The sequence below is a fragment of the Flavobacterium sp. PL002 genome (genome assembly GCF_054165825.1).
Genome location: NZ_CM135110.1, coordinates 1,648,699 through 1,764,041 on the forward strand (window position 1 = coordinate 1,648,699; position 115,343 = coordinate 1,764,041).

99 protein-coding genes, 4 tRNA genes, 3 rRNA genes and 1 pseudogene (2 of these 107 only partly in view) are annotated in these 115,343 nt (G+C 33.1%); 70 read left to right on the plus strand and 37 right to left on the minus strand.

Features of this window, described 5'->3' with window-relative positions; all coding sequences use genetic code 11:
* From ACVEGE_RS07135 to ACVEGE_RS07160, 6 genes are all read left to right on the plus strand, one after another.
* Positions 1 to 1,458: the 3' portion of a DUF6909 family protein gene (locus ACVEGE_RS07135; protein ID WP_192501076.1), read on the plus strand. 222 nt of this gene lie to the left of the window's left edge; the window shows 1,458 of its 1,680 coding nt (coding positions 223-1,680); the start codon falls outside the window, past its left edge; the stop codon is at positions 1,456 to 1,458.
* Positions 1,459 to 1,465: 7 nt separating this feature from the next.
* A complete protein-coding gene (locus ACVEGE_RS07140; protein WP_173855364.1) occupies positions 1,466 to 2,455 on the plus strand; it encodes a hypothetical protein in 990 nt (329 codons plus the stop codon).
* A gap of 74 nt (positions 2,456 to 2,529) precedes the next feature.
* Positions 2,530 to 3,840 carry an MATE family efflux transporter gene (locus ACVEGE_RS07145; RefSeq protein WP_192501077.1) on the plus strand — a complete coding sequence of 437 codons (1,311 nt, stop codon included), beginning with the start codon at positions 2,530 to 2,532 and terminating at the stop codon, positions 3,838 to 3,840.
* 10 nt (positions 3,841 to 3,850) lie between these two features.
* Positions 3,851 to 4,873, plus strand: coding sequence for a glycosyltransferase family 2 protein (locus tag ACVEGE_RS07150; RefSeq protein WP_192501078.1), 1,023 nt, complete (start codon positions 3,851 to 3,853; stop codon positions 4,871 to 4,873).
* Positions 4,874 to 4,907: 34 nt separating this feature from the next.
* Entirely contained in the window at positions 4,908 to 5,966 is a 1,059-nt protein-coding gene (locus ACVEGE_RS07155) for a hypothetical protein (RefSeq protein ID WP_192501079.1), read from the plus strand.
* Between the two features lie 109 nt (positions 5,967 to 6,075).
* Complete coding sequence (locus ACVEGE_RS07160) at positions 6,076 to 7,242, plus strand: O-antigen ligase family protein (RefSeq protein ID WP_225738129.1); 1,167 nt, start codon at positions 6,076 to 6,078, stop codon at positions 7,240 to 7,242.
* On the opposite strand, the gene ACVEGE_RS07165 is transcribed toward ACVEGE_RS07160, so the two are convergent.
* The gene (locus ACVEGE_RS07165; RefSeq protein ID WP_192501081.1) at positions 7,211 to 8,287 is read right to left on the minus strand and encodes a glycosyltransferase; all 1,077 of its coding nucleotides are present in this window, start codon (positions 8,285 to 8,287) and stop codon (positions 7,211 to 7,213) included. The two genes, ACVEGE_RS07160 and ACVEGE_RS07165, sit on opposite strands and share 32 nt — an antisense overlap.
* A 168-nt stretch (positions 8,288 to 8,455) precedes the next feature.
* Here ACVEGE_RS07165 and ACVEGE_RS07170 point away from each other — a divergent pair, with 168 nt between their 5' ends.
* The 3 genes from ACVEGE_RS07170 to ACVEGE_RS07180 are packed head-to-tail and all read left to right on the plus strand — an operon-like array spanning position 8,456 to position 11,624.
* Positions 8,456 to 9,439, plus strand: coding sequence for a UDP-glucuronic acid decarboxylase family protein (locus ACVEGE_RS07170; protein WP_192501082.1), 984 nt, complete (start codon positions 8,456 to 8,458; stop codon positions 9,437 to 9,439).
* Positions 9,440 to 9,472: 33 nt separating this feature from the next.
* A complete protein-coding gene (locus ACVEGE_RS07175) occupies positions 9,473 to 10,840 on the plus strand; it encodes an undecaprenyl-phosphate glucose phosphotransferase (RefSeq protein ID WP_192501083.1) in 1,368 nt (455 codons plus the stop codon).
* Position 10,841: 1 nt separating this feature from the next.
* A complete protein-coding gene (locus ACVEGE_RS07180; protein ID WP_173855356.1) occupies positions 10,842 to 11,624 on the plus strand; it encodes a glycosyltransferase family 2 protein in 783 nt (260 codons plus the stop codon).
* On the opposite strand, the gene ACVEGE_RS07185 is transcribed toward ACVEGE_RS07180, so the two are convergent.
* Entirely contained in the window at positions 11,608 to 12,915 is a 1,308-nt protein-coding gene (locus ACVEGE_RS07185) for a phenylacetate--CoA ligase family protein (RefSeq protein WP_192501084.1), read from the minus strand. The genes ACVEGE_RS07180 and ACVEGE_RS07185 overlap by 17 nt on opposite strands.
* Positions 12,916 to 13,047: 132 nt before the next feature.
* On the opposite strand from ACVEGE_RS07185, the gene purD reads away from it, so the two are divergent.
* The gene (gene purD, locus ACVEGE_RS07190; RefSeq protein ID WP_192501085.1) at positions 13,048 to 14,322 is read left to right on the plus strand and encodes a phosphoribosylamine--glycine ligase; all 1,275 of its coding nucleotides are present in this window, start codon (positions 13,048 to 13,050) and stop codon (positions 14,320 to 14,322) included.
* A 46-nt stretch (positions 14,323 to 14,368) separates the two neighbouring features.
* On the opposite strand, the gene ACVEGE_RS07195 is transcribed toward purD, so the two are convergent.
* A complete protein-coding gene (locus ACVEGE_RS07195; protein ID WP_173851466.1) occupies positions 14,369 to 14,599 on the minus strand; it encodes a DUF6341 family protein in 231 nt (76 codons plus the stop codon).
* Positions 14,600 to 14,733: 134 nt separating this feature from the next.
* Here ACVEGE_RS07195 and ACVEGE_RS07200 point away from each other — a divergent pair, with 134 nt between their 5' ends.
* Positions 14,734 to 15,663, plus strand: coding sequence for a DUF6427 family protein (locus ACVEGE_RS07200; RefSeq protein ID WP_173851464.1), 930 nt, complete (start codon positions 14,734 to 14,736; stop codon positions 15,661 to 15,663).
* Here the strand turns inward: ACVEGE_RS07200 and upp are convergent.
* Complete coding sequence (gene upp, locus ACVEGE_RS07205; RefSeq protein WP_192501086.1) at positions 15,658 to 16,311, minus strand: uracil phosphoribosyltransferase; 654 nt, start codon at positions 16,309 to 16,311, stop codon at positions 15,658 to 15,660. The two genes, ACVEGE_RS07200 and upp, sit on opposite strands and share 6 nt — an antisense overlap.
* 134 nt (positions 16,312 to 16,445) lie before the next feature.
* On the opposite strand from upp, the gene ACVEGE_RS07210 reads away from it, so the two are divergent.
* The 4 genes from ACVEGE_RS07210 (at position 16,446) to ACVEGE_RS07225 (ending at position 21,941) form a co-directional block, all read left to right on the plus strand.
* Complete coding sequence (locus ACVEGE_RS07210; RefSeq protein ID WP_192501087.1) at positions 16,446 to 17,051, plus strand: DUF4254 domain-containing protein; 606 nt, start codon at positions 16,446 to 16,448, stop codon at positions 17,049 to 17,051.
* A gap of 70 nt (positions 17,052 to 17,121) precedes the next feature.
* The gene (locus ACVEGE_RS07215; protein ID WP_192501088.1) at positions 17,122 to 18,138 is read left to right on the plus strand and encodes a glycosyltransferase family 9 protein; all 1,017 of its coding nucleotides are present in this window, start codon (positions 17,122 to 17,124) and stop codon (positions 18,136 to 18,138) included.
* 191 nt (positions 18,139 to 18,329) lie between these two features.
* On the plus strand, positions 18,330 to 21,089 hold the full coding sequence (locus ACVEGE_RS07220) for an outer membrane beta-barrel protein (RefSeq protein WP_192501089.1): 2,760 nt from the start codon (positions 18,330 to 18,332) through the stop codon (positions 21,087 to 21,089).
* An 87-nt stretch (positions 21,090 to 21,176) separates the two neighbouring features.
* On the plus strand, positions 21,177 to 21,941 hold the full coding sequence (locus ACVEGE_RS07225; protein WP_192501090.1) for a GLPGLI family protein: 765 nt from the start codon (positions 21,177 to 21,179) through the stop codon (positions 21,939 to 21,941).
* Positions 21,942 to 22,118: 177 nt separating this feature from the next.
* On the opposite strand, the gene ACVEGE_RS07230 is transcribed toward ACVEGE_RS07225, so the two are convergent.
* A complete protein-coding gene (locus tag ACVEGE_RS07230) occupies positions 22,119 to 23,171 on the minus strand; it encodes a ferredoxin--NADP reductase (RefSeq protein WP_192501091.1) in 1,053 nt (350 codons plus the stop codon).
* 131 nt (positions 23,172 to 23,302) lie between these two features.
* On the opposite strand from ACVEGE_RS07230, the gene ACVEGE_RS07235 reads away from it, so the two are divergent.
* From ACVEGE_RS07235 to ACVEGE_RS07375, 29 genes are all read left to right on the plus strand, one after another.
* Entirely contained in the window at positions 23,303 to 23,644 is a 342-nt protein-coding gene (locus ACVEGE_RS07235; RefSeq protein WP_173855347.1) for a PadR family transcriptional regulator, read from the plus strand.
* Positions 23,645 to 23,884: 240 nt separating this feature from the next.
* Entirely contained in the window at positions 23,885 to 25,348 is a 1,464-nt protein-coding gene (locus ACVEGE_RS07240) for a DUF5687 family protein (protein WP_173855346.1), read from the plus strand.
* A gap of 44 nt (positions 25,349 to 25,392) precedes the next feature.
* Positions 25,393 to 26,088 (plus strand): ABC transporter ATP-binding protein, encoded by a 696-nt coding sequence (locus ACVEGE_RS07245; RefSeq protein ID WP_173855345.1) that lies wholly within the window; start codon positions 25,393 to 25,395, stop codon positions 26,086 to 26,088.
* Between the two features lie 230 nt (positions 26,089 to 26,318).
* On the plus strand, positions 26,319 to 28,943 hold the full coding sequence (gene porW / locus ACVEGE_RS07250) for a type IX secretion system periplasmic lipoprotein PorW/SprE (protein ID WP_370566984.1): 2,625 nt from the start codon (positions 26,319 to 26,321) through the stop codon (positions 28,941 to 28,943).
* Positions 28,944 to 28,946: 3 nt separating this feature from the next.
* Positions 28,947 to 29,354: a bactofilin family protein gene (locus tag ACVEGE_RS07255; protein WP_173855344.1), complete on the plus strand. Its 408-nt coding sequence runs from the start codon at positions 28,947 to 28,949 to the stop codon at positions 29,352 to 29,354.
* A 13-nt stretch (positions 29,355 to 29,367) separates the two neighbouring features.
* Entirely contained in the window at positions 29,368 to 29,547 is a 180-nt protein-coding gene (locus ACVEGE_RS07260; RefSeq protein ID WP_370566985.1) for an AtpZ/AtpI family protein, read from the plus strand.
* On the plus strand, positions 29,547 to 29,930 hold the full coding sequence (locus ACVEGE_RS07265; protein ID WP_173855343.1) for a hypothetical protein: 384 nt from the start codon (positions 29,547 to 29,549) through the stop codon (positions 29,928 to 29,930). The genes ACVEGE_RS07260 and ACVEGE_RS07265 overlap by 1 nt, the downstream gene beginning before the upstream one ends.
* Before the next feature lie 135 nt (positions 29,931 to 30,065).
* Positions 30,066 to 31,208: a F0F1 ATP synthase subunit A gene (gene atpB, locus ACVEGE_RS07270; RefSeq protein ID WP_173851438.1), complete on the plus strand. Its 1,143-nt coding sequence runs from the start codon at positions 30,066 to 30,068 to the stop codon at positions 31,206 to 31,208.
* A gap of 40 nt (positions 31,209 to 31,248) precedes the next feature.
* Positions 31,249 to 31,449, plus strand: a complete 201-nt coding sequence (gene atpE, locus ACVEGE_RS07275) for an ATP synthase F0 subunit C (RefSeq protein ID WP_031453874.1) — start codon at positions 31,249 to 31,251, stop codon at positions 31,447 to 31,449.
* An 83-nt stretch (positions 31,450 to 31,532) separates the two neighbouring features.
* Positions 31,533 to 32,024 (plus strand): F0F1 ATP synthase subunit B, encoded by a 492-nt coding sequence (locus ACVEGE_RS07280; RefSeq protein WP_192501092.1) that lies wholly within the window; start codon positions 31,533 to 31,535, stop codon positions 32,022 to 32,024.
* Positions 32,025 to 32,028: 4 nt separating this feature from the next.
* Positions 32,029 to 32,562 (plus strand): ATP synthase F1 subunit delta, encoded by a 534-nt coding sequence (gene atpH / locus ACVEGE_RS07285; RefSeq protein WP_173851434.1) that lies wholly within the window; start codon positions 32,029 to 32,031, stop codon positions 32,560 to 32,562.
* 38 nt (positions 32,563 to 32,600) lie between these two features.
* Entirely contained in the window at positions 32,601 to 34,178 is a 1,578-nt protein-coding gene (atpA, locus tag ACVEGE_RS07290) for a F0F1 ATP synthase subunit alpha (protein ID WP_173855342.1), read from the plus strand.
* A gap of 85 nt (positions 34,179 to 34,263) precedes the next feature.
* Positions 34,264 to 35,124, plus strand: coding sequence for an ATP synthase F1 subunit gamma (gene atpG / locus ACVEGE_RS07295; protein WP_173851430.1), 861 nt, complete (start codon positions 34,264 to 34,266; stop codon positions 35,122 to 35,124).
* 129 nt (positions 35,125 to 35,253) lie between these two features.
* Positions 35,254 to 35,646 carry a GNAT family N-acetyltransferase gene (locus tag ACVEGE_RS07300; RefSeq protein WP_173855505.1) on the plus strand — a complete coding sequence of 131 codons (393 nt, stop codon included), beginning with the start codon at positions 35,254 to 35,256 and terminating at the stop codon, positions 35,644 to 35,646.
* A 121-nt stretch (positions 35,647 to 35,767) separates the two neighbouring features.
* Positions 35,768 to 36,442 carry a hypothetical protein gene (locus tag ACVEGE_RS07305; RefSeq protein ID WP_192501093.1) on the plus strand — a complete coding sequence of 225 codons (675 nt, stop codon included), beginning with the start codon at positions 35,768 to 35,770 and terminating at the stop codon, positions 36,440 to 36,442.
* A 5-nt stretch (positions 36,443 to 36,447) separates the two neighbouring features.
* Entirely contained in the window at positions 36,448 to 37,569 is a 1,122-nt protein-coding gene (locus tag ACVEGE_RS07310) for a hypothetical protein (RefSeq protein ID WP_173855340.1), read from the plus strand.
* A 33-nt stretch (positions 37,570 to 37,602) separates the two neighbouring features.
* Positions 37,603 to 39,417, plus strand: coding sequence for an OmpA family protein (locus ACVEGE_RS07315; RefSeq protein WP_173855339.1), 1,815 nt, complete (start codon positions 37,603 to 37,605; stop codon positions 39,415 to 39,417).
* 68 nt (positions 39,418 to 39,485) lie between these two features.
* Positions 39,486 to 40,256 (plus strand): ABC transporter permease, encoded by a 771-nt coding sequence (locus tag ACVEGE_RS07320; protein WP_192501094.1) that lies wholly within the window; start codon positions 39,486 to 39,488, stop codon positions 40,254 to 40,256.
* Positions 40,257 to 40,260: 4 nt separating this feature from the next.
* The gene (locus ACVEGE_RS07325) at positions 40,261 to 41,091 is read left to right on the plus strand and encodes an ATP-binding cassette domain-containing protein (RefSeq protein ID WP_173855337.1); all 831 of its coding nucleotides are present in this window, start codon (positions 40,261 to 40,263) and stop codon (positions 41,089 to 41,091) included.
* A 67-nt stretch (positions 41,092 to 41,158) separates the two neighbouring features.
* Entirely contained in the window at positions 41,159 to 42,553 is a 1,395-nt protein-coding gene (locus ACVEGE_RS07330) for an AAA family ATPase (protein WP_192501095.1), read from the plus strand.
* Between the two features lie 334 nt (positions 42,554 to 42,887).
* Positions 42,888 to 44,354: a lipopolysaccharide biosynthesis protein gene (locus tag ACVEGE_RS07335; protein WP_192501096.1), complete on the plus strand. Its 1,467-nt coding sequence runs from the start codon at positions 42,888 to 42,890 to the stop codon at positions 44,352 to 44,354.
* 150 nt (positions 44,355 to 44,504) lie between these two features.
* The gene (gene dut, locus ACVEGE_RS07340) at positions 44,505 to 44,939 is read left to right on the plus strand and encodes a dUTP diphosphatase (RefSeq protein WP_192501097.1); all 435 of its coding nucleotides are present in this window, start codon (positions 44,505 to 44,507) and stop codon (positions 44,937 to 44,939) included.
* 107 nt (positions 44,940 to 45,046) lie between these two features.
* Positions 45,047 to 46,063: a sugar phosphate nucleotidyltransferase gene (locus ACVEGE_RS07345; RefSeq protein WP_192501098.1), complete on the plus strand. Its 1,017-nt coding sequence runs from the start codon at positions 45,047 to 45,049 to the stop codon at positions 46,061 to 46,063.
* Between the two features lie 65 nt (positions 46,064 to 46,128).
* A complete protein-coding gene (locus ACVEGE_RS07350) occupies positions 46,129 to 47,475 on the plus strand; it encodes a tetratricopeptide repeat protein (RefSeq protein WP_173855334.1) in 1,347 nt (448 codons plus the stop codon).
* Between the two features lie 3 nt (positions 47,476 to 47,478).
* On the plus strand, positions 47,479 to 48,249 hold the full coding sequence (locus ACVEGE_RS07355) for a DUF4292 domain-containing protein (RefSeq protein ID WP_173855333.1): 771 nt from the start codon (positions 47,479 to 47,481) through the stop codon (positions 48,247 to 48,249).
* Positions 48,250 to 48,272: 23 nt separating this feature from the next.
* Positions 48,273 to 49,562 (plus strand): murein hydrolase activator EnvC family protein, encoded by a 1,290-nt coding sequence (locus ACVEGE_RS07360; RefSeq protein ID WP_192501099.1) that lies wholly within the window; start codon positions 48,273 to 48,275, stop codon positions 49,560 to 49,562.
* A gap of 325 nt (positions 49,563 to 49,887) precedes the next feature.
* Positions 49,888 to 50,262, plus strand: coding sequence for a hypothetical protein (locus tag ACVEGE_RS07365; protein ID WP_458008633.1), 375 nt, complete (start codon positions 49,888 to 49,890; stop codon positions 50,260 to 50,262).
* A 384-nt stretch (positions 50,263 to 50,646) separates the two neighbouring features.
* Positions 50,647 to 52,704 carry an ATP-binding protein gene (locus ACVEGE_RS07370; protein WP_192501100.1) on the plus strand — a complete coding sequence of 686 codons (2,058 nt, stop codon included), beginning with the start codon at positions 50,647 to 50,649 and terminating at the stop codon, positions 52,702 to 52,704.
* 158 nt (positions 52,705 to 52,862) lie between these two features.
* Positions 52,863 to 53,273 (plus strand): DUF2452 domain-containing protein, encoded by a 411-nt coding sequence (locus ACVEGE_RS07375; protein ID WP_192501101.1) that lies wholly within the window; start codon positions 52,863 to 52,865, stop codon positions 53,271 to 53,273.
* A gap of 84 nt (positions 53,274 to 53,357) precedes the next feature.
* On the opposite strand, the gene ACVEGE_RS07380 is transcribed toward ACVEGE_RS07375, so the two are convergent.
* The 8 genes from ACVEGE_RS07380 to rseP form a co-directional block, all read right to left on the minus strand.
* Positions 53,358 to 53,522: a hypothetical protein gene (locus ACVEGE_RS07380; protein WP_192501102.1), complete on the minus strand. Its 165-nt coding sequence runs from the start codon at positions 53,520 to 53,522 to the stop codon at positions 53,358 to 53,360.
* Positions 53,523 to 53,752: 230 nt separating this feature from the next.
* Positions 53,753 to 54,832, minus strand: coding sequence for an HpaII family restriction endonuclease (locus ACVEGE_RS07385; RefSeq protein ID WP_192501103.1), 1,080 nt, complete (start codon positions 54,830 to 54,832; stop codon positions 53,753 to 53,755).
* 17 nt (positions 54,833 to 54,849) lie between these two features.
* Positions 54,850 to 55,719, minus strand: a complete 870-nt coding sequence (locus ACVEGE_RS07390; protein WP_192501104.1) for a BsaWI family type II restriction enzyme — start codon at positions 55,717 to 55,719, stop codon at positions 54,850 to 54,852.
* Positions 55,709 to 56,968, minus strand: coding sequence for a DNA cytosine methyltransferase (locus ACVEGE_RS07395; protein ID WP_225738130.1), 1,260 nt, complete (start codon positions 56,966 to 56,968; stop codon positions 55,709 to 55,711). Before ACVEGE_RS07395 ends, ACVEGE_RS07390 begins: the two co-directional genes overlap by 11 nt.
* Before the next feature lie 2 nt (positions 56,969 to 56,970).
* Complete coding sequence (locus ACVEGE_RS07400) at positions 56,971 to 57,192, minus strand: helix-turn-helix domain-containing protein (protein ID WP_192501106.1); 222 nt, start codon at positions 57,190 to 57,192, stop codon at positions 56,971 to 56,973.
* A 363-nt stretch (positions 57,193 to 57,555) separates the two neighbouring features.
* Positions 57,556 to 57,629: transfer RNA gene (locus ACVEGE_RS07405), tRNA-Asn, on the minus strand.
* A gap of 399 nt (positions 57,630 to 58,028) precedes the next feature.
* Positions 58,029 to 58,102 (minus strand) — tRNA-Asn (locus ACVEGE_RS07410).
* Between the two features lie 135 nt (positions 58,103 to 58,237).
* On the minus strand, positions 58,238 to 59,581 hold the full coding sequence (gene rseP, locus ACVEGE_RS07415) for an RIP metalloprotease RseP (protein ID WP_192501107.1): 1,344 nt from the start codon (positions 59,579 to 59,581) through the stop codon (positions 58,238 to 58,240).
* Between the two features lie 264 nt (positions 59,582 to 59,845).
* Here rseP and ACVEGE_RS07420 point away from each other — a divergent pair, with 264 nt between their 5' ends.
* Together ACVEGE_RS07420 and ACVEGE_RS07425 are read left to right on the plus strand one after the other, a co-directional pair.
* On the plus strand, positions 59,846 to 60,913 hold the full coding sequence (locus tag ACVEGE_RS07420) for an NADH:flavin oxidoreductase/NADH oxidase (protein WP_192501108.1): 1,068 nt from the start codon (positions 59,846 to 59,848) through the stop codon (positions 60,911 to 60,913).
* 689 nt (positions 60,914 to 61,602) lie between these two features.
* Positions 61,603 to 62,646 carry a Gfo/Idh/MocA family oxidoreductase gene (locus tag ACVEGE_RS07425; protein WP_192501109.1) on the plus strand — a complete coding sequence of 348 codons (1,044 nt, stop codon included), beginning with the start codon at positions 61,603 to 61,605 and terminating at the stop codon, positions 62,644 to 62,646.
* 166 nt (positions 62,647 to 62,812) lie between these two features.
* Here the strand turns inward: ACVEGE_RS07425 and ACVEGE_RS07430 are convergent, their stop codons facing one another.
* Positions 62,813 to 63,706, minus strand: a complete 894-nt coding sequence (locus ACVEGE_RS07430; protein WP_192501064.1) for an IS1595 family transposase — start codon at positions 63,704 to 63,706, stop codon at positions 62,813 to 62,815.
* Between the two features lie 163 nt (positions 63,707 to 63,869).
* Here ACVEGE_RS07430 and ACVEGE_RS07435 point away from each other — a divergent pair, with 163 nt between their 5' ends.
* The 6 genes from ACVEGE_RS07435 (at position 63,870) to hflX (ending at position 72,721) form a co-directional block, all read left to right on the plus strand.
* Positions 63,870 to 65,084: an MFS transporter gene (locus ACVEGE_RS07435; RefSeq protein WP_192501816.1), complete on the plus strand. Its 1,215-nt coding sequence runs from the start codon at positions 63,870 to 63,872 to the stop codon at positions 65,082 to 65,084.
* Positions 65,085 to 65,622: 538 nt separating this feature from the next.
* A complete protein-coding gene (locus tag ACVEGE_RS07440; protein ID WP_192501815.1) occupies positions 65,623 to 68,460 on the plus strand; it encodes a carboxypeptidase-like regulatory domain-containing protein in 2,838 nt (945 codons plus the stop codon).
* Positions 68,461 to 68,476: 16 nt separating this feature from the next.
* A complete protein-coding gene (locus tag ACVEGE_RS07445) occupies positions 68,477 to 69,829 on the plus strand; it encodes a DUF5689 domain-containing protein (protein WP_192501814.1) in 1,353 nt (450 codons plus the stop codon).
* Between the two features lie 60 nt (positions 69,830 to 69,889).
* A complete protein-coding gene (locus ACVEGE_RS07450) occupies positions 69,890 to 70,339 on the plus strand; it encodes an FKBP-type peptidyl-prolyl cis-trans isomerase (protein WP_192501813.1) in 450 nt (149 codons plus the stop codon).
* A gap of 140 nt (positions 70,340 to 70,479) precedes the next feature.
* Positions 70,480 to 71,346 (plus strand): hypothetical protein, encoded by an 867-nt coding sequence (locus ACVEGE_RS07455; protein WP_173855317.1) that lies wholly within the window; start codon positions 70,480 to 70,482, stop codon positions 71,344 to 71,346.
* A gap of 124 nt (positions 71,347 to 71,470) precedes the next feature.
* Positions 71,471 to 72,721 carry a GTPase HflX gene (gene hflX / locus ACVEGE_RS07460; RefSeq protein ID WP_192501812.1) on the plus strand — a complete coding sequence of 417 codons (1,251 nt, stop codon included), beginning with the start codon at positions 71,471 to 71,473 and terminating at the stop codon, positions 72,719 to 72,721.
* Positions 72,722 to 72,987: 266 nt separating this feature from the next.
* On the opposite strand, the pseudogene ACVEGE_RS07465 reads toward hflX, so the two are convergent.
* Positions 72,988 to 73,104: pseudogene (locus ACVEGE_RS07465) on the minus strand (winged helix-turn-helix transcriptional regulator); the annotation flags it as partial.
* A gap of 975 nt (positions 73,105 to 74,079) precedes the next feature.
* Here ACVEGE_RS07465 and ACVEGE_RS07470 point away from each other — a divergent pair.
* From ACVEGE_RS07470 to ACVEGE_RS07495, 6 genes are all read left to right on the plus strand, one after another.
* Positions 74,080 to 75,593 (plus strand): 16S ribosomal RNA (locus tag ACVEGE_RS07470).
* A 184-nt stretch (positions 75,594 to 75,777) separates the two neighbouring features.
* A tRNA-Ile gene (locus ACVEGE_RS07475) sits at positions 75,778 to 75,851 on the plus strand.
* A 90-nt stretch (positions 75,852 to 75,941) separates the two neighbouring features.
* A tRNA-Ala gene (locus tag ACVEGE_RS07480) sits at positions 75,942 to 76,015 on the plus strand.
* A gap of 216 nt (positions 76,016 to 76,231) precedes the next feature.
* Positions 76,232 to 79,116: ribosomal RNA gene (locus ACVEGE_RS07485) — 23S ribosomal RNA — on the plus strand.
* 205 nt (positions 79,117 to 79,321) lie between these two features.
* A 5S ribosomal RNA gene (rrf, locus tag ACVEGE_RS07490) occupies positions 79,322 to 79,431 on the plus strand.
* The 16S, 23S and 5S rRNA genes sit together here with 2 tRNA genes alongside, the layout of an rRNA operon.
* Positions 79,432 to 79,754: 323 nt before the next feature.
* Positions 79,755 to 80,147 (plus strand): ISAon1 family transposase N-terminal region protein, encoded by a 393-nt coding sequence (locus ACVEGE_RS07495; RefSeq protein WP_192502033.1) that lies wholly within the window; start codon positions 79,755 to 79,757, stop codon positions 80,145 to 80,147.
* Between the two features lie 246 nt (positions 80,148 to 80,393).
* Here ACVEGE_RS07495 and ACVEGE_RS07500 read toward each other — a convergent pair whose 3' ends face one another.
* On the minus strand, positions 80,394 to 81,407 hold the full coding sequence (locus tag ACVEGE_RS07500; RefSeq protein WP_173854735.1) for an IS30 family transposase: 1,014 nt from the start codon (positions 81,405 to 81,407) through the stop codon (positions 80,394 to 80,396).
* 94 nt (positions 81,408 to 81,501) lie between these two features.
* On the opposite strand from ACVEGE_RS07500, the gene ACVEGE_RS07505 reads away from it, so the two are divergent.
* Genes ACVEGE_RS07505 through ACVEGE_RS07515 form a run of 3 tightly spaced genes read left to right on the plus strand, consistent with a single transcriptional unit; the run spans position 81,502 to position 82,609 of the window.
* A complete protein-coding gene (locus tag ACVEGE_RS07505) occupies positions 81,502 to 81,669 on the plus strand; it encodes a hypothetical protein (protein ID WP_225738044.1) in 168 nt (55 codons plus the stop codon).
* Between the two features lie 17 nt (positions 81,670 to 81,686).
* On the plus strand, positions 81,687 to 82,316 hold the full coding sequence (locus tag ACVEGE_RS07510) for an ISAon1 family transposase (protein ID WP_255505323.1): 630 nt from the start codon (positions 81,687 to 81,689) through the stop codon (positions 82,314 to 82,316).
* A gap of 23 nt (positions 82,317 to 82,339) precedes the next feature.
* Positions 82,340 to 82,609, plus strand: coding sequence for an MDR/zinc-dependent alcohol dehydrogenase-like family protein (locus tag ACVEGE_RS07515; protein WP_225738046.1), 270 nt, complete (start codon positions 82,340 to 82,342; stop codon positions 82,607 to 82,609).
* Between the two features lie 90 nt (positions 82,610 to 82,699).
* Here ACVEGE_RS07515 and ACVEGE_RS07520 read toward each other — a convergent pair whose 3' ends face one another.
* The 6 genes from ACVEGE_RS07520 to ACVEGE_RS07545 all read right to left on the minus strand — a co-directional run bounded on the left by ACVEGE_RS07520 (position 82,700) and on the right by ACVEGE_RS07545 (position 87,032).
* A complete protein-coding gene (locus ACVEGE_RS07520; protein WP_192499868.1) occupies positions 82,700 to 83,548 on the minus strand; it encodes a DUF3078 domain-containing protein in 849 nt (282 codons plus the stop codon).
* A 436-nt stretch (positions 83,549 to 83,984) separates the two neighbouring features.
* Complete coding sequence (locus ACVEGE_RS07525) at positions 83,985 to 84,494, minus strand: DUF2480 family protein (protein ID WP_173856017.1); 510 nt, start codon at positions 84,492 to 84,494, stop codon at positions 83,985 to 83,987.
* Between the two features lie 76 nt (positions 84,495 to 84,570).
* The gene (locus ACVEGE_RS07530; protein WP_173851382.1) at positions 84,571 to 84,894 is read right to left on the minus strand and encodes an SUF system Fe-S cluster assembly protein; all 324 of its coding nucleotides are present in this window, start codon (positions 84,892 to 84,894) and stop codon (positions 84,571 to 84,573) included.
* Positions 84,895 to 84,954: 60 nt separating this feature from the next.
* Positions 84,955 to 85,374: a SufE family protein gene (locus ACVEGE_RS07535; RefSeq protein WP_192499869.1), complete on the minus strand. Its 420-nt coding sequence runs from the start codon at positions 85,372 to 85,374 to the stop codon at positions 84,955 to 84,957.
* Positions 85,364 to 85,807, minus strand: a complete 444-nt coding sequence (locus ACVEGE_RS07540; RefSeq protein WP_192499870.1) for a hypothetical protein — start codon at positions 85,805 to 85,807, stop codon at positions 85,364 to 85,366. The genes ACVEGE_RS07535 and ACVEGE_RS07540 overlap by 11 nt, the downstream gene beginning before the upstream one ends.
* Positions 85,808 to 85,817: 10 nt before the next feature.
* Complete coding sequence (locus ACVEGE_RS07545; RefSeq protein WP_192499871.1) at positions 85,818 to 87,032, minus strand: aminotransferase class V-fold PLP-dependent enzyme; 1,215 nt, start codon at positions 87,030 to 87,032, stop codon at positions 85,818 to 85,820.
* A gap of 179 nt (positions 87,033 to 87,211) precedes the next feature.
* Between ACVEGE_RS07545 and ACVEGE_RS07550 the strand changes: the two genes are divergently transcribed.
* Entirely contained in the window at positions 87,212 to 88,558 is a 1,347-nt protein-coding gene (locus tag ACVEGE_RS07550) for a serine hydrolase domain-containing protein (RefSeq protein ID WP_192499872.1), read from the plus strand.
* A 3-nt stretch (positions 88,559 to 88,561) separates the two neighbouring features.
* Positions 88,562 to 89,236 (plus strand): hypothetical protein, encoded by a 675-nt coding sequence (locus ACVEGE_RS07555; RefSeq protein ID WP_173851372.1) that lies wholly within the window; start codon positions 88,562 to 88,564, stop codon positions 89,234 to 89,236.
* Positions 89,237 to 89,392: 156 nt separating this feature from the next.
* Here ACVEGE_RS07555 and sufD read toward each other — a convergent pair whose 3' ends face one another.
* From sufD to ACVEGE_RS07585, 6 genes are all read right to left on the minus strand, one after another.
* The gene (gene sufD, locus ACVEGE_RS07560) at positions 89,393 to 90,709 is read right to left on the minus strand and encodes a Fe-S cluster assembly protein SufD (RefSeq protein WP_173851370.1); all 1,317 of its coding nucleotides are present in this window, start codon (positions 90,707 to 90,709) and stop codon (positions 89,393 to 89,395) included.
* A gap of 44 nt (positions 90,710 to 90,753) precedes the next feature.
* Entirely contained in the window at positions 90,754 to 91,143 is a 390-nt protein-coding gene (locus ACVEGE_RS07565; protein WP_192499873.1) for a four helix bundle protein, read from the minus strand.
* 80 nt (positions 91,144 to 91,223) lie between these two features.
* Positions 91,224 to 91,970 carry a Fe-S cluster assembly ATPase SufC gene (sufC, locus tag ACVEGE_RS07570; protein ID WP_192499874.1) on the minus strand — a complete coding sequence of 249 codons (747 nt, stop codon included), beginning with the start codon at positions 91,968 to 91,970 and terminating at the stop codon, positions 91,224 to 91,226.
* Between the two features lie 46 nt (positions 91,971 to 92,016).
* Positions 92,017 to 92,364 (minus strand): four helix bundle protein, encoded by a 348-nt coding sequence (locus ACVEGE_RS07575; RefSeq protein ID WP_173856009.1) that lies wholly within the window; start codon positions 92,362 to 92,364, stop codon positions 92,017 to 92,019.
* 35 nt (positions 92,365 to 92,399) lie between these two features.
* Positions 92,400 to 93,848, minus strand: coding sequence for a Fe-S cluster assembly protein SufB (gene sufB, locus ACVEGE_RS07580; RefSeq protein ID WP_173856008.1), 1,449 nt, complete (start codon positions 93,846 to 93,848; stop codon positions 92,400 to 92,402).
* Between the two features lie 131 nt (positions 93,849 to 93,979).
* Positions 93,980 to 94,309: a HesB/IscA family protein gene (locus ACVEGE_RS07585; RefSeq protein ID WP_173851362.1), complete on the minus strand. Its 330-nt coding sequence runs from the start codon at positions 94,307 to 94,309 to the stop codon at positions 93,980 to 93,982.
* Positions 94,310 to 94,494: 185 nt separating this feature from the next.
* Between ACVEGE_RS07585 and ACVEGE_RS07590 the strand changes: the two genes are divergently transcribed.
* The 7 genes from ACVEGE_RS07590 (at position 94,495) to ACVEGE_RS07620 (ending at position 102,973) form a co-directional block, all read left to right on the plus strand.
* On the plus strand, positions 94,495 to 95,454 hold the full coding sequence (locus tag ACVEGE_RS07590) for a YjgN family protein (RefSeq protein WP_192499875.1): 960 nt from the start codon (positions 94,495 to 94,497) through the stop codon (positions 95,452 to 95,454).
* A gap of 3 nt (positions 95,455 to 95,457) precedes the next feature.
* Positions 95,458 to 96,528, plus strand: coding sequence for a M48 family metallopeptidase (locus ACVEGE_RS07595; RefSeq protein ID WP_192499876.1), 1,071 nt, complete (start codon positions 95,458 to 95,460; stop codon positions 96,526 to 96,528).
* A gap of 148 nt (positions 96,529 to 96,676) precedes the next feature.
* Complete coding sequence (locus tag ACVEGE_RS07600; protein ID WP_173856006.1) at positions 96,677 to 97,537, plus strand: MBL fold metallo-hydrolase; 861 nt, start codon at positions 96,677 to 96,679, stop codon at positions 97,535 to 97,537.
* A 73-nt stretch (positions 97,538 to 97,610) separates the two neighbouring features.
* Complete coding sequence (locus tag ACVEGE_RS07605) at positions 97,611 to 99,236, plus strand: S8 family peptidase (protein ID WP_173851354.1); 1,626 nt, start codon at positions 97,611 to 97,613, stop codon at positions 99,234 to 99,236.
* A gap of 65 nt (positions 99,237 to 99,301) precedes the next feature.
* Positions 99,302 to 101,173, plus strand: coding sequence for a M1 family metallopeptidase (locus ACVEGE_RS07610; RefSeq protein ID WP_192499877.1), 1,872 nt, complete (start codon positions 99,302 to 99,304; stop codon positions 101,171 to 101,173).
* A gap of 28 nt (positions 101,174 to 101,201) precedes the next feature.
* Positions 101,202 to 101,603, plus strand: a complete 402-nt coding sequence (locus tag ACVEGE_RS07615) for a hypothetical protein (protein ID WP_192499878.1) — start codon at positions 101,202 to 101,204, stop codon at positions 101,601 to 101,603.
* 116 nt (positions 101,604 to 101,719) lie between these two features.
* Positions 101,720 to 102,973 (plus strand): protoporphyrinogen/coproporphyrinogen oxidase, encoded by a 1,254-nt coding sequence (locus tag ACVEGE_RS07620; protein ID WP_192499879.1) that lies wholly within the window; start codon positions 101,720 to 101,722, stop codon positions 102,971 to 102,973.
* 150 nt (positions 102,974 to 103,123) lie between these two features.
* On the opposite strand, the gene ACVEGE_RS07625 is transcribed toward ACVEGE_RS07620, so the two are convergent.
* The 9 genes from ACVEGE_RS07625 to ACVEGE_RS07665 form a co-directional block, all read right to left on the minus strand.
* Positions 103,124 to 104,224 carry an MBOAT family O-acyltransferase gene (locus ACVEGE_RS07625; protein ID WP_458008634.1) on the minus strand — a complete coding sequence of 367 codons (1,101 nt, stop codon included), beginning with the start codon at positions 104,222 to 104,224 and terminating at the stop codon, positions 103,124 to 103,126.
* On the minus strand, positions 104,221 to 105,117 hold the full coding sequence (locus ACVEGE_RS07630) for a hypothetical protein (protein ID WP_458008635.1): 897 nt from the start codon (positions 105,115 to 105,117) through the stop codon (positions 104,221 to 104,223). Before ACVEGE_RS07630 ends, ACVEGE_RS07625 begins: the two co-directional genes overlap by 4 nt.
* Positions 105,117 to 106,955, minus strand: coding sequence for an AMP-binding protein (locus ACVEGE_RS07635; RefSeq protein ID WP_192499881.1), 1,839 nt, complete (start codon positions 106,953 to 106,955; stop codon positions 105,117 to 105,119). Before ACVEGE_RS07635 ends, ACVEGE_RS07630 begins: the two co-directional genes overlap by 1 nt.
* Entirely contained in the window at positions 106,952 to 109,687 is a 2,736-nt protein-coding gene (locus ACVEGE_RS07640; protein ID WP_192499882.1) for a class I adenylate-forming enzyme family protein, read from the minus strand. Before ACVEGE_RS07640 ends, ACVEGE_RS07635 begins: the two co-directional genes overlap by 4 nt.
* 271 nt (positions 109,688 to 109,958) lie before the next feature.
* Positions 109,959 to 110,474: a cupin domain-containing protein gene (locus ACVEGE_RS07645; protein WP_225738047.1), complete on the minus strand. Its 516-nt coding sequence runs from the start codon at positions 110,472 to 110,474 to the stop codon at positions 109,959 to 109,961.
* Positions 110,475 to 110,486: 12 nt separating this feature from the next.
* Positions 110,487 to 111,614: a glycerate kinase gene (locus ACVEGE_RS07650; RefSeq protein ID WP_192499883.1), complete on the minus strand. Its 1,128-nt coding sequence runs from the start codon at positions 111,612 to 111,614 to the stop codon at positions 110,487 to 110,489.
* A 130-nt stretch (positions 111,615 to 111,744) separates the two neighbouring features.
* On the minus strand, positions 111,745 to 113,367 hold the full coding sequence (locus ACVEGE_RS07655; protein ID WP_192499884.1) for a sodium:solute symporter family transporter: 1,623 nt from the start codon (positions 113,365 to 113,367) through the stop codon (positions 111,745 to 111,747).
* 17 nt (positions 113,368 to 113,384) lie between these two features.
* Positions 113,385 to 114,695, minus strand: coding sequence for an MGH1-like glycoside hydrolase domain-containing protein (locus ACVEGE_RS07660; protein ID WP_192499885.1), 1,311 nt, complete (start codon positions 114,693 to 114,695; stop codon positions 113,385 to 113,387).
* A 63-nt stretch (positions 114,696 to 114,758) separates the two neighbouring features.
* Positions 114,759 to 115,343, minus strand: partial view of a TonB-dependent receptor gene (locus tag ACVEGE_RS07665; RefSeq protein ID WP_192499886.1) — the end only. 2,007 nt of this gene lie beyond the right edge of the window; the window shows 585 of its 2,592 coding nt (coding positions 2,008-2,592); its start codon lies beyond the right edge, outside the window — the gene reads right to left on this strand; it ends in the stop codon at positions 114,759 to 114,761.

The window sequence follows — 115,343 nt, forward strand, 5'->3', positions numbered from 1 at the left end:
GAGCGTTTGCCAATGGGAATTGAAGAATGCCGTTTTATCAATTTAACATCTGATGAAGGGTATTCAAGATCACACTTTAAAGCAATTGTTCCCCCTAAAAGAAGACGTAATTGTTACCGAATTGACGAAGAGCAAATGAACGTTGAAATCACGCGAGGTCGATCAGATATTTACGACATTTTGACACACTTGACTTTTATATTCATCGAATCTCACAAGATTAGAAATAGAGTATTGCTTGACGATGCAGGAGAGGTTTCTCGCGATTGGATGAAACTAGAACATGCGGTTTCACAAACTAAAAAATTGTCGTTAATCGATAAAGAAAAAGCCATCTCGCATGCGGCTAATATACTAGGAAGAACTTTTGAAGATGTATTAAATATCTATGATGCTTTTGGTTCAGAGGCGGCTCCAGATCGATTTTTACAAATAATATTTTGGTTAGGAAAATTAGCTATTGAAGAAATTGTTAGCAATAAAAAGCGTACAATTACTTTTAGTCCTATTTTAAGAGAACGTTTAGGACACCATATTCATGGAGAAATTTGGGCAACAAACATCAAAGAAGTTTTAAAGGAAAAAGGACTTTTAGACCGACCAATTCATGTGATTAGTGCCAACATGCACTCGGTTATGAATTCCATTTTTGCTACTACGGTATTGAAAACACAGTTCAAAGACAAATCAGATTTCTTTATCTATGAAGAGTTAAGTAAATCTGGCGCCCATGAGGTACGTAACAAAGTTGAAGAGGTAGCACTTAAACACGGAATGATCTCATTACCGGATACTTCAGGAACAAATATTGATGTTCAAATTTTTGATACATCCAAAGTTGATTGGGCTAAATCTTCATTTCCAAATGCAAAGTTTGGTGATAAAGAACCTGTACTTATTGTAATGGATTACGCTTTTGGAGAGCAAGCTTATGAGACAATTGACGAATTGCTTAAACCATTCAAAAAAGATATTTTATTGAATGTTGAGTCGGTTTCTATAATGGGTAAAGCTGGAATTCTAGAAGGAGGAAAAGGAGATATCATGATCCCTAATGCCCATATTAATGAAGGAACAGCAGATAACTACTTTTTTGAAAATGAATTAACTGCTGATATGTTTGAAGGAAATGACATTGCTGTTTTTGCAGGAGCAATGGTTACCGTTTTAGGAACCTCCTTACAAAACAGGGATTTATTAAAATTCTTTCATGAGTCTACTTGGGGAGTGATTGGTTTAGAGATGGAAGGGTCTTATTATCAAAAAGCGATTCAGTCAGCGTCAAAAATCAGAAAAAGTGTACCCCACGATATTAAAGTAAGATATGCTTATTACGCATCAGATAATCCTTTAGAAACTGGAAGCACGCTAGCTTCAGGTGGACTAGGTACAACTGGTGTAAAACCAACGTATTTGATTACCATTAAAATTTTGGAACAAATTTTTAACGTAAAATAAGCCATAAATGAGTACAAACGTACCCCAAAATCAAGAAAATCAGGAGATTGATTTGTTTCAGGTTTTTACAAAAATAGGCAGTTTTTTTCAGTGGCTAAACACATTAGTGTTCAAAAGTATTCAGTTTTTGTTAAAAAACGTGGTGCTATTAATTGTTTTAGTTATTCTTGGTTTTGGGGTGGGCTTGTATTTAGATACTAATTATAAAAGTTATAAGCAACAACTAATTGTAGAGCCTAATTTTGAAAGTACTGATTATTTGTACAGTAAGATTGGTCTAATCGAGTCTAAAATTGAAGAGAATGATGTTGCTTTTTTAAAGGGAATAGGTATTAAAAATCCTTCCGTTATAATGGGCATAAAAATTGAACCTATTGTTGATATATACAAATTCATCAATTCTAATACACAAAATATTGAATTGTTGCAATTGATGGCTCAAAATGGAGATTTAAAAACTGTAGTTGAAGAAACCGCTACTAGCAAGAATTATGCTTACCATACCCTTATCATCGACACTAAAACTAAAGTTGATCAACAAGATATTCAACCTATTTTAAATTATTTAAATACAAGTAATTATTATAGTTCTTATCAAAAAATTTACAAGCGTAACACGGCTCAAAAGATAAAAGTTAAAGAAGAGGTTATTGTACAAATTGATGCTGTTATAAATCAGTTTACAACAGTAGATAATAAAACTTCTAAGAACGATAAATTGGTTTATTACAATGAAAACACCCAATTAAATAATATGATTAGAACTAAAGATTCTTTAGTTAATGTTTTGGGATATTTAAATCTAGCACTGCTTGATTCTGATAAAATCATCAATGATAAGTCATTGATTTTGAATAAAATAAACAATAAATCTATTAATGGTAAATTGAAATTACTGCTTCCTATATTCTTTATTTTCCTATTTATCTTTATGCGCTTTTTCATTTCTTTTTATCGTAAGGAATCGCTTAAAGCAAAAGAAGTTTCGGTAATTTAATGTGTTGAAGTAAATGTTATAACGATTTTAAGATTACTAAGGTTGATAAAGAAACACAGATAGTAAAATCAAATATGTTGAAAATAAGTAAACACTATCTTCAAAAAATAGCACAGAACCCATTTGTAGCACAAAGCTTAATCACCCTGATATTGAGAGTGTTTGGTGTACTTATTCTTTTTGGGTTTACTTTATTTCTGACTAAGAATTTTAGTCCAAAAATAGTTGGGCAATATGACTTTGTTCGTTCATTTCTATTAGTAATTGGTAGTATTTGTTTATTGGGTTGTGATCAATCGATCCTTTATTTTAGAGGACGTATAAAAGCAGAAAGTAAGCTAAATGACTTAAAAGCAATTTACAGGAAAATGGTCGGAATATTATTCGTCATGTCGATCCTTGTTTTTTTGATCGTTTTAAGCATAAACGAGCAGATTGTAAATAGCTTTTTTTTAGATCAAAGTGTGTATGCACTTTTTTTAAAAGCATCAGGTATTTTGTTCTTTTATGGGATAATGACATTAAATATTGAAGTTTTTAGAGCGCTAGACCATATATACATTGCAGAGCTATTTAGAAATTCGATTAAGTACATTCCTTTAATTATAGGGGCATTATTTCTATATTATTCTAATAATGAAGGTTATCTCGTAGATGTGTTTTTGATTGGTTTCGTGCTACTTTCAATACTTACAACCGTGCTACTTTTATATTATTTTAATCGAATTAACAACAAGACTAAAACATACTCCATTTCATATAAAGAAATAGTGACAAAGTCATATCCTATTGCTATAAGTGGGATGGCGTTGTTTTTATTGATGAGTTTTGATATTATGTTTTTAAAAAAATATAGGAATGATGAAACAGTGGCTTTTTATTCGCTAGCCATAAAATTAATGACAATGCTTTCCATGGTGATTGTAACCGTAAACATCACTATTTCGGCTCAAATTTCGGAGTTTTTTTCGATAAATAATAAGCAGGAATTGAATAAAATAGTCCGTAATAGTTCTCGTTTGATTTTTGCATTTACATTGCCTTTAGTCTTATTAATTTGTGTTTTCTCAGAGTATATTTTGGGGTTTTTTGGCAAAGATTATGTTGTAGCGAGAGAGGCATTACTAATTTTGATTATTGGTCAAGGAATTTGTTCCGCTTTTGGATCGGCATCTGTGTATTTAAACATGACAGGAAGACAACATATTTTTCAATTGATATTATTGCTAGCAGTTGCAGTAAATTTTGTGCTCAATAGAATTTTAATACCAGATTATGGAATGACTGGAGCTGCCATAGCATTTGTTTCGAGTTCTTTTTTATGGAATGTTATAGCCGCAGTAGTAATTTATTATAAAGATAAAGTAATAGTTTTTTTGAATTAATAAAACGGTAATGGTGAGTAAATCAAATGAGAACATACTGTTTAGTATTATAATTCCGGTTTATAATGTAGAGGATTACCTGGAACAATGTCTGGATAGTATTTTATGTCAAAGCTATAGTAGTTTTGAAATTATATTGGTTAATGATGGGTCTACCGATTCCTCTTTAAAAATTTGCTTTGAGTATGAAACCAAAGATTCGAGAATCAGTATCATAAATAAAGCAAATGGCGGCTTATCTGACGCTAGGAATGTGGGACTATTAATTGCCAAAGGAGATTACGTCCTTTTTACGGACAGTGATGATTATTGGGTAGGTGAACAGGTGCTAGAAGATTTGGATCTATTGATAAAAAAATCCAAGCCAGATATAATTATTCATGAAGAGAGTCGTTTTTTTTCGAAAAACAATATAAAATACAAGTTCAATCAACAATACTTAAACGTTACATACGGAGATTTTAAAAAAGAGGCTTTGGCTTTGGTATATTACGATTTATTTGCTGCCTGTGCTTGCGATAAGGTTGTAAAGCGATCTATCTTAATTGAAAACGATTTGTTTTTTCCTCTTGGACGAAAGTCTGAAGACATGGAATGGTGTAGTAGATTAATGATGCATTTAAAGACTTTTGTGGTTTATCCAACATCCTTTTACACCTACAGACAAGCAAGATCTGGTTCGATCACACAAAACATTTCTGAGCAGCACATTATGGATGTGTATGAAATGATCAAACAGGGATTGCGTAAAACAAAAGCAGATGGGAGTAGTCTAGACAATGCTTTAATTAATTTTTGGGCAGCTAATTATGTGATTTTATTAAAAGACTTCTATATATTGTCATCAAATAATAGGAAAGCGATCTGGAACGAGCTGCTTTCTTGGAAATATTTGCTTACTAAGGGTCGAAATATTAAATTGGATAAGGTGATGCAATTTTACCGTTTTATCCCTTTTAAAGTATTACCCAATTTTCTATATGTTTTCAGAATATTAAATGAATTGAAAAAAAAATATAAAACAATTAGTTAATCATTCATGAAGTTATTTTCTTTATCTTTTTATCATGAAAATTAAGAAGAGTACCGCTACTTTTTTACTGTTATTTACTGCTAACTTATTAGTAGCAGTTGTTGCGTTTTACATTTTACCCAAACGATTTTTTTATGATTCTGCTATAATCACTTTTGATAAAGGCAATGAAATAGGATATTTTGGAAGTTACCCACTTACCATTTTATTTTATAAGATATCAGGATTGCGCTATTTACCTTTTCCTGTAATAGCCTTAATTCAATACCCTATTTTGGTCTATATTTTATACAAAATTGGGATTCCTACTAATTTTGAAAAAGTGAATATCAAGAACCTTTTAGTATATCTAGGTTTTTTTATGATGGCTATTTTCATGTCAATGCCGTCTAAGGAGTTCATAACGTTTATTTATCTTGCTATAATTGTTTTTATTTATCAAAATCAGGCAATCTCCTTCAAAAAATCGATCTTGCTATCAGTTGTGCTGTTGTTTATTTTTGGAGCTTTTTACAGACCTTATTTTGCATTGATTCCCATAATTGCTGTTGGGATGTACGGTGTGAGTTTTGTTAATTTTAAAAATAAAACGATTACAACTTTATTCTATGGAATCGTAATCGCCATTTTTTTATCATTAAGTTATGGACTAGTAAAAGGAGCTTTTTTATCAGAAAATAGTAGAGAACTCGTGAATAATGGCCGACTATTTTCTCAAGATGCTAATTCAATGATTGTTTCGCCTCTTAAACCAGATACGTGGTATGGGGAAGCAATTGGGATTATTTATGGTTTTTTTAGTGTCAATGTACCTATAAATGGATTAAAACATTTTTTATCGCCACAAATTGTTGCTTTTATCACTTGGCAATTGCTATTGTTTTATATCTTGTTAGTTCGGTTTTCAAATTGTATTAAAGAGCGAAAAAAGTACCAATATGAAATAGCAGTTTTACTAATTCTATTTGCTTATTTTATTGTTCAAGGTGTTTTTGAACCCGATTTAGGAACAGCAATTCGTCATAAAATTGGCGTATTCCCATTGATTTATTATGCCTTATATTATGAAAATTTCCGAAAAGAACTTCGATAAAATATTTTTCACTTTCCTTTTTTTGATTGCTAGTACAGTGATTTTTAGAAAGCAATGCACCATTTTAATGGGTTTTTTTGCGTTATTTAACGTATTGTTTTATAAAAAAATGGAATTTAAAAAGCAATCTTGGATATTGATTTTATTAATTGCTAGTCCGTTACTGTTAGAAATTCTGTTTTTTTGGAATAATGATTCGTATGCCAATGGAATCAAATCATTAGAGAAAAGCACTTCTTTATTACTATTGCCTATTTGTATTTTAGGTAATTATAAACGAGTACATTTTGTAAAATTATTGCAATGGTATGCAACAGCAACTACGGCAATAATGGTCGTTTTCTTAATAAGGTTTGTGACTGTATACCCGGATTTGATTACTAAATACAATAAAGGAATTGATTTGTGGGAATTGGGATATCGCTTTGCAAATAGTGTAGGGACTCATGCACCTGCGCTCAATATGCACCTTGCTTTTGTGACGATTATTAATTTGTACTTGGTGGTGCATTCGTTTCAAAATTTTAAAAGTAGTATTGTAAAATTTTTTAGAATATTGATTCTTATTATAGCTATTTTCATGGTGTTATTGGTTAATACACGTGTGGCTTTATTGAATGTTTTCATCGGTATTGGCATTGTTTTTTTCTTCGAAATTATTAAAAAATATCCGTTGAAAAGTGTCGTAAAGGCTTTGGCCACAGCCTTAATATTAATAGGTACTATACTTTTTTTCTATATCCAAAAAAACCCTTACATGAAGGAGAAATATTCCACAGTGACTTTTGCACATATGGATAAAATAGGAAAATTAGATGAAATTAAAGATCCCCAAATTCATGTTTTTAATGCGGCTGTTACGCGGTTATCCATCTGGAAATCTACTTGGGAATTGTCCTTGAAAAACCTGCCTTTTGGAACCGGTTCATCTGATGGGAAACCAGAATTGTTTAAATATTATAAACAAACAAATCAGCAATTTCTAGCAAAATTTGAATTTCCAGTACACAATCAGTTTTTAGATTTTTTATTAAAATTTGGATTTCTAGGCCCTATTGTTGTGTTCCTCTTTATTTTCGGAATTGCCTATTTAGGTTTTGATTTAAAAAATGCCATAATCATCTCGTTCTTTTGTTTGTTTTTAACTTCAAACTGCACTGATGATTTTTTAATTCGTTTTGACGGAATTGCATTCAGCGGTTTTTGGTATGCAATTTTTGGTAGTTATTGGTTGCAGATGAAAATTATTTACGATAAAGCGCTAATAGTTGACTGAAATTTTTAGTACTATCAAATAAATCTTGACAGCGTTCCAATCCATTTTCCCCTATTTTATGCCTTGTTTTCTCTGCTTCTAATATTTCAAAATAGTTTTTAAGCTCTGATATGTCATCAAATAAAAACCCCGTTTTACCAGGTATGACTACATCTTTATTACCAATAATATTAGTAGCTACAACCGGTTTTTGTAGCGCCATGGCTTCTAGAACAGCAATGGGTAAACCTTCCCAAAGTGAGGTTTGTAAATACACATCAAGGTTAGCCATGGCTTTCAAAGCGAGTTCTCGGTCAATAAACCAACCTGTAATTTTGATATTGGGAGCCGTTAGCTCTAGCTCTAGTTCGCCGCCACCTATCCAAATAAAAGTATAATTGTGAAATAATTCAGCAATCTTATTAAACTGGATTGGATTTCGTTGGGTGGTAACTCTACCCACAATGCCAATTGTTAGTTGATTATTTTTTTCTGTTTTCTGTATTGTAGCAATTTGTGTGACGTTAATTCCATTTCGTATCAATGCGCTTTTCCCTAATGTTTTGGCAATTGCATATTCAGTATCCCCGCACGCAATGGTAGTTCCACCAAAAATAGTTTGAAAATTTTTTTCGATTGCTTTAAAAAGTTGTTGTTTTAATTTAGAGATATCATTTCTAAGGAAATAATATCCATGAGGTGAGTAGAATATTTTTGTTTTTCTAAAAGATAAAAAGTTAGCTAATCTACCTAAAATCCCTGCTTTTGAAGAGTGAAGGTGAATTACATCAGGCTGTATCTCAAGTAGAATTTGTCTTAATTTAAAGATTGCTTTTAAATCTTGCAGCGGCGCAATCTCCCGTTGCATGTTCAGCTCGATAAGTAGAACGTTTTTTGAAAACTCTTTTTTTATTCGATCCGTATCAACTTGTTCGCGGTTACTACTGTAAATAATAGTAGTTTGAATGTTCTTATTTATCTGCTCTTGACCAAAAAAATGGGATAAATCATGTAGATAAGTATGAACACCGCCAGCGAGTGCTTCAACAATGTGAACAATTTTCAAAAGAAATAATTTTAGTAATACAAACATAACTAAAATAGAAATAATTAAAGCCTTATTTTAAAACAGACTGATTTTTTAATACAATTTTCTTTTTTCACATTATACGATTAGAGTTTTATTATACTATTGTTATATGTTTTTTATACCTTGCAGCAGTAAAATTTAGTTATGAAAAGAATACTGATCACTGGAGCTGCGGGATTTTTAGGATCACATTTGTGTGATCGTTTTATTAAAGAAGGCTATGCTGTTATAGCAATGGATAATCTTATTACAGGTGATTTAAAAAATATTGAGCATTTGTTCAAATTAGAACATTTTGAATTTTATCACCATGATATTACAAAGTTTGTTCATATACCAGGAAAGTTAGACTATATTTTACACTTCGCTTCACCAGCAAGTCCTATTGATTATTTAAAAATCCCTATTCAAACTTTAAAAGTAGGATCATTAGGAACACACAATCTTCTAGGATTGGCTCGAGTTAAAAGTGCGAGGATATTAATTGCTTCTACATCTGAAATATATGGAGATCCATTAGTACACCCTCAAACAGAGGAATATTATGGAAACGTAAATACTATAGGACCAAGAGGAGTTTATGATGAAGCTAAACGTTTTCAGGAATCCATCACCATGGCTTACCATACTTTTCACGGTGTAGAAACTAGAATTGTACGTATTTTTAATACCTATGGACCTAGAATGCGACTGAATGATGGTCGTGTAATTCCCGCGTTTATTGGTCAAGCGCTGCGTGGTGAAGACTTAACAATTTTTGGTAACGGTTTACAAACACGTTCGTTTTGTTATGTAGATGATCAGGTAGAAGGGATTTTTAGATTATTACATTCTGATTATGTATATCCTGTAAACATAGGAAATCCTGATGAAATCACTATTAAAGATTTTGCCGAAGAGATTATCAAACTAACAGGAACCAATCAAAAAATTGTATACCACTCGCTACCAGAAAATGACCCATTGCAGCGTCAGCCAGATATTACTAAAGCCAAAGAAATATTAGGCTGGGATGTAACTGTAAATCGAGCAGAAGGAATGAAAATCACCTACGATTATTTTAAATCCTTATCTAAAGAAGAGCTGTCTAAAGAAGAACATAAAGACTTTACTGATTATATTAAATAAAATAGTAGGCTTTAGTAGAATTGATAATCATATATGATAAAACCCCCAATTACTAGATATTCAAAATATTTAAGACCAATCAGTGCTGTAACAGATTTAATTGTTATTGCATTTTTTGTTATCTTATTATTTGATGATAGTAATTTAAATAAAGGCTATTTTTTATTATACCAACTTACTGGATGGCTTATTATTGCTTTGCTGACAAAGTTTTATGATGTTTATCGTTTTACAAAACCCATTGCAATAGTATCCAAAATTACCAAGCAGTCATTACTCTTTTTTTTAGTAGTAATCGCTTTTTTTCCTATTTCAAATTCAGCAATTTTTAAAGGTAATATTACGATACTTTTCTTTGTATTAACTACCTCTTTTGTCACATTATTCAAGTTTTTGCTGTTTTATTATCTAAAAAAATACCGCATACATACTGGTAGTAATTATCGAAATGTTATCATTATTGGATACACTGAAGAAGCATTAAGATTAAAAGCACTCTTTGAAAATAAAATTGAATTTGGATACCGTTTTTCAGGATATTTTTCAGATAAAAAAGATGCTGACGCTATCATTGGAAAAGTTACTGATATCAAAAAATTTGTAATCGAAAATGAAGTAAACGAAATCTACTGTTCTTTAAAAGAACTTTCTAATGAACAGTTAAAAGGACTAATTGAATTTGCTGACGAAAATCATAAAAACATTAAGTTTATTCCAGATTCAAAAGAGATTTTTTCAAAAAATTTAAAAATAGATTATTACGATTTTTTTCCAGTTTTGTCTTTAAAACAAACGCGCTTAGATGAACCAATAATAAAATTATTAAAACGTATTTTTGATATTGTTTTTTCGTTGATTGTTATAATTGGACTGTTATCTTGGCTGGTGCCATTATTAGCTATTTTAATCAAATTAGAATCTAAAGGGCCTGTTTTTTTTAAGCAAGGTAGACCTGGTATCAATGAAAATGAGTTCAATTGCTATAAGTTTCGTTCAATGAAAACAAATAACGACTCAGAGATTGAAACGATTAAAAATGATCCTAGAGTGACTAAATTAGGGCGAATTATGCGTAAAACCAGTTTAGATGAGACACCGCAATTTTTAAATGTTTTAATAGGTGACATGTCTGTTGTGGGACCGAGACCACATTTATGGTCACAGAATAAGATTTACGGTAATAAAATTAAGAAATACATGAACAGGCATTATGTAAAACCTGGAATTACTGGTTTAGCTCAGGTGAGCGGCTTTCGAGGAAGTATCGAAAAAGATATAGACATGATTAACCGAATAAAATTAGATGTTTTTTATATCGAAAACTGGTCATTCCTACTTGATTTAAAGATCATTTTTCAAACAGTTGTCAACATTTGCAAAGGCGAAGAAAAAGCTTTTTGATATGAACAAAGCATTGGTCTCCATAGTAATCCCAACATACAATTCTGAGAAATTTATTTCAGACAGTCTTGAGTCGGTTTTAAACCAAAGTTACATATATTGGGAGGTAATTCTTGTTGACGATGCTTCTATAGACACGACCGTTGCTATTGCACAAAAATATGCAGATGTTGACAACAGAATCAAAATTATTCAATTAAGTAAAAACTCAGGTACTGGAGTGGCTAGAAATAAGGCTTTGGCTGTAGCCAAAGGGAAATTCATTAGTTTTCTAGATGCTGATGATTTATGGAAACCCACAAAACTAGAACAGCAGCTAGCCTTTATGGAAGCGCACAAATTGGTTTTCACTTTTTCTTTTTATGAATGTATAGACGAACAAGGAAAATCACTGCATAAAAGGGTAGAGGCACCAAGAAAACTTACGTACAGACAATTGTTCTTTTGCAACTATATAGGGAATCTTACAGCAATATATGACACTGATTTCTTTGGCAAAATCCCTATTTCTTCTATTCGAAAACGTCAAGATTGGATGTTGTGGTTAACCGTACTAAAAAAGATAAAAATAGCACAAGCTGTTCCAGAAAGTTTAGCATATTACCGCATTAGAAATAACTCAATTTCTACATCTAAATTGGATTTGATAAAATACAATTTTGCTGTTTATAGACAATTTCATGGTTTTAATTTTCTTAAAGCAGCTGTATGTATGACGTTGTTTTTATTCACACAATTGTGCGTCAAACCATTTTATAGTAAGCAAATTAAAGCAATGAAGTAAATTGTTTCAACTTACCGCGATTAGTTCTTTGTAGGGTTTCTTTTCGATAAAAAATAAATTTTAAGTTGGGCTCTAGATAACGATCAATGGCTTTTTGTATTTTTTGAATGGCAACTACATCTAATTCGGTTTCACTTACATATTCTACTTCAAAAAGAGCAATTTTAGATTGTGTGATGACAAATTCTTTTACATTTCCATTGTCTTCAATAATGCTTTTGGTTACATAATAAAAAGTCAATCCAGGCGATTTTTTACCGCTTGGTAAAATTACCATATCGTTAGTACGCCCAATTAATTTTTTAAGAATAGGTTTTGCAAGAGTACTTTTTTTATCTAATATTCCAATGTCACCTATGTCGTAACGAATAAACGGATTGGCTTTATTGAAAAGGGAGGTGATTACAATACGTCCTTCTTCGCCATAAGGTAAAACTTGATTGTCATGGTCTAGAATTTCCACAAAAATAGTTTCGGCGTTTACAAGCCATTCACCTTGTGCATTTTCAAAAGCAATTAAATCTATTTCAGATGCTCCGTATTCATTGATTACAGGAATACCAAATTGTGTTTCTAAAAGTAGTTTGTCATCTTTAAAAAGCATTTCGGAGGTCACGACACAAACTTTTAAAGTAGGGCATATTTTGTTTAAGTATAGGTTTTTATCCCGTAAAAATTTAGCAAATAAAACAATAGCACTAGTATAGCCGTTGATGTAGTCAAATTTTTTATGTTTAAAATTATTGAGTATTTTTTCTAAAACTACATCTGATAAATCAAAAATCGGAAAACGGTATCGGTTGCATATAAAATCTTTAAAACGCTCTTTTTTATTGGGTAAAAATTCCATAGGAATACCATAAAAACGAGCTTGATAGGCGGAGTTGAGGTCGACGTTATGCCAACCAAATCGCATGAAATTTGATGCCCAGGTGAGTGCATGACAATACTTATCTTTTGCAAAAACAAACGGAGTTCCGCTAGATCCCGAAGTTTTATTACTATAAGAATTGGCAATTGTATACCCGTCAGAAAAGCGATGAGCTAAAGGAACTTGCAAGTTTTTTTTGTTTAAAACAGGAAGCGCTTCCCAGTTTATAGGATACACAGGAACCAGTGAACGATAAAAAGAGTTGTTTTTTATATGAAAATCTACAATAGCTACTTTTTGTTGCTCTATAAAAATTTCTTTTTCTGCAGGAGTGTAGTTATTTATTTTTTTTAATGCCGCCTTTGCGCTTCGTATTGGGAAACGATTTATTTGAAGCGTTAAGTCAAAAATAGGGAACATTGTAGGGATTTATTTCTTCAAAAATAATATTTAGAACGCAGTAATGATACACAAACAATAACTTTTTAAAAATTAATTATTATTTACGTCCAAAAGCAATTATTTTTGCCAAACAACTAAACAACACAACACATGACAATTTTACTACTGGGTTCAGGCGGAAGAGAACATGCATTTGCATGGAAAATGATTCAAAGTCCACTTTGTGATCAACTTTTTGTAGCACCAGGAAATGCTGGAACCGCTGCTATAGCTACAAATGTTAATATTAGCCCAACAGATTTTGATGCCATAAAAACATTAGTTCTTCAAGAAAATATTACCATGGTTGTTGTAGGGCCAGAAGATCCTTTAGTAAAAGGAATTTTTGATTTCTTTAAAAATGACGATAAATTAAGCCATATTCCAGTAATTGGACCCTCAAAAACAGGTGCACAATTAGAAGGAAGTAAAGAGTTTGCTAAGGAATTCTTAGTAAAACACAATATTCCTACTGCTGCTTATGACAGTTTTACTGCTGAAACGGTGGAGCAAGGTTGTGATTTTTTGGCAACACTAAAAGCGCCTTATGTTTTAAAAGCAGACGGATTAGCTGCAGGAAAAGGAGTTTTGATTATTCATGATTTGGCCGAAGCAAAAGAAGAATTACGCAACATGCTTGTAGGTCAAAAATTTGGTGCTGCAAGTACTAAAGTCGTAATCGAGGAATTTCTTGACGGAATCGAGTTAAGTTGTTTTGTACTTACTGACGGTAAAACCTATAAAATTTTACCTACCGCAAAAGATTACAAACGCATAGGCGAAGGAGATACAGGGTTGAATACAGGTGGAATGGGAGCCGTTTCTCCAGTCCCTTATGTTGATGCTGTTCTAATGGAAAAAATAGAATCACGCATTGTAAAACCAACAATTGAAGGATTCCAAAAGGATGGTATTGAATACAAAGGTTTTGTCTTTATTGGATTAATTAATGTAAACAATGAACCTATTGTTATTGAATACAACGTGCGTATGGGAGATCCAGAGACAGAAGTTGTGGTACCTAGATTGAAAACTGATTTAGTTGAATTGTTTTTGGCTGTAGCCAATGAAAAATTAGACGAAATTACACTTGAAATTGATGAGAGAAGTGCAACAACAGTGATGCTTGTTTCAGGAGGTTATCCTGAAGATTATGAAAAAGGAAAAGTAATCACCGGATTAGAAAATGTTACTGATTCAATTGTTTTTCATGCGGGAACAAAACTTGAAAACAATGAAGTACTTACTAATGGCGGTAGAGTACTGGCTATTACTTCATATGGAAATGACTTTCAAGAGGCCATAAAAAAATCTTATCAAAATATAGATAAGCTACATTTTGATAAGATGAATTTTAGAAAAGATATTGGTAACGATCTTCTATAAATAAATAAGCTTCCTTAATCCTAAATAATTAGGGTTAGGGGAGTTTTTATTTTAAGAAAGAATGTGCTGTAGTATCTTGCTCTTCTGTACCTGCTTGGTCAAAGATTCTTAATTGTTTGATCCAGTAAACCATTGCAGCTGCGCAAATAGCCATGAAAATCCAGTTAATTGTATTAGCACCAAACCAAGTTTTTAGTTCTAAAGAACGTAAAAAGTCAAGTGGAGCAAATAAAATGTTTACAAATAAGTATTGAATTCCTTCAAAAAATGCTTTCATATCGTTAAGAATTATGTTGTTTTTTATATTTTTTCTCAAAAACTAAAAACTCTTTATCAGAATCTTTATGAACTTGAGCGTTTCCTTTTTAAACAAGTATTATATTTACAGTCACAAAAGTATAAAATATCCTTATGATTACAAGCATTTTTAAAAAATCTACACCATTAAATTTCTCTTTAGTAGTATTTTTAATACTGAGTTTCTTTTTTATCTATCAAATTCAAGATTTGGCATGGACTAAATCCTTGTTGGCTGTATCTGAAAAAATTGGAATTTTAGTCGTTTTGCTAGGTTCTGTTTTTATAACGAATTTTATCTCTAACAAGAACGGAATCAGCAAAGAGAGTGGTTACGTCGTTTTTTTTTACTTCCTCTTTTTAATTTTCTTTCCGTCGCTTTTAGATAATCCTAATTTAATATTTTCGAACTTTTTTATCCTATTGGCACTTAGAAGATTGATTTCGTTGCAGTCTCTAAACGCCTCAAAAGAAAAGATATTTGATGCCTCATTATGGATATTTGTGGCTTCAATGTTTCATTTTTGGAGTATACTTTATATAGTACTGGTTTTTATCTCTATTATTTTTCATGTTTCAAGAGATTATAGAAATTGGATTTTACCGTTTATAGCATTCTTTTCAGCAGGGATTTTATTTCTACTTGTCAGCTTAATTTTTAATATTGACTATGTAGGGTATTTAAATAAAAATACTCAAATAAGCTTTGATATTAGCTATTTTACCTCTGTTTATCAAAACGCAGCTTTGTCAATTTATGCTACCGTGGTGTTATTCTTTGTTGTGTCGAATTTTGCTAGTTTGTCGAATCGCCCTTTAGTATTGCACGCGACCTATAAAAAAATTATTGCTTCCTTATTTATAGGGATAATAGTTTATGTTATTTCAGCAAATAAAAGTAATGATTTACTGGTATTTACAATTGCACCACTAGCGATGTTAGCCACAAGCCACATCGAATTACCTCAAGTGAAGCTAAAGCAAGAAATGGTGCTAGTAGTGCTTATTATGTGTAGTTTTTTTACTTTCTTTTCACAATTATAATTTAGAACCGTAAGCTAAATCACCAGCATCACCTAGTCCTGGTACAATATAAGAGTGCTCGTTTAACTTGTCATCAATTGATGCGACCCATAAATGGCAGTTATCAGGTAAATTCTTTTCTAGAAATTCAATTCCCTCAGGCGCGGCAATTACTACTGCAATATGAATATTCTTAGGAGTTCCTCTTTCCATTAATTTATTATATACTGCTACAATAGATTGTCCAGTGGCTAACATAGGATCAATAAGCAGTAAGTCTTTGTTGTTAAGATCAGCAATAGCTTGATACTCTACTAATATATTAAATGTGTCGTCATTATTAGGGTGGTGTCTGTAGGCAGAAACAAATCCGTTTTCAGCATTATCAAAATAATTTAAGAAGCCTAAATGCAATTGTAAACCCGCTCTTAAAATAGAGCAAAGTATTAGTTGGTCTTTTATTTCCGTAGTATGTTTTATGCCCAGTGGCGTTTGTACATCAATGGCTTTATATTGCAATTCCTTACTTAATTCATAGGCCATTATTTCGCCTATGCGTTCAATATTTCGTCTAAAACGCATGCTATCTTTATGTGTATTGACATCTCTAATTTGCGATAGAAAATGATTAAGCACACTGTTTTTTTCTGATAAATTGTGAATTTGCATGATGTTTTTATTAATAACTTTGGTTTGATGTCAATATGTTCAATAACTGCCCTAAAACCAAAATAGATTTATGTTTTGTAATTTTTTTATAAAAGTATAAAAAGTATCTTTGTAACTATAAAAATATAAAAATTATGTTTTCAAAATTAGCGTATTCCGTATTTGAAGAAAGTATCAAAGATTATCATCAATTTGATAATGTTGATCAACCTATAAATAATCCTTTTCCAAAAGATAAATTTGAACATTTATTATACTTAAAAAACTGGATTGATACTGTGCAATGGCACTTTGAAGATATTATTCGTGATCCCAATATCGACCCTGTTGCCGCCTTGACTTTAAAAAGAAGAATTGATGCTTCTAATCAGGAACGTACGGATATGGTAGAATATATAGATGGTTATTTTTTACAAAAATACAGTAATGTTGTGGTAAAAAATGAAGCAAAAATCAACTCAGAGAGTCCAGCTTGGGCATTTGATAGGCTATCAATTTTGGCATTAAAAATTTATCACATGAATGAAGAAGCAACTCGTGAAGAAGCTTCTCAAGATCACAGAGATAAATGTCAAGTTAAATTGAATATCCTTTTAGAACAAAGAACAGATTTGTCTACTGCAATTGATGATTTATTGGCTGATATTGAAAATGGAGACAAATTCATGAAAGTTTACAAACAAATGAAAATGTACAATGACGATGAATTAAACCCTGTTTTGTACCAAGGAAAAAAGTAATAAAAATCAACTTAGATTTTATATTTAAAGTGCAGTAACATTGTCAGATAAAATTAAACATATAGCCGTCATGAGACTATCCGCTATGGGAGATGTCGCCATGACGGTTCCTGTTTTACGTGCCTTTGTAAAACAGTATCCTCATATTAAAATTACAGTAGTTTCTCGACCGTTTTTCAAACCTTTTTTTGATACGATTCCTTCGGTTTCCTTTTTTGCTTTCGATGAAAAAGACAAGCACAAAGGAGTTTTAGGTTTGTTTCGAATGTTTCAAGAGTTGCGAGCATTAAAAGTAGATGCTTTTGCCGACTTGCACAATGTCTTGCGATCAAAAGTATTGCGTAATCTTTTCGCTTTAAGCGGAAAAAAAATAGCTGCTGTTGATAAAGGCAGAGCCGAAAAAAAAGCACTTACCAGAGCCGAAAATAAAATTTTTAAATCATTACCAACAATGTTTCAAAGGCATTGTAAAGTTTTTGAACGTTTGGGTTTTCCGGTTGATTTATCACATCCTACCTTTCCTGAAAAAGCCGTACTTACTGAGAATATATTAAATGTAATAGGAGGTAAGAGTGTGGTTCTTATAGGGATTGCACCATTTGCACAGTACGGTTCTAAGGTTTATCCTTTGGATTTAATCCAAAAAGTAATCAATGAATTAGCAGAAGATAGCAGTTATAAAATACTACTTTTTGGTGGTGGAAAGAAAGAGTCAGAAATATTAGATTCCCTTTTGCAACAGCATAAAAATGTGGTGAATATGGCTGGAAAAATAAAATTCACCGAAGAATTAGAGTTGATTAGTAACCTTGATGTGATGCTCTCTATGGACTCTGGCAATGCGCATATTGCCGCTATGCTAGGAGTGAAAGTAGTTTCGCTCTGGGGTGCAACGCATCCTTATGCCGGTTTTGTTCCATTTAATCAGCCGCTAGAAAATAGCTTAGTTCCTGATAGAGAAAAGTATCCTTTACTGCCTACTTCTGTCTATGGTAATAAAGTCGTTGAAGGCTATGATGAGGTAATGCGAACGATTACTCCTGAAGCTATTTTAAAAGTTTTAAAAGTTTTAAAAGATTGTAAATAAGTTTATTTTTAAGTATGTAAATTTAATAAATTTTTAACACTTGGTGTAAACTTAATATTGTTAAAAAATCTATTTTTATTTTTGGTGTATTACCTATAATAATAAAGAGATATGAAATAAAGTAAAATGTATTTCTGACTAATTTTCTATGTTATTTTATGTATGCTATAACATTTAAAATAGAAAATTCTATGCAAAGAATTACAATCTTAATTACCTTTTTATTCTTTTTTTCTTTTACTGCTTTTTCTCAAAAAGGCGCTATATCTGGGGTTTTAACTGATGCTAGTGAAAATAAACCTGTATACAACTCTGTTGTAGCATTACTAACTCCTGTAGATTCTATCCTTTATAAATTTACTCGATCTGATAAACAAGGGAATTTTAATTTCGAAAATTTGAAAGATGGAAGTTTTATCTTGATGACTTTTCACAATCAATATGCAGATTATTTAGATACCATTCTCATTAATGGGGATAAAAAAAACATTAAAAACATTTCGTTATTAAGTAAAATAGAACTTTTACGAGAGGTGATTATAAAAACAGGATCAATTAGGATTAAAGGGGATACTACTAGTTATAGGGCAAGTGATTTTAAAGTTGATGCAAACGCAAACGTAGAAGAACTGCTAAAAAAATTACCAGGAATACAAGTTGATAAAAATGGTACCATAAAGGCTATGGGAGAAACGGTACAAAGAGTTCTTGTTGATGGTGAAGAATTTTTTGGGGATGATCCCGGGATGGCAGTAAAAAACTTAAGGGCTGATGCTGTAAGAGAGGTTCAAGTATTTGATAAAAAAAGTGATCAAGCGGAGTTTACCGGTATTGATGATGGAGATACCAAAAAAACGATTAATCTAAAATTAAAAGAAGATAGTAAAAAAGGTTATTTTGGAAAAGTTGATCTCGCTAACCAGCCATTTACCGATGCTGATTCTCGCTACAATGGTAATATAATGGTCAGTAGTTTTAAGGGTAAAAGAAAATTATCTGGATATTTATTAAATGGTAATACTGGTCAAGATGGCCTTAGTTGGGATGATGGTAATAATTTTGGAGGCAATGACAACATTAGTATGAGCATGGATGATGATGGAAATGTGAATTATGAATGGACTGATGATACAGATGACGAACCAACAGTGAATACTCAAAATGGATTTATAAAAAACACTAATGCAGGATTGCAATACAGTAATAAATGGAATGATAAACAAACTTTAAACTTATCTCCAAAATACAATCAACAAATTTACACCAATAATAAAAGTAAAATTTCTCAAACGCAAGTGGGAGATACTCAATTAAACGAAATCAGTTCACAAACTAGTAATGTAAATAGAAGTAATTTTAAGCTTAATGCAATTTATGATGTGAAGTTAGATTCGATTAATTCATTAAAAATTACAGCTAAGACTAATTTTTATCAAACAGAAAGTGACGAATATACTAATGCTACCATTACGGGAGCAGAAGATGTATTAAAAAATAAACAAGAAAAAACATTTACAACTGATTCTGATAAAACATCCTTGTTTGCAAGTATTTTGTACAAACATAAGTTTGCTAAACCACGTCGTACTTTTACCTTAAGTAGTAGTTGGAGTACATTGAACACGAACACCAATAACTTTTTAAAATCTTTCAATGACAGTTATACAGATGGTGTTTTTTCATCACGAGAAGATGTTGATCAAAATAAAATAGGTGAAAAATCAACTCAAAATCTTAGTTTAAACATGACTTACTCTGAACCTATATCTAAATCATTAGCACTACAATTAGCATATCAAGTAAGTCTTAATACAGGTGATAATGATTATAATACCTATGATTATTCTGATGTAGACGATAAGTATAATGTGGTTGTAAGTGCCTTATCAAACCAATTTAGCCAAAAGATTATAACAAACAAACCTGCAATAAAATTAAGTTATAATTCCAAGAAAATAAATTATAGTGTTGGTAGTGGTTTTGGAATAACTTCGTTTGATTTATTAGATGAAACTTTAGACAACCAGTATAAAAGGAGTTATACTAATTTCTTTCCTTCAGCTAGTTTTTCTTATAAATACAAGAGTAATAGCAACTTTCGAATTAATTATCAAGGAGCTACAAAACAACCTACTATTGATCAATTACAACCTTTGAGAAATAATCAAGATTTTTTCAATCAAATTGTAGGTAATCCAGATTTAAAACAATCTTTTTCAAATAGTATAAATATCTTTCAGAACAACTACAATATGCTGACTGAGAGTTATTTTTATCAAAATATTAATCTAAAGACTACTTCTAATTTAATTTCGTACAGTCAAGTTATTGATCCAGAAAACGCCAAGACGATTACCAAACCTATCAATACAAATGGAAATTTTTCAGGAAATTTTTATTTCGGATACGGTTTTAAAATAAAGAAGTTTGATATGAGTGTAAATCTGAGTCCGAATTTCAACTACAATAAATCGGTGATTAGTATTAATGATGTAATCAGCGATACTAAAACTTTAAATTCAGGTTTGTCAATCTATTTAAACAAATCAAAAGAAAAGAAATACGATTTTAGTTTAAGAAATAGCTTTTCGAACACAAGAAATGTGACTTCGCAAAATGACGAAGTGAAATCATATAATATTAATGATTTTGAATTGACAACGGGAGTTTATTTAAGTCCAAAATGGAAGTTATCTTCAGAGTATAATTTTTTAGCTAGACAAAAAACAACAGACTTCAAAGATAATTTGACTAACCATTTGTGGAATGCAAGATTAGAGCGCACTTTTAAAAACGATGAGTTCACAGCATATATTATGGTAAGAGATATATTAAATCAAAATATAGGCATCAGCAGATCAGTATACGGAAATACCATTATTCAGGAAGAAAATGATAGGTTGAAAAGATACGCTATGATTGGTTTTTTATGGAATTTTAAAAATAAATAATTTTAAATCAAATTAAGGATATAGATAGTTTCAAAGTCATATAACCCAAACAAGTCAAACAATACTGGCAACTAATAAATAAAACAGATGAAATCAATATTTTACTTTTTAACCATTCTAATGTTTATGACCGCTACAGCTTGGTCTCAACAGTTTGTAGATAAAGCTGTAATTGAATATGAGGTTAGTACTAATTTAAAAAAAACAATGAGTAATGACAATTGGGATGAGATGATGAAAGAAAACTTATCAGATCTTAAAATTTCTTATTTTACTTATTCATTCGAAAATAATAAAAGTATCTATAAATTTGATAGATGGAGTCCTAAAACAAAGATTCCTAAATATAAAAAAGATGCGGATGAAGAAAGTGTGTGGTATTTTGATTTTGAAGCTGGAAAGATGAGCATGCAAAAACAAATTGCAGGAACCAACTTTGTTATAGCAGATAGCATCTCAGATATCGAATGGAAAATCACAAATGAAAATAGAGAAATCGCGGGTTATAATTGTCGAAAAGCTGTAGGTAAAATAATGGGAGATGTCTATGTATTTGCTTTTTATACTGATGACATTACTATTTCTGGCGGTCCTTGTTCAATAAATGGATTACCAGGTATGATTTTAGGTGTTACTATTCCAAGATTATATACATCATTCATAGCTACGAAAGTAGATGCAAGTTTTAATAATGCATCAGAGATAAAGCCTATAGCTGCAAAGAAAACTTATGATTTAGTGAGCTTAAAATCACTGATAAAAGAAAAAACTAAAGATTGGTACTCTTATGGTGATGACAAAGAGGAAAATAAAAGGCAGAGCGATTTGTTTTTTTGGAATTCATTTCTATAAAAGTAGTTATTCAAGGAGCTATATATCCATATTGCATTTTACGATGTTATAGCGTTTAAAATATCGAATATCTAAAAAAATAAACCATTAAAAAATTAAGATTGATGCGGGTTTGACCTACATTATTTTAATTTTTTAATGGTTTTTATATAAACGTATAATTGCGTTTAATTTATTTTAAACATCATCATAATCTACTTTTAACGAAGCAGAAGTAGGGTGTGCTTGACAAGTCAAAATTAATCCACTAGCAATTTCTTTATCGGTTAAAATCGAGTTTTTAGTCATTTCAGCAGTTCCTTCAGTAACACGAGCAATACAGCTACTGCATATTCCGCCTTGGCAAGAATAAGGCGCATCAATACCTTGTTTTAAAGCCGCATCAAGAATCGTTTGTTTTTGAGACATTTCAAATGAAGTTTCTTCATCATCAACTATAACAGTAATTTTTGAATGTCCTTCAAGTGATTCTGATATAGTATTTTCTTGTGTAGAAGAAGTAAAAAGTTCAAACTTAATAGCCGATTCTTTTACATTATTTTCTTTTAATACAGCAGAAACCGTTTCGATCATAGCCTCTGGACCACATAAATAGAATTTGTCAAATGATAATTCTTTGTGTTTGTTATTCAAAACAAAGTTTACAGTTGATTTTTCTATACGTCCAAAAAGTGATTCGTCCACTTTAGCTTGACTGTATACATAATATACAAAGAAGCGTCCTACATACTGCAAATGCAAGTCATGTAACTGTTGGTGAAAAATAGTTTCTTCAATAGATTTATTTCCGTATACTAATACAAAAGTACTTTTTGGTTCACTTATTAAAACCGACTTTATAATAGATAACACTGGAGTTATTCCGCTTCCTGATACAAATGCGGCATAATTTTTTTGGCGGTCAGCTTGTGGCTCAAAGATAAAGTTTCCTTCCGGAGTTCCCACTTCTAAGATATCACCGGCTTTTAGCTTCGTATTTGCAAATTGAGAAAACGCACCATTCTTGACGGCTTTTACAGCAATACGCAATTCACCACTTTCTGGTGAAGAGCATATAGAGTAGGCACGGCGAATTTCTTGACCGTCTAATGTTAGTTTGATATTTACATATTGCCCAGCTATAAAGCTATAATTAGGTTTTAATTCCTGAGGAACATTAAAAAGTATAGAAACTGAAGTGGCAGTTTCGCGTTTTACTTCTTTTATAGTTAGTTTTAAAAATGATGACATGAGATAATTTTTTTACAAATATACTAAAGAGATTAGGTTTCTTTAAATCAAAATATTGAAATTTTATATACATAGGATTGTTATGCATAAGAAACTTATGTATATTTGTTTTGATTTAAAGAATTACGATTATGAAAAACTCACAATTATATAAGGGAAGTTTGAATACCATTATCATGAAATTGCTAGAAGAAAATGGCAGGATGTACGGTTATGAAATCACCCAAAAAGTAAAAGCGATTACAGCTGGAGAACTTAATATTACCGAAGGAGCCTTATATCCCGCTTTACACAAACTAGAAGCAGAGGGTATTCTAGACGTTGAAATCGCTAAGGTTGATAATCGAATGCGCAAGTATTACAAACTCACCGAGGCAGGCACGAAAGAAACTGTAAACCGACTAGCTGAGTTAGAAGATTTTATTAAAAACATGCAGAGTTTAGTGAACCCAAAGCCGAGTTTAGAATTTTAATTTTTTCACACTTGAAACCGAACAACCAACAAATAGATAGTATTGAACAATCCTTCATGGATAATTAGGCTTGAGCTTCATTTTAGTGCTAAGCTCATTTTTTGTATTTATCATTTTTTAAGATCATCCCATCAAAAACAGAAGAGTACTTAATAGCTACTTATCCCGAATATAAAATACTTTCTGTGTAACGTTTTACACTTTTTACGTACTAATTTTATAAACCAAAAAACCAAACCAATGATTAACAAGTTTATTTACCTAGAGTGGAAAGCTTTTTCAAGATCAGCATCCTTTGCAACTAGTCTTGGGCTCAAGATATTAATGGGCTTCGTAGCGCTTTATTTTATCCTGATTTTCTTAGCCCTAGGAGTAGGTTCTTTCTACATTATGAAAAAGTCAAATTTAGACCCGCTTCTTACCATCAATAAATTCCTGATTTTTTATTTTGCTTTTGATTTAATAATTAAGCTATTAATGCAAAAAATCCCAGTGCTTAATATCAAACCCTTATTACTATTAAAAATTAATAAACCTACCATAGTTCATTTTTCATTGGGTAAAACCATGATTTCGTTTTTCAATGTTATTCATTTTTTTCTATTCATACCTTTCACAATTGTTTTATTAATAGAAGGTTATGACGTGATCTCTGTATTGATGTGGTTTATGGCTATCTTTTCATTAATATACATCAACAACTTTATCAATATTTTGCTGAGTAATAAGGACAACTTACTGGGTGTGTTTATAGCAGTAGTAGCAATATTTGCTGGACTACAGTATTATAATTATTTCAATATCACTGATTATTTAGCACCAGTATTCAATGCTTTTTTTAATACAAGTTGGGCATTTGCAATTCCTATAGTTGCACTTGTAGCAATTTACTATATTTCGTTTAAATTCTTGATGAGCAACCTTTATTTAGATGCTGGACTTTCGTCTAAAACCGCTGTAGCAAGAACAGAGCAACTTACATGGTTAAATCAATTTGGGAATACAGGGACATTTCTTAAAAACGACATTAAACTAATAAAGAGAAACAAGCGCTCAAAAACAACTGTAGGATTAAGTGTTTTATTTTTATTCTACGGATTGTTATTTTTCACGAATACAGAGATGTATGGTTCTGCCATGAAAATCTTTGCAGGCGTCTTTGTTTCAGGAGGGTTTTTAATTGCATTCGGGCAATATGTACCTGGTTGGGACAGCTCGTATTATCAATTACTAATGACACAAAATGTGTCCTATAAAGATTACTTAAAATCAAAGTGGTCGCTTATGGTTATTGCTACAATTGTCAGCACAATTTTGGCGTCCTTTTATTTGTATTTTGGTTGGGAGACCTATTTAATTATTGTTGTAGGAGCCATTTATAATATTGGTATCAACTCGCAGTTAGTGTTGTTAGGTGGTGCGTTTAACAAAGCCCCTATAGATTTAAGCTCATCAAAAGGAGCTTTTGGAGATAAAAAAGCCTTTAACGTTAAGACCATGATTATATCTATTCCGCAATTAGGACTGCCTGTTTTTATTTATTGGTTAGCAATGAAATATGCTTCTGCAAACACAGGCCTTATCATCATTGCAGTCTTAGGCGTATTAGGTTTATTATTAAAAAGTAAAGTATTTGTCTTGATCGAAAAAATTTACAAGAAAGAGAAATACGCAACTATTGCGGCCTACAAACAAACTAGCTAAAACCGACTTAAAAAAACTTATCAACAACCGATTAATTTCTAACCATGATACACGCACAAAATCTTTCAAAAAAATACAATAGCACCACCGTTTTAAATATAGAAAATCTCGAAATCCCAAAAGGGCAAAGCCTAGGATTGGTAGGGAATAACGGTGCAGGAAAAACAACCTTCTTTAGTTTATTATTAGATTTAATTCAGCCTACAACAGGCCAAATTACTAATAAAGGCATTCAAGTAAATACTAATGAAGCTTGGAAATCCTTCACTGCAGCTTTTATCGATGAGAGTTTCTTGATAGGCTATTTAACTCCTGAGGAATATTTTTATTTCATAGGCGATTTACGTGGGCAAAACAAAGCCGACATAGATGCTTTATTAGCTAAATACGAAGAGTTTTTTAACGGTGAGATTCTTAAAAACAAAAAGTACTTGCGTGATTTGTCTAAGGGAAACCAAAAGAAAGTGGGAATCATTGCCACTTTAATTGGGAATCCTGAAGTAGTGATTCTAGACGAACCTTTTGCAAACCTAGATCCTACAACAGTAAGTAGATTAAAAAAAATTATCAAAGAACTAGCCGAAGATCCTGAGGTCACCATCTTAGTTTCTAGCCACGATTTACAACACACCGTTGAGGTTTGTTCTAGAATTGTAGCGTTAAACAAGGGCGAAGTGGTCAAAGACATACAAACATCTCCAGAAACATTGCAAGAATTAGAATCCTTTTTTGCAGTTTAAAATACAATTTATTTGGGCATGACCACGCAAAAAAAATGCGTGGTCGGGATTTCATTCCCAATCTTTTTTATTTTATAAAAATAAAATAAAAAAGGATTTCCATTACATCCCTCATGCGGCAGTAGTCAAATAACTACATATAATTTTCACTTTCTCAAAAAGAAACGTATTTTTACCAGTTACTATACTAAAAAGCTTTTTAAAAAGTTTAATGATAAAAACGTTTACCATTGAAAACGCCCATACGCAAAGTTATAATCACATTTGGAATTTTGTTTTTTTTGGTAGCTTGTTCTACTAAAAGGAATACATTTCTAGCCAGAAATTCTCACGCCTTAAGCACCGAGTATAATATTTTATACAACGGACAAATTGGCCTAGATAAGGCAATTCAAGATATTAAAGCAAATACAAAAGATAATTTCTGGATGCGTTTGCCTATCGAAAAAATGCAAGTTACTGAGGAAGTATCTGGTGTTGAAAAGGCTAAGAATCCAAATCTTGAAATTGCTGAAGCAAAAGCAACAAAGGCGATTCAAAAGCATTCAATGAATATTGACGGTAAAGAGAGAAATACACAAATAGATGAAGCGTATTTACTTTTAGGAAAAGCACGTTACTTTGATCAACGTTTTATTCCGGCGCTAGATGCTTTTAATTTCATTTTATACAAATACAGTAACAGTAGTAAAATTTACGAAGCAAAAATTTGGAGAGAAAAAACCAATATGCGCTTAGGGAATGATGCTTTGGTAATTAATAACATCACGCGTTTACTTGGCGATAAGCAATTAAAAAAACAAGTTTTCTCTGATGCAAATGCACTTATGTCCGAAGCTTTTTTAAACCTTGAAGAAAAAGATAGCGCAGTGGCTAAATTAAAATTAGCCATACAATTTAGTACTAAGAATGAAGATAAAGCGCGATACCATTTTATTTTAGGACAGCTTTATGAAGAATTAGGAAAAACAGATAGTGCAGGATACAGCTACAATGCAGTGATAAAAATGAACAGAAAATCCGAAAGGAAATATGTTGCTCAATCTCATGTTCGCAAAACACAATTATTTGATTATAAAAAAGGCGATACCATTTTATTTTTAAAACATTACAAAAAATTATTAGCTGACCGTGAGAATCGTCCGTATCTTGATGTGTTAAATTATCAATTAGGTGTCTTTTATGATAAACAAAACAAGCAAGAACAAGCTAAAAAATATTACAACATCTCTTTAAGCAAAGCCACTACAGATGATTATTTAATGGCGTCAGATTACAGGAACTTAGGAAATATGTATTTTAAAAATACTAAATATCCTATGGCAGCAAAGTATTATGATAGTACTTTGGTTAAGCTAAACCCTAAAACGCGCGAGTTTGTTAAAATTAGTAAAATTCGTAAAGACCTAGATGAAGTAATTATGTATGAGGATATTGCCGTTAAAAATGACAGTATTCTAAATTTAGTTTCTTTAAATCCAGCAGACAGAATTGTTTATTTTCAAAATCATATTGATAAATTAAAAAAAGCTGATGAAGCTAAAAGAATTTTAGAAGAAAAAGAAAAGGAAAAACAAGCCAATATTGATAGAAATAGTGCCGTAGCGGCGGTTAATCCTGCTGTTTCTACGCCAGGTTTTGGACCTAACACCATTGGGCCACCAGCGTTACCGTCAGATAATACTGCAAGTACGTCAACAAGTGTTTTTTATTTTTACAATCCTACAACAGTAGCTTATGGTAAAGTAATTTTCAAAAAAACATGGGGAAACCGAGCTGCTAATGGAAACTGGAGGTTATTAAATACAAAAAACACGAGTACTGTACCTGAAGATAGTGCTATAGACACTACTAAAACTGAGGAAGCCGTAGTTGTTGAAGAAGTGGTAAAGGAAGAATACAAACCTGATTTTTATCTTAAGCAAATCCCTACTGAACAAAAAGTTATTGACAGTATTGGTAAGGAACGCAATACAGCTTATTACCAATTAGGGCTGATTTATAAGGAGAAATTTAAGGAATACGACTTGGCTTCTACTAAATTAGAAAAGCTACTACTAAATAATCCTGAGGAAAAATTAATACTTCCAACAAAGTATAATTTGTACAAAATTTATCAAATTACAAATAAAGCTAAGGCATTAGCCATGCAAAAAGAAATCACGGCTGAATATCCTGATTCTCGTTACGCACAAATTATAAACAATGTTAACCAAGACGAATTAACATTTGAGGGAACTCCTGACAATGTTTACAATAAGTTGTATAAACTATATGAAGAGGAACAATATGTGACTGTTCTTGAAAGTTTAGAGAAACTAATTACGCAATATTCTGGAGAGGAAATTGTTTCAAAATTTGAATTGCTAAAAGCACAAACTGTAGGTAAACTGCAAGGAGTGGCAGCGTATAAAACGAGCTTACAATATGTAGCTACAAATTACCCAAATACTGATGAAGGTAAAGGTGCGCTAGAGATGATTAACACTCAAATTCCTGTTCTAGAGAAAATTGCTTTTACAACAAAGGATTCCTACAATTGGAAAATTCTATATAAAGTAGGCACTAGAGATGAGGAGGCTACTAAAATATTAGAAGAGAAAATTAAAAAATGGATCATTGCGGAGGACCGTTATAGCCGAAAATATTCCTTTGATGTCTATACAGGATTAGAAAATTTCATTACCATTCATGGTGCTATTACAGAAACTGAAGCAAGTAAAATTGTTAAGTTTTTAAGAGATGATAAAGAGTATAAAATTACTACCGAAGCTGTTTTAATCACAAACGAAAATTACAAAGTAATCCAAATCAATAAAAATCTCAAAGACTTTTTAGAATTCCAAAAACAATAAATTATGTTTAATAAAAAAACAACACCATACACAGAACTGCTAGGTAAAACCAATAGAATTGTAGAGGGAACAGTTATAAAAGGAGACATAGATACTCAAACTGATTTTAGGTTTGATGGCGAGCTTATAGGCAATTTTAAATCTACAGGAAAATTAGTTCTAGGTCCTACAGGAACAATAACGGGAGATGTTATTTGTAATAATGCTGATATTGAAGGTAAACTAAATGGAACCATTCAAGTAAATGAATTACTGAATGTAAAAGCCAAAGCAAGCATTGAAGGAGAAGTAACTGTAGGAAAATTATCAGTTGAACCTGGAGCCGACTTTAGTGCTACATGCATAATGAAAGATAATTCTAGTAATTTATTAATAAATGATGGAAAAGAAGCCAAACAAAAAAACAAATAATAAATGGATCGTAATGATGAACATTCCTTTTCAAATGGGAGTGATTATCTTTGCCTTTACTTATCTCGGGATTTGGCTCGATAAAAAATATACTCAATCATCAGTATTTACCATAGTACTATCTCTTTTATCTGTTTTTATAGCATTATATAATGTAATTAGGCAGGTTAAAAACTTAAACAAAGAAGACTAATGCAAGCGTTTTTAAACTTTTCAAAATATTTAATTCCATTTTCAATACTGCTGTATTTAACACAATACTTAGTTGTTTCTACTCTTTTTGGCGATATAAGTTTCTTTTATTCGCTTTGGAGCATTTATATTTTTCACATTGTCATAACGTTACTTTCCTATCTTTTTCTGTTATTTGTACACAAATCATTTCCAGATTATACTGGTTTTGCTTTTATGGGATTTAGTTTATTGAAAATGCTGGCAGCAGTTGTTTTCTTGATTCCGCTCCTGCAATCAGATAGAATTAGCAAGATTGGAGACGTTGGAATGTTCTTTATTCCGTATTTTTTATATTTGTTTTTTGAGACATTTTTTGCGATTCGTTTAATAAACAAGCATTAAATAGTATATTTATTGAAAATTATAGTGGCATTACAGACATATTTTTTAAAAACTAATTGATATATTTTCAATTCTGAATAAATTATGTACATTTGCAAAAAATTTTAAAACCTAAAATTAGACAACAATTTAATAATGATTATTTCAAATAAACCACTTCAGTTCTTGTTAGTTGCTTTTATGGCTTGTGTTCCTTACATCAGTAACGCAAATCCTTTGATTGATACCGTTCATGTTGCTAATGAAGCAGTTGCTGAACATCATGTCGAGGCAACTCACGAAAAGAAAGAATTCAATGCTACAGATTTAATCAATGAGCACATTAGAGATTCTCACGAATTTCATATTGCTGATTGGGATGGTCATCCTATTTCGTTTTACTTGCCTGTAATTTTATGGACAAACAACGGTTTAGAGGTTTTCTCTTCAGAGGCATTTCATCATGATAATGAGGGAGCGCATGTAATTGACGTAAATGGTCAAAAACTAGTTCGTTATAACGAAGTTGTTTTTTATGCTGATAAATACGAGAAATTATCTAAAGAGGATAGAGATCTAGGAGCTTTTGCATTTGATGCAAGACCATTAGATTTTTCAATTACTAAGAATGTTTTTTCAATGTTCATGTCGGCTATTATTATGTTCTTGTTGTTTCTTGCGGTTGCACGTTCTTACAAGAAAAATAAATTAGCGCCTAAAGGAATTGCAGGTTTCTTAGAGCCGCTTGTAACATTTGTTAGAGATGACATTGCTAGACCAAACATTGGAGAAAAGAAATACGCAAAGTACATGCCGTACTTGTTGACAATCTTTTTCTTTATTTGGATTAATAACCTTATTGGATTGATTCCGTTTTTCCCTTTTAGCTCGAACTTAACTGGAAATATATATTTCACATTTGTAATGGCGTTGATCACTTTCATCATTACAACATTAAGTGGAAACAAAGATTACTGGGGACATATATTCAATACACCAGGGGTTCCATTTTGGTTAGCACCAATTATGATTCCTGTTGAGGTTATCGGAATGCTTACAAAACCATTTGCATTAATGATTCGTTTATTTGCTAACATAACTGCAGGTCACATTATCATTTTGAGTTTGGTTTCTTTAATCTTCATTTTTGAAACGGCATGGATTTCTCCAGTTTCTGGAGCCTTCGTTTTATTCATGAGTGTATTAGAAATGTTAGTAGCAGCTTTACAAGCATACGTGTTTACGTTGTTATCAGCATTATTCATTGGTCAAGCCGTAGCAGAGCATGATCATCACTAAAATGAGTTTTAATAATTATTAACTATATAAATTTACTATTATGGTATTAGCTGGAATTGGAGCTGGATTAGCAGTAATCGGAGCAGGACTTGGAATTGGAAAAATTGGTGGATCTGCAATGGATGCTATCGCTCGTCAACCAGAAGCTGCTGGAAAAATCCAAACTGCTATGATTATCGCTGCTGCACTTATTGAAGGTGTTGCACTTTTCGCAGTTGTTGTTGCGTTAATCGCAAAGTAATTACAATCTAAAATTTCCTGTAGCGGTTGGCTACAGGAAGTTTTTTACAAAAACAAAAAAACAATTTTTAAATATATAAGTTTATGCAATTAACTTCACCAGAGAGTTTAATATTTTGGACAACAATTATCTTTGTTGTTTTCTTTATTCTTTTAAGAAAATTTGCTTGGAAACCAATTTTAGGAGCTGTACAAAGTCGTGAAGAATCGATCAACAATGCATTAGCATCTGCTGAATCAGCTCGTCTAGAAATGCAGAATTTAACAGCAAGTAACGAACGTATTTTGCAAGAAGCAAGAGTAGAACGTGACGCTTTGTTAAAAGAAGCTCGTGAAATGAGAGAGAAAATGATCGCTGATTCTAAAGCTGAAGCACAAATTCAAGGAGAAAGAATGATCGAGCAAGCTAAAACGGCTATTGCAGCTGAGAAAAATGCAGCTATGGCGGAATTAAAATCTCAAGTTTCTACTTTATCATTGGATATCGCTGAAAAATTATTGAAAAACGAATTATCTAACAAAGAAGCTCAAACTAAATTAGTTGAGTACATGTTAGGTGACGTAAAATTAAACTAAAATTATGTCAGGAACTAGAGCAGCAATTCGTTATGCAAAAGCAATTTTAGAGATAGCACAATCAAAAGGTGTGGCTGAAGCTGTTAGTAACGACATGAAAACGATCGCTTCAACTATTAAAGGAAACTTAGAATTAAGTACTTTTATTCAAAATCCAACTTTAAAAGTTGATCAGAAAGAAAATGCTTTATTAGAAGTTTTTGCAAGCACTAATGGTGTAACTAAAAGTTTATTTCATTTGTTGTTTGAAAACAAAAGATTTGAAATTCTAGAAGCAATTGCATTAGAGTATAATGTTTTATTTGATATTTTGAATGGTGTTGAAGTAGCTAAGGTTACTACTGCTATTCCTATGGATGCAGCTTTAGAGGCAAAAGTTTTAGCTAAGATTGCAACCTTATCAGATAAGAAGATTACAATTGAAAATATCGTAGATCCAGCAATTATTGGAGGATTTATTATAACAATAGGTGACAAGCAGTACAATGCTTCTGTTGCTAACAGATTACAAGTTTTAAAAAGAGAATTAAGTAACTAGTTTTTATTACACATTAAGTGTCTAAATTATAAATTAAGATGGCGGAAATCAAACCTGCTGAAATTTCAGCAATATTAAGAAAGCAAGTAGAAGGTTTTGAATCTGGTGCTACACTAGAGGAAGTAGGAACGGTACTTCAAGTTGGAGATGGTATTGCTCGTATTTACGGGCTTTCGAATGTGCAATACGGAGAGTTAGTAGAATTTGACAATGGTCTTGAGGCTATTGTATTGAATCTTGAAGAAGACAATGTTGGTGTGGTACTTTTAGGACCATCAACAGGAATCAAAGAAGGCTCTATTGCTAAAAGAACACAACGTATCGCTTCTCTTAAAGTAGGAGAACAAATGGTAGGACGTGTAGTAAACACACTTGGTTTTCCTATTGATGGAAAAGGACCAATTGGTGGAGAATTATACGAGATGCCATTAGAAAGAAAAGCTCCTGGAGTTATCTTCCGTCAGCCAGTTACTGAGCCGTTACAAACAGGAATAAAAGCAGTTGATGCTATGATTCCAGTAGGTAGAGGACAACGTGAGCTAGTTATTGGTGACCGTCAAACAGGTAAATCAACTGTTTGTATCGATACTATCTTAAATCAAAAAGAATTTTACGATGCAGGAAAACCTGTATTTTGTATATATGTTGCAATTGGGCAAAAAGCGTCAACTGTAGCAGGAATCGCTAAAATGTTAGAAGAAAAAGGTGCAATGGCTTATACAGTTATTGTTGCTGCAAATGCTTCTGATCCAGCTCCTATGCAAGTGTATGCTCCTTTCGCAGGTGCTGCAATTGGAGAGTACTTTAGAGATTCAGGTCGTCCAGCTTTAATTGTTTATGATGATTTATCTAAACAAGCTGTTGCTTACCGTGAGGTTTCTCTTTTATTAAGAAGACCACCGGGACGTGAGGCATATCCTGGAGATGTATTTTACTTACACAGTCGTTTATTAGAGCGTGCTTGTAAAGTAATTGCTGATGATGGAATTGCAAAAAACATGAACGATTTACCAGATTCATTAAAAGGTATCGTTAAAGGTGGTGGTTCATTGACTGCTTTACCTATTATCGAAACTCAAGCTGGTGACGTTTCTGCATATATCCCAACAAATGTAATTTCGATTACAGATGGTCAAATTTTCCTTGATGGAGATTTGTTTAACTCTGGGGTTCGTCCAGCAATTAACGTAGGTATCTCGGTATCACGTGTTGGAGGTAATGCTCAAATTAAATCAATGAAAAAAGTAGCAGGTACTTTGAAACTAGATCAAGCACAATTCCGTGAATTGGAAGCGTTTGCTAAATTTGGTTCTGACTTAGATGCAGTTACTTTAAATGTAATTGAAAAAGGTAGAAGAAACGTTGAGATCTTGAAACAAGGTTTAAATGATCCTTATACTGTTGAAGACCAAGTTGCAATTATCTACGCTGGTTCTAAAAACTTATTGAAAACTGTTCCTGTGAATAAAGTAAAAGAATTTGAGAAAGATTTCTTAGAATTCTTAAACGCTAAACATAGACCAACATTAGATGCTTTAAAAGCAGGTAAGTTAACAGATGAAATTACAGATGTAATTCAAACTGTAGCTAAAGAAGTTTCAGCAAAATATAACTAAAAAAGTATTAAGTATTAGGTAGTAAGTATTAAGGTTTTGCCTTTACTTATTACTTAATACTTACTATTTAATACTTAAAAAGACAATGGCAAATTTAAAGGAAATCCGTAATAGAATAACTTCCGTTTCATCTACGATGCAAATCACATCTGCGATGAAAATGGTTTCTGCTGCAAAGCTGAAAAAAGCACAAGATGCGATTACTGCAATGCGCCCTTATGCCGAAAAGTTAACGGAATTGCTACAGAATCTTTCTGCTACACTTGAAGGTGAAGTAGGGGGTGACTTTACTACACAACGCGAGATTAATAAAGTGTTACTAGTAGTAGTTACTTCTAATAGAGGATTAGCTGGAGCTTTTAATACTAATGCAATCAAAGGTGCTAAAAGCCGCATGGAATTCTACGCTGGAAAGCAAGTTGATATTTTTGCTATAGGTAAAAAAGGAAACGATGTTTTGACTAAAACGAATACTGTAATTGCTAACGAAAGTGCTGTATATGACAGTTTAACTTTTGATAATGTAGCCGCTATTGCTGATACATTAACAGAGAAATTTGTTACTGGTGAATATGATAAAATTGAGTTGATCTACAATCAATTTAAAAATGCAGCAACACAAATTATTCAAATAGAGCAGTTTTTACCGTTAGCACCAATACAATCTGATGTTGTTGCTTCTACTGGAGATTATCTTTTCGAACCTTCAAAAGAAGAAATTGTATTAACTTTGATTCCTAAATCATTGAAGATGCAATTGTACAAAGGTATTCGTGATTCATTTGCCTCAGAGCATGGAGCACGTATGACTGCAATGCACAAAGCAACTGATAATGCAACAGAATTGAGAAATCAATTGAAATTAACTTACAACAAAGCACGTCAAGCTGCCATTACAAACGAGATCTTAGAGATTGTTGGTGGAGCAGAAGCTTTGAAAGGATAATAAAAATTTTTTTATAAGATATTTAGAGTCTCGCAATGCGAGACTCTTTTTTTTTGATTAATTTTATAGTTCTTAAATAATTTAATTCAGCACTCCTTGTTACTAAAAGAACTTACCACCGTAGCCGAAATGGTTGATAATATTGAACTAATGCGATTTCTGTATCCAACTTTCGCTATTGAAAAATACGAATCCTATCTTCAAGAAATGGTTCCGCACAACTACAAACAGCTTGCAGTATATGAAAACGATATTTGTATTGCCGTTACTGGGTTTTGGACAGGAACTAAGTTATGGTCAGGTAAGTACATTGAAATCGATAATTTTATTGTTCATCCTGAACATCGCTCTAAGGGTTTAGGAAAAATGATGACTGATTATTTAGCTATAAAAGCTAAGGATGAAGCTTGTACGATGATTGTTCTTGATGCTTACACTAATAACTTTACAGCGCAACGGTTTTATTTTAATCAAGGATATATTCCTAAAGGGTTTCATTTTGTAAAAATGATTAAAGAATAATAACATTATTGATTCTAAACGTATTCTTGTTAATTTTAAACCGTATTATTTAACAAAGAATAACTTTTAAATCCTATATTCGTGTAAAATTATATTTTAAGCTAAAAATAAAACCAAGCAAATGGCAAAAGAGCATTTTAATTGGAAAGGTCTTTTTGTAAATGAAGAATCAGAAAAAACTTCAAAGGAGGAGACCATAAATCCAACAAACTCAACAAATACAGAGATAAATAAATTTCCAGAAAGTCCAAATTCTTTTCAACCAACTGAAAGCGCAACTACAAACCCATTTTTAAAAGAAATTTTTGATGTTTATGAGAAGGGATTTGAGTCACTGAACCAGTCTGGGTTTGATTTTTTTGAAATGTATAAATCTGTAATTTCTGTTGGGGCTACAAATCCTCAAAGCTATCAAATGGCTTTTACAATGGGTAAAACCATTAATCCAGAACTTTCGAAATCATTTCTTTTAGAAAAAAGCAAGTATTATACTGATGAAATCGAAAAAGTTTATTCTAAATATGATGCCACTGGTACTTCTAGAAAAAATGATTTAGGTAATGCTATTATTGCTGAAAAAGGAAACTTAACTAAAACAATAAGTGATTTAGAATCTAAAATAGCAGAACTTCAAAATGAATTAATAAAAAATAAAGCTGAACTTGAAAAAATTGATTATAAAAACAAAGAACAGTTTAGCGAAATTCAATTGAAAATTGAAGCTAACAATTTGGCTAAAAAGAAAATTTTAGATTCAATTAATATTGTTATAACAGGAATTAATCAATACTTATAAAATTAATGGATAAATTTGCACAAGAGAAATCTACACTTTTAGAACTTCCAATTCTTAAGCATTTCGATGAATCGAAAGGAGAAATTGCATTAAGTACGAACACTTTAAAAAAAGGTGAAAAATCTATTTTCTGGATTCTAGCTATGGGACTTTTGGGTTTAGGTGGTTATTTAACCTGGACCTATATAATTCCACCTTTGTTTACAATGCTTGGACAAGCAATTGCACTATCTGCAACGGGTGTTTTTTTAATTTTTTTAGTAATGATGTTTCCTGTAATTATGAAAGCACTTCGTTTTGCTACTAAAAATCTTCATAAAGCATTAATTCAAAGTAATCCATTTAATGAACTAGATGAGCAAAAACAAAAAATGGTTAAAAACCGTCAGGTCTTTAAAAATACTAAAGCAAAGTTAAAAGGCTTAAAGTATGAAATGGAACTTGAAGCCACAAAATCTGAAAAAGAAGCACAGTCATTTCAAGAAGAGGTTTTAAGTTTGCAACGTCAATCCGAAAAATTAAAATCGGCTATGGACGAAATTGTTCGTATTAATGGCGCTGTGGCTAAAGATACTGATGAGTATGTTGCATTACAAAGTGAGCTTGCAAGAAAGTTAAGTAACTCACAGCGAATTTCAAACCAATACGAACAAAGTAAAAGTTTTATCAAGAAATATGGTGTTAGAGCTAATGTTTTAGGTAAAATGGATAGGAAGCTAACATTAGCAGGAACTGCTATTGATATTAAAATTGCTGATTTTGATGCAACAGTTATAATGCTTAAAAAAGAATTTGAATTTGCTAAAAATGCAAAAGAAGCAACTGAAAGTGCAAAAAGCGCTATGATGTTTACTAAAGATTGGGAGCTTGAATATGCTCTTGAAGTGGTAACATCAACAATAGCTTTAGATATTGCAAAAACTTCAGAAAATTTGATAGATATTGATGCTTTAACATCTAAATATTCTGTTGATAATGATGAATTATATTCAAGACTAGATTCACTTGCTGACAAAATTAAGACGGGTGATAATATAATACCAGATTCTACAAAATATTCGAGTCCAAATTATAAAATGACTAAAGAAGATAAGTTAGACAGTGGTGGTTTTGGTGATATATTTTAATACAAATAAAAATAAATAAACTTTTATATACAAATGGGAAAAATTTTAAGAACAACAAAGCTAACTACTTTTTCAGAATTATTAATTGTAATTTGTGGAATTGGAGCAATTTTAACTGGAGTCTATTTTATTTCTCCTGGTTTAAAAACGGCAGTTTCAAAACAATTAAACGGAATTGAATTAAATGCGGGAGATGTAAATAATGTGGTGAACGCTGCAAAAATAGAGTTGCCTTCTAAAGAAGTTTCTTCAGAAGTGTCAGATAAGCCCGTTTTAAGAATTGCAGGTTATGCTTGGAATGCTGAATCAGGGATTATAGTTGCCAATGGTGGGCCAAAAACGACCAAAGGATCTCTAATGGAGAAAAACGGAGTACATCTTGAAATCATTCGTCAAGACTGGTTGTCAGAACTACGTAATATGCAAATGAAATTTATTGAAGAATTTGATACAGGCTCTGCTTTTCCTACTTCTGAAAAGAGTGCAGCAGCTGTTATGATCATGGGAGATGGTGCACCATTTTACATTAGTTCTGTTCAAAAATCATTAGACGAAAAATACGGAAAAGACAAATACCATTTACAAGTTTTTGGAGCTATAGGAATGAGTTATGGTGAAGATAAATTAATTGGACCACCAGAATGGAAGTCTAATCCAAAATCCATGAGAGGTGCTGTTATTTCGGCTGTTCTTGGAGATGGTGACTGGGTTACAACAGTAAATTATTGCTTTGCAAATGGTTTAAAAGTAAATCCGGATCCTACAACTTATGATGCTGACGCTGTTAATATTTATCCATCTGAAAATGATGATTATATGAAATCAGCCGAAGAGCTTATTAAATCACAAACTGCTGGATTTACAGTTTCTTTAAAGGAGGTTACAAATGGTAAATTGACTGGAAAATCAGTTAATAGAAAAATCGACGGTTGTGCTACTTGGACTCCAGGGGATAAAGTGGTTTTTGACAAATTGACTGGATTTATCGATATCGTTTCAACTAAAGAATTTAATAATCAAATGCCAACGGTTATCATTGGAGTAAAAGAATGGGCCGCTAAAAACCCAGAGGTTTTTTCCAATGTTTTCAAATCTGCTTTAATGGCTTCTAATCAAATGAAGAATTATGAAGATTGGAAGGTAAGAGCTTCTGAAGCTGTTGCTGAAACATATAAAATTGAAACTCCAGAATATTGGTACAACATGTTCAAAGGGCAACAAGGAACAAAAAACGGTTTAACATACAATATGGGAGGTTCAAAAGTATTCAATTATGCAGATGCAATGCAATACTTTGGTTTATCTGATGGTGTAAATAGGTATAAAGCGGTTTACAATCAAGTTGGGACTTATTTAACTGAGCTGAATCCATTTGGGTTTAATGAAAATGTTGGAAAAGTTATTCCTTATGACGAAGCTGTAAATTTATTTTATCTTAAAAATATTAACGATATTGAATCTTCTGCAGCCGATAAAGCAGACTATTCAGCAAAAGCGACAGAGGTTATGGCGTCAGGAGAATGGAAAATAAATTTCAATTCTGGTAGCGCTGAAGTACAAAGTAACTCTTCTAAAGATTTAGAAAAAATTTACAATCTTTTAATTCAAGCAGAGAACTCTAAACTTACTATTATTGGGCATACTGATAATGTTGGAAATGCAGATTCTAATAAAGTATTGTCTAAAAATAGAGCACAAGCTGTAGTTGACTATTTAACTCAAAAAGGAATTCCTTTAAGTCGTTTCCAACTGATTGATGGAAAAGGACAAAGTGAACCAGTTTCAAATAATGCTACGGCATCTGGGAAAGCACAAAATAGACGTGTAGTAGTTACATTCTTGAAATAATAAATCAATATAAAAAAGGCTACTAATTTTTAGTAGCCTTTTTATCTTTTTAAAGATCTTTTTTGAACATGAAAAAATATTTTATTCCGTTTGAGAGTACTAACAAAACAGAAAGAACTGTAATATTAGTTTCCTGGGTTGTAGTATTGATTGCAATTTGGTTTTTAGGAGCCGCTGGTCAAAAACATTTATTTCCAACACCAGAACAGGTTATTACAGGTTTTTCAGAATTGTATAATGAAGGCTTAGTTGTACATATTTTTAATTCTTTAAAATTGTGTTTTTTATCTATTTTTTTAGCGACTATAATAGCACTTTTATTTGCTTATTCATGGCCAATACCAATGTTAAAACCCGTAGCTGAGTTTGTCACTAAATTTAGATTTTTACCATTTACAGGATTGTCATTTTACATTACACTGTTTGTGCATGATGCCAGAAACATGCAAATTTGGATACTAGTGATTTTTTTAACTACTTTTTTAACCACATCATTGATATCAGTAATAAAAGATATTCCAGAGGAGGAATTTGATCATGCAAAAACTTTAAAATGCAGTCGTTTTGAAGTACTCTGGCAAGTAATAGTACTAGGGAGAATTGATTATGTAATTGATGTAATTCGTCAAAATTTAGCCATTACATGGATGATGCTTGTAACCGTAGAGTCAATTGTTGTAGCGTCTGGGGGTTTGGGTTTTTTGATCAAAAACTCCGATAAGTTTATGAATCACGGACGCATTATTGCGCTACAAATTATTATCCTATTAATAGGTTTAGGACTAGATTGGTTCATTAATTTTTTAAGAAAATCAATATTTAGATATTCAAAAATATAACAATATGGAATTTGAATTTAGAGAAACACTTTTATACGTAGAGAATATTAGTGTAGCGTATGATGGAGTTACCATTATTAAAGATGTAAGTTTAACAGAGAAAAATGTTGTTAGACCTAACCATGCTAATACCGGGCAAATTATTGCTTTTGTAGGACGTTCCGGAAGAGGTAAATCAACTTTTTTTAAAGCATTAACAGGTTTGGTTCAACCAGATAGTGGTACAATTTTAATAAAAGATTTTAAAAGTGATGAAATAAATGCTGCCAAGCCAGTTAAGGAAGGGAGTATTGGGTTTGTAAATCAAAAATATACGTTGTTCCGACATAAGACTGTATTTCAAACATTAAAATTTGCGTTAAGAAAAACGGCTTTATCTGAAGAAGAAAAAGCAACAAAAATTAATAAGTACATCATTGAATGGGGTCTAGAAAACTGTGAGAATAAATATCCAAACGAACTTTCAGGTGGACAACGTCAACGAACTGCAATCATAGAACAGCTATTTTCATCTGATAAATTAGTGGTTTTAGACGAACCGTTTTCAGGCTTAGATATTGGTAATATTGAAGAGGTTAAGCGATCATTTGATTTATTAAGCTCAACGCATGATCATAATACAGTTATTTTTTCTACTCACGATATCGAATTAGCGATAGAATTAGCACAGTCAATTTATGTGATAGGATATCCAACAGTTGATGGGATAAAGCAAACTTATGGGAGCATAGTTGCGAAACACGATTTACGAGAAATGGGAATTTGTTGGAAAGAAAAATGTCCTGAACATGATAAATTATATAAAGAGATTACTTTGCAAATGATGAACTCATAATATAGACCCAAACACTTTTTATTTTAAAAAAGCTTTTTTTTACTAATGAACAGATCAAACTATTAAAATGATTCCAACAACAAATTACTTGCAGGAACTGGAGCAAGAAATCAGAACTATTTTAAGTTTTTGCAAAGAATTAAATACCGATGCCAATTTTATTCAAAAAATAAATGCGCTAGTCAAAGCTGATAACTCTAATAATCTATTATTTAAAACCGAACATTTTTTGGTTTCTGATTTAATAACGTTATATGATAAATTCTCAGACATAGAAACTAGAAGGTCACAGTTTACACTTGCATATTATTATGATGGAATAAGAAATGGTCATTTTGCTGATAAAACTAAAATTGATAAGTTGAATGAGTTAGTGGCTTCTGAGGTATTTAGCGTTCATTTAAATAAAATCAAAAACAATAATAAAATACTTTCGGAAAAATTAAAAAGAGGTACCTTTATTCTTCAAATTTTAGAGGAATCTAAGCATGTTCTTTGTGAAAGATTTCAGTTGTTTTTTCAAAAATTTCTATTACTTTCATTTAATTTGAAACCAGATTCAGAAAAAATACAGTCTTTGGGACTTTCGCAAACAACAAATGCAAATGATGCAGACACCCTCGAAAAAGTCCTTCAAGAATTAAACGAATTAATAGGACTTGATAATGTAAAAAAAGACATTGCAGAGTTGATTAATCTATTAGAAATTCAAAAGAAAAGAACAGCACAAGGTCTAAAAAATACAGAAATAACTTTGCATACTGTTTTTCTTGGCCCACCAGGAACTGGAAAAACATCTGTTGCTAGGTTGTTAAGTAGAATTTTCAATCATCTAGGTTTTTTATCAAAGGGACAATTGGTAGAGACAGACAGAGAAGGTTTGATTGCCGGTTATGTAGGCCAAACAGCTCTGAAAGTTGATAAAGTTGTTATGGACAGCTTAGGAGGAGTCTTGTTTATTGATGAAGCATATGCCTTGACGCAAAATTCTTTAGGCAATGATTTTGGTTCAGAAGCGGTAAACACCTTAATCAAACGTATGGAAGACAATCGGGACGACTTGGCTCTGATTGTTGCGGGGTATACTGAACCTATGAAAACGTTTGTTGAATCTAATCCTGGATTGCGCTCGAGATTCAATCGTTTTTTTGAGTTTAATCATTTTACACCAGCTGAATTGATGCAAATTTTTGAATCAATAGCTAAAAAGTCTGATTTTATAATTTCAATTGATGCGAAAGAAAAACTGACAGATACATTCGTTTTGCTCTATGAAAATAAAGAAGAAAGTTTTGGTAATGCTAGAGTGGTAAGGAATTTATTTGAAAAATGCATTCAAAATCAAGCTAACCGAATTATAAAAATAAAAAAAATATCCAAAAAAACATTAAAGACTCTTACAGAAGAAGATATTCCTGAACCCAATGAAACTCAAAATCAGGTAAGTTTTTTTTACAAGTAATTTCATTTTATAAAAATGATAAATGAAGAGGGATTAAGCTAAATCAAAAGAGTTACTAAAAATCATAATGATGCTTTTTTAGCGTTAGCTTTTTATCTGATTAAAACAATAGAACTTTAGAAGAGTATTTTCAAAGAGGATGTAATTACGCCTACCTAAAGTAAATCTAAGTCCAATTTTAAACCAAATCAATCCATGTTGGTCTCTTAAATTAAAAGGAAAACCTTTTTTTATAGAATCATTAACATAAATGAAAAAGAATGATTAACGATCGTTCCGTGTTTAAACCAAAGATTTAGTTATTTTTGTTCTCTAAAAATAAATAAGACAACCATTGGGATTATATAAAAATCTTTTTAAGCAAACTGCTATCTATGGGCTGGCAACAGTTTTACCCAGAATGTTCAGTTTTTTGCTTGTGCCGCTGTATACTAATTTATTACCAAAAGCAGAATATGGAAAAGTTTCCATAATCTTCGCTTACATGATATTCTTCAATGTGATCTTAGCATACGGGATGGAAACTGCTTTTTTTAGATTTTATAATAAAGAAAAAAATAAAGATGTTGTCATAGAAACTACCATGGTTTCTATCTTTTGGACTACTATAACATTTTTGTGCGTTGCATTACTGTACCGTTCAGCGCTGGCTGATTGGTCAGGAATAGATGCTCAATATATTGGTTACACAATTTGGATATTGGCATTAGATGCCTTAGTAATCATTCCGTTTTCAAAATTAAGAGCGACCCAAAAACCAATGGTTTATGCGGCAATCAAAATTGGGAATGTTTTTGTAAATTTAATACTGAGTGTGTTATTTTTACTCTATTTACCCAAGATTGTTCACAATAACCCTGATGGATTTTTAAGTTCGATATATATTGAAAATTTCCAAATAGGATATATTTTTCTAGCTAATATTATTGCAAGTCTGTTGACTTTTTTAGTATTGTCACCCAATTATTTTTTACTTAAATGGAAATTCGATTTTGTGCTTTGGAAACAAATGATGCGCTATGGATTACCTATTTTAGTGGCTGGAATTGCATTTGCAATCAACGAACAATTTGATAAAATATTATTAGCTAAATTATTACCCGCTAACATAGCTGACTCTGAAGTAGGGGTATATTCGGCCTGTTATAAACTAGGGTTGTTTATGGTTTTGTATAGAACGGCCTATACTTTAGGTATTGAACCCTTTTTCTTTAGTCATGCTTCTGATAAAAACGCACCACAAACGTATGCCATGGTAACAAAATATTTTGTCATCTTTGGTTCGTTTATATTGTTATCGGTAATTGTTTTTGCTGATTTGTTCAAACTACTAATGATTCAAGATTCTTCGTATTGGGTGGCTATGAAAGTGGTACCTTTAATAATCTTAGCTAATTTCTTCTTAGGCATTTACACAAACCTTTCTGTTTGGTATAAATTAATTGACAAAACACATATAGGCGCCTACATTTCTATAGTAGGTGCGCTAATCACCTTAGTGCTTAATTACCTCTTAATCCCCAGTATGAGCTACTACGGTTCAGCAATTGCAACCATTGCAGCTTATGGGAGTATGATGGTAATCTCCTATTATTTAGGTAATAAATACTATCCAATACCCTATGATTTAAAAAAGATTGGAGGTTATCTATTTGTTTCAATTTTGTTTTCAGCAATATCCTTTTATGGATACAGAGAGAATTATTATGTTGGAATTGGGTTGTTAATAAGCTTCCTTTATTTTATTTATCACAACGAAAAAGCAACATTACTAAAAATAATTAATAAAAAACCTTCCTAATAGCGCTGTAGTTTTTAGGAGCTATTTCCTGCTGTACGCTATATCTTTTCTTTCCTAAAAAGTCAAGAAAAGGATGCCGCTTCCATCAGGGCTAAAATAAAAATACAAAACGGGCACACAGAAAACCGTCCCTTTAATAAAAAAAATATAATGAAAATAAACATCATCAATAAATCGCAACATGCCTTACCAAACTATGAAACCATAGCATCGGCAGGAATGGATTTAAGAGCTAATTTATTAGAGTCAATCACATTAAAACCATTAGAAAGAACTGCTGTAAAAACGGGACTTTTTATCGAACTACCTATTGGCTACGAAGCACAAGTAAGACCACGAAGCGGTTTAGCATTCAAAAACGGAATTACAGTTTTGAACAGTCCTGGCACGATTGATGCTGATTACCGAGGAGAAATTGGCGTGATTTTAGTAAATTTATCCAATCAAGATTTTGTAATCAACAACGGCGAGAGAATCGCACAGCTAATTATTGCAAAACACGACCGCGCTGAGTGGATTGAAGTACAAGAATTATCAGAAACTTCAAGAGGAGAAGGCGGTTTTGGTAGCACAGGAGTAAAGTAATCCCCTAACCCCCGAAGGGGGAAGTAAAACGTATATAAAATAAATATTAACATAAAGCCTATTGACCCCTAATAGGAGTTCCTCCTTTGGGGGCTAGGGGGATAAATATGAAAATAATAGTTCCTATGGCTGGACGTGGTTCGCGTTTACGTCCACATACATTAACAGTTCCTAAACCTTTAATTCCGGTTGCAGGTCAACCTATAGTACACCGTTTAGTTCAAGATATTGCCAAAATATTAAAAGAACCTATTGAAGAAATTGCTTTTATCCTTGGTGATGAAGCATTTTTTGGTGACGATGTAGTAAAAAGTTTAGAAAATCTTGCTGAAGGATTAGGTGCCAAAGCATCAATCTACCGCCAAGACTTACCATTAGGAACTGGTCACGCGATTATGTGTGCTAAAGAATCTTTGTCTGGGCCGGCAGTAATTGCGTACGCAGATACTTTAATTAGAGCTGATTTTGATCTTGACCCTACTGCTGATGCTGTTATCTGGGTAAAACAAGTTGATGAGCCAGAAGCTTACGGTGTGGTTAAAATGAATGCCAATAATGAAATAACAGAATTAGTTGAAAAACCAGCGGAGTTTGTTAGTGATTTAGCGGTTATTGGGATTTACTATTTTAAAGAAGTGGCTGATTTAAAAAAAGAATTACAAAACGTATTGGATAATAATATTCAAAACGGAGGCGAATACCAAATCAATGATGGTATCAAAGCCATGATGAGCAACGGTAAAGTTTTTAAAACAGGTAGCGTAGACGAATGGATGGATTGCGGAAATAAAAACGTAACGGTAGAAACTAATTCTAGAATGTTAGGATTTTTAGATAAAGATCAAGTAAATTTAGTTGCTACAAACGTACGATTAGATAACGCAACAATTATTCCACCTTGTTATATTGGTGATGATGTTATATTAACTAATGCTACCGTAGGGCCTAATGTATCACTTGGTAAAGGATGTCACGTGACTAACAGTACGATTGTGAATAGTTTAGTGCAAACACATTCGCATATTAGTAATGCTAAACTAGACAATGCCATGATAGGAAACCATGTTAGCTATGATGGTGATTTCACGAGTATTAGTATTGGAGATTATTCGGTTTTAGAATAAACAATACCTACACTACAATGCGTAAATTGGCACGCATTGTAGTGTAGGTGTTTTATAAAATAAATATGAAAAATAGAACACTCTTATTGCTGTTTCTTGTTTTGCTAAGCAATTCTAATTTGCTATTGGCACAAATACAACCAGAAGATATCAAACAAGATGTAGATAAATTTCAAGATTATTTTTATGAATCATTAAAACAAAAAGGAATCGAAAATTATGATAAAGCAATCGTTTCCCTAGAGCAATGTTTAAAAATAGAACCCCAGAATGCAACTGTTTTTTTTGAATTAGGAAAAAATTATTTAGCGCTTAAAGAATATAAAAATGCCTATAGCTCGTTTGAACAAGCTACTAAAATTGACGCAACAAACAAATGGTTTTGGGTAGGAATGTATGATGTTGATTATGCAACTAAAAATTATTCTAATGCCATTTTTACGATTAACAAACTAATCACTTTTGATCCAAAATTTAAAGAAGACCTTACGTCACTTTACATGAATACCGCCCAGTTTGATAAAGCGTTAGATTTAATCAACGAACTTAATGAAACTACAGGAGCTACGGATAGAAGGGATTTGTATAAAATTCAAATTTTATCGCAGCCCAAATATCAAGGTGCTGAGATTAGTAATCTAGAAGCGCTAATTGCAAAGAACCCAAAAGAAGAGGGAAACTATATTTCGTTAATCTACCTTTATTCTAAGAATAATAATCTGGAAAAAGTTACCCAAACAGTTAATAAACTTGAAAGTGAGATTCCAAGTTCAGAGTGGGCGCATGTTAGCTTATTCAAGAACTATTTAGAAAATAATGAAGGTCAAAAAGCGGTTCAATCCATGAATATTGTTTTGGCGAGTACGCAAATAGATTCTAAAATTAAGCACCGTATTTTAAATGAGTTCTTACTTTATGTAAATAAAAATCCGCAGTACAGTGCTGATTTAGACAAAGCAATTAATTATTTTGATACAGATCCAGATGTTAATGTGGCTCTGGAAATTGGAAAATTTTACCACAATAAAAAACAATGGGATAAAGCGATTGTACTTTATGAAAAAGCCATTAAAAAAAGTAAAACAGTAGATCTCGAAACAAATTTACTTTTGCTTCAAGCATATACTGAGGTTAAAAAATTTGATGTAGTGGCTAAGCTTGCTGATGAAATGATATCCGTTTTTCCTGCTCAACCACAGTTTTATTACTTTGAAGGATTGGCGTACAACCAGCTTACACAATTTAAAAAAGCTAAGGACGTTCTAGAATCAGGACAAGATTACTTAGTAGAAGATGTGCCTTTAGAAATAAATTTTAATATTCAGTTAGGCGAAGCTTACAACGGATTGGGCGATATGAAAAAGAAAGAATTTTATTTTTCTAAAGCCAACCAATTATTAAAAAATAATTAAATTATGAAAAAAATAGCCGCTTTAATAGTCCTCGTTTTAATGGTTGCATGTAAGGCAAAGTCAGTTGTTACTGATGCCACTGAACCGGCAACATTCCTAAAAGCAAAAACAATAATTGACAAACATTATAGTAATAAAATAGACTATACTACTTTATACATTAAATCGAGCGTGCGCTATGCTGATGAAAAACAAACGCAAAATGTAACTGCTGAAATCAGAATTAAAAAAGACGAGCAAATTTTAGTTAGCATTCGTTTTTTAGGAATCACTATGGCCAAAGCTTCTATAACACCTACATCTGTTAGTTATTACGAGAAAATTAAAGGCACTTATTTTGAAGGTGATTTTAGTTCATTAAGTAAATGGTTAGGAACAGATCTTGATTATGGCAAAGTACAAAACATGCTAACTGGCGAAGCATTAGACGATTTGTCTAAAGGGAAATACATTGAATCACTTGTGGAACAATTATACCGTTTAGATGATGCCGAAAAAGGTAATACGAAGAAAACTTTTTATATTGACGCAACTGATTTCAAAGTAAAAAAACAAGAGATCACGCAAACAAAAGAATCTAGAATGATTCAAATTGCTTATGCTGATAATAAGATTTTTAACGAATATGCAATGCCTACAAATGTGGTGATTAACAGTTATCAAAAGGAAGGAAAGGCTGAAATTAGTCTGGATTACAATACTATTTCCTTTAATGAAGAACTTTCTTTTCCATATAGCGTTCCAAATGGTTATAATAGAGTTATAATTAAGTAAATTTGCCAAAATATTTTTTTAAGATGCCAAAATTTTTCCTTAGCCTAATTTGTATATGCATGACTTCGGTTTTGTGGAGTCAATCTACCCAACAAGAAAAGTTGGAACAAAGAAAGGCACAAATTCAAAAAGAGATTCGTGATAACGAAGCGTTATTAAAGTCGGTTAAGTCGAAGGAAAAGTCGGCGATGAATGTTTTTATGATTCAAAAAAATAAAATCCGACTTAAAGAAAACTTAATCAGTACTACCGAAAAGCAAACTAAATTGTTAGCTAACGACATGTATTTGAATCAATTGAAAATAAACAAACTAAATAAAGAACTTGTTGTTTTAAAACAGGATTATGCAAAGATGATTGTGAAATCTTATAAAAGCAGGTCAGAGCAAAGTCGTGCTATGTTTATTTTATCGTCAGAAACTTTTTTACAAGCCTATAAAAGAGCACAATATTTAAAACAATACACTAATTTTAGAAAGGCGCAAGGTGAAGAAATAAATTCAAAATCTACGGATTTAGTGGTTACCAATAAAAAGCTAAACGGCCAGAAAGTAGTTAAACAAAAACTACTAGCTGAGAATGTAAAAGAGCGTGTTGTATTAGAAAAAGAAAAGGTAGAACAAGAAAAATTGGTTAACGAAATCAAGAAAGATAAAAACAGAATCGTTTCTGATATTCGAAAAAAGCAAAGAGAATCTAAAACAATAGACAAGCAAATTGATCGCTTAATTAGAGAAGCCATTGCTGAAGCCAATAGAAAAGCAGCATTAGAGAAAGCAAAAGCAAAAGCACTTGCCGAGAAATCAAATGCAACACCTAAAGAAGTTGCTGCTACAGTAGCCAAAGAACCCGTATCATCATCTAGAATTGAATTAACGCCAGAGTCCAAACTCATTGCTGATAATTTTAGAGCTAACCGTGGTCACTTGCCTTGGCCTGTTGAAAAAGGTTTTATATCATTAGGTTATGGAGATCAAGCACATCCTATTTACAATACGCTTGTAATTCACAATAGTGGTGTCGAAATCACAACAAATGATGGCGCAAGTGCACTTGCAGTTTTTGGAGGTGAGGTAGCTAGTGTTATGGTTCTTTCACCGGTGAACAAAGCGGTGATGATACAACATGGAGATTACTTTACAATTTATCAAAATTTGAGCTCCGTATCCGTAAGTAAAGGTGATAAAGTGAGCATAAAGCAAACAATAGGACGTGTTAGAACGAATGGAGACACGAGTAAAACAGTAATTAAATTTCTATTACTTCAAAATACTACATATACAGATCCTAAAGGATGGTTGTCTCCTAAGTAATCTTTTATAATATGTAAAAGCCTCGTTTTATAGCTTTAAAACGAGGCTTTTTTTTTGCTGTAGCAAATGGAATTAGTCGTATTTAATACATAAAATTACTACAATATAGTACAAGCTGTTTTTGTCACAACTTACGCCGTCCTAATGCAATAACAGATTATAAATTTACTCTTATTGGCTATTAAGTAATAGGCAGAGATTTTGATAAATCGAAAGAGAATTCAATAACCTAATCAAGCAACAAATGAAAATTAAAGGATGTTTAACATTTATCTTCGGAATATTTGCTATTATTTTGCTGATTTTTGGTTGGTTTTATTATGGAATGATTACAAGTAGAGAACGGAGTACTGAAGATGATGAAAATTGTAAAAATATGAAATTTGTTACTGATAATCCTTTGATCAGAATTGACGACTTTTATGAAAAACATAATGCCGAATTACGAATAATTCTTGTCGATAAAAATGATACGATAGAAAATAGGATAATCAAAAATGAAGGATATGATAACATAATGTTCAATATACCATTTGATAAATTTAAAATAACAAATCAAATTCTTATTTACTCAAAAAATTCAATTCTTTTGGTTTACAAAATGGAATATTATAATGATGGTAAATGGGGAGCAATGGGTTATAATGGAAATGGTGATTGTGAATTTAGTTATAGTACAAAGTTGTTAAAGAAAAATTAATTTAAAAAAAAACCATCTCCCAACATCCGTTATAACTAATGACAAAATCTGTTATAAAATCACGTTCCGCAATAACTTTAGCAGTAGCCGAAAAATATCGGTCACGAACTTTGCCACTGGTTATAGCGTCATGACGTTATATAAAAGTATTGGTAAACGTTACCTAAAGCTGTTTTTTACTTTATAAGTGGCAGCACTAATATGCTCCATTTTATAGTCCAAATACTTTTTTTATCGTTAAAGTGAAGGTTTTATGTTGTAAAACTATTAAATATTGTTTTTTTTAATATATTAATTAGGATAACTATTTAATATTTAAGGTTATATTCGCATTATAATTATTTTATTGTTGGAATGCTATTTCCTACGTAGTAAAAAAAGTGAATGAAAAGAACATTATGGATTATTCTGCTTCTCGTGATACCCCACTTTGCGATTGGTCAGTATATAAAAGCTAAAACCTACAGCGAAGTTACTATTGATGAAGAATTTATAAAGGATACCTTAACGATAGATGCCTATTTGACTAAAGCGGTTCAATATTCTTTTTCTAAAGATAAATTCGCGCAATTGTTTTTTAAAAAAGCAATTGAAAAAGCTACTATCTTAGCATCTCAGGAACAAATTGCAAAAGTTTTTTTAGTAAAAGGAATCTATTATTGGAAGAATTATGAATATTTTGAAGCAATAAAAACCTTTAATAAAGCGCTTATTTTTTATGAGAATTCTAAAGACAGTAAGAACTTAAGCAAACTAAATTATTACCTAGCCGAATCGTATTATTATGTTTACTCAGAAGACATTGCTTTTAAATACTTTTTAAGAGCATTAAATTCATATAAAAAGGACAATAACGATATTGGGGTAGCCTTTTGTTACAACGGTATTGGAACGATCTATGGTAACAAAAATGATAAAGTTGCCTTGGGCTATTTGAATAAAGCCCTGGCGATATTTTTAAAATATAAAAATTATAAAGGGATCTCCTCTTCATACATTAATATAGCAAATGTAACCGCAGACAATAATGAAATTGAAAAAGGAATCGAACTCTACAATAAATCGATTGCTAGTTTAAAATACAAACAAGATGAATACAATCTAGCAATTAATTACAATAACCTAGGCGATTGCTACATTCATTTAAAAGACTACAATAGAGCCCTTTTATTTTTCGAAAAATCCTTAGCTATTTCTGAAAAAATGGATGTAAAAATCCTGCATGCATTAATCTACCTCAATATAGCTGAAGCCAAATTCAAACAAGGGTTTTATAATGAAGCAATTACATTTTCTAATAAAAGCATCAACTATGCTAAAATTCATGGAGACATGGAGATTCAGGCACTAAATGTGCTCGCGCTCTCAAATATTTATGAAAAAACGGGTAAGCATGCTAAAGCCTTGCAATTAAAAAATGAGTATATCGTAATCAATGAGCGCTCTTTTAGGAATATAGATCAAAAAAAAATTCAGTTATTTCAGAGTTTAAACGAACTAGAGAACTCACAGTTTGAAATAAATAAGCTAAAGCTAAAAAACGAAAGCGTTTACTCAAAATTGCAAACTAGGAGGAACATAACCTACCTTTTAATATTTATTACGCTAGTACTAATTTCCTTAATTATATTCTTGTTTTACCAACAAAAAGAAAAGAATAAAATATACGCTTTACTTAAAACAAAGTCGGACCAAATTAATACTTTAAAGGATGATGTTCAAGTACAAAATGATTATTTGTGCGACCTAAATAATACTAAAAATAAACTCTTTAAGATTATTGCACATGATTTAAAAAACCCGTTGAGTTCTATTGAAGCCTTTACTGATATGATGCTTCAAAATGATGATGAATATGATGAGGAAGAGCACGTTATTTTTTTGAATGTTATAAAAGAATCTGCTACTAAAGCATCCGAAATTCTAAATGATGTATTGGTCTGGGCAATTGATCAGGAAAAACCACTAAAAAACAAAAAGCTTTCACTCTATAAATTAATCAATGAGGAATTAAAATTATTAGAAATCCAGGCATTACAAAAAGAGATTTCAATAGAGAATCAAGTTGGCAGTGATTTGAATGTTGTTACTGATAAAAACAAGGTAGCAACAATCATTAGGAATTTAATTTCTAATGCCATTAAATTTTCGTTCGTTAAAGGAGGTATTATGATTCAAGCAGAGGTAGTGGGGAAATTTGTAAAAATTACAGTAAATGATAACGGAATAGGAATCGCTACTGCCGACTTACATAATCTTTTTATAGTTGATTATAAAAAGTCAAAACTAGGAACCAGTCATGAAGAAGGAACCGGATTAGGTTTGGTCCTTTGTAAAGATTTTGTTGAAAAACTAGGTGGTAGAATCACGGTGAGTAGTAAACCAGACCACGGAAGTTCTTTTAGTTTTACCATACCAATCACAAATACAATTCCTGATTAATACCAATTAATGTCGTTTTATAAGATTGCTTTAATCGCTTTTGCTGTGTTTTTTTAGTGCCGCTTTATCAAATTATTAGTTTGATTTATTTTTTTTGTTTAACTTTGTTTTAATTTAGTTAAACAAAAATTCATTTCAATTATTTAAGATAGAATCCCATGCAAGATAAAAAGCCAGATAATGTTGTTTACAGTACTAATGAAGGGTACCATGCTAATGTTTTACCCTATGCTACAAATGTAGGCGCGCCAGCAATACGCATTGACGACGTAGTATCCTGGAAGAGTAGAGGAATCGAAAATGTAAATAAGGAGCTGGGAAATAAATTCAACGAACTCAAACTACAATACCAAAAGTTAATGGAAGAATACGAATGGAACGAATTAGTGTATAGCGCTAAGTTCTCATTTGAGCCCGTAATAGGCGAAATCTATCATTTGTACCGTGATGCTTCAGGCGTTAACTTTCTTTCGTTAATTAGTCCGCTAGAATGGAATAGAGAACATATTGGTACCTTTAAGTTGAACAGCGATAAAAAATGGGTGGTGCTTGATGGGAATAGGATGTAGAGTTGTTTTTAAATAAATTGTCATTCATAAAGAAAAAGACAATCAATACTATATGTTTTGATTGTCTTTTTTTCAAATGTCTCTTCATTCTTCTATGATGCAGATAAATTCTCCAACCACTCTCATAGGAGTGCTATTTTCTTCATTTATTATGATGTCCTTATATGATGAATCAAATGAATTTGGTTTTAAAGCAATAGAAGTATGCTGCCAACCTTCTTCTGAAGTTAATTTTTCACTTGAATACATTATTTAAGATTCAAAATATGAATTGCATAAATTCCCATAGATTAATTTGCGGAAATTTGTGCAATTTGCAGTTAAAGTTAGAAGAGATTAACTTTTTGAGTTTAGAATATTGAATTTAAACTGGTGAATCTACTGTTACAATTCTATTATTTATTTTGAAATTTGAAGATAATTCTTCATCGCTTTATCGTAATTATTTTGGTCAAGCTAGGTAAGTAATGAGGGAGTATTTATTTAATAAATCTAATTTGTAAATTTAGGTTAAAATATAAACAGCCATTTTCCTCATACACACTTCCAAACCCATGTCTAGTAGAACTAGCTGTTTCTAATTTTGTATTGTTTAATAAGTAGTTTTCAAATTCATTTTTATTATAAATATGATAACATAGTATTTCACCATCATTTTTGACAACTAAATATCCTCCTGTAGCATCATATTCCCCTGACCATACTTTTGAAGGCATCATTCCTAAAGCAATATCTGTAAGGAGTCGTTTTGTCTTGTAGGTGTAAAATTGATGTTTATTTGAAATGTCAAAATTCAAAGGATTTTTCATTTCAACCTTTGAAACTAAGTCTATAACTTTAGAAGAATTACTGGTGTAGAAATCGAAGACTATTTCTCCTAATATTTCAGGAAGTAAGCTGTCAATTAAAATTAAATTGTTTGAAAAAGTTTTTTGTTCAGTTCCAGTGAATTGAAAACTCCCTCCTTTGGAAATAATAGTTTCAATTCGATCTTTTATTTTACTTTTTGTATCAATTTCATTAATTGACTTAATGCCCAATTGGTCAATATTTAAATTGTTTATTTTATAAATAAAATTTGTTGTTTTTCCCGCATTAAGAAGTGTTGATGGATTTCCTAACTGTGATTTAATACTAAATCCTAATGTAGGCTGTTGATTTGTTCTTTGATCGTGAACAACAATTGTAATATCAGTTTTAGTATCAGAATTCGCTTTTAAAGAGATACAGTTTATAGAAAGCATAAAATGTTCGATTTCAGGAATCGAAAAAGTTGTTTTTTTATTCTGTTTTATAAAATTTAAAAGAGATAAAGATTTGTCTTTAAATTCTTGAACGGGTATTTTTAAGACTTCCTCATTTCCTGAAATCAAAATGATATTGTCATGAACTGAATATTCATAACTACCATTATTTCCAGAACGTAATATTTTAATTATTGGATAAAAGACGTTTGTGATTTTAGTGATATTTTCATTTCCAGGTTGAAGTATTTTATCTCCTAGAAGTTTAAATAATGTATATATCTCACTCCATTCACCTTTATTTCCTGTAATCATAGTTTTAATTTAGCGAGTTATATACCTGCGATATCATTTGCCCAATTCAATAAATCTTTTTCCAAATCCATAAAATCTTTAATAACTTGTGATCTACCTACTTCTGCGTTATTACGCAATACGTATACTCTATCCATTGTGGACTCTAGTACATCACGTGATTTTTTAGCAGAATTGTCATCTTTTCTATTTCCAATTTCACTATTGCCATTTTGTCCTTTATCAGGCGTAACAAAAACATGTTTGCCAATTCCTTCAAGTCTAGAATGCATTGACCAAAATATTGATTGGTAAACTCTTTCTCTTAAACTTGTTTTACAACTGATTATGCAAAATTGTTGTAGGTTTTCATTTAAACGTAGAGTTACAATTACGTCATTATCTCCCCAAATTTCTTTTTTTGGAAGACCACGAAGCTTCATACCAATTTTTAAGTTTGAAATTATAGTTTCATTTTCAAGTTCAGTAAGTGTGTCAGCTTTATTATTATCACAAAGTAGACGAGTAGGATTACTATTGTTATTAGACCTGAAAGCTTTAATTGAAAGTGAGTTATGTTTAAAATTGAAAACTTTGTTAATGGAATGAAGTACAAATAATTCAAGTATGTCACTTTCATTATTTGCAGAAATATTAAAAATTATCTCAATTTCTGAAATATTATTGAAATACTCATTCCATCTTTGTAAGTCGTATTCTGTCAATATTTGATAGGCCGAAATTAGTGTTGCATGTAAATACTTTTTCCAGTAGGCTTGATTGTCAAACAGTAAGTTTCTAGTTTGTTGAGTCTGACCGATGATATTAATGAATTCATTAATATTAATATCAACATTTTTACAAGACTCAATTACTTCCTCTTTAAAACCTAGTATATTATTTAGCATTTTTAACGGCTTTAAGAATTTGTTCTGCTGTTGCTTGGATAGCGGGCACTGCTACTGAATTACCAAATTGTTTATATGCTGAAGCATCAGCAACAGGGATAACAAAATTATCTGGAAACCCTTGCAATCTAGCCCATTCTCTTGGAGTCATCTTGCGAATACCTTCTCTATTAACTGTTCCTTTTATGTGAGTGGTTGGTGTGTAATCAACAATCCGATGGTCTATAACTAAATTTCGTTCACGTCCCATTCCTCCCACTACTATTGCATTTGCTATTCCATCGTCAGGTATAATGGCATATCCAAAACCATTTCCCTTATTTGCATGCCTTTCTTTATGATTAACTAAAGTTTGCATATATTGAGTTGAAAGATAATATTTTGTTGGTGGTACATTCTCTTCCTTTACATCCTCGAAGGTTGGATTTACTTCTAATGGTTTTGGATAAGTGAATTGTGTAATTTCAAGGTCTTTTCGAAACCCAACGATATAAATTCTTTCTCGATTTTGTGGAACTCCAAAGTCTTTCGCATTTACAACTTGTGGTTCAGGCACATAATATCCTAAATCATTTCGTAAAACATTTAAAATAGTTTCTAATGTTTTTCCTTTATCATGACTCCGCAATCCTTTTACATTTTCAAGGAAAATTGCTTTAGGTTTGTGTTTTTTTATAATTTCAGCTACATCAAAAAATAAAGTTCCTCTTGTGTCTTCAAATCCACCTCGTTTACCTGCAATAGAAAATGCTTGACAAGGAAAACCACCGCATAATAGATCAAAACCTTCTGGAATATAATTTTTAGTCGATTCCTTTGTGATGTCTCCAAAAGGAACCTCACCGTAGTTAGCTCTATATGTTTTTTTTGCGTTTTCATCCCATTCAGAAGTGAATATACATTTTCCACCTAAGTTTTGCATAGCCATTCTAAATCCTCCAATTCCAGCAAATAGGTCAATAAATTTAAAGGAATAGTTTGCTGGTGTAGGGAAAGGAACATTTTCTACTTCGAAAAGTAGTTGCTGTAAAGCAAATTCTTCTAGATAATCATTACTACTTTCTTCGCTTTTATATTCAATTATTTCTTTTAAATATTGAGTAGCTTCTTCTTCGAAATGTTTTTTTACGCCATTTCTGTAATTATGTAAATAATGAGTTAAAACAGCTTTTTTATCATTATCGTCTTCTACAAAACGAATTTTAAATTTTTTGTTATCAAATTCTTCAATTGATATTTTCTCTTTCATCTTCATTTCTTAAATCCTTTGTCGTTAAAAAAATTAGCTAAATCTGTATCTAATGCAGTAATTATTTTTTCAATTATTTCAATTGAAACATTTCTTTTTCCTTTTTCAATTTCAGAAATGTAGTTTCTGTCAACATTCGAAATATTAGCTAATTGCTCGATGGAGAAACCTTTTTCTTCGCGCAATTGTTTGACTTTAAGGCCGAATTTTTCTTTAATATCCATAGCTTATAAAATTAGTTCTGTGCCTACAATTGACCCGCCTACAATTGACCGCACATATTTTTAGTTTTCAACAATTTAAAACACAAAAAAACTGCTAATTTTGAGTACAAACGGTTCGTGATTTTATGGATTAAATGATTTGGATAGCCCTGACTGCAATAGCCCGCTGTTTTTCTAGGTCTACAATAGCGTCTGCAAGAAGCTCCTCGCATGCCGTAGAAAAGTAAGGGCTATCAATAAGAATGGAATGAAAGGCAGGAATTAGCTCCTCAAATAAAAATAGATCGGAGTAAATCTAAAACTTGAAATGAAGTAAATAAAAACAAAAAAGACTTTACATTTCTGTAAAGTCTTTTTAAAAAGCTCCCTCTCTTGGGCTCGAACCAAGGACCCTCTGATTAACAGTCAGATGCTCTAACCAACTGAGCTAAGAAGGAAACTGTATGTGTTATTGTAGATGAAATTAGATTTCAATCTAAATCTCTAACTGATTTTGTTATCAGTAATTGAGAGGTGCAAAGATACTATTAAATTTGATATTTGCAAGCGCTGCTATGATGAGTATGCTAAGATTTGCGCGGTAAAAGCAGTGTTTAATAGCTTTTTTAGACTTAAAGTAATGGTTATGAAATAGATATTGCAGCAATAAAAAATTTAACTAACAATAATTTTTTTTGAATTTAATGCAAAAAAAGCTTGACATTGCTGTCAGATTTTTAAAAAGCTCCCTCTCTTGCCCCGCCAGCTATTGGGGCAAGAAAGGATCATATTTTATATATTATTATTTATCAATTAAAAACAAAAAAGCCTGACATTGCTGTCAGGCTTTTAAAAAGCTCCCTCTCTTGGGCTCGAACCAAGGACCCTCTGATTAACAGTCAGATGCTCTAACCAACTGAGCTAAGAAGGAAACTGTATATTTTATAAAGAACGTTTTAATCTTTTTTGATGCTTTATTTTGAAATGTTTTTCAGTTGTAAAGCGGTGCAAAGATAGGTCTAAATTTGATATCTGCAAGTAAAAAATACTATTTTTTTATTTTTTTTTATCGGCCTACAATGGCTTTGTAAATGTCGTTTCCGTTAGCAAATAATAACAATGTTATAAGTAAAACAAAACCAACCATTTGTGCATTCTCTAGGAATTTATCTGATGGTTTTTTACCTGAAATTATTTCATATAATAAAAACATTACATGTCCTCCATCAAGTGCAGGGATAGGTAATAAGTTCATTACTCCAAGCATAATTGATAAAATTGCCGTAATTCTCCAAAAAGTTTCCCAGCTCCAAGTTTCAGGAAAAATATCAAAAATAGCCTTGAAACCACCTACTTGTTTATAGGCACCTGTACTTGGGCTAAAAATCATTTTTAATTGTTTTCCGTAACCTATTAATTGGTCCTTACCTCTTGTGATCCCAAATGGTATTGCTTCTAAGAAACTATATTCAGTGGTACTTACTTTATAATATCCTAGTTTCTCTAGTGATTCTATGCTAAGGCCACCACGATTTACCCCTACAGTTCCTTCTTTCGAAACTTGTAATGTAATATTTTCAATTTTTTGATTACGTAATACTGTTGCAGGAATTGTTTTTCCTTTATTACTTTCTAAAATTACTTTAGCTTGATCAAAATATCTTGTATTTTGCCCATTCAAAGAGGTAATTAAATCTTTTGGTTTTAAATTTGTATTAGGAGATTTATCATCAATAGCACCTATTACAAAAGGAGTGCGAGTAGCAATCAAAGAACTTTTTTCATATTTAGACAACTGATCTACTAAATCAATTGGCATGTTAATTTCTTGTTTGATTCCGTTTCTTTCAATCAGTACTTTTTTAGCCATGATAATTTTCATGGTAATATCATTGTCAAATTTCAAGATTGGTTTTCCATCAGCAGCAAGAATTTTGTCTCCTGTTTTGAAACCCGCTTTAATCATTGCAGGATTTTCAATAAGCATACCGTCTTTAAAATCAGCACTAGCTACATAAGTATCACCATAAGCAAATGCCATCCCAATATATATAATGAACGCCAATACAAAGTTAACCGTTACACCACCTAACATAATAATTAAACGTTGGTAAGCTGGCTTAGATCTAAATTCCCATGGTTGTGGAGGCAAAGCCATTTGCTCCTTGTCCATGCTCTCATCAATCATTCCTGAGATTTTTACATAACCACCCAGAGGCAACCACCCGATACCATATTCCGTTTCACCAATTTTCTTTTTTATAAGGGAATATTTAACGTCAAAAAATAAATAGAATTTTTCGACTCTGGTTTTAAATAACTTAGCAGGAATAAAATGTCCTAATTCGTGAAGTATAATAAGTAATGATAAGCTCAATAAAAATTGAGAAAGCTTGATAAATAGATCCATTTTTAAATTTTAATTCTTTTTATAACTCACAAAAGTAAGGTTTTCTATTTGTTTATTTTGCAATAATTGTTCCATAAGACTTTAAATGTTTGTTAATTAATAGAAAACCAGTTTCAAGTTTCGGCTAGGTCTACTAACTTTACTTTTTGAGCGGTTTTAAAAACAGTAATTTAAATTTTCTTGTTTTGAAAGAGAATCTTGATTCCAATTTTTTATAACACTACAAAATTGCACGATTAAAACTTTATAAAAACACACATTATTATGGCATCACAATTATTCACACCCATCAAAATAAAAGACATTACTTTCAAAAACCGAATTGCTATTGCGCCAATGTGCCAATATTCGGCTACAGATGGTTTTGCAACTAACTGGCACTTGGTTCACTTAGGAAGTCGCGCCATAGGAGGTGCCGCATTAATTATACAAGAAGCAACAGCCGTTGCTCCCGAAGGCCGAATCTCTCCCGGTGATTTAGGAATATGGAGCGACGCACATATAGAAAAATTTAGCGAAATTAACGCATTTATCGAAAGTCAAAATTCGGTTCCTGGAATTCAATTAGCACACGCAGGTCGTAAAGCGAGTGTGTCTACACCCTGGGAAGGCAATAAAAAGTTAGACGCCACTCAAGGTGGATGGGAAACCGTTGCGCCATCTACAATTGGGTACCACGATAACGAGCCAGCTCCCGTTGCTTTAGACAAAAAAGGGATTGAAAAAGTAGTAACCGACTTTAAACTTGCCACCAAAAGAGCAGTTGAAGCGGGGTATAAAGTAATGGAAGTGCACGCCGCACACGGGTATTTATTGCACCAGTTTTTGTCGCCTTTATCAAATGTGAGAACAGATGAATATGGAGGGAATTTTGAAAACCGAATCCGTCTTACGCTTGAGGTTGTTGCTGCAGTACAATCAGAATGGCCAGAAAATCTACCATTGTTTGTGAGAATATCAGCAACTGACTGGGTCGAAGGAGGCTGGAATGCCGAAGAGTCTGTAAAACTTTCTAGAATCTTAAAAGAAAAAGGTGTGGATCTAATGGATGTTTCTTCAGGAGCTTTGGTTTCATACCAAAAAATTCCTGTAGCGCCCAACTACCAAGTACCTTTTGCGGAACAAATTAAAAAAGAAACTGGAATCCTAACAGGAGCAGTAGGTCTAATCACCGAAGCCCACCAAGCCGAAGAAATCGTATCCTCAGGAAAAGCAGATTTGGTGTTATTTGCCAGAGAATCATTAAGAGATCCTAATCTAGCATTGACTTTCGCTCACGATTTAGATGCCGAAATCACATGGCCTAAACAATATGAAAGAGCTAAGAAATAACGCGTTTTACGGTCAGGTTGAGCGGACTCGAAACCATTTTTAAGTAGGACATTAATAGAGTATCTCGATTCCGCTCGATTTGACAAACATAAAGTGCTTTGCTTTTTTAAATTTAGAGTTGGCTAAAATTGTGTAGTCAAGTTGAGCGGAATCGAAACCATTTTTGATTAGGATATTAATAAGGTATCTCGACTCCGCTCGATTTGACAAACGTAGAGTGCTTTGCTTTTAAATTAAGAGTTGGCTCAAATGATGTAGTCAAGTTGAGCGGACTCGAAACCATTTTTAAGTAGGACATTAATAGAGTATCTCGACTCCGCTCGATTTGACAAACGTAGAGTACTTTGCTTTTTAAATTAAGAGTTGGCTCAAATGATGTAGTCAAGTTGAGCGGAATCGAAACCATTTTTGATTAGGATATTAATAAGGTATCTCGACTCCGCTCGATTTGACAAACGTAGAGTGCTTTGCTTTTAAATTAAGAGTTGGCTCAAATGATGTTGTCAGGTTGAGCGGAGTCGAAACCATTTTTGATTAGGAAATTACTAGAGTATCTCGACTCCGCTTGATATGACAAACGTAGAGAGTACTTTGCTTTTTAAATTAAGAGTTGGTTAAAATGATGTTGTCAAGTTGAGCGGACTCGAAACCATTTTATGTTTAATGTCAATTACAATCGAATACAAAACATGAAAAAAATAAAAACAGCCTTACTATCGTACGGAATGTCTGGAAAAGTATTCCATGCGCCATTCCTCAAACTTCACGAAGGATTTGAACTGGTAGGCTCTTGGGAGCGCAGTAAAAAATTAATCCAAAATGATCATCCAGAAGTAACAAGTTTTCCAACCATAGAATCAATTCTAGAAAATGATACTATAGAACTCATAGTCGTAAATACACCCGTAGCAACACATTATCAATATGCCAAAAAAGCATTGCAAGCAGGAAAACACATTATAGTCGAGAAAGCATTTACTACAACCGTAGCAGAGGCCGAAGAATTATCGGCTTTAACCAAAGAAAAAAAACTAAAACTCGCTGTCTTCCAAAACAGAAGATGGGATAGTGACTTTAAGACAGTTCAGAAAATAGTAAATGACGGCATACTTGGAGAATTGGTAGAAGCTGAATTCCATTTTGACCGTTACAATCCTAATTTAAGTTTAAAGCAACACAAAGAAACGGTAAATGAAGGTGCTGGAATCTTGAAAGATTTAGGGCCACATTTAATCGATCAAGCACTTTATTTATTTGGTTACCCCAAAAGTGTTTTTGCGGATATAAGACTGACTCGAGAGCATACACAAGTTGATGATTACATAGATATTTTGCTGTATTATAAAGAATTTAGAGTCCGCTTAAAGGCAGGTTTTTTTGTTCGCGAAGCAAATCCAGCCTACGTTCTTCACGGAAAAAAAGGCTCTTTCTTAAAACCGCGAGGCGATGTGCAAGAAGACGATTTAAAATTAGGTGAAAAACCCAACTTAGATTATTGGGGAACTGAATCACAAACTAATCAAGGAGTTTTACACACTGAGGTGGATGGAAAAGTAATTCGTGAAAAAGTTCCAACACTACAAGGAAACTATTACGACTTTTTTGATGGGGTTTACAATGCGATTAGGAATGACGCTCCAGAGCCAGTAACTGCTCAAGAAGGAACCCCAGTCATGCAAATTATTGAAGCAGCAATCAAGAGCAGTGCACAACAACAAATTATCACGCTATAAAATTAGTTTATTTCACTGTCAGGTTGAGCGGAGTCGAAACCTTTTTTTAAACCCAATGCTAATAAAATAATCTCGACTCCGCTCAATTTGACAAAACAAATACCAAATTTTAAGAATCTAAAGTCAAAAGCCTACTTTTTAAAATTAAATTTATTGAGGTCAGTAGTTACGAACATATAATTTTAGATTGATATATTTTTTCTGACTCGACCATTCTTACTATCAAATTGTTGAATATTGTGTCTTTGCTTTGAGAACGGTTAATTCGATAACAAAATTCATCAAGATACCTGTTTATATTAAAGTCACTTACCGATGAATATGTTGTTCTAATCCATGATTTTACTTGATGAATCATTGTGTGCAATGCCATAAAATTCATCCCTTTGTTGCTTTCTATTTGTGTGATATTATAATCTCCAAATAAAGGACGATAACCTTTCCATTTATCTGTGGTTATTTTTGCATTTTTATTAATGTGCTTTTCAAATATTGTCTCTAATTCTTTGGCTGAATAATTATCAATTTTCAAGGCATACATTCTTTTAATTTTTCCTTCATCTGTTAGTTCCACTGCTGTTACAACCTTTTTTTTCTTGCTATCATAACTCCTGCCTACTTTACCTTTTTCCTTTCCTCCAATAACGAATTCATCAACATGAACAGTTCCGTCCATTGGATGATTCTCACTAGATTTCATCGCTTCTCTAATTTTGTGCATAAATAAACGTGCTGTTTTTTCTGTAACTCCATAGCGAACTCCCATGTAACTGGCAGATAAACTTTTAGTGGTGGTTGACATCTCAAAACATATAAAAAAGGCTTTGCGTAAACCAAACTTAACCTTATGAAATAAAGTGTTTGCAGCCGCGGTTTCTGTATGGCTGCAGATATTACAAGTTCTGGAAAAATCTTTGCGGATTTGACTCTTTGTATGCTTACATTTTAAACAAATAAATCCTCGTTCCCATTTATAATTTGCTAAATATTCTTTGCAGTGTTCATCTGTTTTAAACCGTTCAGCGAATTCTAAAAGGTTTTGCCCTGTAAATAAATCCATGTTTCCCTTGTTTTATTGATCTCTAAGATATGAAATTATCTACTTACCTCAATAAATTTATAAACAATAACGATGTAATTAATTGTAACACTGCTATTACCAAAACATAACGCAATCCTTTTTTGTATTTTTGCCAATTGAATTATAAAAAAAGAAAAACGATTTGATAGATTTAAATTTTATATACCGCTTCAAAACCGAAGGAAAGCTTAAAAAATCATACAAGAAAGCTAAAACCTCTTACTTAAGGAGAATTCGCTGGGCAGTTTCGGCATTTTATTTTGGGATGGGTTTGTGTTTTGCCACTTGGGCCAGTAGAATTCCCGACATTAAAATGGCATTGCATTTAAGTGATGCTGACTTAGGAACCATTCTTTTTGCGCTTCCCGTTGGTCAGTTAATGATGATGCCTTTTTCAGGAAAATTAGTAACTCGTTTTGGGAGCCACCGCATAGGAGTATTTTCACTTTTAATGTATGCTTTTAGCCTTACTAATATTGGACTCGCTACAAACGCATGGCAACTGGGTTTTGGGTTATTTCTATTTGGATTATTTGGAAACATGAATAACATCGCCATCAACACACAAGGCGTTTACACCGAAAAATTATACAAAAAAACAATCATGGCTTCCTTTCACGGTATGTGGAGTTTTGCGGGATTCACCGGAGCATTAATCGGTTTAGGAATGCTCGCGTTCAATTTTTCGCCATACCACCATTTTCTAATTGTGGGACTTGTTGTAATGACGCTAATTGCTTTCAATTATAAATTTTTAATCAAAGCAAAAGAAAGACCTAAAACAGTCGAAAGCAATAAATTATTTACAAAACCTGATAGCGCCTTAATTTGGCTTGGGGTGATTGGTTTTGGTTGCATGGCCAGTGAAGGAATCATGTTTGACTGGAGCGGACTCTACTTTAAGGATGTCGTAAAAGCACCAGGTTCTTTAATCATTTTAGGATATACTTCCTTTATGGTTATGATGGCCAGCGGTCGTTTTTTAGGAGATGAATTGATTCAGCGTTTTGGAAGAAAAAAAGTCATTCAAACCAGCGGTATCATGATTTCTACAGGGCTTTTTACCGCCGTTATTTTTCCGTATTTAGTGCCTTCAATGCTCGGTTTTATGCTAGTAGGTCTTGGTGTTTCAACAATTGTCCCTACCTTATATAGTCTCGCAGGTAAAAACACCACCGTTCCTCCTGGAGAGGCTTTGACTATAGTTTCAAGTGTGAGTTTCCTAGGATTCTTGATGGGACCGCCCGTAATTGGGTACATTGCAGAGTTATTTGGTCTTCGGTTTTCGTTTGCCTTCATTGGTATTTTCGGAATCCTAATAGCACTTATGGTATCGCGTATAAAAGCCATTCGATAATTTAGTTAGGAATACAACATCTCATTTTCATAATAAAATCAGTCCCGCTGTACACAGTATCTTTATTGCCAAACCCTGGCAATAAAGGATACCTGTTTCCATCGGGATTATTGATGTCGTTTTAAATCCATAATTACCTTTTTTAATATAATGTCATTGGTGCACTATATTTTTATACACCACAACCTCTGCTTTTGTAAAAGAAAATTATGATGAAATCACTTCCTAAAATTATTTTACTTTTCTTATTCTAAATATTTTAACTAAATAGCACTTGATAAGAAAATTTAATTATATTTACACACTGGAAATCAAATATTTAGTTGGTTTTTAGGCCGTTTATAAATACCACTTCCATAAACGCGCTTACGTTTTTAAAGATCCCAATAGGCTGAAATTATAATGTTATTAAAACGCGCTTCTGTTTTTAATAACACATTTATAGGTCATATTATTAATTTATTTGCAAGTGTAACCTTCTAAAGCAATATAGTTTTTTTAGAAATATAACGCGTAATTTTTACATTACAATCCTTTTATGAAAGACATTATTTTCAAGTTGTATTTTATTTTCCAAATGGGATTTTTATGGGCGCAAAACCCAAACGGAGTTACAGGAAAAGTTTTAGATGCAAAAACCCAGCAACCATTACAATATGTAGTGGTTACAATTCAAAATACAAATCAAATGCAGTTAACAACTGATTTGGGCTCTTTTAACTTTACTGGAGTTCCACTAGGGGAACAACTATTTCTTTTTCACAGTCAAGGATATAAAGACGCATTGTTTTCTATCAGTATTGGTGAAAATCAAATAGTAAATTTAGGAAATGTTCTTCTAGAAGATGATGATATAACACATTTACAAGCAGCTGTTATCAGGTTGTTTGAAAATGATTTAAGTGAAGACAATAGTGGTTCAGAAAGCATTTCAGGTTTGTTACAGTCTTCTAAAGATGCTTTTCAACAAGCGGCTGCTTTCAATTGGGGACAAGCGCGTTTTAAAATGCGCGGACTGAATACTGAACAAGCCACATTTATGATTAATGGCATTCCAATGAACAAACTTTACGATGGTAGACCACAATGGAGCAATTGGGGAGGGTTAAATGATGCTACCCGTAATCAAGAATTTACCATAGGAACAGCTCCTTCTAATTATAGTTTTGGAGGTATTTTAGGAACGCAACAAATAGACACCAGAGCATCGAATTATAGAGCTGGTACTCGCTTTACTTTGTCAGGAACAAATACGAATTACAATTTACGCGCTATGGTAACTCATGCCTCTGGATTAACAAGTTCTGGATGGGCGTATGTAATATCTGCAGGAAAAAGATATGCTAATGAAGGCTATTTTGAAGGAACGACTTATGATGCTAACTCACTACTAATAAGTGTTGAAAAAAAAATAAATGACCAGCATTCAATTAATTTTACAGGAATGTATACACCCAATTCTAGAGGTAAGAGCTCACCTAACACAGCAGAAATTACTAGTTTAACAAATGAGAAATACAACTCTTATTGGGGATACCAAAATGGTGAAAAAAGAAATTCAAGAGTAAAAACTATTGAGGAGCCTATTTTAATGTTAAATCATTATTTCACAATAAATGACCATACCACTCTTGACACAAGTGTTATGTATCAATTTGGAAAAATTGGTAACAGCAATATTGATTATCAAACGGTCAATAGTCCAGACCCTAGTTATTTCAGAAAACTTCCTAGTTACTTTAGTGCACTGTATGCTAGTGATAATGGCGAATACTCAGGTAGCTTTACTCCAGATTACGAAAATGCAGAGGAAAGTAAGGAAGCCTTTCTTGCCAACCCTCAAATTGATTGGGCAGCGTTATACCGTGCAAATCAAACAGCTGTTTTAGATGCTAATGGACAGGTTACGGGTTATGCGCCTTCTCAAAGCCATTATATTTTGTATGAAGACCGTACTGATGATAATTTATTTGTGGCTAATTCAATTTTTAATAGTCAGGTAAATGACAATCTATCCATACAAGCGGGAGCGACTTTTAAAAATTTAAAATCACATAACTATCAAAAAGTATTAGATTTATTAGGCGGAACCTATTTTGAAGATATTGACGGTTTTTATAAAGGCAATCAAGCACAAGCTGATTTGAATAATCCCAACAGACAAGTAAAAGTAGGGGATGAATACGGATACAATTATAATTTTAACGCAACAACATTAGATGCTTTTACGCAGTTTAAATTCTCTTATGACAAAATCGATTTTTATTTAGCACAAACCTTCTCAAGTACCAATTATCAAAGACAGGGTTTATATAAAAATGGAATATATGAAAGCATTTCTTTTGGCAAAAGCCAAAAGATAAATTTTGAGAATTTTGGTTTTAAGGGAGGGATGACATACAAAATTTCGGGTAAGCAGCTGTTAAATTTCAATGCAGCACACCTTACTAAAGCTCCTGGTTTGCGAAATACTTTTTCAAATTCACGCTTAAATAATGCTATAGTGGAGGGGTTAGACAATGAAATTGTAAACAGTTTAGATTTGAATTATGTATTTAGAGCACCAAAGTTCAAAGCACGAATGACAGCATATTACGTTACTATAAAAGATGCAACAAATACTTCTTTTTTTTATGCCGAAGGAATTTTTGACAATGGAGCAGGATATACAAATACAAATGCTTTTGTTAGTCAAAGCTTGACGCATATCAATACTAAAAATAGTGGATTGGAACTGAGTGTAGAAAAACAACTTACGGCAACTATTAAGTTGACTTTTGCTGCAGCATACAGTAATAATATTTATGATAACAATCCTAATTTAACAGTGACTAATGATGCACTAGCAAATGTAGAGAATACGAAACCTTCATTTGACTTTGGCGAGGCATTATTAAAAAATTATAAACAAGCAGGAATGCCACAACAAGCGTATAGTCTAGGTTTAGAATATAGAGACCCAAAATATTGGTGGGTTGCCACAAACTTAAATTATCTCGCTGATACTTACATTGATTTTTCAGCCATTACAAGGACCAATAGCTTTAATATAAATCCTGCAAGTGGTTTTCCCTTTCCCGAAGCCACAAGTGAGAGAGCAACTGAATTGCTTAAACAAGAACGTTTTCCGGATTTATTATTGTTAAATATTATTGGAGGGAAGTCTTGGCGGATAAAAAGAAAATATGTAGGACTGTTTGTTAGTATTAATAATGTATTAAATACTACTTATAAAACGGGAGGGTACGAACAAGCTAGAAATGGAAACTTTAGACAACTCAATCAAGACGTTGCTAGTGGTACGCCTTCTTTTGGTAACAAATATTATTACGGATATGGAAGAACATTTTTTATTAATCTGTCATTTAGTTTATAATTAAAAAACACTTGTTATGAAGTTACATGTAAGTAATTATTTTAGCCTAATAGTTTTGGGTATTGCTTTTTCGGGATGCATTAATGATGAGGTAACCATCCCAAATTTAGATTGTGACCAGATCAAATTAACACCTAATAGGACGGTTGCAGAGGTTCATGAAGCGGCAAATAATATTGTTAATCAATATAAGTTTGATGATGTAATTGAAGCGTATGTAGTTTCTACAGATGAGTATGGTAATTTTTTTAAAGCGGTCTCTTTTCAAACTTTGGCAACAGCCACAACTAAGGCTATTGGTTTTAGTGTGCCCGTAGATGTGAGTAACATCTATGTAGATTATCGTTTAGGAAGTAAGGTATTTATTAAACTTAAAGACCAGTATACGGATATCAAATATGGTGGACTTAGAATAGGAAGTATTTATGTGAGTAGTTATAATATAGGTGGCGTGGGACGCTTGTCGCAAAATGATTATAAAAAAGTGCTGCTTGCCTCTTGTACAAGTTTAACAGATGATCAACTAGTTACACCAATGACCATTGCTCAAGCTCAAGAGGATAAAACATTAAACACTTTAGTTGAATTTTCTACCGTACAATTTAAAGAAGACGCTATTGGACGTAAGTACTATGAAGAGTCAAATGATATAGGTGGTGCAACTAATTGGAGTTTACTTGATGATGAGGGTAATCAAATTATTTTGAGAACGAGTAGTTATGCCCGTTTTGCAGCAAATGTAGTTCCAGCGGGAAGTGGCAAAGTTAGAGGGGTTATGACTAGGTACGGGGATGATTATCAATTAATGGTGCGCTCAGAGGATGATATTAAAATGGAAGGAGAAAGAGTAGTTCCTTTTTTTATTGAAAATTTCCAATCAGTTACAGATAAAGCGAATTTAAGTTTACCTGGATGGGTAAATATTATTGAGGAGGGTAAACTTTCTTGGAGATCTAATGTACTTTACGACAATGGCTATGCTGAATTTGTTATCAGTGGAACTAAAGTAGACTCTAATGTTGCATGGTTAATTTCTCCAAAAATTGATATGGATTTGCAGGAGAATGAGGTGTTGACTTTTAGAACAGCGCAAGAAGATCTTGATGTAGACTCAGCGCTTAATAGCTTAAAAGTTTATATTGCTACAAATTTTGATGGACTGCGGGTTGATAAGGCAAATTGGGTTTTGGTTGATGCTAAAATAGCTAAACAAACCACTGCCTCAAATCAATTTATAGGTTCTGGGAAAATAGACCTGTCTAATTATAAGGGGAAGATAAATATAGCTTTTAAATATAGTGGCTCAGGTAAAAATGTAGCCCTTGATGGGAGTTTTAAACTGGATGATGTTCAAATTTTTAGCAAATAATATTTTAGAAATATGAATATCAGTTTTAGTATATTTGTGAGATTCTAAAATTGAAATACCATGAAATATGCTTTATTTGCAGTTATTCTAACACTTTTTATCTCTTGTGAAAAAGATAAAGAGGTAGATTATGTAGCTAAAAACGAACAAGAAATTACAGATTATATTGCTAAAAACAATTTGAATGCTCAAAAAACAGGTACTGGTTTGTATTATGTAATCAATGAGCCAGGAACAGCTGCGCAACCTACAGCAACATCTAATGTTACTGTTGCTTATAAAGGGGCGTTTATTGACGGATCTGTTTTTGATGAAAGTAAACCAGAAGGAATAAGTTTTGGTTTAAATCAAGTGATAAAAGGCTGGACAGAAGGGATTCCTTATTTTAAAGAAGGTGGAAGTGGTATTCTTTTAATACCGTCACACTTAGGATATGGAAGTAATGATTCTGGTCCCATTCCAGGAGGGTCGGTACTTATATTTGATGTTAAACTGATTTCAGTTAATTAATTAAAAGGGGCTTCGTTTAATGCGATAGTCCCTATTTACTTTTAGAGCTAACGCTTCGATAACTTATATTTAATAGTTAAAGGAGTAGAGTTCTTATTTGGTTTTTGTATTTTGCGGTCCCAAATATTTATAAATACTACATGAAAACTTACATTATGGCCTTGCTAATAGCGGCCCAGCTTAGCTTTGTGCAAACTCAAGCACAAGAAAACCCAATTGTTTTAAAACAAATTAATATTGTTAAAACAAATTTTAGAAATTTAAAAGATGGCGAAATTGTAAACAAAACAATTGTATTCAAAGACGGAAAAATTCTTTCAATTAAAACCTCAGATGTTATTCAGGGCTTTTTTTATAATACAAACGGCTTACTTGACATGACCGTAAAAGAACGCGAAGGAAGTAATTGGAAAGAAGTTACTAATTACACTTATGATAACACAAATCGACTAACAAAATTTAGTAAAAAATACGATGAAAACGGCGAGAATGTTACTAAGACAGTAACTTTTAAGTACGAAGGAGCAAGAATTAAAGCCGATACTAAAAAGAGTAATACCCATCAAAATTTTGTTGAAGACAATGAATATATTGTTGAAAACGGTATCGTTGTTAGGCGAACTTCTAGAGATTATAACCAGCAAATTATCAGTAAAAAAGAATATGGTTATTACAAAGAGAATTTATCGAGAGACAAAGGACTTGTAGGTGACAAAACAATTATTTACTATAGTTATGATGATAAAAATTCGGTTAAGTCTTTAATGGCTAAAAATACCTTTGGTGAGAACTATAAAGTAATCGTTCCGTTGATTTCTTTTTATGAAGAGGAATTTGAATTGCAATCAATATCTGACCATAACGAATTGAATTCCAAAGCAACATCAACAAACTATGTAGGTAAATCCGCAACATTTAAATATAACGCTAACAATTATCCTATTTCACAAGCGCTTATTGAAGAAAACGGAATTGTAAAAACTAAAACCACTTATTTATACGAGTAACGCTACTTTATATACATCGTTTTTGTTAAAAAAAACCTTAATATTTCTTTATAATAGTTTAAAAAGCACTAGTAGTTACTCATTGTAGCATACAAATGATTAAATTTGTAACTTATACAAAGATATGTTAGAAAAAGAAGTATTAAATTTCGAAAAAACAGCCATTGTTGGTATTGTAACTCAAAATCAAAGTGAAGAGAAGCTTAAAGAGTATCTTGACGAACTAGAGTTTTTAACATTTACAGCTGGTGGAGAAGTGGTGAAGCGTTTTTCACAAAAAATGGAACGCCCTAACCCTAAAACTTTTATGGGTACTGGAAAAATAGAAGAAATTCATGCGTATGTAAAGGAAAACGGAATTTCAACATTGATTTTTGATGATGAACTTACCCCTTCGCAACAAAAGAATATCTCAAAAATAATAGTTGAATGCAAAATTCTAGATAGAACACACCTTATTCTAGACATTTTTGCGCAACGTGCCGAGACTTCCTATGCTAGAACGCAGGTCGAGCTAGCACAATGTATTTATATGTTACCTAGATTATCCGGACTTTGGACACACCTTGAGCGTCAAAAAGGAGGAATTGGAATGCGTGGACCTGGAGAAACAGAGATTGAAACCGATAGACGTATTGTACGTGATAGAATTGCTTTATTGAAAGATAAAATCAAGGCAATCGACAAGCAAATGGGTACACAACGCGGTAATCGTGGTTCTATGGTACGTGTTGCTTTGGTTGGTTATACCAATGTTGGTAAATCAACTTTGATGAATGCCGTGGGAAAAAGCGATGTGTTTGTAGAGAACAAATTGTTTGCAACACTAGATACCACAGTTCGAAAAGTAGTGATTAAAAACCTGCCTTTCTTATTGTCAGACACCGTAGGATTTATTCGTAAACTGCCTACGATGCTAGTTGATTCTTTCAAAAGTACGCTAGATGAGGTGCGCGAAGCAGATTTGTTATTGCACGTAGTTGATATTTCGCACCCAGAATTCGAAGATCATATTGCATCGGTAAATCAAACCTTATTAGATATCAAAGCCAATGATAAGCCAGTAATTATGGTTTTCAATAAAATTGATGCTTACAAACATTTGACTATTGATGACGATGATTTAATGACTGAAAAAACACCTAGGCATTACACCCTTCAAGAGTGGAAATCAACTTGGATGGGTCGTGTAGGTGAAGAGAATGCATTGTTCATCTCGGCGACAAATAAGGAGAATTTTGAAGAGTTCAGAGAACGTGTTTACGAAGCCGTAAGACACATTCACATCACGCGCTTTCCGTACAACAAGTTTTTATATCCTGATTACAAAGACGCCATCGAAAAAGAAGTAGATGATGACAATGAAGAAGAATAGCGATAAGTAATTATTGAAAAAGGATATTGTCAGTTCTAGAGGAGTCGAGAACCACACAAAATACAATCTAATCCCTTTTGAATTTCAAGAGGGATTTTTTTTGGGCATGCCCCAACTTCCACTGCGTTACAGCTGGGTCGGGCTGTACGTTGCAATCTTTTATTCCGCTGCGCTGCATAAAAGGATTTCCACTGCCATCCCTCATGCGAGAATGGTATAATCAATTACAATTTGTTTTAACCAAAGGATTATAAAAGCATAAATAATTAACGCGCTGGATTTTCAATAAGCTCCTCAAAAAGCACTTCACCTTTGTACATCCCTTTTAAAACGGGGTGAATGTCTTTTCCTAATTGTGTCAAAATATATTCAACTCGAAGAGGAACTTCTGAAAAAAAAGTTTAGCTAATTAAGCTATCGCTCTCTAATTATTTACTACTCCGCTAAAACCCTGTTTGTATATTATAGTTGTATTTCAGTTTATGATATTTAGTTTGTATGTAGGTTACTTGATTTTTTCTTAAGCTTTTTTTTTGAGCTGAGCGATTCAGATATATGTATAATATAATTTTTGGTATAATAATTAAGTAGATTTAAGGATTTAGTTTTTTAAAATCGTTTTTGTCTTTATGAGATGTAGTTCAATAGATGGCGATCTAGATTATAGGTACTTTTATGGTCAGTAAATCACTAGAGAGTTATATGGATGTTTTTAACTTCGTTCAAGATAGGGTTAATAGAAGCTTACATGGTTTATGTGTTTAAAAAAAACAGCAATAACTTTCCTTATATATAGGAGAAGGAGGGTTTGAAAAGTATCTTTAGCTAACAAACCTAATAAAGTCATGAGTTAAGATTGTGAAATATCTATATTATTCATTAAACCCAATCTACAACAGAGGTAATTCCTACTTTTATACAAAACCGCATCAGTAGCTCTTTTTCAAAGACAAGGTTTTCAGTAGTTTAAAATTAAAGTTATAAAAACATTAAAAAAGGCAATCAAAAGTATTGTTTAACGGTATAAAGGAGTTACTTTTGCACCCGCAACAGCGAATAAGTTCTTTACATTATGGCAAGCAAAACGAAAAGAGTTGAAAATTTATTTTCAGATTATTTTAAAAAAAGCTTGTGAGAAATAAAAGAGTTTATTACTTTTGCACCCGCTTCGGGAAACACGAAAAGTGAATAACGAGGTTGAAAAAAAGATAAGAACACGTTCCTAGACATATTGAATTGACAGCCGTTTTAATAGAGATGTTAGAACAAAAGAATAAGAGTAATAGAATAGATAGATTAGAGTATAACCAATAGATCTTCAGTCAAAAATAAATAGCTTAGTAATAAGCAAATAATATACGATGAAGAGTTTGATCCTGGCTCAGGATGAACGCTAGCGGCAGGCTTAACACATGCAAGTCGAGGGGTAGTTATCTTCGGATAATGAGACCGGCGCACGGGTGCGTAACGCGTATGTAATCTACCTTTCACAGAGGGATAGCCCAGAGAAATTTGGATTAATACCTCATAGTATAGTAGTCTCGCATGAGACCACTATTAAAGATTTATCGGTGAAAGATGAGCATGCGTCCCATTAGTTAGTTGGTAAGGTAACGGCTTACCAAGACTACGATGGGTAGGGGTCCTGAGAGGGAGATCCCCCACACTGGTACTGAGACACGGACCAGACTCCTACGGGAGGCAGCAGTGAGGAATATTGGACAATGGGCGCAAGCCTGATCCAGCCATGCCGCGTGCAGGATGACGGTCCTATGGATTGTAAACTGCTTTTATACAGGAAGAAACACTGGTTCGTGAACCAGCTTGACGGTACTGTAAGAATAAGGATCGGCTAACTCCGTGCCAGCAGCCGCGGTAATACGGAGGATCCAAGCGTTATCCGGAATCATTGGGTTTAAAGGGTCCGTAGGCGGTCAGATAAGTCAGTGGTGAAAGCCCATCGCTCAACGGTGGAACGGCCATTGATACTGTCTGACTTGAATTATTAGGAAGTAACTAGAATATGTAGTGTAGCGGTGAAATGCTTAGAGATTACATGGAATACCAATTGCGAAGGCAGGTTACTACTAATATATTGACGCTGATGGACGAAAGCGTGGGTAGCGAACAGGATTAGATACCCTGGTAGTCCACGCCGTAAACGATGGATACTAGCTGTTGGGAGCAATCTCAGTGGCTAAGCGAAAGTGATAAGTATCCCACCTGGGGAGTACGAACGCAAGTTTGAAACTCAAAGGAATTGACGGGGGCCCGCACAAGCGGTGGAGCATGTGGTTTAATTCGATGATACGCGAGGAACCTTACCAAGGCTTAAATGTAGATTGACCGGTTTGGAAACAGACTTTTCGCAAGACAATTTACAAGGTGCTGCATGGTTGTCGTCAGCTCGTGCCGTGAGGTGTCAGGTTAAGTCCTATAACGAGCGCAACCCCTGTTGTTAGTTGCCAGCGAGTCATGTCGGGAACTCTAACAAGACTGCCAGTGTAAACTGTGAGGAAGGTGGGGATGACGTCAAATCATCACGGCCCTTACGCCTTGGGCTACACACGTGCTACAATGGACGGTACAGAGAGCAGCCACTGGGCAACCAGGAGCGAATCTACAAAACCGTTCTCAGTTCGGATCGGAGTCTGCAACTCGACTCCGTGAAGCTGGAATCGCTAGTAATCGGATATCAGCCATGATCCGGTGAATACGTTCCCGGGCCTTGTACACACCGCCCGTCAAGCCATGGAAGCTGGGGGTGCCTGAAGTCGGTGACCGCAAGGAGCTGCCTAGGGTAAAACTGGTAACTAGGGCTAAGTCGTAACAAGGTAGCCGTACCGGAAGGTGCGGCTGGAACACCTCCTTTCTAGAGCCTTAGTGTTAGCTAAGTATTATTTTTAATGAATAAGTATTTATACTTAAGAATTAAGGATTAAGAAAAGCACGGTAGGGAAAGAGACGAAAAGAGACATTGGGGTCTGATTTAGAAGCTTTATTACTCTTGCTGTTAATTTAAAGAAATTGAATAAAAAATAATTTAAGAATAAGAGTGTCTCGTAGCTCAGCTGGTTAGAGTACTACACTGATAATGTAGGGGTCGACAGTTCGAGTCTGTCCGAGACAACTATTTAAACTTAAAGGAAATTCTAGAGTTGAAAAGCAACAAAAATTAGTGCTAGTCACTAATTACTGTTCACTAGTCACTCATGAAATTGGGGGATTAGCTCAGCTGGCTAGAGCGCCTGCCTTGCACGCAGGAGGTCAACGGTTCGACTCCGTTATTCTCCACAAATCCCCTCCTAACCTCCCCAAAGGGGAGGAACCCAGAGCAATCGGCTCTCCCCCTTCGGGGGAGTTGGAGGGGGATTAAAGTTCATTGACATATTGAGATAAGAAAAATATTAAAAGTAGAAAGCATACTTTTTAGTAATTAGACATTAGCCAAAAGGCAATAGTTTTCGAACTATTGGCTATTAACTTCTGGCTATTGGCTAAAAAAAAGTACAATAAGCAAAATAAGGGCGTATGGGGGATGCCTTGGCTCTCAGAGGCGATGAAAGGCGTGATAAGCTGCGAAAAGTTACGGGGACAAGCACACATTGATTGATCCGTAAATTCCTGAATGGGGCAACCCACTAGATTGAAGATCTAGTACACCTTCGGGTGGGCAAACCCGCTGAACTGAAACATCTAAGTAGGCGGAGGAGAAGAAAACAAAAGTGATTCCGTAAGTAGTGGCGAGCGAACGCGGATTAGCCCAAACCAATGTTGTTACGGCAATGTTGGGGTTGTAGGACCACGTTATTTGTTGCGGATAGAATTAGAATTTACTGGAAAGTAAAGCCAAAGAAGGTGATAGCCCTGTATAAGTAATAGAAGATAACAATAGTGGTATCCTGAGTAGGGCGGGACACGAGAAATCCTGTCTGAATTTGGCGGGACCATCCGCTAAGGCTAAATACTCCTGAGAGACCGATAGTGAACCAGTACCGTGAGGGAAAGGTGAAAAGAACCGTGAATAACGGAGTGAAATAGATCCTGAAACCATACGCTTACAAGCGGTCGGAGCCCTTTAGTGGGGTGACGGCGTGCCTTTTGCATAATGAGCCTACGAGTTAACGTTGCTGGCAAGGATAAGTGGTTAAGCCACGGATCCGTAGCGAAAGCGAGTCTGAATAGGGCGCTTTAGTCAGTAGTGTTAGACGCGAAACCGTGTGATCTACCCATGGACAGGTTGAAGCTTTGTTAACCCAAAGTGGAGGACCGAACCCGTTGACGTTGAAAAGTCTTGGGATGATCTGTGGGTAGGGGTGAAAGGCCAATCAAACTCGGAAATAGCTCGTACTCCCCGAAATGCATTTAGGTGCAGCGTTATGTTTAAAGTTATATAGAGGTAGAGCTACTGATTGGATGCGGGGGCTTCACCGCCTACCAATTCCTGACAAACTCCGAATGCTATATAATGTTTCGTAACAGTGAGGGCTTGGGTGCTAAGGTCCAAGTCCGAGAGGGAAAGAACCCAGACCATCAGCTAAGGTCCCCAAATATATACTAAGTTGAAAGAACGAGGTTTGTCTGCATAGACAGCTAGGATGTTGGCTTGGAAGCAGCCATTCATTTAAAGAGTGCGTAACAGCTCACTAGTCGAGCGGACGAGCATGGATAATAATCGGGCATAAGTATATTACCGAAGCTATGGATTTACAATTTATTGTAAGTGGTAGGGGAGCATTCTCACAGGGTAGAAGGTGTATCGTAAGGTATGCTGGACCGGTGAGAAAAGAAAATGTAGGCATAAGTAACGATAATGCGGGCGAGAAACCCGCACACCGAAAGACTAAGGTTTCCACAGCTATGCTAATCAGCTGTGGGTTAGTCGGGACCTAAGGCGAACCCGAAAGGGACAGTCGATGGACAACGGGTTAATATTCCCGTACTACTGTTAACTGTGATGGGGTGACGGAGTGATGAAAGTGCCGCGAACTGACGGAATAGTTCGTTGAAGTACCTACCTATAAGCTGCGCAGGCAAATCCACGCGGCTTGGGGAAATACGATAGTACTCGGAGTCTTCGGACGAAGAGATAGTGCACCTAAGGGCTTCCAAGAAAAACCTCTAAACTTCAGGTTAATAGTACCCGTACCGCAAACCGACACAGGTAGTCGAGATGAGAATTCTAAGGTGCTCGAGAGATTCATGGCTAAGGAATTAGGCAAAATAGACCCGTAACTTCGGGAGAAGGGTCGCCAGCAGCAATGCTGGCCGCAGTGAAGAGGTCCAGGCGACTGTTTATCAAAAACACAGGGCTCTGCAAAATCGTAAGATGAAGTATAGGGCCTGACACCTGCCCGGTGCTGGAAGGTTAAGTGGAGATGTTATCTTCGGAGAAGCATTGAAATGAAGCCCCAGTAAACGGCGGCCGTAACTATAACGGTCCTAAGGTAGCGAAATTCCTTGTCGGGTAAGTTCCGACCTGCACGAATGGTGTAACGATCTGGACACTGTCTCAGCCATGAGCTCGGTGAAATTGTAGTAGCGGTGAAGATGCCGCTTACCCGCAGTGGGACGAAAAGACCCTGTGCACCTTTACTATAGCTTAGTATTGACTTTGGACAAATGATGTGTAGGATAGGTTGGAGACTGTGAAGTGGCGTCGCTAGGCGTTGTGGAGTCATTGTTGAAATACAACCCTTTGTTTGTCTGAAGCCTAACCCCGCGAATGCGGGGGACATTGCTTGGTGGGTAGTTTGACTGGGGTGGTCGCCTCCAAAAGAGTAACGGAGGCTTCTAAAGGTTCCCTCAGTACGCTTGGTAACCGTGCGTAGAGTGCAATGGCATAAGGGAGCTTGACTGAGAGACATACAGGTCGATCAGGTACGAAAGTAGAGCATAGTGATCCGGTGGTTCCGCATGGAAGGGCCATCGCTCAAAGGATAAAAGGTACGCCGGGGATAACAGGCTGATCTCCCCCAAGAGCTCATATCGACGGGGGGGTTTGGCACCTCGATGTCGGCTCGTCACATCCTGGGGCTGGAGAAGGTCCCAAGGGTTGGGCTGTTCGCCCATTAAAGTGGCACGCGAGCTGGGTTCAGAACGTCGTGAGACAGTTCGGTCTCTATCTACTGTGGGCGCAAGAAATTTGAGTGGATCTGATTCTAGTACGAGAGGACCGAATTGGACAAACCTCTAGTGTATCTGTTGTCACGCCAGTGGCATCGCAGAGTAGCTACGTTTGGAAGGGATAAGCGCTGAAAGCATATAAGCGCGAAACCCACCACAAGATGAGATTTCTTTTAAGGATCGTGGGAGATGACCACGTTGATAGGCTATAGATGTAAAGGCAGTAATGTCATAGTCGAGTAGTACTAATAATCCGTAAGCTTATGTACACCCTTTCCAGTGCACGAAAGTGCACTGGGGAAACTTTCTCCCTTCGACTTCGCTCAGTGAAAGTCAAGATTAATACTTTTTTCTTTATCTCAGTATGTTAAGATATTATTAGTTAATTAGTGATTAGGCAAAGTCTAAAACTACTTACTAAATTAGATGCTAGCTAATGCCTTATGGCTAATGGCTAGTCCCTAAGCAAGACCTTAAGGTGGTTATTGCGGCGGGGCTCACCTCTTCCCATCCCGAACAGAGTAGTTAAGCCCGCCTGCGCAGATGGTACTGCAGTTATGTGGGAGAGTATGTCGTCGCCTTTCTTTAAAAACCCCTATCCGATAAGGATAGGGGTTTTTTGTTTTAAATTAGTTATGTATTTATGTGGGAGCACTCCTGAAAGCTCTATTGATTAACTGGGTATCGTGCCTTGGATCATAACTAAAACCTGTGGAGTAGTAAAAATTAGGCATAGATTTTCGTTAACCTAAACAGGAAAAATTCTATGTTTCTCACTCCTCTATCCCGATAGCTATCGGGAGAGTCCTAAAAGCTTTTATTTTAGCATTGAAGGATTCCGCTGAAGCATTTGTACGGCTCAGATAAAAAAGTTGGGGATAAATTTTAAATTAGCAAAAAAAAGCAAATGGATTTTTCGATATTTTCTTCCTTTCTACCCGAAGGACTATTATTTCATTTTGATATTGTTGATTTCAAAGAGTTGGGGAATTTTCAAACAAAGAAAGATTGTTTCTTTATTTATTTGGATGAGAAGAACATTCTTCCCAAAGACTACAATCCTAATGAATTTGAATCTAAAGGGTTTTATGAACGAGCTTTAATACAAGACTTTCCAATAAGAGGAAAAGCAGTTTATTTAGTTATTCGAAGACGAAGATGGCGTAATAAAATAGATAGAAGCATAGAAATCAAAAGTGATTATTCTTTTATAGCTGAAGGCTCAAAATTAACAGTTGAGCTTTCAGATTTTTTAAAAGATACAGGTCGAGACCGAGACCCGAGAAGATACGATAAGTAATATTGCTAGTTACTATGGTATTAAAGCTAATTTATTACAACGTCATTACAAGAAAAAAATCAGTGGTTTTAAAGATTGGGAACAATTTAATCAGGCCGAAGATTATTTGATATGGCGGATTCAAGGGTCTAGCGCAACAGTGTTAGTTTTTTTTAATTAATCAAATTTAGTATTTTTCTTAGATAATGTGCTTAATTTTAGAATAACTTTTTTGGCTTTTTAAGGAGCCAAAAGTTATTTCCAAACTTAAGCCGTTGCTTGATTCATTTTGTTGATTTCCTCGCTTCTCATTTCATTAGGTGTCTTGAAACCTAAAACCTTTCTAGGTCTGTTATTTAGGTTGTTTTCTATTCGTTTTAGTTCTTCAATAGTTATTGTGTTAAAGTCGGTTCCTTTGGGTAAAAACCTTCTAATTAGTCCATTAGTATTTTCATTTGTTCCTCTTTCCCATGAGGAGTATGGATGTGCAAAATAAATATCCATTCCAGTTTTTTCTGAGAGCCATTTATGATTAGCCATTTCTATTCCGTTATCGTAAGTCATTGTTTTTCTGAGGTATTGAGGTTGTTTATTTAAGAGCTTTGCAAATTCGTGAGTTACTGTTTTGGATTTTCTGTTGTTGATTTTTACAATAATTAAAAATCTAGTTTTTCTATCTACAATGGTTCCAATAGCACTTTTGTGTGCTACACCAATCATTAAATCTCCTTCTAAATGTCCAGCTTCAAGGCGTTCCTCGATATATTTAGGTCTATCATCAATACTGACTTGGTCTTTGATTCGAGTTTTTTTTATACCATATTTCCTTTTGTCCCGTCTTTTGTGATGATGATAGGGTAGAAGTTTGATTAGTTTTTTACCCAACGTAGATTGTCTAAATCTATAAATATGCTTATAAATAGATTCGTAAGAAATGGACATAATAGGGTCATTTGGGTATAATACCTTGATTTGTCCAGCCATTAATTCAGGGCTCGTCCCCTTTAATAAACTTCTATAAATGAACATTTTAAGTCTGGGATGTGAGTTTATTTTATCTTGAGTTCTTTTGATTTTATTGTTTTCTAAAGCATACCAATGTGCTAAATCAGCCTTGTAGATGTCGGTTGGCTTTAATATCCAAAGTTTCACTTCTTTGGTAATGGTGGATCTATTTCGGTTTACTTGTTTTGCAATGTAGCTTTTGGACTTATTTTCCTTGAGTAAAGTCTCAATTATAATACGTTCTTCGAAGGATAATCTTTTGTACTTTTTTTCCATAATTCAACAAAGATAAAATTTATCATTTGTTGCGTTAGGTTCTTGAATTCTCCTATATCCTGAAAACATTGGAGAAAATCTTAGTATTGATGAATTGAGTTTATCAAAAGGAGAGCTTTATACCTTTGTAACCAATAAAAAAGGAAGAGGAAAGAAAAACACATTAGTAGCAGTTATAAAAGGGACTAAAAGTCAGGATATCATTGACGTTTTGAATAAAATTCCATTAGATAAAAGAAAATTGGTAAAGGAAAATTGGTAAAGGAAATAACCCTTGATATGGCTAATAATATGCAATTGGCCGCAAGAATGAGTTTTCCTGAAAGTAATTTAGTTACCGACCGATTCCACGTTGTAAAATTGGTAATGGAAGCTTTACAACATCAAAGAATTAAATTGAGATGGGACGCAATAGAAAAAGAGAATCAAGCAATTAAACAGGCCAAAGAACTGGGGACAAAATATATTCCAATTACTCTTGAGAACGATGATACTCCTAAGCAGTTATTAGCTAGAAGTCGTTACATTATTGCTAAAAAGGAAAACCATTGGACAACAAACCAAAAAATAAGAGCAGAACTGTTATTTAAAAATTACCCTTTATTGCATCAAGCTTACAAAAATACCCTAGAGTTTAGAAACATTTATGAACAAACCTTAAAAGAAATAGCAAAAGACCAAATTATAAACTGGATAGAGGAAACTAAACTATTAAAGTTAAACGATTTCAATACCGCTGCAAACAGCTTGAAATATCATTTAGAAACCATTTTGAACTTCTTTATTAAAAGACATACAAATGCAAATACAGAATCATTTAATTCTAAGATAAAACTATTTAGAGCTAATCAAAGAGGCGTAGTAGATGTAAAATTCTTTCTCTTTAGAATGGAAAAGCTTTTTGCTTAATCTCCAGTAAATTTATGTGAGCCGTGATTACCTGCTGCGGAAACGTCGCTTCTCCAAAACGAGACCTTACTGTTTTTACTTTTATTCTAAGAGGTATTGCACTTGTAGGTATCGATTCTCAAAATTACCCAATGTCATATAGAGAGCAGGTGTGGAATAAATTAGCAAAGGAATGGAAAACGGATGCTTTCGCAGCAACTTGTAATGAAGTTACATTGAATGAATTAAATAAAAAAATAAAATTAATACTCGAAGGTAAATTAAAAGGTAGGACAGTAGTAAAAATACAGTAGTAAATTCTATCAAGGATTAGTACTGAGCCAAATAAAAAAATCCCTTTGGAAAAGTATTCAAAAGGGATTTTTGATTTAATATGGTTTGACTTAGAAACCGTAGTTTACACCAATTCCAAAAAGTTCTTTTACTTGAACACCTTTTATGGAGTTATCATCATAAATAGCCTGTAGAGCAACATTTGCCGAAAGGTATTTGTTGATTTTCATCACAACATTCATTTGGTAATCAACATCAACATTTTGAGGATTGTCTAAATAATTAGAATATAAGTTTAATCTGTTTTCCACAGAAACATTACTCATAACAACAAACTTATAATAAGCTGATATGCTTGCTCCAAATTCAAATCGAGAATTATCACCTTGTAAAACTCCAAATGAAGGTCCAAATTCAGTAAAATGGCTGTGAACAAAAATTGCTTTTGCAGCAGCTGGAGCAAAGTTAACACTTAAATTATCACTTTTTTTCCATAACATACCTGGACCTACTTGGAAGTAAGCAGGTGAGAAAAAGTGTGAAATACGCACATTGTCTTTGTCTAAACCAGTATCCATCTGGCTCTTGAAATTGAAGTAAGCGGAGTAGTACCAGTTTCCTGACGCTTTTTTACCCCAAAGTGAGTTCAATTCAATTCGGTCATCAGTTTTTGCTGTTTGATCATCTCCTTTTATTTTACTTAAACCATAAGCAAGAATGAATTTATTATCCCAAACAACATCATCTTTTTTATAGTTAAAATCATAGTTTATTCCGAAATTCCCAGCCACATTAGATGTACCACCACCAAGCCATTGTTTATTGTATGATGATTGATTGAATAATAAGGAGATGTTTCCTTTTTTAGTCCAAAGTTTTGTAGAATCTTTTACAACTTCCTGCGCATTTACAGTTGTTAATGCAAAAATAAATAGGAATGTAAGTAGTAATTTTTTCATAAATATTGTTTTAAAAAGACAAAGGTAATTAAAATAATGAGAATACGTAATAGTATAATCTTCTGAATTTAAGTTGTTTGTGTTTTTTTTTGTATCTTATTTCTATTGCTTTAATTTGTTAAATTTATAGAAAAAATATGTTATTTTTATACCTCTTTTGCTTTTTTGTATAATGCTGATAATTAGTAGTGTATCTTGTTAAATAACGGTTTTTATTGATTTAGTTTTACACTTTTGATACCATTAAAAATAGCTATAAAAAGTTTATTTTTTAGAGTTAGAAACTGGCGATTATTTTTTTAGATGAACTGCGAATATTCTCGACTAGATGCATTAAAATATTTTATTCACGTTGTTAATAAACTAAATAACGCAAATTTGGCGAAAAAAGTATTGCTCTCTCTTCGCCAAATTTGCGTTATAAATTGTAACTATTTTATTTTTTAGCCGTTTTATATAAAGGCACTGCTGAACATGCTTCGCCATACATAATGCTTCTTGCAAATGGTTGCAAGTTTTGTGCGGCTAAAACATAAGCACGCATAGGAACGGGTTTTTTAGAACAACCTTTAATAATAACAGGTTTGTCTTGGTAAACAGTATAATCCATCTTGGCAAGAATTTCCTCGTATAAGGCAGCGTCTAAATCTTCAAGGATACCGTTTACAATTTTTTTTGCAAAGGGTGCTACTTGAATCGTTACGAGTATCGAAGCCCAAGCTGGAACAATAGCATCTGTACTGCAATTAATTGCTACATAATGGTCTTTGTATTGTGCCCAATCATGATTTTTAAGGTGTTCTCTAAAATCTTTTTCTTTCAATAAGAACCCCTCTAATAACCATTGCGAAATATCAATTTGTGTTCGTATACCTTTTGGATAATAATCCTCAAGATCAAAAACCTCAAGAACACTACTCGCTACTTTATTTATGATTTCTTCCATCTGTTTTTGTTTAAGGTTTAAGGTTGCTAGTTTGATTTTGTCACAATCAATTTGAAACCTTAAACTTGAAACTCTTTTACAACATTCCTAGTTCTAGTTTTGCTTCTTCACTCATTAAATCTTTACTCCATGGTGGGTCAAATGTAATTTCTACTTCAGCATCTTTTACGTGTTCAATAGATCTTACTTTGTCTTCAACTTCTTTTGGCAAACTCTCAGCAACTGGGCAGTTAGGAGAAGTAAGTGTCATTAATATTTTTACTTCGTAATCAGTATTTACCATCACGTCATAGATCAATCCTAATTCATATATATCAACTGGAATTTCAGGGTCGTAAATTGTTTTTAATTTTTTTACGATTGCTTCTCCTAATTCATTTGTATCTATCTCTTGTTCCATTTTTATTCTTTTATTTATTATTTCTGTTGTTGAGCCATAAAGGTTCACTTAAACTATTTGTTATTTTTTAGCATTAAATGCTAAAGCATACATTTTAATGTTTTTTATCATGGAAACTAATCCATTTGCGCGAGTTGGAGATAAATGTTCCTTAAGTCCTATTTCATCAATAAAATTCATATCGGCTGCAATGATGTCTTCAGCTTTTTGATTTGAAAATACCCGAATCAAAATCGCGATGATTCCTTTAGTTAATATTGCATCGCTATCAGCTGTAAAAACAACCATGCCGTCGTTTTGCTCACCTTGTAGCCACACTTTAGACTGACACCCTTTGATTAAATTTTCTTCTGATTTGAACTCTTCTTTTATTAATGGCAGGTTTTTTCCAAGGTCAATGATGTATTCATAACGTTGCATCCAATCATCAAATATGGAAAATTCATCTACTATTTCTTCTTGTATGTCTTTAATCTTCATTGTCTTGTTTTACAAATGAGTTTATTTTATTTACTAACGTCTTTATTTCATAAGGAGGAAAACCATGATCAAAGCTAGGGGCTTCATAAGTAGTTCCTTTATAGGTTATTGTCAATTTGGCTATAGCCGCACCATCATAAAAACGCTTTTCTGTTGGTGATTTTAAATCTTTAATTTCATCCAAATTCACTTCTTTAAAGATGGCGATTAGTTCTTTCCAATCTGCATCAGTTATTTTTGTTGGAACTATTTTATCATTTCCACTACGCTCTTTAGAAACAGAAACCATTTGTTTCTCAATAGCTACTTTTTGATAATATCCTCTTGTATTAGCGACATACTCGATTATAGCAGTATTGATATCTTGATTTTTATTGTTATCGCAACCTTTTCCAAGGAATAATGTCAAGAATAGTAAAGAAAATAGTTTCATATTGATAGTTTTAAGATAGCATCATTTGCGCTTTTTTCAAGGCTGCAACCATAGCGTCAATTTCCTCTGTTGTGTTATAAAAAGAAAAGGAAGCACGGATTGTTCCTGGAATATTAAAATAATTCATAATTGGTTGCGCACAGTGGTGACCTGTTCTAACCGCTATTCCTAATTTGTCAATTATCGTACCAATGTCATATGGATGAATTCCTTCAATATTAAACGAAATCACTGATGTTTTTTCGGCTGCGGTTCCTATAATTCGTAAACCTTCAATTTCTAGCAAACGCTTAGTACCGTATTCTAATAATTTAAGTTCTTGTTCTTGAATATTTTCAAAACCTACACTGTTCATGTAATCTATTGCCGTTCCTAATACAATACCGCCAGCAATATTAGGCGTTCCCGCTTCAAATTTATGAGGTAGTTCAGCATAAGTAGTTTTTTCGAAAGTGACTTCTTTAATCATTTCGCCACCACCTTGATAAGGAGGTAATTTGTTTAACCAAGCTTCTTTTCCGTATAAAATACCTGTTCCCGTAGGACCACACATTTTATGTCCTGAAAAAACATAGAAATCACAATCTAGTGCTTGCACATCAGGTTTAATATGAGGTACCGCTTGTGCGCCATCAATTAAAATAGCAGCACCCACTTCATGTGCTTTGTCAATCATATATTTTATAGGATTAACCGTTCCTAAAGCATTCGAAATGTGATTAACAGTGACGATTTTAGTTTTATCTGACAATAATTTGTCATATTCTGCCATTATCAATTCGCCTTTCTCATTCATCGGAATCACTTTTAAGACCGCTCCAGTTTTCTCACATAACATTTGCCAAGGCACTATGTTACTGTGATGTTCTAATGCTGATACTAAAACTTCGTCACCAGTTTTTAAGATAGAAGCAAATCCATTTGCGATTAAATTAATGCCAAAAGTGGTTCCTGAAGTAAAAAGTACTTCGTGCGAAAATTGGGCATTGATATGATTTTGCACTTTACCACGCGAGATTTCATAAGCATCAGTAGCTAACTGACTCAAAGTATGTACTCCGCGATGGATGTTAGCATTTATTTCTTGATAATATTTTGATATAGCATCAATAACCACTTGTGGCTTTTGAGAGGTTGCTCCGTTATCGAAATATACTAATGTTTTTCCATTAACTTTTTCAGAAAGAATAGGGAAATCGGCTCTTATTTTTTGAATGTCTAGCATAATTATTTAGAAAAATTCTACATACAAAAGTACTAAATATAAACCACTATGAAATTACGATATCCAAGTTTTTAATAGATTCTTAACTATGGTTTAGTATCAAAACAGTTATAAAGTTAAATGGAACTTTATTTATGTACCTTAAATGTTTTTAATAAATTGCATTAAAATAACTCCTTATGAAAAAATTCTTAAAGCTTGTTGGTATTGCCTTACTTATAGGTGTTTTTTATATCGGCTTCACGACCTATCCTAAACTGGATTTAATCTCGGGCTTTTCAGCCAAAAGTATAGCGTCTGGACATTTTATTGATGGTCGTTCACAGGAAATGATCGAAAAGGGAGACAACGATATAAAGCTGATTGATTTAGCTAAAAACAAAATAAATGAAGCTGGTAAGTTTGCTACGGCATCTGTTTATGGATTGAAAGAACGTAAAGCGATTTACCGTGAAGGTTTAGGAGCTACTTTGATTGATGAGGATTTTGATAGTAGTACCCCTTATGAAATACCTAAGCGAAATAAATCTAGAAATAATTTGACCTTTCCTTATGGAGATAAGGAGCAAAAAGACACGGTTTTTTCAAATGTGGATTATGCCAAATTAAATTCGGCTGTGGCCAATGCTTTTGACACCGAAGGAACTGTCGCTAAGCGCACACGATCCTTACTAGTTATTTATAAAGACAAAATTATCGCTGAGAAATACGATACAGGTTTTAATAAAGAAAGTAAAATTCTAGGTTGGTCAATGACCAAAAGTATTACCGCGACTGTATTTGGGATTCTACAGTATCAAGGAAAATATACTATCAATACACCTGCTCCTATCCCAGAATGGAAAAATGACGATCGTAAGATTATCACAACCAGTGATTTGCTACACATGAATTCTGGCTTAGCATGGGAGGAAGATTATACAGCTATTAGCGATGCGACAAAAATGTTGTTTCTATCACGTAATATGGGTCGCATTCAGTTAGAAAAGAAAGTTGCCTACAAACCTAATACCCATTGGAACTATTCCTCAGGAACGACTAATTTATTGTCTTATATTTTGAGAAATCAATTTAAGACGCATCAAGAATATTTAGATTTTTGGTACTCGGCGCTGATTGATAAAATTGGTATGAACTCTATGGTCGTTGAAACTGATATGGCAGGAAATTTCATTGGCTCGTCTTATGCTTGGGCAACCACGCGCGACTGGGGGAAATTTGGTTTACTGTATTTACACGAAGGAAACTGGAATGGCGACCAATTATTCGATAAAAGCTGGGCCAAATATGTAGCGACACCTACCAATGGATCCAAAGGTGATTATGGAGCACACTTTTGGCTAAATGCTGGAGGAAGATATCCTGATGCACCTAAGGATTTATACTCTGCCAATGGTTTTCAAGGACAGAAGGTATTTATCATTCCGTCTCAGGATTTAGTAATTGTACGAATGGGTCTAACCGAAGATGCTAAGTTTGACGTCAACGGTATGCTGAAAGGGATTTTGGGGAGTTTTAAGAAGTAAATTATGATAAACGAAAATTATCCATTGATGGAGGCTTTGAAGAAGTATAAAGCAAATTTTAATGTATTGCTGTTTATTTGTTTACCAACTAACACTAATTTTGGTAATTTAAATCTAATTTGGATGCAAATTGTTGTTAGAATCGAAAATTGCAATAGTGAAATTATAAATATTTATGATGATTTTTATAATTCGAAAAAGGAATTAGTGTTAAGCGGAACTGTCGATTTAAGTCTTGATATAGGTTATAAAGAAATAATGAAAATTGAACAGCTTTTTTATTGGTTAAGAAAGACGTCGGATGAATTAATATCTTTGATTTTCATATTGAGTTATTTTAAAGAAAATACTAGATATCCGCTGAAGATTAAAGTGAGTTCAATTGGCGAGTTTCTTAATAAGGAAAAATGTTTTGATGGGGAATTTGATAAGTTTAAAAGTATTTTACTGACATTGAATGAAATTTCTAATGGATATAAACATTCCTTCATTAATGCTCAGCTTAATTCTTATCGTGGTTCTGCATATCCAGTTGCTTTTGCATATTTAATGAAGTACAATGATTCAAAAAATTCTCCAGAATTTAGTTCGATTGATTTGAAAGTATTTTTAAAGGAGTATGATGATTTTTTAAAATTTACTAAAAAGTATATTGAGCTAATGTGTGTGAATGAATAATATTTTTTAGCCCAGATAGCAGTGAAAATCCTTTTGGGAAGGCGTTTTTTAGCCTTGCCAAAAGATTGTAACGGATAGCTGGAAATAGCTCCAAAAAAAATTAACCCTTTCTAAGTTAAAACTCGGAAAGGGTTAATTATTTTAGGTCTTTGATTATTACAAATCAAATCCAATTTTCACACCTAATTTACTTGCAATAAGTTTCGTGATGCGTTGTTTCAATTCTGGTATTTTAATGCTTTCGATTACTTTGTTTGTAAAGGCATACATCAACAATGCTTTAGCTTCTTTTTGAGGGATTCCGCGTTGTTGCATGTAGAACATTGCTGTTTCGTCAAGTTGACCAATTGTACAACCGTGCGAACATTTTACGTCATCAGCAAAAATTTCTAATTGCGGTTTGGCATTAATCGTTGCTTTGTCGCTTAATAGAATGTTGTTGCTTTTTTGGAAGGCATTTGTTTTTTGCGCTTCTCTCTCAACATATATTTTTCCGTTAAAAACACCCGTTGATTTATCAGAGAAAATCCCTTTGTAATCTTGGTGACTTTCGCAGTTAGGCGTAGCATGTTGCACTAGTGTGTAATGGTCTACGTGTTGCTTTTCGCCAATAATTGTGATTCCGTTCAAGTAGCTTACAATATGCTCTCCAAAGTGGTAGAAGTTCAAATTGTTTCTAGTTAGGTTTCCACCAAAACTAAATGTATTTACCGCTACACTGCTGTCTTGTTGTTGCGACACATACGTATTGTCAACTAAATTAGCAGTATCGTTATCGTTTTGAATTTTGTAAAAATCTACGATTGCGTGTTTTTCGGCAAAGATTTCAGTTACTGAGTTTGTCAATACTGGATTTTCGCTTAAACTTTGGTGACGCTCAATAATTTGTACTTGCGCATTTTCATGTACAATAATCAAATTACGTGGTTGTACCATTAAAGCAGCTTCGTTTCCTGTAGAGAAATACATGATTTCGATAGGCTTGTCTGCAACTTTACTTTTTGGGATATTGATATAAGCACCTTCGTTTGCAAAAGCAGTATTTAAAGAGGTTAAACTCTCGTCTTTGTTTGCAATTTTATTGAAGTAAGTATCGATAACCGATTTGTATTTTGGCTTTGTAAGGGCAGATGCCATCAAACAAACATCAATAGCTTCGTGCGTAGTTTCAGAAAGGTGGGAACTAAATACACCATCAATAAATACAACTTTGTACGTATCAACTTCATGTAAAAAATACTTCTTAACATCCGAGTATTGGATGTTACTTTCTGTTTTAGGAAATACGGTAAAGTCATTTTTTAAAATGGCATTTAACGATGTGTATTTCCACGCTTCTTCTTTTTTGGTTGGGAAACCTTTATTTTCAAAGTTTTTTAAGGCTGCTGTACGAACATCATGAAGTTCAGAGTGAACATCGATGCGCTCTTCAAAAGCCATAAAAGACGAGATTAATTTTTCTTTCAATTCCATTATAATTTTGTTTCAGGTTTAAAGTTTAAAGTTTCAGGTTTTGCCTATTGGAACTTATTCCCTTTAAAATCTTTTTTATTAAGATAAGTGATAAAGTTTTTTATTTTACCGCTTAAGTTTTCATAATCTTTTTTTAGCAATTCAAATTTTGATTCCTCTATGTAAGCAAAGTCAAAAGCTCTAAATAATTGAGATCTTGTTTCGCCTGCCGAACCTTTAGCAATCGATAAAAATTGTCTAAATTCAATATTTCCGTCTCTTTCAAAACCTTCTGCAATATTGTCCATTACTGAGCCCGAAGAAGCCTTAATTTGATCTTTAAATCGATAATCATTTTTTAATTCAGTTTCAGTGGAGATGATATGTATCTCCTTTGCAAGTCTCCTTGCTTCTTTCCAAATTTCTAAATCTTCAAATCGATTTATAGTAGCCATACATTTCATTAATTTGTCTCAGTTATTTGTCGTTTCAATTTTTAACTTGAAACAAAGAAAACCTGAAACTTGAAACTTTTTTAGTTCTCTGCTTTTATCCAGTCGTATCCTTTTTCTTCTAGCTCGTGTGCTAATTCTGGCCCACCTGATTTTACAATTTTACCATCGTATAATACGTGTACAAAATCTGGAATGATATAATCAAGTAAACGTTGGTAATGCGTGATCACTAACACTGCATTTTTATCGCTTTTCAATTTGTTTACACCGTTTGCAACAATACGTAAAGCATCAATATCTAGTCCTGAATCTGTTTCATCAAGGATTGCAATTTTTGGCTCTAGCATTGCCATTTGGAAAATTTCGTTACGTTTTTTCTCTCCACCAGAGAATCCTTCGTTAAGAGAACGAGACAAAAACTTGCGGTCGATTTCTAATAATTCAGATTTTTCACGAATCAATTTCAACATTTCGTTTGCAGGCATTTCGTCTTGTCCTTTCGCCTTACGAGTTTCGTTGATTGCTGTTCTCATGAAGTTAGTAACTGATACTCCAGGGATTTCAACAGGATATTGAAAAGAAAGGAAAACGCCTTTATGTGCTCTTTCTTCAGGAGCTAACTCTGAAAGGTCTTCACCATCCAAGAAAATTTCTCCTTCTGTCACATCGTAAGTGTCGTTTCCAGCTACAATTGCTGATAAAGTACTTTTTCCTGCACCGTTAGGTCCCATAATCGCGTGAACTTCTCCCGCTTTTATTTCAAGATTAATTCCTTTTAATATTTCTTTGTCGCCTATTGAAGCGTGTAAATTTTTAATTGATAACATAATTAATTTGGAAATTAGATAATTTGGAAATTTGGAAAATCCAAGTTTATTTTTGTTTAGATGTAATTATTATTTTATTTACTACTCGTGAAATTGCATTCACTTGGTCTAGTAATTGATCTACATTTGGATAGTCTTTTGAATATTTACATAATTCTAACCAGTAGATTGTCTCTTCTATTTCTTTAGCCGAAATTTTAAATTTGTGTATAAAATCGGCTTTACTTTCTGCATTTTGAGCCTCTCGAATATTTGCACCAATGGAAGTTCCGGATTTTAGTAATTGATTTGCAATTACAAATTTTCTGTTTTCCTGTAAAGTATCACAATAGCTTATAATTCCTAATGCAAACTTAAATGTCAGGGTAACGATAATGTTTTCCTTATTCTCCATCTTCAAATTTTCAAATTAACTCATTTGCAAATTTTCTAACCTACAGAACCCTCTAAAGATATTTCCAATAATTTCTGTGCTTCAACAGCAAACTCCATTGGTAATTTATTTAAAACTTCTTTACTAAAACCGTTTACGATAAGAGCAATTGCTTTTTCAGTTGGAATTCCACGTTGGTTGCAATAGAAAACTTGGTCTTCACCAATTTTACTAGTTGTAGCTTCGTGTTCAATCTTAGCTGAAGGGTTTTTGCTTTCGATGTAAGGAAAAGTATGTGCACCACAGTTATTACCCATTAACAACGAATCACATTGTGAGAAGTTACGAGCATTTTCTGCATTAGGTGAGATACGTACCAGACCTCTATAACTATTTTGTGATCTACCTGCCGAGATTCCTTTTGAAATAATAGTCGATTTAGTATTTTTACCTAAATGGATCATTTTTGTTCCAGTATCTGCTTGTTGGAAATTATTAGTTACCGCGATCGAATAAAATTCACCTACTGAGTTGTCTCCTTTTAAGATAACCGAAGGATATTTCCACGTCACTGCAGATCCTGTTTCTACTTGTGTCCAAGAGATTTTTGCGTTGTTTTCACAAATTCCTCTTTTAGTCACAAAGTTAAAAACGCCACCTTTTCCTTCTTTGTTACCTGGGTACCAGTTTTGTACTGTCGAATATTTAATTTCGGCATCTTCAAGTGCGATTAATTCCACAACTGCAGCGTGCAATTGGTTTTCATCACGGCTTGGTGCAGTACATCCTTCAAGGTAACTTACATAACTTCCTGCATCTGCAACAAGTAACGTTCTTTCAAACTGTCCTGTTCCTGCTTGATTGATACGGAAATAAGTAGATAATTCCATTGGGCAACGTACGCCTTTAGGGATATAACAGAAAGAGCCATCAGAGAAAACAGCTGAGTTTAATGCTGCATAAAAGTTGTCTTTTTGAGGGACAACAGTTCCTAGGTATTTACGAACTAATTCTGGATGCTCTTTAATAGCTTCAGAAATACTCATGAATATGATTCCTTTTTCTCCTAATGTTTTCTTGAATGTTGTAGCTACCGAAACCGAGTCAACTACGATATCCATGGCTACATTATTCATCATTTTTTGCTCGTCAACAGAGATTCCTAACTTTTTATACATTTCTAAAAGCTCAGGATCTACATCGTCTAATGTTTTATTAGGATCCACTGCTTTTGGTGCTGAATAGTAAGATATCGCTTGAAAATCAGGCTTTTCATAGTGAACATTTGCCCATTCTGGTTCAATCATAGTTTCCCATGCACGAAATGCTTCAATACGCCAATCAGTCATCCATTGTGGCTCGCCTTTTTTGTGTGAAATAGCACGAACTATATCTTCATTTAAACCAATAGGAAACGTTTCCGATTCTAACTCAGTGTAAAATCCGTATTCGTATTCTTTGTTTTCGAGTTCGATTTTTAAATCGTCTTCAGTGTATTTGCTCATTCTTATTTATAGATTTAAAGGTCTAGCAACTCATAAAATGAAAGACTAACCTTTATTATAATAATCTTGTATAATTGTAATCTTATAAAAAGCACTCAAATCTTGCGACATGAGTGCATTTGATTATCTGGTTATAAAGAGAAACTCTCTCCACATCCGCAAGTTCTAGTTGCGTTTGGATTGTTAAAAACAAATCCTTTTCCGTTAATTCCGCCAGAAAATTCTAAAATTGTTCCAGCTAAATAAAGGAAAGATTTTTTCTCAACAGCGATTGTTATGTCGTTGTCTATGAAAATCTTATCTTCTTCGTTTTTAGTTTTGTCAAATTTTAAATCATAAGACAAACCAGAACATCCTCCACTTTTTACACCTACTCTTACATAGTCTGTAGCAGCGTCAAAACCGTCCTCTGTCATCAAATCGACGATTTTCTTTTTGGCAGTATCAGAAACCTTTATCATTGTTATATTGATTTTGTCTAAATTAACCACAAAGATACTATATAAAAACCTTTTTCCATAATTGATAACATTTTTATAACTAATAGTAAAATAGAAAATACTTATTATAACCGTTTCGATTAAATAACATATATTTAACGATTTTTAACTTACAAATTTTTAACTAACATTAACTTTAACCATTTATGGAAGATTTTTTACCTAAAAAAATGACTTACAATTTAGATTTTAAAGGAAAAGGAGGCGACTTTTTCGGAATTGTAATTATCAACTGGCTTTTAACGATTGTTACTCTTGGTATTTACTACCCTTGGGCGAAAGCCAAAACACTGCAATTTATTTTTGGACAGACTACGCTAAACGAAGATTCTTTTGCTTTTCACGGAACTGGAAAAGAAATGTTCAAAGGATTTATTAAGGCAATTGGATTATTTTTCTGTTTGGCTTTAATTATGGGAGTTTTATTTTATCTACAAATGCCAATACTAGGGGGAGTATTTTTCTATTTAGGAATTATCGCTATTTTGCCTGTAGCTATTCATGGCTCTTATCGTTATAGGATGTCTAGAACTTCCTGGAGAGGGATCCGTTTTGGATATAGAGGCGACAGAAAAGAATTTACGTTGCTTTTCTTTAAATGGATTTTCTTCACTATAATCACATTTGGAATCTATGGTTCTTGGCTAAAAATAAATCTTCGTAACTACGTATTGAGTAATGTTCGTTTTGGAGATGCTGAGTTAAATTATGATGGAGATGGAAGAGATTATTTTTTCCTTAATTTTAAAGGTTATTTTTTAAGCGTAATCACACTTGGAATTTATATGTTTTGGTGGCAAAAAGATATTTTTAATTATTATATCGACAATCTATCTCTTTATAAGGACGATAAGAAAATTACCTTTACGTCTACTGCAACAGGTGGTGATTTTGTAGGATTGGTTGTCATTAATTTATTAATAATCATTTTTACTCTAGGATTTGGGTATGCATGGGTAGTTACACGTACAATCAAATTTATCTTTGATCATATCAAGTTAGAGGGAAATATTGACTTAGATACTTTGCAACAAACTGAAGCTAATTTTAAAGATGCTACAGGTGATGATATTAGTGATTTCTTAGATATTGATTTTATAGTATAAGTTATGAATCATCAAGCCGAAGCAATTTTATACGATGGAAAATCATCTGTCCCTCAAAACATCACCATTTTTTTGAACAAACACAAACACAGTTTTACATTTGAAACTGCTACAGTTTATAAAAACGAATGGTTTATTAAAGAGGTGGTTTTTGAAACTCTTGATACTGGTTTGCAAATGCAGCATCAAGGTGATGATGCTATAGAAATTATAAAAATTGCGGATGCTGCTTTTATCAATCATATTAAGCTTTTTAGAAAAGAAAATGGTCACGAGAACTGGTACGAGCATTTAATCAATTTGGGTATTAAAATGCACATGGTTTTAGCGCTTTTAATTTTTGCATTAATTGGTCTAACTTATGTATATGTTATTCCGTGGTTTGGAGAGAAGTCAGTAGCTATAATTCCTGAGAGTTATGATGACAAATTAGGTAGTAGTTTTGTAGAGCAGAGTTTGCTTTTTTCGGAGGTAGATTCGGCTAAGACAAAATCCCTTAATGCTTTCGCAAAAGAGCTGCAGCTTAACAATACAAAACCACTGAATTTTGTTTATGTTAATGAAGATGTCGTTAACGCATTTGCCTTGCCTAATGGAACTATTGTGGTTTATTCAGGTATTGTGGACAAGATGCAAAATTACGACGAACTTGTTGCATTGTTAGGTCATGAGTCAGCGCATGTTACTGGAAGGCATTCGATGAAAATGTTGTGTCGCAACTTATCAGGATATATCTTTATTTCGGCTATTTTAGGTGATGCAAATGGAGTGATGGCAATTATTGGTGACAATGTCAATAGCCTACAGTCGCTTTCATTTTCTAGAAAATTTGAAGAAGAAGCAGATTTAAAAGGACTCCAAATTGTGACAAAGAATAAAGTGGATCCTAAGGGCATGTCCAATCTTTTTAAAAGGTTACAGTCTAAAGGAACGATGTCAATACCACAATTTTTAAGTTCTCATCCCATAACTGAGGAGCGCATCAAGTATATTAATGCACTCAATTCTGGTGAGAAACATGATATTCAAGAAAATGTAAAACTGAAAAAGTTATTTCATGATATGAAGCAGTAAATGTTTTTATCACGACAATAAAGTCACAATATCTAGTTTAACACGCTAGTTGTTGTGGCTTTTTTTGTGGAGTATAAAAGTTAAAATAAACGTCATTCCATAAGAATCGGTTATATTTGATTATTAATGTCTCTAAAAAAAACAAACAATGAAATTATATCCTATAGAAACCGGAAATTTTAAATTAGACGGAGGAGCAATGTTTGGCGTGGTGCCAAAAACGATTTGGAATAGAACAAATCCTGCTGATGCTAATAACTTAATTGATATTGCTGCTCGTTGCTTACTAATCGAAGATGGAAACAGACTAATTTTGATTGACACCGGAATGGGAGACAAGCAATCTGAAAAATTCTTTGGATATTATTCGCTTTGGGGTTCGCATTCTATGGATAAATCATTAGCAAAACATGGCTTTAGTCGGGATGATGTGACCGATGTTTTCATGACACACCTGCATTTTGATCACTGCGGTGGAAGTGCACAATGGAATAAAGATAAAACAGGATACGAAGTAGCTTTTAAAAATGCTAAATTTTGGTCGAATGAAAGTCACTGGGAATGGGCGACAAAACCTAATCCTAGAGAGAAAGCTTCTTTTTTATCAGAGAATATTTTACCCATGCAAGAGAGCGGACAACTGAATTTTATAAAAAGACCTAATGGTGATTTTCTTGATAAGTCAGAGTTGGACTTTGGAATCTTTTTTGTCGATGGTCACACCGAAAAACAAATGATTCCACATATTCAATACAAGGACAAAACAATCGTTTTTTGTGCTGATTTATTGGCTACAGCCGGACATATTCCCATTCCTTATGTAATGGGATACGATACAAGACCACTGTTAACAATGCCTGAAAAGACAAAATTTTTAGATGCGGCGGCGACTAATAATTACTATTTATTTTTAGAACATGATGCTCATAACGAAATCATAACCGTGCAGCATACCGAAAAAGGTGTGCGATTAAAGGATGTGTACACTTGCGAACAAATCTTAACTTAGTGTTAATCCTTCCGTTTTTTGTAACAAAATCCATTATTTTAGACCAATATATTAAACTCATTAAATTTTACACATGAATACTATTAAACCTATTTGTATTTCTGCCTTTGCCGTTTTGGTTTTGGCAGGATGCGGAGCTCAAAAACAAGTTTCAAGTTTTACCTCTTTAATACCTATAACTGCGCCTCTAAATGTAAAAAAAGTAGCTGCAATTAAAGAAGCGGATTTACAACGCTGGAGTCATTTAGACATTATAAACGACACTATTCCAGGAATGAGTGTAGATAGAGCTTACGCAGAATTATTAAAAGATAAAAAAGGAGTTCCTGTAATTGTAGGAATCGTTGACAGTGGAGTCGATATTGAGCATGAAGATTTAAAAGATGTGTTATGGACTAATACTAAAGAAATCGCTGGAAACGGAATCGATGATGACAAAAACGGTTACGTTGATGATATTCATGGTTGGAATTTCCTTGGAGACATCACAAAAGAAAACTTAGAATACGAGCGAATTATTAAAAATAAAGACCTTGTTGATGAAGTAACTTATCAAGCTGCAAAAAAACTGAATGATGATAAAATTGCTGAAGCTAAAGTGGGTAAAGCAAGGTATGATGAAATGCTTGCATCAATAACTAAGGCTGATGAAATAATAGTTAAAGAATTAGGAAAGCCTGTTTATACTGCTGAAGAGTTAAAAGCAATAGAATCTAAAGATGCTGCTGTAATGGAAAGCAAAGTGACTATGTTAAGAGCTTTTTCATTTGGACTTCCTGTTGCTGATTTAAAAAAAGCAGTTGAAGGAGAACTTACTGGAATGACAGCGTTACTTAGTGGAGATAATTTAAAACAAGATTATAGAAAAGTTTTAGGGGACAATCCAGATGATATGACGGATGTAAAATATGGTAACAATAATGTAATGGGTCCAGATAAAGAAGAAATTCTTCATGGTACTCACGTTGCAGGTATTGTTGCACAAGTTAGAGGTAACAACCTTGGAGGTGACGGAATCGCAAATAATGTTCAAATTTTAACTGTTCGTGCCGTTCCTGATGGTGATGAATACGATAAAGACATTGCATTAGGTATTCGTTACGCTGTAGATAACGGAGCTAAAGTAATTAATGGAAGTTTTGGAAAAAGTTTCTCTCCTCACAAACAATGGGTATACGACGCAATTAAATACGCTGAGAAAAAAGATGTATTGATTGTTCATGCCGCTGGTAATGACGGGAAAGATATTGATAGTTATGATAATTTCCCTAACGATTCTGATGACAAGAAAACAGAATTTGCTGATAACATGATTACTATTGGAGCATTAAACTTTGAGTATGGTGATAAAGTAGTAGCTCGTTTCTCAAACTTTGGAAAAACAAATGTAGATGTATTTGCTCCTGGAGTAAAAATATATGCAACAACACCTAACAACACCTACAAGTATTTACAAGGTACATCAATGGCTTCGCCTAACGTGGCTGGAGTTGCAGCGATTATTCGTTCGTATTATCCTAAGCTTACAGCTTCACAAGTTAAACATATTTTAATGGACTCGGGTGTTGCAATTGCTACTGATGTTGTCGTGGGTGGAAACCCAAAAGACAGCCGTTCATTTACAACATTATCACAATCAGGTAAAATTGTAAATGCTTACAACGCTATTTTAATGGCAGACAAGATGTCTAAAAAATAATAATCAAGAGTATTAATCAAATGGAAGGACAGCAACTGTCCTTCCATTTTTTATTTTATATAAAGATGAAAAAGTTTCTTTTAATTTCCATCCTTACTTTTAGTATTGGAGCAGTATCAGCCCAAAGTTCAACATATTGGCAGCAGCATGTTGATTATAAAATGGAGGTAACAATGGATGTGAAAAATAACCAATACAAAGGGAAGCAAGAATTAATTTACACTAATAATTCTTCGGATACGTTAACCAAAGTGTATTATCATTTGTTCAACAATGCTTTTCAACCGGGCAGCGAGATGGATGCTAGATTACACAGCATCAAAGATCCTGACGGAAGAATGGTGACTAAAACTAAGGTAGACGGTCAAGATGTAAAAGTGAGTCGTATTGAAAATTTGAAGCCTGATGAAATAGGGTATTTAAAAATCACTAATTTCAAACAAGATGGTACTGATGCTGTTGCAAAAACTGTAGGAACTATTCTTGAAGTTACTTTGGCTAGCCCAATGTTACCCAACACAAAATCAACTTTTACTTTAGATTTTGAGGGACAAATTCCAGTACAAATTCGTCGTTCTGGACGAAATAATTCTGAAGGTGTTGCATTATCAATGGCACAATGGTATCCAAAGTTAGCCGAATTTGATTTTGAAGGATGGCATACTGATCCTTACATCGCAAGAGAATTTCATGGTGTTTGGGGAGATTTTGATGTAACCATCAATATTGATGCAGCCTACACTTTGGGCGGATCAGGGTATTTACAAAATCAAAATGAAATAGGGCACGGATATGAAGATGCTGGCGTTGTCGTAAAATCGCCAAAAAAAGGAAAAACAATAAGTTGGCATTTTGTAGCCCCAATGGTTCATGATTTTACTTGGGCTGCTGATAAAGACTATATTCATGATGTTGTACAAGGGCCTAATGATGTGGCATTACACTTTTTGTACAAAAACAATCCTAAAACAGCCGAAAATTGGAAAAAACTAGAGCCAATGATGGTGAAAGTAATGGATTTTTATAATAAAAACATTGGAAATTATCCATACAAACAATACTCTTTTATTCAAGGTGGTGATGGCGGAATGGAATATGCTATGTGCACTTTGATGTTAGGTAACGGAACACTTGAAGGAATTTACGGCACAGCAACACACGAGCTGGGACACGCGTGGTTCCAACATGTTTTAGCTTCAAACGAATCAAAACATCCTTGGATGGATGAAGGTTTTACAACTTACATTGGAGATTTAGCGACAAACGAATTATCTGATAAAAAAGTAGTGAATCCTTTTGAAGGAAATTATAGAGCATACTATTATTTAGTTAATTCGGGTAAGGAGCAACCACAAAGTACGCATGGTGATCGTTATGATGAAAACAGGCCGTACAGTATTTCATCTTACGTAAAAGGAAGCATCTTTCTATCGCAATTGCGTTATGTTATTGGCGATGATAAATTAGCGGAAACCATCAAAAGATACTACCACGATTTTAAATTTAAACACCCTACGCCTAATGATATCAAGAGAAGTGCAGAACGCGTTTCGGGAGCAAATTTAGATTGGTATTTAATGGATTGGACTGAAACTACAAACACGATTGATTATGCCATCAAAGCAGTTACCGAAAATGGAGATCAAACCACAGTAAGTCTAGAAAGAATAGGTAGAATGCCAATGCCTATTGATTTATTAGTAGAGTACATTGACGGAACTTCTGAAAGTTTTTATGTGCCCTTACGCATGATGAATTATGAAAAAGCAAATCCTAATCAATCCGTAAAAAGAACCGTATTAAATGACTGGACTTGGGCTGCCTCTAACTATGATTTTACAATTGCTAAGGCAAAAGGGACAATCAAGAAAATCACCATCGACCCAAGCGGATTAATGGCTGATGTGAAGCAAGAGAACAATGTTTACAAACAATAAGGAATTACACAATATTTAATTCGGGTTTATGAATATTAATTATAATGAAGTTGATAAAACGATTGAGATTAAAGATGGGTTAAAAAGTCATCTTTTTCTAATGAAATTATTGATGATTGTTACGTTAACTAATTCGGTTCTAAATTTGTACGATCTAAATACTGAAAATTTTGGTTTTGTTACCATTTTGTGGTTGGTTTTAGGAATTGTCTCAATTATTTTCCTATATCAATTTATTGTTAAGAGATCAGGTTCAGAGAAAATACCTATCGATCAAATTAAAGGATTGAATGAACGGGTTTTTTCAGGTAGGAAAAAATATTTTATCGCACTGAAAAACGGAAAAACACGTGATTTATTAGCAGTAAAATCAGAATCAGACCGGAAACAATTGGATAAAATGTTCAAGAAAAACGGGATTCTAGTTTAAAAGTAATAAGGTCGTAAACAATATGTTTGCGACCTTTTTTTATGATACAAAATCAAGGCATTGCAATCTACAAGAGGAAACACTAAATTTGTAACAAACGATTTTAGAAAAACATTATGAAACCAACTATAACTATTATTGGCGCAGGAATTTCAGGACTTTCTGCAGCATTACATTTACATCGTAAAGGTTATGTTGTTAAAATTATAGAAGCCAGCGACAGAATTGGTGGAAGAATCAAGACGGATGTAATTGCTGGTTTTAGATTAGATCGTGGTTTTCAAGTGTTGCTGACTGCTTATCCAGAAGCAAAAAAACTGCTTGATTATGATGCTTTGCAACTTAAGACTTTTTTACCAGGAGCAACCGTATTGTATGACGGGGGACAATTTGAAATTGCCGATCCATTTAGAAGACCGGCTGCTTTGTTAGCAACTGCTTTTGCTCCCGTAGGTTCGCTCAAAGACAAGTTCAATACTTTTATTTTAAAGAATAAATTAATTGGGAAATCAATCGAAGGAATCTTTTTGCAGGAGCAAAAGTCAAGTTTAGCACAATTGAAAGACTATGGTTTTAGCACCAAGATGATTAATCGATTTTTCAAACCTTTTTTCTCAGGTATTTTTCTCGAAAATAATTTGTCAACCTCAAATAGGATGTTTGATTTTGTGATGAAAATGTTTTCCGAAGGTGATGCCGCAGTTCCTGAATTAGGTATGGAAGAAATTCCAAAACAATTAGCTAGTCAATTGCCCGAAGGTTGTTTTGTATTTAATACGAAAGTGATTGATATAAAAGGGAATACTATTTACACAAGCTCAGGTGCTGAAATACAATCAGACATTATTATTATTGCTACCGAAGCTACTGAGTTGATTTCAAAATTTAAAAGCAGTGTAGAAACCAAACACCATTCGGTTACCAATGTCTATTTTCAGGCAAACAAGGCACCTTCGGACAAAGCAGTTGTTATTTTGAATGCTTCAGAAAAGGAAAAAATAGTTGCTAATTTAACCGTTATGACCAATGTAAGTAAAGCGTATGCTCCCGCTGGAAAAGTCTTGATTTCGGTTTCTTGCAATGGTATTCTGGACTATACTGATCAAGAGTTGGTACAAAAAATTAAAAGCGAATTGCAACCGTGGTTCGGAAACCAAGTGGAAGATTGGTCACATCTCAAAACTTATAAAGTAAATTATGCCTTGCCTAATCTAACTGTTCTCAAAGATGATTTGACAATTGACGATATGAAAATCAACGATAATTTATACTGTTGTGGAGATCATTTATTGAATGGTTCGATAAATGCAGCCATGAAATCAGGACGTTTGGTGGCAGACTTGGTCACTGCAGAACACTGGAAAAACTAAAACTTTACCAGCCAATATATCTGAATTTACCTTCTTCTAAATTAGCGAAAATGAGTCGTAAATTATATAATATTAAAAAAGCGTACCATATAACAATAATAATATTTGCTAGGTTTTTGTGAAAATGTTGATTTAAAAATTTATACATAGCTAGTGGATTAAAAATAAGGTTTTGTACGTCTCTAAAGCACTTGATAGCGTATCATGACTAATGATTATACAACTTAAAGCAAAGAAATTAATGACAAAAAGGCTTCCAAGAGTTGACATTATAATCGATTTTGTTTTATTTTGAAAAAAGGATGAAATGTATATCCCCAATGCTTGTAGTAGTCCCCACAGTAAATATCGTAGAGAAATTTCATGCCAAAGTCCAATTATAATCATTGTAGCTATTATTCCAAACAAAGGTTTTCTATAATAAGACGAAATAGGAGTGTAGATATAATCCTTACAAAAAGAGGACAATGAAATGTGGTATTTTGCCCAAAAATCTCGCATATTGGTTGCTAGAAAAGGATAGTTAAAATTTTCTACTATTCGATAACCCATTAATAATGAAAGTCCAATTGCGATATCGGAATACCCAGCAAATTGAAAATAAGCATTAAAAACAAAACGTAAAGTCTCTAAATAAGTTTTTAGCCATTCATGATTTTTATCGATGTTTTCGATAAAATTTACAGCTTTCAAAGTAAATAGGTAGTTTCCTAAAATTACAATTTTTGATGTTCCGTACAATATCCGTTGCAATCCAGTTGAAAAATAATAGTTGTCAAACCGTCTTCTTTGCCAATCTTTTACAAAGTCAGGATATCTATTGATGGGTCCGATAATAAAAACAGGAAGGAAAAAGTTATAGGCCAGATAAAATAAAAGTTTTTCATTTTTTATTTTGCCTTTATAATATTCTAAAGTATAATGGATGTTTCTAAAGGAGTAATACGACATTCCCAACGGTACGATCCAATCTTTGTCTACTGAAAACAGAATTTTTGTGGTAAAAATCAGAAAGATCAAAAAGACAAGACTGATTGCTATTTTTATTGATTCTCTGAAATTTGATTGGTGCAAGACATAAAAATTACCAAAAGATACAAATGTTAGAACACAAAAAGAAAGAGGTGATTTATACAATATAAAAAGCCCCGTTATTACTATTTGCGATAGTAAAACATATTTTTTTGGGAGTATCCAAGACAAGATAATCATCGGAATTGCAAAGGAAAACAAATCTAATAGTACTTTCATTTTAATAGATTAAATTTGGTTACAAACCATTGCTCATATTTTTTTGCTCCTTTATAATTTAAATGACCACCATCAATAAAATCAGAATCGTTCATTGTACTCGGATATTTCCAGCATTCAATTCCGTATTTCTGTTTGTAAGTATCCATTAGCGCATCTAGTTTTTTTTTTTGATTTTTATCAAGCCAAACTGATTCAAGTTTTGACGCACGTGGCATATCAAGAAAAATTATTTTAGTGTTACTTTTTATCAATTCCGCGTAGGCTTTATTAGCTGTTTTGTTTTGCAAAAACGTTCTAACAAAACGTTTTTTTAATAGTAATTGTGAATAAATAACAGTGTCGAAATGGTCTTTGTAAAACGGGCTTTCAAGAGAAGTCTTACTAATCATAATTTCATAATTAATACTAAATCCTAACGTTTTTTTTATAAAAGAAATCATGTTTTCTAGCGATGATTCTAAAATGTCGAACATTTCATTAGAGCTCTTATCGTCAATATTTAAGTGGTTGATTTCAATAAACAAATAATTTGGTGGATATTTAGTTATGAAATCAAAAAACCGTATTTGATCAATAGTTTCATTATTCAATCCATCAATTGAGACTCTTAAAACAGTAGATTTACGAGATTTTTTTTTTGATAATTCGCTCTCAATTTGAGGGATGTTTTCAAGTGCACAGCGCGTTAGTGATGATCCTAATAATACAATTGAAGTGTTTGTAGAACTAGTTTCATTATTTTTAATTATTGCTTTTCTTAATTTGTTTTGGGTGTATTTATGCTTTTGATTATCTGTATTATTAGGAAAAATCATAAACACCAAAATTATAAGTGCGGTAATACTGAATGCGTATCCCCAAATCTTTAAAGGCGGACTAATTTCATTCATTATTTTATTTTTTTTGCAATCATTGCATTTATCGAACGAATGCTAGTCATTGCCATAATCTCTGAGGTGGAGAACTGAATGTTAAAAAGGTCTTCTAATTCTGTTATAAAAATTAAATTATTTAAAGAATCCCATCCTGACAAAGTACTAGAGGAACTGAATTCGCTGATCTCTTTACTTTCAATTTTAAAAATTGCCGCTGCTGTATTAATGATAGTTTGTATGGTTGCTTCTCCTATTTCTGATGGTTTTTTATATTTTTCTGAAAGGGTGTTTTTTAATTGATCAACTTGAATTTTGCCACTGATTCCTTTTGGTAATTCCTCCAAAAAGTAAATGTCATGCGGTACTTTTTCTTGTTCAAGATTTTCTCTAATAAATTTGTAAATATTTAGTTCATTTAAGGAACTATTTTCCTTTAGCTTGATACATGCAACTATTTTTTCAGTCAATAAAGTATCGTATATGCCGATTACTTTACACTCATCAACTTCATTTGTTTTTAGAATAATTTCCTCAATTTCTTCTGGCTGAATTCTAAATCCTCCTGAGTTGATCATGCTCTTTTTTCGGCCTACAATTTTTACAAATCCATCTTCATCTTGTTGTGCAAGATCTCCTGTATGTAGCCAGTCATTGATTATAACTTCATTTGTCGCTTGAGAGTTATTAAAATATCCAACCATAATGTGACTTCCACGGATCAATAATTCTCCTTTTTCATTTGTTCCAACTTCATTACCTTCTTCGTTGATGATTTTAATGATGCAATCAACAGGTTTCCCAATAGTACCGATCTTATATGAATCTAATCCAGGACCACAAAAAAGACTACCATTTACCGTTTCCGTTAGCCCATAAATATTTATGATTTGTACCTTAAATAGGTTCGAAACAGAGTTCCACAATCTTTCTTCTAATTGAGCTGCGACTGAAATTATAAATTTAAAATCAGGAGTTTGAAAACTATCTTCAAAATCTTCGTGATATTTTTCGAAAAAAGAAAGCAAAGTTGGCACCACAAAAAGATGCGTTATTTTATATTTGTAAATGGCATAATAGATCAAGTCAAGCTGCGATGTATCTAGTTTGAAGGGGCAAAACCATGTTCCTCCACTATAGAGTGCTAACATGGGGCCTTGGTTAATGCCGTCTGCATGATACAAATTCAGTAAATTCAGAATAGCAGAAGTATCATTCATTTCATAAACCGTTTTCAAAGTTTCTAAATGACTGAATAAATTATGGTGTGAAATGGCAACCCCTTTTGGATCTGAAGTGGAACCAGATGTATAAATAATGTAAGCAATACTCGATGGGTCAATTGTTGCTGCGTATTTTGGAATTATAGTTTCTAAAGAGTTAATACAATTCGGGTAACTGTTTGTATTTAAATCATCAGCGGGTTCTTGGGTTGGTTTTTTAGCAAAAATTTTGTTTAGAAACTTTTTCTTTCCTTCGGTTCCTCTTTTTATTTCAATACAATTGGAGTGTTCAATTCCCCAACTTATTTTTAACTTGGGGTCAATAAAATACGCGTTCGGACTACAAGAACTTAAAATAGAATCAACTCGAGTAGATTTAGAAGTGTAATCTAATAAAATAACGGTCAATCCAAATCGATACGCTGCAATTGTAATTTCAACAAGACTGCGTATATCTTCCGTTGACAAGATTATTTTATCATTTGGTTTTAAACCGAGACTGTCAAAAACAATACTTAGTTTATCAACACAATTAACTAAATCGCCATAAGTCATTGTATCTCCTTTAGGCAAAACGGCAAAATCTTTTTTGAGATTTAATTTTGCACGATCTAATAGTTGAATGATATTCATAGGTATTTATTTAGTTTGGTTTTGATTAATTTCCCACTGCTATTGCGAGGGATTTTTTTAATAATTTTTATAATGGAAGGAACTTTACTCGCACCAATTTTTATAGTTAGTTCTTTTTTTATGTCTTCAATTGGATTTTTGATAGTTGAATTTGAATTGTCTAGTTCCACAAACAAAGCTATCTTTTCCGATTCATTTTCAAAAAACGAAACAATACCTATGTCGTTGAGGAATGAAATTGTTAACATTGCATCTTCAATTTCTTTAAAATAAACGATTTCACTTCGTGCATTTTTTATAAAATCTTTCTTTCGTCCCAATAATTCTATATCTCCCGAAGCATTCATCTTAGCCAAATCTCCGGTATAAAACCATTTTTGAATTCCGTTAAACGCTCTAGCAGGATCATAATATCCTTCAGAAATAGAATAACTATAAATCCGTAGTTCGCCTATCTCATCTATTTTTAGAGTTTGATCTTTTTCATCAACAATTTGAGCGATACAATCTACAGCGCTTCCAATATGGTTTCCGTTAAAATTGGAGCTATTTAACGATTCTCCTAGACAAAAACCAGTAGTTTCGGTCAATCCATAATAATTGAAAATTCTTTTTTTGGTTTTTTCAAAAAATTCTTCTTTCAAGTGAGTCGACAAATTACTTCCGGTGCTTAAAACGGCCTTTACTTTAGCTAATCTGTTTTTTATTTCTTTGTTACTTAAAAATTGATTTAGTAAACTAGGACTAGCAATAAGGAAAGTAGTTTCTGTTTCATAAACACAAGCTAGCAGAGAATTAGGATTGTTTTTTTCGTCGAAAGAAGGAATAATACAGCTGGCGCCAGATTCAGCGGTGACGATACAGGCATTTCTTAAGCCGCTCATCGAGTCTAAATTCCCTATAGAAAGGTAGGTATCTTTGTCGTTCCATAAATACGTTTTGACCATATTTGTTGCACTTTGAAACAGTTGCCCTTGTGATAACCTAACACCTTTTGGAGCGCCACTAGATCCCGACGTATGTAAAATTACTGCTAAATCAGTTTCTACAATTGTAGGTAAGCTTATCGTTTCTTGAGTTTCAAGTAACCATTCTGAAAAATATAAATTTTGAACTAAATCGTATTCGTTCTCAGAATCAAAGTAAATGGTTTTAGTTTCCCATTTTTCATTTAATTCTTCTTTTTCGTTTAAAAAAATAATTTTAGGATTGTATTTTTCGATTAAATCGTTAAATATTGTTTTAGGAAGCGATGCATTTATTGGAATAAAAACAATTCCTAAATTCATACACGCCCAAAACAATCCCATCGCTTCAAAATGAATATCTGAATGTAAAATAATTTTATCTCCTTTTTCAAAACCTTTTTGCATAAGGGTAGAAGTGATGCATTTTACGATTTCATCAAATTCTTGAAAAGTATAAAAAGTGTTGTCATTTCGATCTAAAGCATAGGTGTTTTCAGGAAAAGTAACAACCGCTCTTTTCCATAAAGATTGTAAATTAATTTGTACTACAGCATCAGTAAATTCTTGGTGTGCAAAATAATGTTGTAATCGAAGCGGTTTAGCATCTAACGGAAGTAGTTGTAAAACATCAAGTTTTTGGAGTTTTATCACTAGTGTCTTAAAGGCTTCAGAGTCTAATTGTAATTGACTTTGAATATAGGCACAAGAACGATTTTTTCGAGCCCAATATAAGAGAATCAGCTCTTCATTTGACAATTTATATCCAATGGTTTTTTTTATTTCAGTATAGTAAACGGGGTGATTTTCCAGTAAAGTGATTAACTCCGTTTCAATAGAGGAGGTTCTAAATTTAATGGTGTTAGTAACATCAATTTCTAAAAGAGGATTGAGTATTAAACTGCCTTTGTCTAGCTCAAAATAATCAAAGTAGTTAAAGTACGAAAGTTCTCTCTCAAGGTCTAGATCACATTGGGTAATTGCTACTAATCCGTTATAATCGCTAGTATTTGGGTTGGCTTTTACGGTATAATCAGGGTTATAACTTTTTCTGTACAAGTCAGGTTCTGAGAAAACATAGCCTTTTTTATGGTATGGTTTTAAGTTGGCAAATAAGGTATTGTAATCGTTACCATGTATTAAATCACCACATCTATTAAAATAAGGAAACGGTTCATTATTGGCTAAATGCACATGAGGAAATAGAATTAGTCCGTCTTGTTTTGAAACCCGAACAATTTCATTTATTAAATTGGATTGCAGTTGTCTATGCAGGACATCAAACCCGAAAACAAAAGCAATCGACTCATTTTCAAAAGGTAGGTTTTCTTTAAGATTACAAAAGTAAATTTCAATGTTTGATGGTTGGTTATCAGTTGAAAACCAATACGAAAAGCCATTATATCCAAGAACATCGGTGTCACCTTCCCATACACTGATGATTCTTTGTTCTGGAAATAATCCAGCCAGCAGAGAAGTTGACCAACCGGTTCTACTCCAAACATCCAGTATAATATCCCCTTTTTTTAAATGTTTTTTTAGGTATGGTATAAATGGATAAAAAGCTTTATTGGCCTCATTGAATGGATTAAATAAGGCATAAAGATCAAATAAAGGCTTGCGAAATTTATTTCTACAAAAGAGTTCGTAGGTTTCTGAATTAATTTTTTGGTTTATTTTTATTTCAATTTCAGAAGTTAGTTTTTCAATAGAAAGTGACGATTCGTTGAAAAAACGCAGATTGGAAACTTGGGGAATATTTATCATCTTTAGTACATCTACAACCTGAATTATTGGTTTTCTTTAATTTATTGGAAAAACCCAAAAATACAAAATATCTGTATAAGATAATTATCAAGTGAAATTGATTTTAAAATGGATAGAATATAATCTTGCGCTATTTTTATCTTAAAACTGGTTTGTACTATTGCGAAATCAATTCTAAAATCAAACTTCAAAAAACAAAAAAAAGTAAAAACTCGCTATATTGATCATATAGCGAGTAAAGATGTAATTACTCGACTAACCAACACCTGAATTACCTCCCGAAATCATCTTGAAGACGTACAATGTCCTCTTCGTCTGATGGCTGATTCAAGTCTGTATGTTGCCATATTTCAGCAACTACTCCCCAAGAATCTAGTCCAATTAATCGATGTCTTTCTCCTTTATCCATTTGTATAAATGCACCTGAACTAAGCTCTTGGATTTCACCTTCTTCATCAGTCAAGCTTGTTTTTACTCCTACTTTTCCTCCAATGATTTTCCAAATTTCAGATCTTCTAAAATGATATTGCCAAGACAATCTTTTATTTGGCGCTACTAGTAATATTTTTGGACTCAGTTTATTGGTGATTTGTATTTTTGACATTTCAAGATTCGGAAAAAATAATTTTGCAAAAGCACTCGCTTGATCTTCTTCTATTACAAAAAATCCTCCCCAAGGCCTTGTCATGTCTTGTTGAACAATCGTGAAATTTTCTGATTTTATAATGGCAGCAACCTTTTCAAAGATTGCGTTTTTATCCATAGTACCGTCTAAGTTGAAATTCATTTTAGTTGTATTTTAAATTTTAGTATGCTCTTTTATTAGTCGATATCCTAATGCAGTTAAGTGTGTCGCGGCATTTTGCATGGCATCCTCCGTGGTCACTCCCGTTTCCATAATAGAATGAATACTGCTAGGATGTAGATTTTCTTGGATAAGTTTTTCATCTTTTACAATTCCTGATATAATTGAAAAGGGAATTTTATTTTTAATTGCTCGTTCGCTAATTCCTTTGATTACTTTGCCTTCAATTGTTTGTTTGTCAACAGAACCTTCGCCAGTAATTATTAAGTCAATAGTGTCTTTTAATAGCGCATCAAAACCGGTTTGTTCCATTACAAAATCAATTCCGGATTTTATTTTGGCATCCAAAAAACAAACTGCTCCTGCGCCTAAACCACCAGCAGCTCCTGCACCTTCAATAGTTTCTACTTTTTTGTTAAGGTGTTTTAGAACTTGATCGCTAAAATGTTGAAGTCCCCTATCTAATAATTGAATCTCTTCTTCTGATGCGCCTTTTTGACTCCCGTAAACATAAGCAGCACCATTTTTACCGAACAATGGGTTTTTGACATCACATACTACGGTGCAGTTGATTTCTTTTGGATCAAATAATAAATGACTGTCCGCAATAGTATCAATATGCAATAGCTCCTTGCCAATTGGATTTATGAGTTCTTTTTTTGAATTATAAAGCTGATAACCCAAAGCGGCTGCCATCCCTATTCCTGCGTCATTTGTTGCGCTTCCGCCAATGAATAATACGATGTTTTTATATCCTTTTTGAATGGCATCAAGGATGAGTTGTCCTGTGCCATAAGTAGAAGTGTAGTAGCAGTTTTTTTCATTTTCTTCTAATAGCTGTAGTCCGGAAGCATTTGCCATTTCAATATAAGCAGTGTTTGCAGATACTTTATAAGTAGCTTGAATTTTCTTAAACAAAGGATTCATTACCAATACGGAAATGGTTTCTAGTTTGAAATAATTCTGCAATATATCCAAGGTTCCCTCACCACCGTCAGCCAGCGGATGTTTTAAGGTTTCGATTAACGGATTCGCTTTTTTAATCCCGTCTTCAATGACGTTACAAACTTCCATGGCAGACAAAGAACCTTTGAATTTATCTGGTGCGATTAAAACTCTCATTTTGTAATTTTTTAATTCGTGTATGTAGCAGCAACTGAGATTAAAAAAAGCAGCACAATTCGTTTCCTCCTCATGCCGCCACATTAACCAACTTAATGCTTTATATTGATTGAATTACTTTAATCTCAATCTATTTTATCGATGACAAAATATCAGGTAGTGCAAATGATAAAGCAAGAATTGCAATGAAGAATGCAACTAATATTAAAATATCTTTAGTGAATATGTCTTCTTTACGTACAGTAAATACAATATTTGTATCCGCGTTTTTTTCTGTTTTATAGATGGCACTTGTTATCAAAGCCAAAAAGAAAGTGATGACAAAACCAGTAAGGTTAAACCAAATCCAGAAAATATCATCAAAAAAATATTTGATTGTAACGTTGATCAAAACACCTCCAACGATTCCCACATTCATTCCAATATAATTCACTCTTTTTACTAAAATAGCAATAATAAAAGTAGCCAAAATAGGTCCGTAAAATTGTGACGAAATCATATTAATCAATTCGATCACTGTACCTCCATTATTCCCAAAAAGATAGGCAGATGCGATACACACAAAACCCCAAAATACGATTGCAATCTTGGAGAATTTCATGTATTTAACTTGACTTAATTTTACTTTACCTCTGTTAAAAAGATCTTCTACCGTTACTGCTCCTAGAGAATGTATCGTAGCGCTCACTGAGGACATCGCAGCCGATAAAATTCCAACAATCAAAATTCCTATTAACCCATGTGGTAAATATTTCATGATAAACACGGGCAACATTAAATCAGGTTTGATTCCGTTTTTTATGAATTCGTCTGGGTAATGTTGCTTTGTGACAGCAGCAATTTCATTCATGAAATCAGGTGTCAAATGTACTAATGCCCCAATGATTAATCCCATGATACAATAAGTCAACACCACTGGAAAACGCAATAATCCATTAGTCAGTAATATTTTCTTTGACGAATTTTCATCCTTTGCAGATATTAATCGTTGTGCCTGAGTTTGGTCTGTTCCATAATAAGACATGTATAAAAACAAACCTCCTAGAACCATTGGCAAAAGCCCATAAGTTCCTCCATCAAATCCTAGATTAGGAATGTCAATAACTTGCAATCTTTCACTATCAAAACCTGTGAAATTTGGGTTTGCTTTTAATAAATCCCACCCAAAATAAATACAAATAAGCAATCCGCCAAAAAGGATTACCATTTGAATGGCATCACCCCAAACGACTGCTTTCATACCACCCATATAAGAATAGACGATTGTAATAATAGTAATTAAAATAATGGTGTAGTGAAAACTAATATTCAATACTGATTGCAAAATAATAGCAATGGTATACACTCCTACACCTGTTGATAAAGACCTACTTATTTGAAAAACGACACTTAGGATAATACGAGTAGAGGTTGAGAATCGTCTTTCGACAAATTCATAAATACTCACAATATTAGCACGGTACAGCGGTGGAAGTATGATCAATATGATACCAATCATGGCCAATGGCACAGCCAACTCAAAGGTCAACCATTTCATTCCGCCGCCTTGCGCTAAACCAACAAAAGCAGGTGCTGATATGAAACTGATAGCAGAAAGCTGAGTTGCCATCGCAGATAAGCTTAATGGAAACCATCCCATGCTTTTTCCTCCAAGGAAATAATCCTTGGCATCTTTGTTCTCTTTAAACAAAAATCCTAATCCCAAAAAAGCAATTAAGTAAACAATAATAACAGTGTAGTCTAACCAGTTCATAATGATTAATTTAGTAATTAATTATCCAACATATCCAAAAACAAGGCAGCACTCCAAGAGAAATTACCGCCTCCGTATCCTTTTGCTCCTTCTGTATATTCTGATTTTCTAGCATCAAAATATTCATAGAAACCTACTTTTGTTAGTATTTCGAGACTATCCGCTTTTATTCTAGCGGCAATTTCGTCATAGCCGTAATCCTTTAAGCCATTATATAAAATCCAGTTTAAGTTAATCCAAACGGGTCCTCTCCAATATTTTTTTGGATTGAAACGCTCACTTGTTGGGTCGAATGAAGCACATAAGTACATATCGTCACCACCAAATTTAGTCATCATTGTATTAATTATTGTCGCCGCTTGTTCCTTGCTCGGGATTCCCGCAAACAAAGGCGAAAATGATGACGAACTCACAAAACGGATTGGCTTTTCGTTTCTTAAATCATAATGAATATAAGCACCTAATTCAGCATCGTATAGTTTCTCATTAAAAGCACGAATACTTTTTTCTTGCCATTTTTTAAGTTGTGCAATTTTATCGTCGTTCCCACCTATTAATTGGTACAGGTTAATCAATGAATCATTAGATTTAATCAACATCGAATTAAACAAAGGGTCTTGAACCAAAAACGGAGATAATTCGGCAATTTTTGCATCATCGTAATTATGCTCTTTTGCTATTTCGATAATGTGTAAATAATGATCATATTCACGGTTAGAAGGTCTTTGTGAAGCATCAACGTGTGTCGTATCTCTTCTTTCAAAAGTATATTCTGGCGGATTCATTGTTAACCAAATATCATCCCATATAGGAGAGTTATCTGTTCCTGATTCCCAGTTGTGATAGATATACACTAAACCTTCATTTTGAGGGTCTCTTTTAGTATAAAAATAATTATGATTGTCATATACCTTATCAATGTTTTGGCTAATAAAATTCAAGACATCACTTTTATCTTTTGCAATTTCGTACATTTTTTCTAATGTAAAGCCTATAACTGGAGGCTGTGTCATTCCTGTCGAAGGATATGCATCATTTGATTCTGGATGTAATTTTGATAAATGAAAATCACGTCCTGGAAAATAACTATCTGTTTCAACATGAAAAACAATATGCGGAATAAATCCATTCCCCCATTGTGAATCCAAAAGTGTTTTCATTTCCGTTTTGGCCTTATCCATATCGTAATGTGCAAAACCAATTGCTATAAATCCAGAGTCCCATTTCCATTGGAAAGGATACAAACCCTTACAAGGTATAGAATATCCTTTTTCTTGAAAGTTGTCATTTAAAATGTTTTTGGCCTCTTTAATTAAATCCTTATCCATGCTATTATATATTTTGAAAAAGAGATCTTGATTATTTTTATCAAGATCTCTTAAGGTTTTTATTTAAAAATTAAATGTAAAGTTTACTAATGCTGTTCTAGGAATAATAGGTCTTCCTACAAAGAATTGCTCGTCTGTTTGGTTATCACCTAATCTTGGAGAGCCTTCAGTAATTCCAGCAGAATTAAATAAGTTGAACGATTGAGCTCCTATTCTAAGTGTTTCATTATCCTTGCCAATGCTGAACGTATAACCAACACTTAAATCAACAATTCCGAAACCATCAAGTTTAACCGTATTTGCGTCATTTGTAAATTTATCTCCAGCATAGTTGAAGTCAAAATTTGCATCAAAGTTTGATTTGTCATAAGACAATCCTAGTTTTGTCATTACATTAGGTTGTCTAGCTAATTTGTTCCCTACAAAAGTTGGGTTGTTTTCAGACTTAGTCAATTCATGCTTTTGGTATGTAAACGTTCCGTTGAATGCAAAACCGTCTATAAATTTCCAATTCCAAGTAGTTTCAATACCATATGATCTTGTATCTTGCAAGTCCACTTTTTCAATAAATCCTCCAGCGCCATCATTTAAAAATGCAATATTTCTTCTGTCTGATAGATTAAGAGAGAAAAGCGCTGCAGTTCCAGA

Coding starts and splice junctions, on each gene's coding strand:
- ACVEGE_RS07140 (WP_173855364.1), top strand. CDS start 1,466: ATGAGTACAAACGTACCCCAAAATCAAGAAAATCAGGAGATTGATTTG.
- ACVEGE_RS07145 (WP_192501077.1), top strand. CDS start 2,530: ATGTTGAAAATAAGTAAACACTATCTTCAAAAAATAGCACAGAACCCA.
- ACVEGE_RS07150 (WP_192501078.1), top strand. CDS start 3,851: ATGGTGAGTAAATCAAATGAGAACATACTGTTTAGTATTATAATTCCG.
- ACVEGE_RS07155 (WP_192501079.1), top strand. CDS start 4,908: ATGAAAATTAAGAAGAGTACCGCTACTTTTTTACTGTTATTTACTGCT.
- ACVEGE_RS07160 (WP_225738129.1), top strand. CDS start 6,076: ATGGAATTTAAAAAGCAATCTTGGATATTGATTTTATTAATTGCTAGT.
- ACVEGE_RS07170 (WP_192501082.1), top strand. CDS start 8,456: ATGAAAAGAATACTGATCACTGGAGCTGCGGGATTTTTAGGATCACAT.
- ACVEGE_RS07175 (WP_192501083.1), top strand. CDS start 9,473: ATGATAAAACCCCCAATTACTAGATATTCAAAATATTTAAGACCAATC.
- ACVEGE_RS07180 (WP_173855356.1), top strand. CDS start 10,842: ATGAACAAAGCATTGGTCTCCATAGTAATCCCAACATACAATTCTGAG.
- ACVEGE_RS07185 (WP_192501084.1), bottom strand. CDS start 12,915: ATGTTCCCTATTTTTGACTTAACGCTTCAAATAAATCGTTTCCCAATA.
- purD (WP_192501085.1), top strand. CDS start 13,048: ATGACAATTTTACTACTGGGTTCAGGCGGAAGAGAACATGCATTTGCA.
- ACVEGE_RS07195 (WP_173851466.1), bottom strand. CDS start 14,599: ATGAAAGCATTTTTTGAAGGAATTCAATACTTATTTGTAAACATTTTA.
- ACVEGE_RS07200 (WP_173851464.1), top strand. CDS start 14,734: ATGATTACAAGCATTTTTAAAAAATCTACACCATTAAATTTCTCTTTA.
- upp (WP_192501086.1), bottom strand. CDS start 16,311: ATGCAAATTCACAATTTATCAGAAAAAAACAGTGTGCTTAATCATTTT.
- ACVEGE_RS07210 (WP_192501087.1), top strand. CDS start 16,446: ATGTTTTCAAAATTAGCGTATTCCGTATTTGAAGAAAGTATCAAAGAT.
- ACVEGE_RS07215 (WP_192501088.1), top strand. CDS start 17,122: ATGAGACTATCCGCTATGGGAGATGTCGCCATGACGGTTCCTGTTTTA.
- ACVEGE_RS07220 (WP_192501089.1), top strand. CDS start 18,330: ATGCAAAGAATTACAATCTTAATTACCTTTTTATTCTTTTTTTCTTTT.
- ACVEGE_RS07225 (WP_192501090.1), top strand. CDS start 21,177: ATGAAATCAATATTTTACTTTTTAACCATTCTAATGTTTATGACCGCT.
- ACVEGE_RS07230 (WP_192501091.1), bottom strand. CDS start 23,171: ATGTCATCATTTTTAAAACTAACTATAAAAGAAGTAAAACGCGAAACT.
- ACVEGE_RS07235 (WP_173855347.1), top strand. CDS start 23,303: ATGAAAAACTCACAATTATATAAGGGAAGTTTGAATACCATTATCATG.
- ACVEGE_RS07240 (WP_173855346.1), top strand. CDS start 23,885: ATGATTAACAAGTTTATTTACCTAGAGTGGAAAGCTTTTTCAAGATCA.
- ACVEGE_RS07245 (WP_173855345.1), top strand. CDS start 25,393: ATGATACACGCACAAAATCTTTCAAAAAAATACAATAGCACCACCGTT.
- ACVEGE_RS07255 (WP_173855344.1), top strand. CDS start 28,947: ATGTTTAATAAAAAAACAACACCATACACAGAACTGCTAGGTAAAACC.
- ACVEGE_RS07260 (WP_370566985.1), top strand. CDS start 29,368: ATGATGAACATTCCTTTTCAAATGGGAGTGATTATCTTTGCCTTTACT.
- ACVEGE_RS07265 (WP_173855343.1), top strand. CDS start 29,547: ATGCAAGCGTTTTTAAACTTTTCAAAATATTTAATTCCATTTTCAATA.
- atpB (WP_173851438.1), top strand. CDS start 30,066: ATGATTATTTCAAATAAACCACTTCAGTTCTTGTTAGTTGCTTTTATG.
- atpE (WP_031453874.1), top strand. CDS start 31,249: ATGGTATTAGCTGGAATTGGAGCTGGATTAGCAGTAATCGGAGCAGGA.
- ACVEGE_RS07280 (WP_192501092.1), top strand. CDS start 31,533: ATGCAATTAACTTCACCAGAGAGTTTAATATTTTGGACAACAATTATC.
- atpH (WP_173851434.1), top strand. CDS start 32,029: ATGTCAGGAACTAGAGCAGCAATTCGTTATGCAAAAGCAATTTTAGAG.
- atpA (WP_173855342.1), top strand. CDS start 32,601: ATGGCGGAAATCAAACCTGCTGAAATTTCAGCAATATTAAGAAAGCAA.
- atpG (WP_173851430.1), top strand. CDS start 34,264: ATGGCAAATTTAAAGGAAATCCGTAATAGAATAACTTCCGTTTCATCT.
- ACVEGE_RS07300 (WP_173855505.1), top strand. CDS start 35,254: ATGGTTGATAATATTGAACTAATGCGATTTCTGTATCCAACTTTCGCT.
- ACVEGE_RS07305 (WP_192501093.1), top strand. CDS start 35,768: ATGGCAAAAGAGCATTTTAATTGGAAAGGTCTTTTTGTAAATGAAGAA.
- ACVEGE_RS07310 (WP_173855340.1), top strand. CDS start 36,448: ATGGATAAATTTGCACAAGAGAAATCTACACTTTTAGAACTTCCAATT.
- ACVEGE_RS07315 (WP_173855339.1), top strand. CDS start 37,603: ATGGGAAAAATTTTAAGAACAACAAAGCTAACTACTTTTTCAGAATTA.
- ACVEGE_RS07320 (WP_192501094.1), top strand. CDS start 39,486: ATGAAAAAATATTTTATTCCGTTTGAGAGTACTAACAAAACAGAAAGA.
- ACVEGE_RS07325 (WP_173855337.1), top strand. CDS start 40,261: ATGGAATTTGAATTTAGAGAAACACTTTTATACGTAGAGAATATTAGT.
- ACVEGE_RS07330 (WP_192501095.1), top strand. CDS start 41,159: ATGATTCCAACAACAAATTACTTGCAGGAACTGGAGCAAGAAATCAGA.
- dut (WP_192501097.1), top strand. CDS start 44,505: ATGAAAATAAACATCATCAATAAATCGCAACATGCCTTACCAAACTAT.
- ACVEGE_RS07345 (WP_192501098.1), top strand. CDS start 45,047: ATGAAAATAATAGTTCCTATGGCTGGACGTGGTTCGCGTTTACGTCCA.
- ACVEGE_RS07350 (WP_173855334.1), top strand. CDS start 46,129: ATGAAAAATAGAACACTCTTATTGCTGTTTCTTGTTTTGCTAAGCAAT.
- ACVEGE_RS07355 (WP_173855333.1), top strand. CDS start 47,479: ATGAAAAAAATAGCCGCTTTAATAGTCCTCGTTTTAATGGTTGCATGT.
- ACVEGE_RS07360 (WP_192501099.1), top strand. CDS start 48,273: ATGCCAAAATTTTTCCTTAGCCTAATTTGTATATGCATGACTTCGGTT.
- ACVEGE_RS07365 (WP_458008633.1), top strand. CDS start 49,888: ATGATTACAAGTAGAGAACGGAGTACTGAAGATGATGAAAATTGTAAA.
- ACVEGE_RS07370 (WP_192501100.1), top strand. CDS start 50,647: ATGAAAAGAACATTATGGATTATTCTGCTTCTCGTGATACCCCACTTT.
- ACVEGE_RS07375 (WP_192501101.1), top strand. CDS start 52,863: ATGCAAGATAAAAAGCCAGATAATGTTGTTTACAGTACTAATGAAGGG.
- ACVEGE_RS07380 (WP_192501102.1), bottom strand. CDS start 53,522: ATGTATTCAAGTGAAAAATTAACTTCAGAAGAAGGTTGGCAGCATACT.
- ACVEGE_RS07385 (WP_192501103.1), bottom strand. CDS start 54,832: ATGATTACAGGAAATAAAGGTGAATGGAGTGAGATATATACATTATTT.
- ACVEGE_RS07390 (WP_192501104.1), bottom strand. CDS start 55,719: ATGCTAAATAATATACTAGGTTTTAAAGAGGAAGTAATTGAGTCTTGT.
- ACVEGE_RS07395 (WP_225738130.1), bottom strand. CDS start 56,968: ATGAAAGAGAAAATATCAATTGAAGAATTTGATAACAAAAAATTTAAA.
- ACVEGE_RS07400 (WP_192501106.1), bottom strand. CDS start 57,192: ATGGATATTAAAGAAAAATTCGGCCTTAAAGTCAAACAATTGCGCGAA.
- rseP (WP_192501107.1), bottom strand. CDS start 59,581: ATGGATCTATTTATCAAGCTTTCTCAATTTTTATTGAGCTTATCATTA.
- ACVEGE_RS07420 (WP_192501108.1), top strand. CDS start 59,846: ATGGCATCACAATTATTCACACCCATCAAAATAAAAGACATTACTTTC.
- ACVEGE_RS07425 (WP_192501109.1), top strand. CDS start 61,603: ATGAAAAAAATAAAAACAGCCTTACTATCGTACGGAATGTCTGGAAAA.
- ACVEGE_RS07430 (WP_192501064.1), bottom strand. CDS start 63,706: ATGGATTTATTTACAGGGCAAAACCTTTTAGAATTCGCTGAACGGTTT.
- ACVEGE_RS07440 (WP_192501815.1), top strand. CDS start 65,623: ATGAAAGACATTATTTTCAAGTTGTATTTTATTTTCCAAATGGGATTT.
- ACVEGE_RS07445 (WP_192501814.1), top strand. CDS start 68,477: ATGAAGTTACATGTAAGTAATTATTTTAGCCTAATAGTTTTGGGTATT.
- ACVEGE_RS07450 (WP_192501813.1), top strand. CDS start 69,890: ATGAAATATGCTTTATTTGCAGTTATTCTAACACTTTTTATCTCTTGT.
- ACVEGE_RS07455 (WP_173855317.1), top strand. CDS start 70,480: ATGAAAACTTACATTATGGCCTTGCTAATAGCGGCCCAGCTTAGCTTT.
- hflX (WP_192501812.1), top strand. CDS start 71,471: ATGTTAGAAAAAGAAGTATTAAATTTCGAAAAAACAGCCATTGTTGGT.
- ACVEGE_RS07495 (WP_192502033.1), top strand. CDS start 79,755: ATGGATTTTTCGATATTTTCTTCCTTTCTACCCGAAGGACTATTATTT.
- ACVEGE_RS07500 (WP_173854735.1), bottom strand. CDS start 81,407: ATGGAAAAAAAGTACAAAAGATTATCCTTCGAAGAACGTATTATAATT.
- ACVEGE_RS07510 (WP_255505323.1), top strand. CDS start 81,687: ATGGCTAATAATATGCAATTGGCCGCAAGAATGAGTTTTCCTGAAAGT.
- ACVEGE_RS07520 (WP_192499868.1), bottom strand. CDS start 83,548: ATGAAAAAATTACTACTTACATTCCTATTTATTTTTGCATTAACAACT.
- ACVEGE_RS07525 (WP_173856017.1), bottom strand. CDS start 84,494: ATGGAAGAAATCATAAATAAAGTAGCGAGTAGTGTTCTTGAGGTTTTT.
- ACVEGE_RS07530 (WP_173851382.1), bottom strand. CDS start 84,894: ATGGAACAAGAGATAGATACAAATGAATTAGGAGAAGCAATCGTAAAA.
- ACVEGE_RS07535 (WP_192499869.1), bottom strand. CDS start 85,374: ATGAAGATTAAAGACATACAAGAAGAAATAGTAGATGAATTTTCCATA.
- ACVEGE_RS07540 (WP_192499870.1), bottom strand. CDS start 85,807: ATGAAACTATTTTCTTTACTATTCTTGACATTATTCCTTGGAAAAGGT.
- ACVEGE_RS07545 (WP_192499871.1), bottom strand. CDS start 87,032: ATGCTAGACATTCAAAAAATAAGAGCCGATTTCCCTATTCTTTCTGAA.
- ACVEGE_RS07550 (WP_192499872.1), top strand. CDS start 87,212: ATGAAAAAATTCTTAAAGCTTGTTGGTATTGCCTTACTTATAGGTGTT.
- ACVEGE_RS07555 (WP_173851372.1), top strand. CDS start 88,562: ATGATAAACGAAAATTATCCATTGATGGAGGCTTTGAAGAAGTATAAA.
- sufD (WP_173851370.1), bottom strand. CDS start 90,709: ATGGAATTGAAAGAAAAATTAATCTCGTCTTTTATGGCTTTTGAAGAG.
- ACVEGE_RS07565 (WP_192499873.1), bottom strand. CDS start 91,143: ATGGCTACTATAAATCGATTTGAAGATTTAGAAATTTGGAAAGAAGCA.
- sufC (WP_192499874.1), bottom strand. CDS start 91,970: ATGTTATCAATTAAAAATTTACACGCTTCAATAGGCGACAAAGAAATA.
- ACVEGE_RS07575 (WP_173856009.1), bottom strand. CDS start 92,364: ATGGAGAATAAGGAAAACATTATCGTTACCCTGACATTTAAGTTTGCA.
- sufB (WP_173856008.1), bottom strand. CDS start 93,848: ATGAGCAAATACACTGAAGACGATTTAAAAATCGAACTCGAAAACAAA.
- ACVEGE_RS07585 (WP_173851362.1), bottom strand. CDS start 94,309: ATGATAAAGGTTTCTGATACTGCCAAAAAGAAAATCGTCGATTTGATG.
- ACVEGE_RS07590 (WP_192499875.1), top strand. CDS start 94,495: ATGGAAGATTTTTTACCTAAAAAAATGACTTACAATTTAGATTTTAAA.
- ACVEGE_RS07595 (WP_192499876.1), top strand. CDS start 95,458: ATGAATCATCAAGCCGAAGCAATTTTATACGATGGAAAATCATCTGTC.
- ACVEGE_RS07600 (WP_173856006.1), top strand. CDS start 96,677: ATGAAATTATATCCTATAGAAACCGGAAATTTTAAATTAGACGGAGGA.
- ACVEGE_RS07605 (WP_173851354.1), top strand. CDS start 97,611: ATGAATACTATTAAACCTATTTGTATTTCTGCCTTTGCCGTTTTGGTT.
- ACVEGE_RS07610 (WP_192499877.1), top strand. CDS start 99,302: ATGAAAAAGTTTCTTTTAATTTCCATCCTTACTTTTAGTATTGGAGCA.
- ACVEGE_RS07615 (WP_192499878.1), top strand. CDS start 101,202: ATGAATATTAATTATAATGAAGTTGATAAAACGATTGAGATTAAAGAT.
- ACVEGE_RS07620 (WP_192499879.1), top strand. CDS start 101,720: ATGAAACCAACTATAACTATTATTGGCGCAGGAATTTCAGGACTTTCT.
- ACVEGE_RS07625 (WP_458008634.1), bottom strand. CDS start 104,224: ATGAAAGTACTATTAGATTTGTTTTCCTTTGCAATTCCGATGATTATC.
- ACVEGE_RS07630 (WP_458008635.1), bottom strand. CDS start 105,117: ATGAATGAAATTAGTCCGCCTTTAAAGATTTGGGGATACGCATTCAGT.
- ACVEGE_RS07635 (WP_192499881.1), bottom strand. CDS start 106,955: ATGAATATCATTCAACTATTAGATCGTGCAAAATTAAATCTCAAAAAA.
- ACVEGE_RS07640 (WP_192499882.1), bottom strand. CDS start 109,687: ATGATAAATATTCCCCAAGTTTCCAATCTGCGTTTTTTCAACGAATCG.
- ACVEGE_RS07645 (WP_225738047.1), bottom strand. CDS start 110,474: ATGAATTTCAACTTAGACGGTACTATGGATAAAAACGCAATCTTTGAA.
- ACVEGE_RS07650 (WP_192499883.1), bottom strand. CDS start 111,614: ATGAGAGTTTTAATCGCACCAGATAAATTCAAAGGTTCTTTGTCTGCC.
- ACVEGE_RS07655 (WP_192499884.1), bottom strand. CDS start 113,367: ATGAACTGGTTAGACTACACTGTTATTATTGTTTACTTAATTGCTTTT.
- ACVEGE_RS07660 (WP_192499885.1), bottom strand. CDS start 114,695: ATGGATAAGGATTTAATTAAAGAGGCCAAAAACATTTTAAATGACAAC.